Source organism: Rhizorhabdus argentea, from assembly GCF_037861105.1.
Classification (GTDB): domain Bacteria; phylum Pseudomonadota; class Alphaproteobacteria; order Sphingomonadales; family Sphingomonadaceae; genus Rhizorhabdus; species Rhizorhabdus argentea.
Window position 1 is genome coordinate 1 of the sequence record NZ_JBANFK010000008.1, and the last position, 109,060, is coordinate 109,060.

Below are 109,060 nucleotides of genomic sequence, written 5' to 3' on the forward strand. Positions count from 1 at the left end.
GCGACGTCAAGGGCCTCTACAAGAAAGCCCGCGCCGGCGAGCTCAAGAACTTCACCGGCATAGACTCGCCGTATGAAGCCCCCGAAAATCCCGAGATCCGCATCGACACTACCAGCCTGTCCGCTGAAGCCGCCGCCGATACCATCATCGCACGCCTGCTCGACGAGGCATGATGAACGACGTCGAACTGGCTATCCACATCGCCGATGCCGCCGGACGCCCCGCTCGACACCCGCCAGGCCGGACGGCTCGGGCAGCCGGAATGGCAGACCCGACATGACAGAACATAGTGTTTCGAACCCGGGCTTGTGGCGATTCCGGAGGCCGGCTGGGGCTTTAGCCGATCTCAACCCGTTTCGATAAAACCAAATCAGATGGTTAGCTTACCCTGTTCGATTCTCTTCACCGCGCCGAGATGGCTGGACCGAATCATCTCGCGGGATTAGGAAGCGCCTCCATGGTTCCGTAGCTCAGCCGGATAGAGCGCCACTTTCCTAAAGTGGGCGTCGGGGGTTCGAGTCCCTCCGGGACCACCACACCCTCTCACTCCTCCTTCGACCACTTCGCTTCCGACGGATGTCGACGCGCCTCGCTCAGTTCTTGGTCTCGGGCGGCACCACCGGCAGCAGCAGCGGCGCGACAGGTACGCCCTCCTCGATCAGCGCCTTGGCTTCCTCGATCGTGGTCTGGCCGTGGATCGGCCGCACATCCTGCTCGCCCAGGTGCATCGAGCGCGCCTGGTCGGCAAAGCTGGGGCCGACATAGTCGGAGCCTTCGAGCATCCTTGCCTGCACCTCGGCCAGCTTTTTCACCATCGCCTTGAAGTCGGTAGGCGAAGGCACATTGGCGGCGGCAGGCACGACGGCGGTCGCGGTCTCGCGGCGGCTATTGCCCTTGGCCCCTACATTAGGCGCCATCACCGCCTTGTCGATATCCGTCGATCCGCAATAGGGACAACTCACCAGCCCGCGAGCCTTTTGCCCCTCATAGTCGGCGGATGAACCGAACCAGATCTCAAAGACATGGCCGGCATTTTTGCAGCTGAGATCGAAGACGATCATGCGCTGACCTCGACCGGCGCGATGGCGCGGCGGTGCTGGAGAACGGGCACTCGCGCCCGTATATCGGCAAGACGGGCCATATCCAGCTCGGCGAAACCAACGCCCTCGCCCTCGCCCATGTCGAGCAGTATCTCGCCCCATGGGTCGACCACCAGCGAATGGCCATAGGTGGCGCGACCGTCCTCATGCTCGCCGGATTGCGCCGCGGCGATCACGAACGCCCCCGCCTCGATCGCGCGGGCGCGCAGCAGAACATGCCAATGCGCCCGACCGGTCGGCACGGTGAACGCGGCCGGCACCGACAATAGCTCGGCGCCCGCATTGCTCAGCGCGCGGTAAAGATCCGGGAAGCGCATGTCGTAGCAGATCGAGAGTCCGATCCTGGCCCAAGGCGTCACCGCCACCACGCACCGTTCACCCGGCGCATAGGCCGTGGACTCGCGCCAGCTCTCCCCGGTTGGCAGATCGACGTCGAACAAATGGATCTTGTCGTACCGCGCGCGGATCGCGCCCTTGTCGTCGATGATGAAGCCGCGATTGACTAGCCGGCCGTCGGATCCGCCGGTCAGTGCCAGCGAACCTAGGTCGACCCAAAGGCCTGCGTCGGCCGCGGCGGCACGAACCGCCGCCAGCACCGGATCGCTTGCCTCATCCTGCAGATGCGCGGCAGCCCGAGCGCGCTTCTGGTCGAGCAGACCGGACATTTCGGGAGTGAACAGCATGTCCGCCCCGCCCGCCCTCGCCTGCCCTATCGCGTCGACGAGCGAGCGGGCATTGGCGGCGGGATCGATCCCCGTCCGGCTCTGGTGGACCGCAACGCGCATCAGGCGGTCAGCAACGGATCGAGCTTTCCGGCGCCATCGAGCGCGAAGATATCGTCGCAGCCGCCAATATGGTTGCCGTCGATAAATATCTGCGGGACGGTATAGCCGCCGTTCGCGCGTTGCAGCATCTCGGCGCGCTTCGGCCCGCCCGAACTGATGTCATATTCGTCGAACGCGACGCCCTTCACCTCGAGCAGCGCCTTGGCGCGGGAGCAATAGGGGCAGAAAGCCTTTGTGTAGATTTCGACTTTGGGCATGCAGCGGGGTCCTTCTCACCGTCGAAATGTTGTCGGCCCGCCGGAAAGTCAATGCGCCACATCCTCGTCGCGCACCACGCGCGCCCAGCAGAGCACCTCCACCCGCGCCGCACCGGCGCGTTTGAGCGCCCTTGCGCAGGCATTGACGGTGGCGCCGGTGGTGTAGACGTCGTCCACCAGCAGCACCGGCCGGCCGGCGACCGCCGCCTTGTCGCGCACGGCGAACGCGCCGCGCACCGCCCGCGCGCGGCGATCCGGACCCAGCCCACGCAGCATCGGCGTCGCTCGGGTGCGGGTCAGCGCGTCGAGCAGAAGGAGATGGCCGGATTTCGGGATCAGCGCGCGGGCGATCAACGCCGACTGATTGTAGCCGCGGGACCATATCCGCCAGCGGTGAAGTGGTACCGGCACTATCAGCCACTCGCCCTCGCGCGCCATGTGCCGGCGCATCTGCGCCGCCATGGTGCGGGCGATACCCGGTCGTCGCCCATATTTGAGCTTGAGCGCGAGCGCACGCGCGATTGCGCCATAGGCAACGGCCGCCCGCATCGCATCGATCGGCGGCGGATCGGCATGGCAGGCGCCGCATAGAGCGCCCGCGCCGGGATCGATCTCGAATGGCGCACCGCATCGAGCGCATTGCGGATCGCCCAGGAAAGCGAGTGCCGACCAGCAGTCGATGCAGAAGACGTCGACATCAGGTGTAATCGCACCGCAGCCAGGACAGCGCGGCGGCAGCGCGAACGCCACCCCTGCCCCGATCACCGCTTTGACGCCACCGATCAGCCCCATGGAGCCTTGTCACGCAACCACCCCCGCGGCACAAGCGCGGCGATGGATCAGCCCGAGATTTTCGACCGGACCATACGACGACTGCGGCGGGACCGCGCCGTGCCGATGTTCTCGGATCAGGGCTTCCTGATCGAACATATGGCGGACGAACTCGTCCAACGGCTCTCGATAGTGACGCGCGCGTTCGGCAGAGTCCTGGTGCTTGGCAGCTATGACGGGCGGCTGGCCGGGCGTTTTGCCGCGCCCGGACGCCGGATCGTCAGCGCCGATGCAGGTTTCGCCTTCGCCCGTGCCTCACGCGGCGTTCAATGCGACGAAGACCGCCTGCCCTTTGCCGATGCGAGCTTCGACCTGGTGGTGTCCGCTGGCGTGCTCGACAGCGTCAACGACGTCCCCGGCGCGCTCGCGCTGATCCGGCGGGTGCTGCGGCCGGACGGCCTGTTCCTGGCAGCCTTTGCCGGTGCCGGCAGCCTGACCTGGCTGAAATCCGCTACCCTAGCGGCCGACAGCGCAACGACTGGTGGCGCGGTGCCGCGCATCCATCCCCAGATCGATGTCCGTTCGGCGGGCGACCTGCTGTCACGCGCTGGGTTCGCGCTGCCGGTTGCCGACGGCGAGCGGCTCGACATCGGTTATGGCGATCCCCTCCGGCTGATGCGCGATCTGCGCGGGATGGCCGCCACCAATGTGCTGATCCAGCGCGCGCGCAAGGGGCCGGGGCGTGCCTGGCTCGTCGAACTGTTCCGGCAATTCCAGGCTGCCAGCGGTCCCGACGGGCGGCTGCGCGAGAGCTTCGAACTCATCTACCTCACCGGGTGGGCGCCCTCTCCCGATCAGCCAAAGCCTGCCCGGCGGGGCAGTGCAACCGCCTCGCTGGCGGAGGCGCTCCGCCCGAAGGCCTGATTGCCAGCGCGCCAGGCAGCACATAGGTTTCCAGCCACGTCACGGAGAAATCATGTCGATAATCGAAAGCTTCCAGCTCGCCGTTCCACAGGCAGACCTCGACGATCTTCATCGCCGGCTGGATCATGCCCGTTGGCCGGAAAAGGAGCCCGTGGACGACTGGTCGCAGGGCGCACCGCTCGCCAAGCTCCGGGCACTCTGCGAATATTGGCGCAATGGCTATGACTGGCGGCGCTGCGAAGCCCGGCTCAACGCGCTTGGCCAGTTCCGCGCCGAGATCGATGGCCTTCAGATCCACTTCATGCATGTCCGTTCCCCGCACCCCGATGCGTTGCCGCTGATCCTGACCCATGGCTGGCCCGGCTCGATCATCGAATTCCTGAAGGTGGTCGGCCCGTTGTCGAACCCCACCGCGCATGGCGGCAAGGCCGAGGATGCGTTCCACCTGATCGTCCCCTCGCTGCCCGGCTATGGTTTTTCCGGCAAGCCGGCGGAAACCGGCTGGGGCGTGATGCGCATCGCCCAGGCGTGGGCGACCCTGATGGAACGGCTCGGCTACGACCGCTATGTCGCGCAGGGCGGCGACTGGGGCTCTACGGTGACGACAAAACTCGGCGCCCTCGCCCCGGCAGGCCTGGCGGCGATTCACCTCAACATGGTCGTCGCTTTCCCCGATCCGGCCGATCAGTCCGAATGGACGGAGGGGGAGAAGGCCTGTTGGGAGTCGTTCATCAACTTCAAGAAGCAGGAGACCGGCTATTCGTCGGAGCAGATGACCCGACCGCAGACGATCGGCTACAGCCTCGTCGATTCTCCGGTCGGCCAAGCCGCCTGGATATACGAGAAATTCCGCGCCTGGACCGACTGCGGCGGTGATCCTGAAAATGTGCTGAGCCCCGACGAAATGCTCGACAATATCAGCCTCTACTGGCTGACGGGCAGCGGCGCCTCCTCCGCACGGCTCTATTGGGAAAGCATGGCCGACGGTTTCGTCCCGACGCAGGTGCTGGTGCCCACCGGATGCAGCATCTTCCCCAAGGAAATGGCGCGCGCCAGCAGGCGCTGGGCGGAACGCAACTACCGGAACATCGTCCACTGGAACGAACTCGACCGGGGCGGCCATTTCGCGGCGTTTGAGCAGCCGGATCTCTTCACCAGCGAAGTCCGTGCCTGTTTTCGGCCATTCCAGCAGGCGCGATGAATAGCCTATGGACTTGCAGAGCCTGTTGGCTGTATCAGCGCGGGGCAATGACGCGGTACACCGCCCTCCTCCTGCTTCGACTTACGCGCCCTTAGGCGCGCGTTTTCGCTTGGGGTCGACAGGCCCGGCAAGCCACGGCGTCTAGGGGTCAATGTTTCAGCCCGATATGACCACCCTGCAGCAGGAGCAGGTTCCGTGACCAGAATAATCAAGATTTTCGATACGACCTTGCGCGATGGCGAGCAGTCTCCCGGCTGCTCGATGAATCTCGAGGAGAAGCTGCAGGTCGCCGCCCAGCTGGAGGCGATGGGCGTCGACATCATCGAGGCGGGTTTTGCCATCGCTTCGCCCGGCGACTTCGAGGCGGTCTCCGAAGTCGCGCGCCAGTGCAAGCGCGCTACGGTCGCGAGCCTGGCGCGCGCCGCCAATGCCGACATCGAGCGCGCGTGGGAAGCGGTCCAACATGCTGTCTCACCGCGGATCCATACCTTCATCGCCACGTCGCCGCTGCACATGCGGGTCAAGCTCAACAAGTCCCCCGACGAAGTGCTGGAGGCTATCGACCGCACCGTCCGGCTGGCGCGCAACCTGTGCCCCGATGTCGAATGGTCGGCCGAGGACGCGACGCGTTCCGAACCGGACTTCCTGGCGCGAGCCATCGAAATCGCAATCGCCGCCGGGGCGCGGACGATCAACCTGCCGGACACCGTGGGCTATGCGACGCCGGAAACTTATAGCGCGATGTTCCGCGACATGATCAATCGCGTGCCCAACGCCGATCTCGCGACCTTTTCGACCCATTGCCATAATGATCTGGGCCTCGCGGTTGCCAACACGTTGGCGGCGGTGATGGCCGGTGCGGGTCAGGTCGAATCGACCATCAACGGCATCGGCGAGCGCGCCGGCAACGCCGCGGTCGAGGAGATCGCCATGGCGCTGAAGGTCCGCCACGACGTGATACCGGTCGCCACCAGCATCGTCTCGACCGAGATCACCCGCGCTTCGCGGCTGATTTCGGGCATCACCGGCTTCCAGGTACAGCCTAACAAGGCGATCGTCGGCGCCAACGCCTTCGCGCATGAGAGCGGCATCCACCAGGACGGCATGATCAAGGACAGCTCGACCTACGAGATCATGACCCCGGAGAGCGTCGGCCTGACCCAGTCCAGCTTGGTGATGGGCAAGCATTCGGGACGCGCCGCATTCCGCCAGAAGCTCGAGGAACTGGGCTATACGCTCGGCGATAACGCCTTCCAGGACGCCTTCGGCCGGTTCAAGCAACTCGCCGACGCCAAGAAGGCCGTCTATGACGAGGATATCGTCGCGCTGGTCGATGACGAGGTGCTGCGCGGCCACGATGCCATCCAGGTCCGCGAAGTCGAGATCTATTGCGGATCGAATGGGCCGCAGCGCGCGATCCTGACGCTCGAGATCGATGGCGAGGAGAAAACCGTCACCTCGCGCGGCAATGGGCCGGTCGATGCGCTGTTCAATGCGATCCGCCTGATCGTCCCGCACGACAGCTCGGTGCTCGAACGCTACGAAGTCCATGCCGTCACCGGCGGCACCGACGCACAGGCTGAGGTCTCGGTGCTGCTTTCGGAGCAGGGCCGCACCACTCGCGGGCGCGGCGCGCATCAGGACACGATGGTCGCCTCGGCCAAAGCCTATGTGAACGCGCTCAACAAGATGCTTGTGAAGCGCGGCCGCGCTCCCGTGGACCAAGCGGCAGGCTGAATCTCATCCCCTCCCGCGCGGGAGGGGAAAGGAATATCGATGGCTATCCGATCTACGCCGGCACAAAGGTGGCGGCTGACTGGCTTCGCCCTGTCCGCTGCCGGTGCGATGCTGTTCGCCATTAAGGGCGTGCTCATCAAGCTCATCTATGTCTACCCGATCGACAGCACCGGCTTGCTCGCGGTGCGCATGATGCTGTCGCTGCCGGTCTTCGCGACGGTGGGGCTGATCGAATGGCGGCGGCGGCCGCTCGACAAACGGCCGGACATGCACAGCATCGGGCTCGCCGCTATGGTGGGCATAATCGGTTATCATGTTTCGTCTTGGCTCGACTTCGAAGGCCTGGAGACGCTGGAGGCGCAGACCGAACGGCTGATCCTGTTCACCTATCCCTTTCTGGTGCTGCTGTTCGGGCGGGTGCTGCTCAAGCATCCGCTGCGGCTGCATGCGCTCGCGGGAGCATCGCTGAGCTATGCCGGACTGATTGTGATGTTCGGCGCGGACCCGGCTCGCCTGACGCCGCCGATGCTGAGCGGCGCCGCGCTGGTGCTGATGGCGGCGGCGGCCTTTGCGCTATACCAGATTTTCGCACGCGAGATGATCCTGCGCTGCGGGCCCGCGCTGTTCTCCGCCATTGCCATGAGCGCGGCCGGCCTGACCTTGATCCTGCAATTCCTCGCCACCCGGAGCATCTCGGTCCTGGCGCTGCCGACTGACGCGTGGCTGCTGATTTCCGCCCTGGCGATCTTCTCGACGATCATACCGACCTTCATGATGTCTGCCGGCACGGCGCGGATCGGCGCGCAGGGAACTGCGATCATCTCAACCCTGAGCCCGCTGGTCACGATCGTCCTGGCGATCATGGTGCTGGGCGAGCCCTTCGGACTGCCGGAAGCGGCGGGGACGGTGCTGGTGATCGGAGGCGTCGGCCTGTTCAGCTGGATCGAGAGCCGTAGGCCTGCCGCGCTGGGGTGAGTCGCGGGTTCAGATCCCCGCATACCAGGCATAGTCGTGATAATCCTCCCAGTAACCGCCCTTGCCGAGGCCGCGGCTGGCCAGGCTGTCCACCGCCTCGATCCGCTGGACATATTTGGCGTGCTTATAGCCGAGCTGCCGCTCGACCCTAAGCCGCAACGGTGCGCCGTTGCCCACCGGCAGGAGTTGCCGGTTCAGTCCCCAGGCTAGGATGGTTTGCGGATGTAAAGCGTCGATCAGGTCGATGCTCTCGTAATAGTCGGCCTGCGCGTAGCGGTCCGCGCAGTGGAAGATCAGGTAGCGCGCGCTGGATCGCAGCCCGGCTTGATCGAGCAGCAGCTTGAGCGGCACTCCGGTCCACTGACCGATGGCGCTCCAGCCTTCGACACAGTCGTGGCGAGTGATCTGCGTGCGGCGTGGCATGCCGCGGATCTGCGCCATCGAAAAGCTCTGTGGGCGCGCCACCAACCCATCCACGCTCAGCCGCCAGTCGGCGAAGTTGGACAGCCGGTGCGACTCGTAATCGGCGCCCGCGGGTTGACGGGTGCCATTGGACCGGAACACCGGCGACAGATCGGCGGCGCCGAATTCGCGCGCCAGCATCGTGCGGTCGCCTATGATCCGCTGCGCGCGCATCGTCAGCCCCTCCGCGCTTTGCAGCAGCGACCGCACGCCCGGATCGGCGTTGATCTTGTTGCAGCCCGACAGCAGCACGCCGCCAGCACCCGCGGCGAGCGAGCCGATCAATCCGCGCCGAGTGATCATGACTGGCGCTCCCCAGGCAGGCGGAAGCGGCCGGTGATCATCGAGCGCACCTCGTTATAGGGACCGGCCAGGATCACCATCAATAAGTGGACAAGGATGAAGACAATGAATCCAAGGGCGCACAGGAAGTGGATCGACCGCGCCGACTGCCGCCCGCCGAACAGATCGAGCAGCCAGGGCCAGGTAGCATCGACCGCCGGTGACATGGTCAGTCCGGTCAACACGATCAGCGGAAACAAGACAAATAACACAGAGAGATAGGCAAGCTTCTGAAGAATATTATAACGAAGCGCGGCCACGCCCGTCGGAAAGCGCAGCCGCGCATGGTCGCGGATATCATGCCAGATGTGCCGCGGGTGAAGTTCGTCTCGGCGCGGCAGCAGGTCGCGCTGCAGATGCCGGTTTATCAGGCTGACGAGCCAATATCCCAGCCCGGCAATCACCAGCACCCAGGCGAAGAAAAAATGCCACAGCCGAGCATCGGCCAGACTATAGCTGGAAGGGATCGTCGCCCACCACGGAAAGGCGCGGCGCTGCATTGCCCCCTGCGGATCCTTCCACAGGCCAAGCACACCGGTCGTCTCGATCTTCTTGCTGCCAAGCACGAAAATCCCACGATCGGCGGATGCTCCGATCTGCAGCCAAGCCTTGTCGGCATTGGCTCCGTATTGCCCCCAATATAGCCGTGGATGCGCGTTGAAGATCATCAGTCCGCTCATCAGCATGACGAAGATCGTGAACGCATTCACCCAGTGCCAAAGCCGCGTCGACAGCCGATGACGCACCACGACCTCGCCCGGCTTCGGTACCACGTCCGAAGCTGCAGGCGGGTTGGTGACCGTTACGGGAGCGATCGGCGGCTCGTTCATCGCGCGGTTCTACCACAGTGGCGGACATCAGGGGAAAAATGTCGTCAACTGCTCACATTAGCCATTCATTAGCGATAATTCCGATAGAAGCAGGATCGCAACGGAATCGATTCTGGGATCAGGGACCCCATGGCCTACGCCAGTGAACAAGTGGAAGCGAACGAGCGACGCCATGGCCGCTTTCGCATCATGCTCGCGGCAACCTTCTATTCGGTGCATGGCGAATCCAGCGGGGTGCTGCTCGACGTGTCGCAAGGCGGCGCGATGCTGAGCGCTTCGCCGCCCCCACCGGTGGGCTGCAGGCTGCTGCTTGAAAGGCAAAGCCTGGAGGTCCCTGGCATCGTCCGCTGGGTCGAAGGTAACCGATTCGGCGTCCAGTTCGAGGAGGCACTCAGCGAACCGGTGGTCATGGCGTTGGTGTCCAAGGGTGGGCAGCACAACAGCAACTGAGCTCTGCGCGGCGATAGTTGTTCAGGCCATCATCCGGGTCAGCGCCTGCGCGGTGAAATCGACCATCGGCACGATGCGGGCATAATTGAGCCGGGTCGGCCCTATAACGCCCACCACGCCCACGACACGGCCATCGGCACCGCGATAGGGGGCCGCGATGACCGAGGAGCCCGATAGCGAGAATAGCTTGTTCTCCGAACCGATAAAGATCTTCATCCCCTGCCCCGCACGGGCGCCTTCGAGCAGCCGAGCGATCTCCTCCTTGCTCTCTATCTCATCGAGCAGCTGGCGAACGCGCTCGAGATCGGCGGCCGCGGTGGGGTCGATCAGATTGGCCTGGCCGCGCACGATCAGCACTGGCCGGGCACTGCCGTCCTGAGACCAGACCGCAAGTCCCTGCGTCACCAGCGCCGCCGCCGCCTGGTCCAGCGCGACGCGTTCCCGGCCGATCTCCGCCTCCATCCGCGCGCGCGCCTCGCTGAGCGTCAGTCCCGCGAGCCGCTCGCTGATGAAATTGCCGGCCTCGACCAGCACCGAAGGCGGCAGGTCTGATGGAAGATCGACCACGCGATTTTCAACGCTGCCATCCTCGCCCACCAACACTGCGACCGCCTGCTGGCGCGACAGCGGTACGAAGCTGAACTGGCGCAGCACCGGCTCATAGCGGGGCACCAGCACGATCCCCGCACAAGCCGACAGGCCGGACAGCACCGCGCTTGTCTGCGCCAACGCCTCCTCGACGGGACTGCCGCGCGAAGCGCGCGCTTCGATCGCGGCGCGCTCCTCGGCCGAAGGCTCGGCCGTCTGCATCATGCCGTCGACGAACAGCCGCAGCCCGTTCTGGGTCGGCATCCGGCCAGCCGACGTGTGCGGCGCCTCGAGCAGTCCCAACTCTTCCAGGTCCTGCATCACGTTGCGGATCGACGCTGGGGAAAGGTTAAGCCCGGCAAGCTTTGATATCGTGCGCGATCCCACCGGGGTGCCCGACCCCAGATAGCTCTCGACCACGACGCGAAACACTTCGCGCGTGCGAGTCGACATTTCGGACATCGGCTGACTGTTCACGCGGCACAGATAGGGAAGCTGCGCGCGCTGCTCAACAGGCTTCCAACTTTCGTCGTCGGCTCCTAAGAGACCCGGCTCTTAACAATGAAGGAATCTCCATGCGCCCATCCGGCCGCACCCCCGATCAGATGCGCCCGATCAGCATCGAAACCGGCTTCACCGTCCACGCCGAAGGATCGGTCCTGATCGGCTTCGGCGGCACCAAGGTGCTCGTGACTGCATCGATCGATGAAAAGGTGCCGCCCTTCCTGCGCGGCAAGGGCCAGGGCTGGGTCACCGCCGAATATGGCATGCTGCCCCGCGCCACCCACACCCGCGGCAGCCGCGAGGCGGCGAAGGGCAAGCAGTCGGGCCGCACCCAGGAGATTCAGAGGCTGATCGGCCGCTCGCTACGCGCCGTGGTCGACATGACCAAGCTCGGCGAGCGGCAGATCGTGATCGACTGCGACGTGATCCAGGCAGATGGTGGAACCCGCACCGCCTCTATCTCTGGCGGATGGGTCGCGCTCAGGCTGGCCGTCGACAAGCTGATGGCGGCTGGGCAACTGACCGAGGATCCGATCATTGCCCAGGTCGCGGCGGTGTCTTGCGGCATCTATGAGGGTACTCCGGTGCTCGACCTCGATTATATCGAGGACTCGAACGCGCACGCCGACGCCAATTTCGTGTTGCTCGACGACGGCAATATCGCCGAGGCACAGGCGACCGCTGAGGGAGCCACCTATGATGAGGAGGCGCTGTTGAGACTGCTCCGGCTGGCACGCATCGGCTGCGGCGAGATCTTCGCCGCGCAGCGCAAGGCTGTCGGACGGTGAGCAACGTCGCCGAGATCCCGCATCGCAAGCTCGCCCCCGGCAAACTGGTGATCGCCAGCCATAACAAGGGCAAGCTGAGGGAAATCGGCGAACTGCTCGCACCCTTCGGAATCGAGACGGTCTCGGCGGGCGCGCTGGGCGTGCCCGAGCCGGAGGAAACCGGGGTCAGCTTCGTCGCCAATGCGGAACTCAAGGCGCGCTTCTCGGCGGACCTGACCGGCCTTCCTGCGCTCGCCGACGACAGCGGCCTGTGCGTCGAAGCGCTCGGCGGGGAACCGGGAATCTTTTCGGCGCGGTGGGCCGAGCTGGCGAATGGTCGGCGCGACTTCGACGAGGGCATGCGCCGCGTCCACGCCCGCCTGGTCGAACAGGGCGATGATGTGGGGCGCGATGCCCATTTCGTCTGCGCGCTGTCGATCGCCTGGCCAGATGGACATGTCGAAACCTTCGAAGGCCGTGTCGATGGCGTGCTGATCTGGCCGCCGCGTGGCGAAAACGGCTTCGGCTATGACGCGATGTTCCAGCCGCTCGGCCATGACGTCAGTTTCGGCGAGATGGATCCCGCTGCGAAACATGCGATCAGCCACCGCGCCGACGCGTTCGCCAAGCTGGTTGCGGCGGTTTTCTGACATTGGCCGCTTCCCTCGAAAGGGAGAGGGAAGCGGCGCTCGCCCTCTATGTTCATTGGCCGTTCTGCGTCTCCAAATGTCCCTATTGCGACTTCAACAGCCATGTCCGCGAAAGCGTCGACCAGGCGGCCTGGCGCGCGGCGCTGCTCAAGGACCTCGCGCATGAGGCGGCGGAGCTGCCTGGCCGCAGGCTGACGTCCATCTTCTTCGGCGGCGGAACCCCGTCGCTGATGCCGCCCGAGACGGTCGCCGCGCTGATCGATGCCGCCGCTGGCCTTTGGAGCGTCGCCGACGATATCGAGATCACGCTGGAAGCGAACCCGTCGTCGGTGGAAGCCGCGCGTTTCCATGATCTCGCACGGGCTGGCGTCAATCGCGTATCGCTGGGCCTCCAGGCGCTTGACGACGAGGCATTACACTATCTCGGCCGGGCTCATGACGTAGCGGAGGGGCTATCTGCGCTCGACACCGCGCAGCGCGCGTTCCGCCGCGTGAGCTTCGACCTGATCTACGCGCGGCCGGGGCAGACGCCGGACGCCTGGGACAGCGAGCTCGCCCGCGCCATAAGCTTCGGCACGGAGCACCTCTCGCTCTACCAGCTCACCATCGAACCGGGCACGCAGTTCGCGGCGCGTCTTGCCAAAGGCGAACTGGCGACACTCGACAGCGACCATGCGGCCGACCTGTTCGAACAGACCCGGGCGCGTACCGCCGCCGCGGGCCTGCCCGCCTATGAGATTTCGAACCACGCTCGCCCCGGGGCCGAGAGCCGCCACAATCTGACCTACTGGCGCTATGGCAGCTATGCCGGCATCGGGCCTGGAGCCCACGGCCGCCGCAACGGCATGGCCACCGTCAGGCGAAAGAAGCCGGAGAACTGGCTCAACCGCGTCGACGCGAACGGCCATGGCATCGAGCAGGAGGATAAGCTCAGTCCCGAAGCCCGCGCGCAGGAAGCGCTGCTGATGGGACTGCGGCTCGGCGAGGGTGTCGATCTGGCAAGGATTGCCGACGCCACCGGATTATCCGTGGAGCGCCTCGTGAAGGACGCCGCCGTGCAGCGGCTGACAAGGCAAGACCTACTGATATGTGAGAGTGACCTTCTTCAAGTTACCGAGGCCGGTATGCTGCTCCTCGATGCCATCCTCGCGGAGATTGTAGCGGTTTAGACACGTCCAGCCCTCCTCGTCATTCCGGCGGAGGCGGGAATCTCATGAGGATGAGGCGCGCCCTTGTCTCCTGAGATCCCGGCCTCCGCGGGGATGACGGAACAGGTTCTGATGCGATCGCCCTAATCCTTAAAATTCGCGGGCGCAGGCGACACCGTCTTCACCCCCGCGGGGCTCGCCTCGTCCACCTCCAGCGCGCGCTGCGCGACGCCGCTGAGGCCGAAGCGGAACGCGCCGTCGACGCCGACGAATCCGTCCTCGTCGCGCAGCCGGTCGGCGGGGAACCGCTCGGTCATCGGCCAGTCGCGAGCGATCTTAACGACCAGCAGCATCGAATCATAACCGAGGCTCGCAAGCCGGAATGGCGCCTTGCCGAACTGTCGGCGATAAGCTGCGGCCAGCTGACGATAGCGTGCGTCGGAAACGCTGGCGAACCACGCGCCGCCCAGCGCGGCGCTAGCGAGCGCGCCCGGCTCGGCCGCCCATAGCTCGGTGCCGAGGATGCGAGCCTGCGGGCTCGAGCTCTTGCGGATCAGCGGCGCCGCGCCGATCGCGAGCCGAGCATTATCGGCAATCAGCACGCCGTCATAGGCTTGGTTGCGGCCCAGCTCCGCAACGGCGCGTTCGAGCGCCTTGGCGTTGCGGGTATAGTTCTTCATCGCCACCAGATTGCCGCCGGCATTTTCGACCGAGCGGATCATCGCGGTCGATGCGTTACGGCCATAGACGCCGGTGGGCACCAGCGCTGCGAAACGGTGTACACCCCTGCCCTTGGCGTAGCGGACCACGCGATCGATCGATTGGGCCGGCGAAAAGCCCATCACGAATATGCCGTTGCCCGCGACCGAGGCGTCGTTGGAATAGGAGATCACCGGCACGCCGGCACTGCGCGCGGCGGGCGCCACCGCGGCCGCATCTTCGGACAGCAGCGGGCCGAGGAACAGCCTATTGCCGTCGGCGAGCGCGCGCTGCGCGGCACCCGCAGCGCCGGTCGCGGTGTCGTAGGTCGTCATCCGTACCGATTTGGTGCCGGTGTCGATCAGCGCCATCGTCGCGGCATTGGCGATGGACTGGCCCACCGCCGCGTTCGCGCCGGTCAGCGGTACCAGCAGAGCCACCCGATGGCGCAGCTGGTCCTGTGGTAATCCGCCTTGGTTCTGCGCTTCGGCCGGCCGCTCCGGTGCGACCGGACCCGGCCGGCCTTTGGGAATCATGCCGGTGCAGCTTGCCAGGAAAATCGACAGCCCGAGCGCCGCCTTTTTCAGAAATGCATATCGCGGTTGCCTGTAAGCGGGGGCGTCTGCCATCTACTCTGCCTTATGAACGCTATTGTCGACCAGGGTGCAGCCGACGCGCAAGCGTCCGAAGCACCCCTGCCCCCGGGCCTGTATATCGTGGCCACGCCAATCGGCAACTTGGGCGATCTTTCGCCGCGCGCCGCGTCGGTGCTCGCGCGCGCCGAGACGATCGCGGTCGAGGACAGCCGCGTCACCGCCAAGCTGCTCCACCGCATCGGCGCCAAGCGGCCGATGACGCCCTATCACGATCATAACGCCGACAAGGTGCGGCCCGGCCTGATCACGAGGATGGCGACGCAGGCGGTGGCGCTCGTCTCCGACGCAGGAACGCCGCTGATCTCCGATCCCGGCTACAAACTGGTGCGCGACGCGCGCGCGGCCGGGATCGCCGTAACCACCATCCCGGGCCCCTGCGCGGCGGTCGCGGCGCTGACGCTCGCCGGCCTGCCGACCGACCGCTTCTTCTTCCTCGGCTTCCTGCCCGCCAAGGAGAAGGCGCGCGAAGATGCAATCACAGAGGTTGCAGCGGTCCGCGCCACGCTGATCCTCTACGAATCCGGGCCACGCCTCGGCGCCACGCTGAAGGCGCTGGCGCAGGGGCTGGGCGAGCGCGACGCCGCGGTCGTGCGGGAGATCAGCAAGACCTTCGAGGAAGCCGTGACGGCGCCGCTGGCCGATCTGGCGGTGCGCTATGCCGATGTCGCGCCGAAGGGGGAGATCGTGGTGATCGTCGGGCCGCCCGGCCCCAGGCCCGCCGCAACCGCCGACGATGCCGACGTCCTGCTCCGAGCGGCGCTCGAGCATCTGCCGGTTGCCCGGGCCGCGGGCGAAGTCGCCAAGGCGACGGGCATCAACCGCCGCGAGCTCTACGCACGGGCGATGGCGATCAAGGACGGCGATTGAACCGCCGCGCCGCGGAGCAACAGGGCCGCTCCGGCGAGCGCATGGCAGCATGGTGGCTGCGGCTGCAGGGATGGCGTATCGTCGGCGAGCGGGTCCGCACGCACCGCGGCGAAGTCGACCTGATCGCCCGCCGCGGCCGAACCCTCGCCTTCATCGAGGTGAAGACCCGCGGCGATGCGGCCGCGCTCGCTCTGGCGATCGACGAATATCGACTGCGCCGCGTCATCGATGCGGCGCATGCGCTGGTCGCGCGCTATGGCGCAGGCGCGGAAAATATCCGGATCGATGTGATGCTGGTGCGGCCATGGCGGGTGCCGGTGCATCTCAAGAATGTGTGGCATGGCTGACCGCTTCCGCCGGCTTTCAGGAGGGGTAGTAAGTCGACGCCTCACCCCCTAGTTACACCTCCGAACCTTCCGGAGCCTGCTTATGCCGCTGAATGTCGCCGTCCAGATGGACCCCCTGGAGACGATCAACATCGCGGGCGATTCGACCTTCGCGATCATGCTCAGCGCGCTCCAGCGCGGACACAGGCTGTGGCACTACCAGGCAGGCGATATCTGCTACCGCGATGGCCGCGTCTCGGCGCCGGCCCGGCCGATCCTGCGGCTGCAACGCATGAAGGGCGATCATTTCGAGGTCGGCGAGCCGGTCCTGCTCGATCTCATCGATGACGTGGACGTGGTGCTGATGCGGCAGGACCCGCCGTTCGACCTCGCTTATATCACCGCCACGCACCTGCTCGAACGGATTCAGCCGCACACGTTGGTCGTCAACGATCCCGCCTCGGTGCGCAATGCGCCCGAGAAGCTGTTCGTGCTGGACTATGCGCAGTTCATGCCGCCGACGATGATCACCCGGCGGCTCGAAGATGCCCGCGCTTTCCACGAACTGCACGGCGAGGTGGTCGTCAAGCCGCTCTACGGCAATGCCGGCTCTGCGGTATTCCATGTCGGGCGCAACGACGCCAACCTCGCCGCGCTGACCGAGCTGTTCGGCCAGGTGTGGCGCGAACCGTTCATGGTGCAGGCCTTCCTGCCGGACGTATCCAAGGGCGACAAGCGGATCGTCCTGATCGACGGTAAGGTCGCCGGCGCGATCAACCGGCTGCCCAAGGCCGGCGAGATCCGCTCGAACCTCGCGGCCGGCGGCCGCGCCGATGCGACCCAGCTGTCGGCGCGTGAGATCGAGATATGCGATGCGCTCGGCCCCGATCTAGCGGCGCGGGGGCTGCTGTTCGTCGGCATCGACGTCATCGCCGGGCATCTGACCGAAATTAACGTCACCTCGCCGACCGGGATCGTCGCGATCGACACTTTCAACGGAAGCGACACACCGGCGCTGATATGGGACGCGATCGAGTCGAAGGTAGCGTAGCGAGGCGCAGGCATGACCGACTGGGTACAGGAGATGATTGCGCAGAGCGGTTATCTCGGCGTTTTCCTGCTGATGCTGGGCGAAACGATATTCCCGCCGATCCCCTCCGAAGTGATCATGTCGATGGCCGGATTGCAGGCCGCCAAGGGTAATATGTCGCTCGCCTGGGCGATCCTGGCGGGCACCGCGGGTGCGATGGTCGGCAACATCGTCTGGTACCTGGCCGCGCGCGCACTTGGGCTCGATCGCTTCAAGCCGTTGATCGACCGCCATGGCCGCTGGCTGGCCATGGACTGGGCCGAAGTCGATCGCGGCGAGCGCTGGTTCTCTCGCTATGGCTATCTCTTCACGTGCATCGGGCGGATGATGCCGACGATCCGCTCGCTGGTCTCGGTACCGGCCGGGCTGATGCGGATGCGCTTCCTGCCCTTCGCGATCTGGTCCTCGGTGGGCACGCTGGGCTGGTCGGCAATGCTCGCGACCGGCGGCTGGATTCTCGGCACCCGCTTCGCCGAGATGGAGGCATGGCTTGGGCTTGCCTCGACACTGCTGCTGATCGCGCTCGGCGCCTGGTACCTTTGGCGCGTGCTGACCTGGCGCCGGTCGCGCTGATCCGGATCGGTTCAGCCGCTTAGAAAGCGCGTTGCAGCCGGTCGAGCAGGCTACGCGCCGGGCTGTTGCCAGAGATCGATTCACGCGGCTCGGCTTCGAGACGACGGACGCGGGCGTAGAGATCCTGGCTGGCGTCGATCAGCACGATCGCGGCGGCCGGCAAGCCTTCAGCGGACGCTGCGTCGGTCGCCGTGGCATCGCCCAGCCGCCGTGCGGACGCGGCGGCCTCTTCGTCGTCCATCTGGCCGAGTTCGATCGCACGTTCGGTGAGCAGCCAGGCGAGCACATGCATCAGCCGGGTGGTGATTTTGAGCGATTCGCAGCTCAGCGTAACTCGCGTCAGCGGATCGAGCGCTTCCCGGTCGGCGCGGCCCTGATGATCGAAATAGGCACGAGCTTCGTCCGCGAGGACCATCGCTTCGGTGTAAAGGCCGTTGACGAGACGCCCGCGCAGCCGAATCTCTTTGGGGCCTGTATTCATGGGCGATGCATGACACAGACCCGCAAGGCGCGGAATGCGAAAAGTAGGTTAAGACGGCCAGCCTGTGCCGAAACGGGTCGGCCGCCGCGGAGCCTATCCCGTCGATCCTAACTCTGCTTTTTCAGGCTGGCTGCGAATTCCGTCAGCTGGGCGATAGTCGCCTGCAGTTCTTCCAGTTGCCGGCGCAGCATCGTGGCGCGGGCGAGACAACGCTCGACGGTGGCGGCACGTTGCGTCGCCCGATCGTCGCCGAGATCGTAAAGATCGATCAACTCGCGGATATCATCGAGGCTGAAGCCGACGCTCTTGCCGCGCATGATCCAAGCCAGCCTGGCACGATCACGACGCGAATAGATGCGGACAGGCCCCTCCCGCCGTGGCGTGAGGAGCCCCTCCTCCTCATAGAAGCGCAAGGCACGGGCGCTGACGCCGAACTCCTCGGCGAGTTCCCCGATTGCAAAGGTCTCAGCCTCGGTAGGCTTAAGAGGATACGCTACAAGACAATTACTTACACTCACAAAAGCCCCCGGGCTGACGAGCGATCATAGATCGGCGGCCGCAGCAGGACCAATGGGCAAGTGGCTATCGTAGTTGCTACTTTAGTCTAGCATAGTGTTTCATTCCGGGGCAATCGGCAGCCGGACGAGCCCTTCTCCGTCCATGTCGAGCCGTCGGTAGAAGCAGCTCGCCTCCCCGGTATGGCACGCAGGACCGGCCGGCAGGCAGCGCAGCCATATCGCATCCTGATCGCAATCGATCCGCGCTTCGACGACGCGCATGACATGCCCGCTGGTCTCGCCCTTCTTCCACAATCGGCCGCGCGACCGCGAAAAGAAGGTCGCTTCGCCGCTGGCGATCGTCACCGCCAGCGCCTCGGCATTCATATGCGCGACCATCAGCACATCGCCAGAGTCATGGTCAGTCACCACCGCCGTGATCAGCCCGGCGGCATCGTAGCGCGGATCGAGCGCGCTGCCTTGTTCGCGATCCTGTTCCATGCAACGGCGATGCGCGAAACCGCCGCCAGGAGCAAGCTCCGGTTCGCCCCGACAAGGCGAACATGGCGCGTTGCAGAAATGTTGCGAGGGTGGGGCGACAAACGCAGGTTAGCTAACTATATGCGGCGCATCAGCCACCGCGAAGGGATTCGCGATGCTCACCACGCATCCATTTGATGACGACAAGCTGCGCGAAGAGTGCGGCATTTTTGGGATTTGGGGCGCCGAGACCGCCGCTGCGATGGTAGCGCTCGGTCTCCACGCGCTCCAGCACCGCGGACAGGAAGCCGCTGGCATTACCAGCTGGGACGGTCACGCCTTCCACACCCATCGCGCAATGGGCCATGTCGCCGGCAATTTCGACAAGGACGAGGTGATCCGCGGACTGCCCGGCCGCGCCGCCTGCGGCCATGTCCGCTATTCTACCACTGGCGAGACGGCGCTGCGCAACGTCCAGCCACTGTTCGCGGAATTGTCTTCCGGCGGCTTCGCAATCGCCCATAACGGCAACATCTCCAACGCGATGAAGCTCAAGCGCGACCTGGTCCGGTCGGGCTCCATCTTCCAGTCGACCAGCGACACCGAGACGATCATCCATCTCGTGGCGATGTCGAAGTACCGCACACTGCTGGATCGATTCATCGACGCGCTCAAGCAGGTCGAGGGCGCCTATTCGCTGATCTGCATGACACCGGAGGGCATGATCGCCTGCCGTGATCCGCTGGGGATCAGGCCGCTGGTGCTCGGCCGAATCGGCGAATCCTATATCTTTGCCTCGGAGACGGTCGCGCTGGACGTCGTTGGCGCCACCTTCATCCGGCAGGTCGATCCGGGCGAGATTGTGATCGTATCGGACAACGGGCTTCGCTCGATCCGGCCGTTCGCCGATGTCCGACCCCGGCCGTGCATCTTCGAGCACGTCTACTTCTCGCGTCCGGATTCGATCGTCGACGGCTCGTCCGTCTACACGGTCCGCAAGCAGATCGGCGTTCAGCTTGCGATCGAGAGCGGCGTGGACGCGGACCTCGTGATCCCGGTTCCCGATTCGGGTACGCCTGCCGCCATCGGCTATGCGCAGGAGTCCGGCATCCCGTTCGAACTCGGTATCATCCGGTCGCATTATGTCGGCCGCACCTTCATTCAGCCAGGCGATCAGGTTCGCCACCTTGGCGTGAAGCTCAAGCACAATGCCAATCGCGCGCTGATCGACGGCAAGCGCGTCGTGCTGATCGACGACTCGATCGTCCGCGGCACCACCAGCGTCAAGATCCTGCAGATGCTGCGGGATGCCGGCGCTCGCGAGGTTCACCTTCGGATCGCAAGCCCGCCGACCCGGCACAGCTGCTTCTACGGCGTCGACACGCCAGAGCGCGCCAAGCTGCTCGCCGCCCAGATGAACGTTGCCGAGATGGCAACCTATATCGGCGCGGACAGCCTCGCGTTCGTGTCGATCAACGGTCTTTACAAGGCATTGGGCGAGGCGGATCGCGTGGATCGCCAGCCCAGCTATTGCGACGCCTGCTTCACCGGGGACTATCCGACCCACCTGACCGACCAGGAGGAACTGACTCCGACCGATCAGCTGGCGCTGCACGGCGAGCGCGTGGTCGCCTGACCTTCCGAAAGACTATCGACATGGCAACTCCCCTTTCAGGCAAGCTGGCGCTCGTCACCGGTGCATCGCGCGGTATCGGCGCGGCGACCGCGGAAGCGCTCGGCAAGGCGGGTGCGCATGTCATCCTGACGGCTCGCACGGCGGGCGGGCTGGAGGAGGTCGAGGACCGGATCCACGCCGCAGGCGGCACCGCCACGATCGCCCCGATGGACCTTGCCGAGAATGACAGCATCGCCCGGCTGGCGGAGGCCATCGCCGGTCGATGGAGCGCGCTCGACATCCTCGTGCTCAATGCGGCGATGCTGGGCACCCTTGCGCCCGTCCCCGCTATCGATGCGAAGGAGTTCGCCCGGCTGCTGACGCTGAATGTGATGGCGCAGCAGCAGCTTATCGCCGCCTTCGACCCGCTGCTGCGGGCGTCCACGGATGGCGCTGTGATCGGCGTGACGAGTTCGGTAGGCGCGCGTGCCCGGCCCTATTGGGGGGCCTATGGGGCTTCCAAGGCGGCGCTCGACACGATGCTGCTGGCCTATGGGCAGGAAATGGCGAACATCAGCAAGATCAAGGTCGCGATCGTCGATCCGGCTGCGACCGCGACCAAGATGCGTGAGAGTGCGTTTCCGGGCGAAGATCAGTCGACGCTGAAGAGCCCGGCCGTCGTCGGCGATGCTATCGTGCGGCTGGTGGCCGAGGGGTTCGACAACGGGCATCGGATTCGCGTCGAGCGCTGACGCTCGCGGCCTTCCAGAGTCAGTCTCAAGTAGAACGCGGGGGCGACCGTAAGTAGGATGCCTGATCGATACTCCGCCTAAGCCTTCACCAGCGTGACCTGCGCGACATCGATGCCGCCGCCGGCGAAGCCGCCCTCGCAATACATGAGGTAGAAGCGCCACAGCTTCCCGAACGCCTCATCGAAGCCCTTCGGCAGCCGGCCCTCTTCGACCGCCTGATCGAAGGTTTTGCGCCAGCGCTTCAGCGTCTCGGCGTAATGCAACCCGAAGCGCTCGACATTGTCCCAGCGCAGCCCCGCCTTCTCCGCCGCCGCACGGAAGCGACTCTCCGAGATCAGCATGCCGCCGGGAAAGATGTAGGTCTGGATGAAATCGGCGTCGGTGCGATAGCTTTCGAAGATCGCGTCATCGATCTCGATATACTGGATGGCGGCACGCCCGCCGGGTTTGAGCGCGCGCGCGATCGCCTCCATATAGGCTGGCCAATATTTCTCGCCGACGGCCTCGACCATCTCGACGCTGGCGACGGCGTCGTAACGGCCCGGCACGTCGCGATAGTCGCAGATCTCGAAGCGGGCCTTGTCGGCGAGACCAGCCTTGGCGATCCGCTCGTCGGCCCACGCCTTCTGCTCGATCGATAGGGTGATACCGGTGACATCGGCGCCATATTCCGCCGACGCGACTTCGGCCAGACCGCCCCAGCCACAGCCAATCTCCAGCAAGGTCGAACCCGGCTTGAGATCCAGTCGATCCAGCAGTGCGGTGATCTTGCGATGTTGAGCAATCTCCAGCGGTTCGGTGGCACTAATCGGCTCGGCGAACAGCGCCGAGGAATAGCTCATGGTCCGATCCAGCCATAGTTCGTAGAAATCATTGCCGAGATCGTAATGGAAGGCGATGTTGCGCCGGGCATTGGCGCGGCTGTTGCGGCGGAAGGCGTGCCAGATCAGGTTGAAGAGGCGCAACGGCCCCTGGGCGCGGCCAAGCTCCCCCAGCGGATGCCGGTTACGCATGAAAAGATCGAAGATCGGGATGGGATCGGGGCTGGACCACTCGCCCTCGGCCCAGCTGCGATACCAGCCCACCGAGCCGGTGGTGACCAGCCTGACCAGCGGGCGCCAGTTCTTCAACTCGACGATCGCGACCGGCCCCGGCCTGCGGCCGCCCAGCACCCGGAAGGTGCCGTCGGGCAGGGTCGCCTCGATTGCGCCTTCTTCGAGGCCGCGGTCGATCGTGTCGAGCAGACGCTGGAATCCCGGAGAGAGCAGCCGCGCGATCCAGTTCGATCCCGTGGCAAATCGACGATCGGCTAGAAGAAGGTGCTGTCCGCGCACCGGAGGCTGGGCATTCATCTGGTCTTGTCCGTCCCCGTTACCGCTCAGCGCGACTCCAGCCGCATATATCGAGCGTTACGGCGGAAAAAGAAGCTTCGTTGCATCAATCGGCAAGTTTTTTTCTAAGCGGCGCGGAGGTCGCGAGCGCTTTTGCCCGCGCTTCTCCGTGGCCGACGATCAGCCGCGGACAGTCGGCGGCCGTCTGGTCGCCAATCCGCAGATCCTGACGAAACCAGACGATCGACGCGGCGGTCAACGCCCCGCTTCGGCCGGCCTCGAACTCTGCGCGCGGGCGGGACTGGCAAGATTCTGCAGCAGCGCCACGCGATCGGGATCGGACAATGCCCTCAGCAGTTCGAGCAGGCGATCGTTCTGCTTGGCGCGGAGTTCGGTTTGCAGGCCTTCCTCCCGACGCATCAGCGGCTCGAGCTTGTCGACATCGACGGTGGAGCCGCTTAGAAACTGCGCCTTCTCCTGCCGGATCGCCGCGAGGTCCATCTGGATCTGCGCCACGCGCGGGTCTTTCTCGCCCATGATGCGGGCGGCGATGGCATTCCCGTCCGGCGACAGCGGGACGCGCCGCACGCCCGGGGATAGCGCCATCGGCGAGCCTGCGTTTCCGGCAGGCCTCGCGGCCGGCTTGGGCGGCGCGGCAATGGCCGCACTGGACAGCGCCACCGCCACCATTCCTAGCTTCATGCATCGCATCATGGCCAATTTCTCCATCGCTCAGCCGAGCCCCATCAAAGACAGCACTTCCTTGCGGCTCCGCTCATCTTCACGAAATACACCCATCATGCGGCTCGTGGTCATGCCCACGCCCGGGGTCCGAACGCCGCGCGCCGTCATGCAGCTATGGCTGGCATGGATCACCACCGCGACACCGGCCGGCTCGAGATTCGTCCAGATGCAGTCCGCGACCTCGGCGGTCAGCCGCTCCTGGATCTGAAGCCGGCGGGCAAAGCCCTGGAGTACACGGGCCAGCTTCGAAATGCCGACGACGCGGTTGCGAGGCAGATAAGCGATATGCGCGTGACCGATGATCGGCGCCATATGATGCTCGCAGTGCGACTGGAACGGAATGTCCTTCAGCAGAACGATCTCGTCATAGCCACCGACCTCCTCGAAAGTCCGGCTCAGGTGCAAGGACGGATCCTCTAGATATCCGAGGCAATATTCCTTCCAGGCACGCCCCACTCGCGCCGGAGTGTCGCGCAGTCCCTCGCGGTCGGGATCGTCGCCTGACCAGCGGATCAGCGTACGGATCGCGTCCTGCACATCCTGCGGTACAGACAGTTTCACGGTGGCCGCGCCATTCGGCGCTCCGCCTTCTTCGGTACCCAGTATCGACATCCTTCGGGCCTTATCCTGTTCTTTTGGCGATCGCCTAACGCATGGCCCGGCGCAATGTAAGCATCAGCGCGGCCATATTCGCCGGAATTCGGGCTCGCTATCGATGAACTGGTGCTTGAGCGCTCCCGCGAGGTGAAGGATCACAAGCGCGATCAGCATATAGCCGCCCAGTTCGTGCATCGTTCCCAGCACATCGTGCAGATATTCCTTCTGCTCCGCCGGCAGCGCCAGGATGAAGCCGATCCGCGGCCATTCGAACGCTCCGAACAGCTTCATCGGGATTTCCGGCGCAGCCTTCCAGGCGCTGTCATGGGCCCATCCGGTGAGCGGCATCCATAACATCAAAAGATAAAGGCCGAGATGCGTCGCATGTGCCAGGCCTTGCTCCCACCGCGCCATACCTTGGGAAAATAGTGGAGGCCTATGGCTCAACCGCCACAGGATGCGCATCAAGACCAAGCCAAGGACAGTGATCCCGATCGATTTGTGGGTGTCGATCGCCAAGCGGATCCGATCGTCGGGCAGCTTCTCCGCGATAAGCCCCAGAATGAGGTTGCCGATCATCAGCAGTGCGACCAGCCAATGTGCGATGATAGCAGGCCCGGTATAGCGCGGCGTCAGCAAAGGTTCATCGATCAAGACTAGGCTCTCCGGAGGCTGGTCGTTGCGGTGCGTCAACTTTGCGATCATAGAGCGCGTGGCCGGTCTTTCCAGCCGGTTATCCAGTGAAACGCCCTTTTGGATCCGTCGATCGCATGAGCCCGACATTCTCGCTCGAAGCGCGCTTCAATGCGATATCGCCACGGTTGAACCGGCCGCCGCTGACGCCGGCCACGATAGCGCTCCATGGTGGCGCGCTGCTGATGCTGGCGGTCCTGACGGCCCAGGCATGGGAGCAGACCGGCATCCTGGCCTGGTCGGTCGGACTGGCTTATCTCGTTTATGATACTGTGCTGCTGATTTTCGTCGGCGCCAAGTCTCTGCCCCTCCGTCATTTCGTCGCGCCCGAGCCCGCCCGCGGCGATCCGCCCACGCTTGCGGTGCTGGTGGCGGCGCATAATGAGGCCGCGGTCCTGAAGGCGACCGTCGAGGCGTTGCTCGCCCAGAAGGACTCGCCCGACATCATCCTGATCGCGGATGACGGCTCTACCGACGACACTCCGCTGACGATGAGCGACGCCTTCGGCATGGAGATGCCGCCGCTCGGCGCCATGACGGCCTCACCGGTCGTGGCATCGCTACGCTGGCTCCGCCTGCCCCATGGCGGCAAGGCGCGGGCGCTGAACGCTGCGCTCGAGTGCACCGATTGCGACGTGGTGCTGACCGTCGATGCCGATACATTACTGGCTGAGGACGCGATTGCGTCTATGCGCAGCGCCTTCCACCGTGAGCCGGCGCTGGTTGCCGCCACCGGCCTGCTCCGGCCGATCTGCGACCGCACAGTCGCGGGGCGATTGTTCCAATGGTTCCAGACTTATGAATATGTCCGCAACTTCATCTCGCGCTTCGCCTGGATGCGGGTGGACGGGCTGCTTCTGATTTCGGGCGCCTTCGCGGGGTTCCGGCGGGAGGGCGTGATCGCGGTCGGCGGGTTCGATCCCGAATGTCTGGTCGAGGACTACGAACTGATCCATCGGCTCCACCGCTGGTCGGTCGACCATGATCTGGACTGGAAAGTCCGCGTGCTCGGCGAGGCACGCGCCTATACCGATGCGCCCGGCCACCTTGTCCCGTTCCTGCGCCAGCGCCGACGCTGGTTCGGCGGCTTCCTGCAGACCCAATATTGGAACCGCGATATGGTCGGCAACCCCCGCTTCGGGCGGCTCGGCACCATCATGCTGCCGGTCAAGGCGTTCGACACGGTGCAGCCGATCTTCGGCCTGGTGGCCTTTGCGCTGCTCGCTGGCTTCGCCATGAGCGGCCGCATGCTCATCGTAGGCCCGATCCTGCTGGCGATGCTCGCCAAGGCGGCGATCGACTTCGCCTTTCACTGCTGGTCGATCATCCTCTACCGCCGCTGGTCGGGCGGGATGCTTCCTGAGGGTTGGGGCCGGGTACTCGCGACATCGCTCGCCGAACCCTTCAGTTTCCAGCTGCTGCGCCATCTTGGCGCCGCCTGGGGCTGGATAGCGTTCCTGACGGGACGCTCGACCTGGGCCAGGGCGCGGCGCGGCGGAATCCTGGCGCGGCAGGGCTGAACCGGAAGGATATATGCGATGAGCGACGACGACTATGTCTATGACGAGGCGACAGGAGAGTGGGTCAGCGCGGGCGATGTGGCTGCTCCAGCGGCAGGCGGCGTCGAGGTGCGCGATTCGGTCGGCAACCTGCTGGCGGATGGCGATGCCGTGACGCTGATCAAGGATCTGAAGGTCAAGGGCGCCAACCAGACCCTGAAGCGCGGAACGCTGATCAAGTCGATCCGGCTGACCGGCGACGATCAGGAGATCGACTGCCGCTATGAAGGGATCAAGGGACTGGTGCTGCGCGCGGAGTTCGTCAGGAAGCGCTGAGATCTGGATCGAAGGCCCTGCTTCTGCCCTCGTAGCACATGCTCAGGCGGCCGCGGCGCCCGGCTCCACGGCTTCATGCTCTTCCGCCAGCGCCTGGACGAGCGGCTGGAGATTGCGATCATAGCGCGCCAGCACGTCCGGCGCGCCGACTTGGGCATGATGGGTGACAAAGGATTCGCCGGTCCAGAGATGGAGGGCGACGCCCGGCGCTTCGGCAACGATCATCGGCCGCTGGTCGGGCATTTCCGGATCGAGCGGCGCCATTTCGAGCGCAACCTGCGGCGCGGTGGAGGGCGCCACCGCGAGCATGCGGCCGCGCCACTGCGTCGTAATCGAGCGATGGATATGGCCGGCGATCATCAGGATATTCGGCCGGTCGCCGATCGCCTTGTCCAGCGTTACGACCCATGGCTCGGTAGGGTGCGCCGTCATCCAGGGGATTCCGGTCTCGATAGGCGGGTGGTGCAGGACGATCAACACCGGCTTGCCGGGCGCTTCGGACAGTCGCGCCCGCAACCAACCGGCGCGGCGGCGGCAAAAGGCGCCGCCATGATGGCCCGGATCAAGGGTATCGAGCACGATGATCCGTACTTCGGGCTCATCGATCACATATTGAACGAAGCCGTCCTCTACCGGCAGATCGGGGAAGACCTGCTTCAGCAGCGCGCGGTCGTCATGATTGCCCACGCACAGGTGAACCGGGAAATCGCATGCGTCGATCAGGCCCTTGAGACGCCGATAGCTGGCGAGATCGCCATGATCAGTGAGGTCGCCGGTGAGGAACATGCGATCCGGTGGAACCGCCAGCCCCTTCACATAATCTATGGCCGAGGCGACGCGACGGAAGTTGAGCTCGTCGGCGTTTTCGAGATCGAAGCCGATATGCAGGTCGGTCAATTGCGCGATCAGCATGGCGAGGTTCCCATTACACCGCCGGTTTCGACGCCCGGCTCAACTCCAACGCCCAACATCTGATCATGGCCCCTGCACTATCGCTGTGATCTTCTCCACAGTGGGCGAGAAATTACGGTAATCAAAGATCAAATTCCGCCACCGGCGTTCTTCAGCGCCTTTTCATCGACATACTCGACCGCCTTGCCACGCGCCCGACTGTTGCGAACCATGAGTGGCGCGAAGCCGCTGCGGTGATAGTCATGACACATCGCGCAGGATGACGGCACTGCCTTGTGCGCATCCTGGCCACCATGACATTCCTGGCACTTGGCGATTTTCGGAAGGTTCACGTCGGCAGAGGTGCGAGACGTCTTCACGGCATGGCAGCTGGTGCAATTCTCGGTGTCATGCGCCGCGTGGTCGAACCAGCCCTTGGTCATGTAGCGGCGGGTCAGCGACACTGGCGTTACCGCGAACGGCGTGGTCGGATTGCCGGTCGCGCGCACCGTGTGACAGTCGAAGCAAGCGCCACCCTTCGAGAAGACCGCGCGAATCGCCTGATCGGCATTGCCGATGTGCATCGCACTGGTCTGCGCGAAAGCGGTTCGTTGTCCGGAGGAGGCGAAGTCGCCCGGCCGCCGTCGCTCCATGCCCTGGAAGGCGCCGTTGCGCGGTGCTCCGGCGCGATAGAAAGCTCGGATGTCGGCGATCACCTGGGCAGGTTCGCCGTGCCGCAGGGTGCGGATCGTGCCGCCGACCTGGTCGAAGGCAAGCGAGTGGCAGGCGCCGCACGAGTTTTCCATCTTCACTGCGGCGAAGGTGGTGCCGGTGGCATCGCGGGTGTGGCAGTTCGCACATTCGAGCGGCGCGCCATAGCCTTCGCCCTTGCCGAGCGTCTTCGCCATCTGGGCGACGCCGTTGGTCGTCGACAGGTGCAGATCGTGCGGGAATTTGAGGCCGCTGTCTTCCTTGGGATTCGCATCGAGCGAGACTCGGCGGGACATCGGCACGCCGCCTGCGCCGGCAAAGCGGATCGTCGGTTCGAACTGCGGGTGATTGTCGCCGAAGTCGGCGGCGTTCTTGAGCGGCGTCTCGATCCGCTTGCTCATGTCGCCATGGCAATTGGTGCAGAAACGCTCGTCGGTCACCGGCATCGCGGTCGTGCCCTGATGCTCGGTGTGGCATTCGACGCAGCGACCCGGCTGGATGCCAAACACTCCGCCGACCACCTGCTTGGTGGTACCGACTATGCCGAGCGAACCTCGGGCATCGGCCAGCTTCTTCGGATCGGCGTGATCATGGACCTTGGTGTGGCAGGCGGCGCAGGCGGTGTCGCGCACGGCTTCGCCAGCCTTCACATGGCAGGCCTGGCAATTATTCTCGAGGGTCTTGTGGACCTGCGACAGCTTGCCCGATGTCCAGAGCTCGTCGGCATGGAAAGCAATCTTGCGGGTCTGGTCGACCGGCTGGGTATGGATCGACACCAGCGGCCAGATCAGGAAAATGCCGAGCACCAGGATCGCCAGCGCCCAGGCGAGCGGACGCTTGCCCGGAAGCACAGTCGCGAGCGAGAAGACATGCGCCTCCTCCTTGTCCTCGGACGCGTTCGAGATCGCACCGACGCGCGAAACGGTGACGACGACCGACCCTTTTTCCTCGCCCTCGCCCGGTTCGATCTCGAGCGAATGGCTGCCGATGCGGATATCGGCGCCCTGCGCCGCGGAAAAGCGCTGGTGCTCGGTCGACTTGCCGTCGACCACCAAGGGCAGCCCGGCCGTGGCGACGACCTCGACATAACCACCGGCAACGATACGGATTGCCGCGTGGTTGAGCGTCACCGCCAGGTCCGGCAGGTGGATATCGCTCGAAGGGCTGCGACCAACGCTTAGCTCGGCCTTGTCGAAGCTCTTGGGGCGAACGATGTCCCGCCCATCGGCGGTGCGCGCTACCGTGCGAACAATGAAGCTCATCTGCGCGTTCTCACCAGTAATAGAAGACGGCGACGATGTGCACGAACAGTGCGGCTATCAGCGCGAAAGTCAGCGGTACGTGGATGTAGAGCCAGACCTCGAGCAGCGCCTTCAGCCGCAAATGCTTGCGGATGCGCGACAGCGACGATCGCCTGCGTTCGAGCAGCACCTCGGCATGATCGAGCGGATCGACCTCGGCCTCGCCGCGCGAGGGATGCGCGCGAACCGCCGCCAATGCTGCGCGGGTGCCGCACTTGCTATAGCGGCCGGTCAGCCGTGCCACGAGGCCGCCGCCGAACGGATCGTCGGCCAGCGCCATCTGGACGATCGCAGCACCGTCGGCATCGAGCGGCTGCGCCGCCTCGTTGAGCTGGCGGTCCAGCGTTCGCAGGTTGTCGAGCATCTGGATCTGGGTCGTCTCGCCACGATTGGCGGATAGCGCCTGCGGCAGCGATGCGTAGGCCGCGATGCCGAACACACCGGAGGCGATCACCAGCATCATAAGGACATAGGCCAGAGTGTGGATATTCCATCCGAAGTCGAACCCGGTGTGCAACGTGGCAACCACGATCAGCGACAGGCCGAGATAGACATGGGCGGAGGTCCAGCTTTTCAGCGACCAGCGCCCCGGCGTTATCGCCCGCTTGCGGACGCCGAGCATGGTCAACCACAGGATCAGCAAGACACCTATGGTGCCGGTGGTATAGCCGTAGATCGTGCCGCCATTGGGCTTCGGCTGGACATCGTTGAAGGCGTAGATCAGCACCGCAACCCCGCAGAGGATCAGCGCGATCTTGAGCCATTTATACCCCTGGTAGCGCAGGAATCCCTCATGCTCGGAGGCGCGCTCGCGACCGGTGGTCGCCCGTCGAAGCGATTTGCTGGTCATCAGGCGTCGTCCCGCTGCAGCCGGGCGACCGTCAGAAATTCTTCGGGAGCAACGCGGATTGCGGCCCCGGTCGGACAGGCGCGGACGCAGCTCGGACCGCCCTCGATACCCGAGCACATGTCGCACTTGACCGCGCGCTTGGCCTTTTCGACGCCCGGCTCGGCATTGGCATAGGCCCAGTCATGACTGGGTTCGCCCGGCCCCGGCCCCTGTCCGAACAGAAACCACTTCCAGAGGCTCGGCTTCTTCGGCGGCTCCTTCTCCATGCGGATCACGCCATAGGGGCAGTTGCGCTGGCAATTGCCGCAGCCGATGCAGGTGTTGTCAATATACACTTCGCCATCCTGGCCGCGGTGGATCGCGGTCGGCGGGCAATCGGCCATGCAATGCGGATGCTCGCAATGGCGGCAGCTGGTCGGCACGTGGAGGTTGGCGAAGGTACGCCCCGCCTCGCGGTCGAGCCGCGATATGCCGTCATGACTGTCGGCGCAGGCCTTCTCGCAATTATCGCAGCCGACACAGAGATTCTCGTCGATCAGCAGCACGTCGGTGGCTTCGCCCACGCCATTGTCGACCAGGAAGTTGGCGACCGACGAATACATGTCGACGACGGTCGCGAAGCTGTCTTTCTTGGCCTCGATGAACGAAGCGAGATCCTCCCGCTCGCCAATCGCTACCTTGGCCTTGGCGAAGAATTGCGGCTTGGCCTCGAGCAGGCGGCGGAAAGCCGCGCCATCGAGCTTGATCACCTCGGACTTGACCGCCGCGCGCACTGTCTGCTTACGGACGCCGTTGTCGAACAGTTCGAGCTCGCCGACATAATTGCCGGCGGGAATATAAGAGAGGAACACCGGCTTGCCGCCGATCGCCTTCTCGACGACGACCGAGCCCGAGCGGATCACGAAGACGTCATTGCCTTCCTCACCCTCGCGGAAGATGATCTCGCCGGCGCGTGCGCCCTTGATCTCCGCGGTTTCCAGTACTTCTGCCAGGTCGGCCGACTGAAGACCGGACTGCCACATCTGAAGCAACTGGCGCTCGGTGGAGATGCGGGTCACGGCGCGCTTCACGCCAGGCACCGATGCCATCAGCTTGAGAATCGCGTTGCGCGGAATCTCGACCACGATGGTGTCTGCGATCGAGCGGATCGTAGAACCGCGGCGACGTCCCGACACGAGGCCGACTTCGCCGAAGATCGATCCTTCGGGAATGACGATACCGGTCGAGCGGCCGTCCGGCAGCGGGATATCGACCGAGCCTTCGACGATGCAGAACAGCGACGATCCCGGTGCGTTCTTCTCGAAGATGACCTGGTTCTTGCCATAGGCGCGCACGTCGGAATCGAGCATGAACTCGCGCATCTGCAGTGGCGAAAGATCGTTGAGGATCGTCACGTTGGTGCGGATCAGTTCGAGCCACTCGTCGACCGACTTCCTCTTCGGCAGGTTGACGAACTTGCCCTCGAGGATAGGCTCGTCGGCCGGCTTCAGATCGACATTGCCGTTGATGAACTCGACGATGTCGTAGCCCTGGTTCATGCAATGCTTGATCAGCGGATAGCCGGCCAGCGCACCGATCACGAAGATACCGGGGTTCGTCGTCTCGAACTGTGGCGACAGCTTCGGGAATGCCTCGCGGTCGGCGCTGGTGAACTCTATCCCGCACTCCTCGATGAACTTGCGCGGCGCCGCCGAACCCATGCGGGCAATGATCCGGTCGCAGCGGATGCGCGCCTCGCCGTCGCGGGTATCGAGGATGATATGGCCCGGCTCGATCCGATTGGGCGACGTATCGGTGACGATGTTCATCCGGCCTTCGTCACGCGCCTGCATCAGCAGCTTGACGTTGGCGCTCTTGGCCCGGCTGAAATCCGCGGTGCGGTTGATGATCGTAACGATATTGCCCTGCGCGACATCCTGCGCCAGGCCGAGCGCATTTTCGATGCCGGCGTCGCCGGCGCCGACCACCATGATATGCTCGTCGACATATTCCCCGGGATCGTCGAGCTGGTACTGAAGCTGGAGATGGCCCTGATCCGCGCCGGGAACGCGCAGCAGGTTCGGATTGCCCTGCGTGCCGATCGCCAGGATGATGTTTTCGGCCTTGATCTCGGTCTTGTCGGTCAGGGTGATGGTGAAGTCGCCCTTGGCGCCCGCGACCGTCTTGACCTCGCTCTTGAGGCGGACATTCACCTTGGCGGCGGCGATCTGTTCATCCCACAGACCGAGAATCTTCTCGCGCTTGCCGGCGTCGAAATCCACATCCGAGCGCAGCACGAGCTGACTCGGCGTCGCCATGACATGCTTGCCCTTCTGGTACTTGTAGATCGTATCCGAAAGGTGGTCGGTCTTTTCGAGAAGGATGTGCGGGATGCCGAGCTGCGCGGCATGGGCTGCCGCGCTAAGCCCCGCCGGCCCCGAGCCAACGATGGCAATCCGGTAGGTGTCCGCCACTGGTTCCCCCTGCCCCGTCATCGCCGCCACGCCCGCAGCTTGTTTCTGACGGCGAAACGTCTCGCCGGTCCTTAAGACCGAGGAGATTTCGCCGTCTACCCCGATGCCACTCTACCAGCTTCGGCGCGTTCCGCTAGACTTTCGTTACATTTGGAGATCAAAGCCTATTACGCTCAATTCCGGAGAGAAATGTGACGAAGGACGGTGCCGTAAACAAGGGGTTCTCACTGCCATTTGCGCGCATCGCGCTCGTGCTGGCGGCGCTGATCGCCATCGCCGCCATAGCGATCACGGCCCTCCGCTCGCGCGGCGGCACCGGCGAATCCGCCCCCCCCGCGGCGACGCAGCCGGTCGGCGACATCGCCTCGATGATCGGCGGACTCGAGAAGAAGCTGCGTGACAATCCCGACGATCCCAAGGGTTGGAACCTGCTCGGCCTCGCTTATTACAATGTCGGCCGCTACGCCGACAGCGTGAAGGCCTATGTGGAAGCCGCGGCGCGCGATCCAAACAATGCCCAGACCTGGTCGGCGCTCGGCGAGGTCCAGCTGCTCTCCGGGCCGGGCGGCGTCACGCCCGAAGCCGAAGCGTCATTCCACAAGGCGCTCGCGATCGATCCGACGGATTTCCGCGCCCGCTATTTTATCGCGGTGAAGAAGGACGCGAGCGGCGATCACAAAGGCGCGCTAGACGACCTGATCGGCGTCTTGCGCGACAGCCCGCCCGACGCGCCATGGGCGCCGCCGGTCCGCGAGCTGATCTCGCGCATATCCACCGAGCACAAGATCGACGTCTCCGGCCGCCTTCCGTCACCCACCGCGCGCCCTGCCCCTGCTGACGATAGCGCCCTGACCGGCGGCATTCCCGGCCCGACCGCCACCGACCTGAAGGCGGCGACCGCGATGACGCCGTCGCAACAGGACGAGATGGCCCGCGGCATGGTCGCGCGGCTCGCCGCCCGACTGGAAGCCAACCCGCGCGACGCCGAGCGCTGGATCATGCTGATACGATCGCGGATGCAGTTGAAGGATCCGGCCGGAGCACAATCGGCGCTGGCCGGAGCGAAGGCGGCCTTCAAGGATGATGCCGCACAGCGCGCGCGCTTCGACGCGGCAGCGCAGCTGCTGGGCGTGCCGGGGCGGTAAGCCGCCCCGCGGCTATTCCTTCTTCATCCGGCTGAGGCCCGCATCCCGACGGGCACCCCGGAAGTGCTTTCGAGCACCTCCTCTGCCGCACATTCACCGGCGCGTCGTCCGAACACCACGGCATTGGCGATGCTGACCCCGCCCGCCGAGTAGCGCGTGCCGATTACGCAGCCGAGGATTTCCCCGCCGGCATAGAGGCCCGGAATCGCGCGACCATGCGCGTCCAGCACGCGCGCGCGATCATCGATGTCGAGTCCTGCGGCAGTGAGCCCGATCATCGACGCGCGCACTTCTACCGCGTAGAAGGGCGGGACGCTGATCGCATGGTGCCCGCTATTCTTGTTGAACTGCATGTCACGGCCGAGGACGTGATCGGCGTTGTAGCGTCGCACCTGTTCGACCAGCGCAACCGGGTTGATCCCCGCTGCTTCCCCAAGCGCCTCTATGCTCATGGCCTGCTTGACGACACCTCTGGCGACTTCCTCACGGATCGATTCCTGGTGCCAACTGGGCACGCTCATGCGCTGCTTGAGCGGATCGAGATAGTCGAGATCATCGCTCACCTCCCTGAGGGTCTTCTCGTCGAAGATCGCGAAGCTCTTGGAGCCGGTCTGCGCATTTATCAGGTAGCCCGAGGCACTAAAGGGTGAGGTTTCCGCCATGAAGCGGCGGCCCTCGACGTTTACCAGCATGATCCAGGGGGGCAGCACCCCTTCCACATTGTGCTTGAAGCCGGCGGTGGGCAGCGGCAGCCCCGTGTCATGCCCGGTGATGCCCGCGCCGATCTGCTCGGCCATCGCGATGCCGTCGCCAAGGATGTAGGGCGCGGGCTCATGCACCGCCCAGGTCTTGTCGCCATGCTGGGCGACGCTCGGGTACAGCCTCGCGAGCATGTCCTTGTTGTTGCCGAAGCCGCCAGTCGTCATCACCACCGCGCCGCCGCGATACTCCTCGCCGCCCGCGCGTACGCCCACGACGCGGCCATGCTCGACGATCAGCCCGTCGACGCGCGTTCCGAGCCGCAATACGACATTGGTCTCACGAACGCGATCCGCCAGCACCGTGGCGATGCTGCCGCCTTCGCCGCTACAGCTATGGCCGCGGGCGACCCGGTTGCGGCCTCCGCCCACCAGATGGTCGTTGGGAAAGGACACGCCCTGCTCGATCAGGAAGTCCAGCCCCTCGGCCGCGCGTTCGCATAGCAGACGGATGATTTCGGGTCGAAGCGCCCACTGGTTGAGCGTCATGACGTAATCGTACATCGCGTCGGGCGTGTCGGTGGTGATGCCGTTTGCCCGCTGGATCGACGTTCCGGCGGCGTAATAGACTCCCGAAGAAAGCGCCGTCGAGCCGCCGAGCTTTATGTCAGCCTCCAGAAGCACGCAGGTGAGCCCCCGCGCATCTGCTTCCAGGGCCGCACACATGCCGGCGCCGCCGCCGCCGACAATGATGATATCCGTTTTCATGACGGGACTCCGGAAAGCGCCGCAAGGAACGGCGGCATATGGTCAAAATAGGCAGGTGCGGGAGTCAATCGGCCAGTACTTCCGAGACATGTCCCAGCGCCTCGCTCGCCAGCTTGGTATCGCCATAGACGGGGCTGAGCATGACCACGCGCCCGTTCCGGAGCTTCCAGACCTCGGCGAGCCGAAAAGATACCTTCCTTCCGGTTTTCAACCCCGTCGCTGCGAATGTTCCATAGCCGATGACATAGTCGCCCTCGGCTGCGATCACATCGAGATCGAGCGTCATCTTGTCCCAGTAGGACATGACCGAAAGAATCGCCTCGCGAACCGTCTCCTTGCCCCGATAGACGCCGCCATATGGAAGGCCCTCCGCCTCGATCAGCTCGACATCGTCGTCGAAGATCTCAAAGAAGCGGTCGATCTCTCCGTCAAAAAACAGCTTGTAGGCTTTCTTGATCGCAGCGAGGTTGTCGTCAGAAACCGACATGATCTTTCTCCCAACCGCCGCTGCGGAGCCGCCCGGCCATGGCGACCGAGTTGGCCTCGGTCGCTTTGAAGTCAGTCAACATATCGCAAGCCTTGCCTGCCACAATGACTGAATATCTGAAACCATAAGTCAGTTTTTGCAGCATGTGATATGAACTGTGGCATGGATCTCTACCGCTCTATCGCCACCTTCCTGGAAGTCGTTGAAACCAACAGTTTTTCGGTAGCCGCGCGCAAATTAGGACTCTCCCGATCTGCGGTCACTGCGCATGTCGCAAGCCTTGAGGCGGAGCTTGGCTGCCAACTCCTGAAGCGCAGCGGCCGCTCCATGCTCCCGACCGATGAGGGGCAGCGGCTACTCGACGAGGCGACGCCGTTGCTCCGACAGCTCGAGGGGGTCGTCCACGACGTCAGGCGGGCGACCGGAACCATATCCGGATCGATCCGGATCGGCGTGCCGCCGGTCTATGCGGCCGATGTGCTAACGCCGGCCGTCATTGCCTTCCTCGATCGCCATCCCGGGGTGAGGATTACTCTTATCCACGACGATGGCTTGAGCAATTTGACTGCCGATGGCCTGGATCTATCCATTCGGATTTCTCAGACTCTGGAAAGCACGAGCGAGTTCAGGATATTGGTCGATCGCGTCCCGCAGCGGATCGTCGCATCGCCCGATTACCTCGCAGCGCACGGATTTCCGGAAAATCCGCTTGATTTGAAATCACATAATTGCCTGACACCTCCGACGAGCGGAAGCAGTTATACCTGGTTTTTTGAGGGGAAGGACGGCGGCTGCGCCGTGGATGTCAGGGGCACGATGAGAGCGAATATGGCTGAATCGGTTCGGTCTGCAGCGTTGCTGGGTCACGGAATCATCGTTCAGCCCGCATATCTCCTGGATGCCCCGATCGAGAAGGGTCAGTTCGTCAGGCTGCTGCCAGATCACAACCCTGTGCCGCTGAGCGTCCATGCGGTTTTCAACGCAGCTCCACGCCTCCTCCCAGCGCGCGTCAGGGCATTTCTCACCTTCATAAAACGCCGGCCTCTCTCCCATCCGCCGAAATGGAAGTGACTTCGGGATTGCCGCCAAGGGGTCCAATTCAATCCATTGCGTCGAAACTGCCAAGGGCCGCCCGGATGCCCGGACGGCCCTTCAGCTTAGTTAGCGCACCGGATCAGGCGGCGTCGCCGCCAGCCTTTTCCTTGCTCTTCTTCGCGAACACGCGAACCGGGTCCTTGCGGCCTTCGACCACGTCCTTGTCGACGATGATCTCATCCACACCGTCCATCGACGGCAGATCGAACATCGTGTCGAGCAGCAACCCCTCGAGGATCGAACGCAGGCCGCGCGCACCTGTTTTACGGGTGATCGCCTTGCGGGCGACCGCAACCAGCGCGTCGTCAGTGAAGCCGAGCTTGACGCCCTCCATCTCGAACAGCTTCTGATATTGTTTGACCAGAGCGTTCTTCGGCGTCGAGAGGATCTCGACCAGGGCGGGCTCGTCGAGGTCCATCAGGGTCGCGATCACCGGCAGACGGCCGACGAATTCGGGGATCAGGCCGAACTTCAACAGATCCTCGGGCTCGCACTGCTGGAGCGTTTCGCCGGTGCGGCGCTCGTCGGGTGCCGCGACATAGGCGCCGAAGCCGATCGACTTGCCCTGGAGTCGATCACCGATGATCTTCTCGAGCCCGGCGAACGCGCCGCCGCAGATGAACAGGATGTTGGTCGTATCGACCTGCAGGAACTCCTGCTGCGGATGCTTGCGTCCGCCCTGTGGCGGTACCGACGCGGTGGTGCCCTCCATCAGCTTGAGCAGCGCCTGCTGGACGCCCTCGCCCGACACGTCGCGGGTGATCGAGGGGTTGTCGGCCTTGCGGCTGATCTTGTCGATCTCGTCGATATACACGATGCCGCGCTGCGCCCGCTCGACGTTATAGTCCGAGGCCTGAAGCAACTTGAGGATGATGTTCTCGACATCCTCGCCGACATAACCAGCTTCGGTGAGCGTCGTTGCGTCGGCCATCGTGAAGGGCACGTCGAGCAGCCGCGCCATCGTCTGGGCCAGCAGCGTCTTGCCCGAGCCGGTCGGCCCGACCAGCAGGATGTTCGACTTCGCCAACTCGACATCGGCACCCTTGGCGCCATGGTTGAGCCGCTTGTAATGGTTGTGGACCGCCACCGAGAGCACGCGCTTGGCCTTGGACTGGCCGATCACATATTGGTCGAGATGCTCGCAGATCTCATGCGGCGTCGGAACGCCGCCGTCCTTCTTGCTGACGAGCGCGCCCTTGGTTTCTTCGCGGATGATGTCGTTGCAAAGCTCGACGCACTCGTCGCAGATGAACACGGTCGGGCCGGCGATCAGCTTGCGGACCTCGTGCTGCGACTTGCCGCAAAACGAGCAGTATAGGGTGCTCTTCGAGTCGCCGCCGGTCAACTTGGTCATAAACTAGATCCTGACTCCACTGGGGATCGCCCATATCCTAAACATGTCCCCCCCGATCCCACAACCTTCTTAAGAAGCCATGAGCGATATCGGGGTCCCCTGGGATATGGGGCGGGCTTTGCGGCGAACAAGCCGCCCGCGAGCGCACCGGGCGGCTGCTTGATCAGGCTGCCATCGCCTCGTCTGCGGGGCTGGGGCGCTTGTCGAACACTTCGTCGATCAGTCCGAACGCCTTCGCTTCATCGGCTTCGAGGAACTTGTCGCGATCCATGGCATGCTCGATCGCCTCGATCGGCTGCTTGGTATATTTCGCGTAGAGCGAGTTGAGCCGGTGCCGCATCCGCAGGATCTCGCGCGCCTGGATCTCGATGTCGGCGGCCATGCCCTGGGCGCCGCCTGACGGCTGGTGGATCATGATCCGGCTGTTGGTCAGCGCCACGCGCATCCCGGGTTCGCCGGCCGCAAGCAGGAAGCTGCCCATCGACGCCGCCTGGCCGATACACACGGTGCCGACCCGCGGGCGAATATATTGCATCGTATCGTGGATCGCGAGACCCGCCGTCACGACGCCGCCCGGCGAATTGATGTACATGAACACGTCCTTCTTCGGGTTTTCCGACTCGAGGAACAGCAGCTGGGCGGTGATCAGCGAGGCCATATGGTCCTCGACCTGGCCAGTCACGAAGATGATTCGCTCGCGCAGCAGGCGCGAATAAATGTCGAAGCTACGCTCGCCGCGGTTCGACTGCTCGATCACCATCGGCACGAGAGCGCCCGTTTCCGGATTGAGGAATTGGCCGGTTTCAAACGGATTATGCATGGGAGGTCTCGGTCCTTCGTGCTTTGCCTTGAGGTGACAACATCGGCCTTTGCCGCGGGGGTTTCAAGGGCCGATCGCGCGCATCGGAATCAGGCCGTGCAGCTTCGAAATTGTCTGGCGCGCGCTCCCGCGATCGGCAACATGGCCGGTTGGGGATCCATCCATGCTCAAGACGGCCGACATACGCTCGCTAGCCTGCCACAGCGGGCTCGGCGCGATCGTCGCGCTACCCATTGCGGCGCTTCTCTTCGCGATCTTCTGCCACGCCAACCTTGGTGGGCTCGGCCGCGACCTTCCCTCGGCCGCCAAAGTCCCTGGCCGAGGGCCTCGACTCGCTTGCGGCGGGCATGCATTTGATGGCCGGCGCGATCCTGCTGATCGCCGCGGTGATCGGTGCTGGCGCGCGCGAGCGTTGCTGCCGATGACGCGTAAGGGAGCAGGCTGGCGAAGAAAACAAAAGGGCCAGGCATTGCCGCCCGGCCCTCTGTGTCCCGATGGAAATCGACGATTACTCGGCGGCAGCGGCCTTCTTCTTCGCAGGCGCCTTCTTGGCGGGCGCCGGAGCAGCCTCACCCTCAGCAGCTGCGGCAGCCGCCTTCTTCGCTGGAGCCTTCTTCGGCGCCGGAGCCTCGACCGCCTCGGCGGCTACAGCTTCCTCGGCCGCAGGCTTGGCAGCCTTCTTGGCTGCCGGCTTCTTGGCGGGCTTGGCCGGCGCATGATCATGACCATGATCGTGATCGTGGTGATCATGTCCACAGTCAGGACCATGGACATGGCCCTTGCCGATCGTGTCATCATCGGCCTCGATCGCGGCTTCCAGTTCCTCGCGCGTCACTTCGCGATCGCTGATCTCAGCCTTTCCGAACAGGAAGTCGACGACCTTGTCCTCGTACAGCGGGGCGCGCAGCTGGGCGGCAGCCATCGGGTCCTGCTGGACATATTGGATGAACCGGTCGCGGTCCTTGGGCCCGTATTGCTGCGCAGCCTGCATGATCAGCCGCTGCATTTCCTGCTGGCTGACCTCGACGCCGTTCTGCTGTCCGATCTCGGAGAGCAGCAGGCCCAGGCGCACGCGGCGCTCCGCGATGGCCTGATAATCGGCGCGGTCATTCTCCATCTCGGCGCGGGCGGCCTCGGGATCCTCCTCATGGCCAGCTTCATGCTCGAGCTGCGCCCAGATCTGCTGGAACTCGGCCTCCACCATCGACGGCGGTACCGGGAAGTCGTGGCTGGCGGCGAGCTGGTCGAGCAGCTTGCGCTTCATATGCGTGCGGGTAAGACCGTTAAGTTCCTGCTCGACCTGTCCCTTGAGCAGCTCGCGCAGCTGGTCCAGGCCCTGCAGGCCCAGCGACTTGGCGAACTCGTCGTCGACGGTCGCTTCGCGCGGAATGCGGACGTCAGTGACGGTGACCTCGAACACGGCCTCCTTGCCCGCCAGCGACTTCTCACCATAATCCTTGGGGAAGGTGACGTTGAGGCTGCGCGCCTCGCCCTTCTTGACGCCTTCGAGCTGCTCTTCGAAACCCGGGATCAGACGTCCCGAGCCGAGCTCGACCGACATGCCCTCGCCGGTGCCGCCCTCGAACGGAACGCCATCGACCGATCCGGCGAAGTCCATGACAACCAGGTCGCCTTCGACCGCCGGATGACCTTCCATGGCGTCGTCATACTGCTTCTGCTGGCCTGCGATGCGCTGCAGCTGCTCGTCGATGACCTCGGCCGCCGCGGGGACGGTGAGCCGCTCGAGCTTCAGGCCTTCGATCGACGGTGCCGGAACGTCGGGCAGCACTTCGAGTTCAACCTTGAGCGCGACGTCCTTGCCCGGCTCATAGCCTTCGTCGAGTTCGACCGAGGGCTGCATCGCGGGACGGAGCTTCTGCTCGGCGAGCAGCTGCTGGATACCGTCCTGCACCGTCTTGTTCAGCACGTCCTGCTCGATCGCCGGGCCGTGCATCTTCTTGACCAGATTGGTCGGCACCTTGCCGGGGCGGAAGCCGGGCATCTTGATCTGCGGCGCGATCGACTTGATCTCCGCCTCGACTCGCTTGGCGACGTCGTTCGCCGGAATCGTCACGGAATAGGCGCGCTTCAGGCCCTCATTGAGCGTTTCGACAGTCTGCATGGGTCGTCACAACCTCTATCTCGAGAAATTTCTTCGGGCCCCCGCTTCGCGCAATGGAAGCGAAGCTGGTGCGGGCGAAGGGACTCGAACCCCCACATCTTGCGATACCAGAACCTAAATCTGGCGCGTCTACCAGTTCCGCCACGCCCGCAAATCAGGACCGCCGGTCGGCGGGCTCTATAACAGCATCGGGACCGAGTACAACCCGCCGGATTGGCACGTCCGCCTTTGGGGAATGCCGAAGCGGCGTATCTCAGCCTTGACCGGCTTTGGCGGGTTTGTTGGTCGCCTAAAGATAGACCAACCGCCCGGATCCGGCCGCCTCGTCCCTTACTCTTTGGGCTGAGTTCAGCCCAGTGCCTTCTTCAGCAGATCGTTGACCACGCCCGGATTGGCCTTGCCCGCCATCGCCTTCATCGTCTGGCCGACGAAAAAGCCGAACAGCTTGTCCTTGCCGCCGCGATAGTCGGCGACCTTGTCGGCGTTGGCAGCCATTACCTCGGCGATCACCGCCTCGATCGCGCCGGTGTCGCTGGTCTGCTTGAGCCCGCGTTCCTCAACGATCCTGCCTGGATCCTCGCCGGTTTCGAGCATGATCTCGAACACCTGCTTGGCCAGCGTGCCCGACAGCGTGCCGTCAGCCACGAGGCCGAGCAACTCGGCCCCCTGCTTCGCGCTCACCGGGCTTTCCTCGATCGACTTGCCCAACCGGTTGAGCGCGCCGAACAGATCCGAAATCAGCCAGTTGGAAGCCGCGCGGCCGACGTCGCCCGCCGGCTTTCCGGTCGCCTCGACCAGCGCCTCGAACCAGCGTGCCGTCTCGACATCGGCGGTGATCACCGCCGCATTATAGGTCGGCAGGCCCAGCACGCTCTCGTAGCGCGCGCGCTTCGCATCGGGCAGCTCGGGCAATTCGGCCGCGCAGGCCGCAACATAATCCTCGGTCAGCTCGATCGGCAGCAGGTCCGGATCGGGGAAATAGCGATAGTCGTGCGCGTCCTCCTTGGAGCGCATCGACCGCGTCTCGTTGCGGTCGGGATCGTAGAGCCGCGTTTCCTGGACGATCCGGCCGCCGGCTTCTAGCACGTCGACCTGGCGATTGGCCTCGCCCTCGATCGCCGCCATGACGAAGCGGATCGAGTTGACGTTCTTGGTCTCGGTGCGCGTGCCAAGCTCGTCGCCGACCTTCCGCACCGACACGTTGACGTCGGCGCGCATCGACCCTTCTTCCATATTGCCGTCGCAGCTGCCGACATAACGCAGGATCGATCTGAGCTTACGGAGATAAGCACCTGCTTCTGCAGGAGAACGCATGTCCGGCTTCGACACGATTTCCATCAGCGCGACGCCCGAGCGGTTGAGATCGACATAGGAGCGGGTCGGATGCTGGTCGTGCATCAGCTTGCCGGCATCCTGCTCGACATGGAGCCGTTCGATCCCGATCCGCTTGGGTTCGGCGATGCCCGACTTCTCATCGGCATCGATCGTGATCGCACCCTCGCCGACGATCGGATGGTAGAGCTGGGAGATCTGATAGCCCTGCGGCAGATCGGCATAGAAGTAATTCTTGCGATCGAAGCGCGACCAGCGGTTAATCTCAGCGCCGAGTGCCATGCCGGTCTTGACCGCCTGGCGGATGCATTCCTCGTTCGGTACCGGCAGCATGCCCGGCATCGCCGCGTCGATCAGCGAGACGTTTGCATTGGGCTCGGCTCCGAAAGTCGCCGAGGCGCCCGAGAAAAGCTTGGCCTTGGAAACGATCTGCGCATGGACTTCGAGGCCGATCACGACCTCCCATTCGCCGGTGGCGCCCTGGATACGGTAACTGCTCATTTTGCCCACCAGTTCTGCGGCTTGGCGGTGAAGCCCGCGCGCTCCTCGATCGCGAGACCCGCGTTGAGAACACCCTGCTCGTCGAGCGGGCGGCCGATGATCTGCAGGCCCAGCGGCAGACCCTTGGAGTCGAGACCGGCCGGCACCGACATGGCGGGCAGACCGGCGAGGCTCGCGGGCACGGTGAAGACGTCGTTGAGGTACATTTCAAGCGGATCGGCGCTTTTCTCGCCCAGCGCGAACGCGGCCGACGGCGCGGTCGGGGTCAGCAGCACATCGACTTTCTCGAAGGCCTGCTCGAAGTCGCGGGCGATCAGCGCTCGGACCTTCTGCGCCTTGGTGTAATAGGCGTCGTAGAAACCTGCCGACAGGACATAGGTGCCGATCAGGATGCGGCGCTTGACCTCGGGGCCGAAGCCTTTCGAGCGGGTCGCAGCATACATGTCCTGGAGGTTGGCACCCTCCGGCAGGTCGCGCAGGCCATAGCGGACACCGTCATAGCGGGCGAGGTTCGATGAAGCCTCGGCCGGCGCGATGATGTAATAGGTCGGCAAGGCGTGGCGGGTGTGCGGAAGCGACACCTCGACGATCTCGGCACCGGCATCGCGAAGCCACTCGATGCCCTTCTGCCAGAGCGCATCGACCTCCGCAGGCATGTTATCGACCCGATATTCCCTGGGAATACCGACCTTCTTGCCTTTGAGATTGCTTGTTAAAGCCTCTTCCCACCTGGGAACCGCGACATCGAGCGATGTCGAATCCTTCGAATCGAAACCCGACATAGCCTCGAGGAGGATCGCGCTGTCGCGAACGTCCTGCGCCATCGCACCAGCCTGATCGAGGGAGGACGCGAAAGCCACGATCCCGAAGCGCGAGCAGCGGCCATAGGTCGGCTTGATGCCGGTGATGCCGGTGAACGCCGCCGGCTGGCGGATCGAGCCGCCGGTATCGGTGCCGGTCGCGGCGGGCACGAGCCGCGCCGCGATGGCCGACGACGAACCGCCCGACGAGCCGCCCGGCGCGAGCGCGGCGTTGCCGCCGTCGTTGCGCCGCCAGGGCGAGATGACGTTCCCGAACGCGCTGGTCTCGTTGGACGAGCCCATCGCGAACTGGTCCATGTTGAGCTTGCCGAGCATGCCCGCTCCGGCCGCGAACAGCTTGGTGGTGACCGTCGACTCATAGGTCGGCGTGAAGCCCCCGAGGATGTTGCTCGCCGCCGTGGTCTGGTAACCGGCCGTGCAGAACAGGTCCTTGATGCCGAGCGGCACGCCGGACAGCGGCAGCAATTCGCCCGTCGCACGCGCTCTGTCGGCCGCCTCGGCCGCGGCGATCGCATGATCGGGCGTTTCGATGATGAAGGCGTTAAGCGCCTTGCCGCTCGCGACCGCACCATTGAAGGCGTCGGCCACTTCGCGCGCCGAGAAGTCGCCGGCACGAAAGCCGTCGCGCAGGCCCTTGATGCCGAGATCGGTGATCGCGCCCATTATTCTATCACCTTGGGCACGGCGAAGAACCCGTGCTCGGCCTGCGGTGCATTCGCCAGCACCTTGTCGCGGATATTACCGTCAGTGACGACATCGCCGCGCAGACGCTGATGGTTGGGGATCACGGCGGCCAGCGGTTCGACACCATCAGTATCGACCTCGCCAAGCTGTTCGATCCAGCCAAGGATATTGTTGAGCTCGGGCACCATCGCATCGACATCGCCATCGCTAACGGCAATTCGGGCGAGGCTCGCGATCTTGCGGACGGTAGCGGCATCGACTGACATGGCGGCGCGGCTAGCATCCGACGCTGTTCGCTTCAAGGTCGACGTCATCCTGCCCCGGTTATTGGACGCAACGCCGATTGCCCGCTACGCACTTGCTGTGCGCAAGTTTATGCTGCACTGCACAATCGGAGTTCGTCGTGCTGGCTCGCCGTTTCCTATACGTGATCGCGGGGTTGATTGTGCTTACCTTGGCCGCCGGAATCGGCTGGAACCTGTTCCAGGACCAACTCATGCGCCTCGCCTTCGTGCCCGGCGGCAGGTTCGATGCTGCAGCGGCAGGGCCCGCGCCGCATTATGGCCGTGCATCGTCCTGGCTTTCTCGGCCCGACCTTCCCGACGATCCGGCCCGCTGGCGGCCAGCCGGAGAGGCCACCGGCGGCCCGACCGACGTTGCCATATTCTACGTTCCTCCGACGACCTATTTCAGCAAGGCCAGCTGGAACGCGCCGCTCGACAATGCGGACTCGCGCAAATGGCTGCGCGTCTTCGGATCGAGCGAGGCGAGCGCCTTCAACCGGATCGGGGCGATCTGGGCACCGCGCTATCGCTCGGCCACCCTCGGCGCCTTCCTGACCGACACGCCCGAGAGCAAGAAGGCGCTCGAGCTGGCCTATGGCGACGTGCTGAGCGCTTTCGACGCCTTCGCGGCGCAACTGCCGCCCGCACGGCCGATCATCTTGGCCGGGCACAGCCAAGGCACCCTCCACCTCATGCGGCTGATGCAGGAAAGAGTCGCGGGTAGGCCGATCGCACGCCGGATCGTCGCCGCCTATCTGATCGGCTGGCCGATCTCCGTCGAAGCCGATATCCCGGCGCTTGGACTGTCCGCCTGCGAGGGGCCGCGCCAGACCGGCTGCGTCCTGTCGTGGCAGAGCTTCGCCGAACCCGCCGATCCGCGGCTGATCCACGAGATTTTCAACGGGTCCACCGGTCTGACGGGCAGGCCGCGGCGCGGCACGCATATGCTATGCGTCAACCCGCTCAGCGGTGCGCCGGCGACGGCCGCCCTGCCCTCGGCCAATCTCGGATCGCTCGTACCGCGGGCCGACTTCCAGGGTGCCGACATGCGCGCGGGCGCCGTCCCCGCGCGTTGCGATCCGTCAGGGCTGCTGCTGATCGGCGGGCCTCCCAAGGATTTCGACCGCTATGTCATGCCCGGCAATAACTATCATGTCTTCGACTATGCCCTGTTCTGGGGCAATATCCGCGCCGATGCGGAAGCGCGCACAAAGGCCTGGCTGAACCGATGATCTTCACGTCATCGCTCGATTTTCGGGCGGCCCTACCCGGTCGGGGCCGGCTGGCCGGGCTCGATGTCGGCACCAAGACTATCGGCGTGGCGATATGCGACGCCGGATGGACGATCGCCAGCCCGGCGGAAACCATCGCCCGCACCAAGTTCAGTGTGGACGCCGCCAAGCTGCGCGCGCTGCTGGCCGCGCAGTCGATCAGGGGCATGGTGGTAGGCCTGCCGCTCAATCTCGACGGCAGCGATTCGCCGCGCACCCAGTCGGTGCGCGCCTTTGCCCGCAATATAGAGGGCATCGGGTTGCCAATCCTGCTGTGGGATGAACGCTGGTCGACTCAGGCGGTGACGCGCACCCTGATCGACGCCGATGCAAGCCGGGCGCGCCGCGCCGAGCTCGTCGACAAGCTCGCCGCCGCCTATATCCTGCAAGGCGCGATCGACGGGATGATCTGAGGCGCTTGAGCTTCTTTGCGCACCCGTCTATGGCGCGGCTTTAATGCCTTTGCCTTTTCCGCATCGCCACTTGACCGGCATCTATGGGCTTCAGCCGCACGAGATCATGTTCCTGCTCGACGAAGCCGAGCAGTGGATCACGCTCAATCGCGCGACGACCAAGCATGATGACCGGCTTTCGGGCCTGACCCTGATCAACGCCTTCTTCGAAAACTCGACGCGCACGCTGTTGTCGTTCGAGATCGCCGGCAAGCGGCTGGGCGCCGACGTCGTCAACATGAACGCATCGCAATCGAGCGTGAAGAAGGGCGAGACGCTGATCGACACGGCGGTGACGCTCAACGCGATGCGCGCCGACATGATCGTGATCCGCCACCAGTCGTCAGGCGCGGTACAGCTGATCGCGGACAAGGTCGATTGTCCGGTGCTCAACGCCGGCGACGGCCGCCATGAGCACCCGACCCAGGCGCTGCTCGACGCGCTGACCATTCGCCGCCGCAAGGGCCGCATAGCCGGGCTGTGCGTGGCGATCTGCGGCGATGTCCTGCATAGCCGCGTGGCCCGCTCCAATATCCTGGCGCTGACCGCCCTGGGAGCGGAGGTGCGTGTCATCGCGCCGCCTACCCTGATGCCAGCGGCGATCGAACGGCTCGGCGCGATCCCGTTCACGGACTTCGATGCCGGACTGGAAGACGCCGACGTGGTGATGATGCTGCGCCTCCAGAACGAGCGGATGGACGGCGCCTATCTCCCCTCGCCGCGTGAATATCATGCGCTCTACGGCCTCACCCCAAGCCGCCTTGAGCGCGCAGCTCCCGATGCGCTGGTGATGCATCCAGGGCCGATGAACCGCGGCGTCGAGATCGCCAGCAGCGTTGCGGATCATCCGACCCGCTCGGCGATCACCGAACAGGTCGAGATGGGCGTTGCGGTGCGGATGGCCTGCCTGGACGTGCTGACGCGCGGCCGGCGCGGCATCGAGGGCTGGGCGTGACCGCGCCGCTTGCCATCGTCAACGCCAGGCTGGTCGATCCAGGCGCGGGAACGGTCGCCCCGGGCGGGTTGCTGATCCGCGACCGCCATATTGCGGCGGTCGGCAGCTTCGATATCCCCGCCGATGTCGAAACGATCGATGCCCGCGGAGCGCATGTCGCCCCCGGCTTGATCGACGTCGGAACCTTCGCGATCGACATGCCGGCCTTCACCGCCGGCGGGATCACCCGGGCGGTGCTGATGCCCGATCAATCGCCGTCGCTCGACCATGAGGCGCTGGTCCAGCGCGCCGCCGCCTCGGGCAAGCCCGATGTGTGGATCCATCCGCTCGCCGCCGCGACGAAGGGCCTCCGTGGCGAAGAACTCGCCGAGATTGGACTGATGAAGGCTGGCGGCGCGTGCGCCGTCGCCACCGGCCGCAGCTGGATTCGCGATTCGGGCGTGATGCTCCGGCTGCTGTCTTATGCGCGGGCACTCGACCTGCTGGTGATCAGCCATGCCGAGGATGGCGGGCTGACGGCCGGCGCCGTCGCGACCGAGGGTGAATATGCCACGCGGATGGGTCTTCCCGCCGCACCGGCCGCCGCCGAGGCTATGGCGGTCGCGCGCGACATCATGCTTGTCGAACAGACGGGGGCGCGGCTCCATTTCCGTCAGCTGTCCACGGCCCGCGCGTTCAATCTGGTGCGCGCCGCCAAACAGCGCGGACTGCCGGTCAGCTGCGGCATCAGCCCCGCGCATCTTCTCCTGTCGGATATCGCCATCGGCGGCTTTCGCACCTTTGCCCGCCTGTCGCCTCCGCTGCGGAGCGAGGATGACCGCCGCGCCGCGCTGACGGCGATCGCCGATGGCACGATCGACCTGATCTGCTCGAGCCATGACCCGCAGGGACCGGAAGCCAAACGGTTGCCGTTCGCGGATGCCGAGGCCGGCATGTCGGGCGCGGAGATGCTGCTGACCCTCTCGTTGACGCTGGTTCGCGATGGTGTGGTCGATCTGCCGCGGCTGATCACGCTGCTGTCGATGGCTCCTGCCCGGCTGCTCGGCCTTCCGGGCGGTACGCTCGCGATCGGCGGCGAGGCAGACCTTGTGCTGTTCGACCCCGATCGGCCCTGGCGCATCGATTCGGATCGGATGGCTTCGCGTGCGGGAAACACGCCATTCGATGGACTGCCGGTTCAGGGCAAGGTGTTGCAGACGATCAAGGGCGGCGTGGCGCTAGGCTAGGCTGGCAGCGTCAGGCACGACCGCTAGTGCCATTGCGCTGCGCCCATTGCATGGGTCGTTCGCCGGCCGATGACCGCACGAAACATGCTCCACCGACGGCCTTGATGCTGAGGCAGAGCCGGGTCGCGTCGCCGCGCCGGGCAAAGCCGCTGACCGAGAGGCGGTATAGCATCGCCCTGCCCCGGCGGAAGCCGGAGCCGGTCGGCACATGTGCCTTGAGGAACTGCGCACGCCGGCCCAGGCCGGTCCAGGCGGCTTCGATCCTGCTCGCCGAAGTGAATGCCCCAAGTTGCACCGCCCAGCTTTTCAGAGGTGGCTTTCGCGGCACGGAGCGCACCGGCCGCGCCACCGACGTGGCGAGCTTCGACTGAACAGGCCGAGGCGCGACAGAGCGCGCGACCGGCCGCATGGACGCTGCCTGGGCCACCGCCGGCGACAGCGGCGATGGAGTCGATCCGGCCGTGCCAGCGGGCCCGGCCTGTGTCGTCGGGATGATGCTAACCGTTTCGGCCACCGCCGTCGCCGGGACGTCCGAAGCGTCCGGTAGCGTCGAGAGCGCCAAAGCGAGCGGCTGTCCGCTATCCTCGGCCGGCATAACGCCAAGCAGAGCGCCCACCTGCAGAGCGGGGTCGGCCTTCATCTGTGTCACCATGGCCCAGCGACGCAGGCGTTCCGCCAGCCTGTCGGCAGGCACATCCTGTGCGGCGATGGTCGCCGCGTCGTTCCAGCGGCCCTCCATCGCGCAGGCGAAGGCGAGGTTCTGGCGGGTGCGGGCATCCGCGCCCGGCATCCGCGCCGCAGCCAGGAGCCGCTCGCGGGCTTCGTCGGCATGGCCGAGCAGCGCCAGCGCAAGACCGATTTCCGCTTCCGGAGCCAGGCCGTTCGCCATTTCCAGCGATGCGAGCGCTGCGGCATTCTGGCCCAGCGCGATCTGCGCAAGAGCCCGGTTGACGGCGATGCGACCGAGCGACGGATCGAGCGTCAATGCATCGCGAAGTGCGGTTTCGGCGGAAGCGAAACGGCCAGCGCTGAGATAGGCGCGGCCCAGGAAAGCCCGCGTCGCGGCGTCGCGCGGCAGGATCGACGCCGCCGCCTCGGCGTCGCGCACTGCCATCGCGGCATTGCCCTGGGCCAGCGCATCGCGGGCCGACGCTGCGAGCAAGGCAGCGCGCTGATCTCCGGATGCGGCGCTCGGCCGGGCCGCTGCGGCCGGGGCCGCGCCACCGACGATTCCCGCCAGGCCCAGCCAGACAATTCCCGTGGCCGCAAATCCTGCCCAACTCTGTCGCACAGCAACGTCCCCATGTCGCGCGGATCCCGCGCTATCCTGCCCTGCTTGCCATGGCGCCCGCTAAGCTTTGGTTAACGACACCCGTTAACCACCGCGGGGGATTCGCTATCGCCGGATGCCAGCGAACGCGCTATCAACCGGCAAAATCATGCCGATGTGTCGGGGGCGGTAGAGTATGAGAAGCTTGTTCGTTGGTTGCGCCATGATCGGTGCCGTCATCGCCCTGCCGGTTGCAGCGGAGACCAAGGCCGGCGTCGATGCCTGGCTGGCTGGCGACTATCCCAAGGCGGTTGCCGAATGGCGCGGGCCGGCCGCGGCCGGCGAACCCGATGCGCAGTTCAACCTCGGTCAGGCTTACAAGCTCGGGCGCGGCGTGCCGGCGGATGCTGCTGCGGCGCTCGGCTGGTATCGCAAGGCCGCTGCAGCAGGGCATGTGCAAGCCCAAGCGACGCTCGGCCTCCAGCTGTTCCAGAGCGGCCAGCGCGAGGAAGCCATGATCTGGCTCAAGAAGGCCGCCGACCAGGGCGAAGCGCGGGCGCAATATGTCGTCGGCACCGCTTATTTCAACGGGGATTCGCTACCGAGGGACTGGGCGCGCGCTTATGCCCTGATGACCCGTGCCAAGGCGTCCGGCATCGGCGCGGCCACGACGAGCCTGGCCCAGATGGAACAGCTCATACCGGAACAGCAGCGTCTCGCCGGGCTCGCCCTGGCCCGCGAAATGGAGAGGACCGCCGCCTTGCGCGCAAGCGATGCCCCGGGACCGGGTGCGCCGCTGACGTTGCGGACCGAGCGTACCCCGCAGCCGGTTGGCCAGACCAGCATACCGGCTTCGACGCCGCCGGCTCCAGCCAGCCCAACGCCGACGGCTGCCGCGCAATCGTCGAGCCCGCCCGGAAAGGCGCCCGTGGCTGCGCCGCCTGCGAAGGCAGCGGCGGTGACGGCCAAGCCTCCAGCCCGGCCGGCCGCGCCGATCGTCGCGGCAGCGGGCGGCGGATGGAAGGTCCAGCTCGGCGCCTTCTCGAGCCCCGATGGCGCCAAAGGCGCCTGGTCGACTCTGTCGGGCAAGACTCCGGCAATCAGGGCGCTCAGCCCAAGTTACGTCGCGGCTGGGAGTTTCACGCGGCTGCAGGCGGGGCCGCTCGGTTCGCGCCCGGCCGCCGACCAGGCTTGCGCCGCGATCAAGGCCGCAGGTTCGGCCTGTTTCCCAGTGGCGCCCTGATCGGCGTTCGGTTCGGCTTTAACGCTATCTTCGTGTTTTCTGGCGATAAACCTCGCCTGAACAGTTGCGGATGGCTTGGATGACGGTGTGGCGGCGTATAGATCGGCCCGAGGCTATGGCGAGCCGGTGGCGGCGCAGGCAGGTCTGTGAGTTGCTGGCCGAAGGACTAGCCCAGTCGGTCGCCCTGCGGGACATATGCGGCACCGGTGCGACACTCGATACAAGCCTTCCGCCAGCGCTCGGCTCCAGGGTCGAACTTCGCCATCCCCATGCAGGATCGATTTTCGCGCGGGTGAGCGAGATCGGCGAAAGCGGGATCAGGGTCAGCTTCGACGGCAGGGAAGCGGCCGTGGCGTTTGCCCTCGGCGCGATCGCGGCGGATATGACGCGCGAATGAGCGGCCGCTTCAGCTCCAATATTACTACGATCTAACAGATTTTATCGACAAGCATCAGTTTACCCAGTCTTTTTTTGCATAACCCTGAGCGTAAAGCAGTGCGGTCAGATCGCAATGATCGATCCGCGCCGCAGCCGCAGCCGCCGTCTTCGGCTTGGCGTGGTAGGCGACCCCCAGCCCGGCCGCTTCGATCATCGGGATGTCGTTGGCTCCATCTCCAACGGCGAGGCACTGCTCCGGCGCAATGCCATGCGCCTCGGCTTCGGCGAGCAACGTCTCGCGCTTGGCCGCTGCCCCGACGATCGGCCGGGCTACCGTTCCCGTCAGCTTGCCGTCGCTGAACTCGAGAATGTTGGACAGGGCGCGGGTAAAGCCGATATCCGCGGCGACCCGATCGGCGAACAGGGTAAAGCCGCCCGAAACCAGATAGCAATCGGCACCGTTCGCCCGCATCGTCCGCACCAATTCGCGTGCGCCGCCCATGATGACGACACGTTCGGCATGGCACCGGTCTATCATCGATGCATCGAGCCCCTTCAGCAGGCCGACGCGCGCATCGAGCGCACCCTCGAAATCCAGTTCGCCGCGCATCGCCCGCTCCGTGATCTCCGCGATCTGCGGCTTGATCCCGGCATAATCGGCGAGTTCGTCGATGCATTCGATCGTGATCATCGTCGAATCCATATCTGCTACCAGCATCCTTCGGCGCCGGTCCGCGGCACGCTGGACGATCACATCGACGCCAGCAAACTCGCCCTCGAGCGCTGCACGCGCCGCCGCCGCGTCACCTTCGAAGCTCAAATCGCAGGCGACATCCTTCTCTATCCACTTATATTCAATCGATTTTGCTCCTGCGTCGGCAAGACGGCCGAGACCGGCGGAAATATCCGCCGCTTGCAGGCGCTCCGATGCTATCAGCGTCGCGATGAACAAGACCGTCTCCCCGTCGAAAAAACCGATCGCGCTTATTGCGGGGCCAACCGCCAGCGGCAAGTCCGCATTGGCGGTGCGGCTCGCCGAGATCGCCGGCGGCGTCGTAATCAACGCCGACTCCAGCCAGGTCTATGCCGATCTGCGCATCCTTTCGGCTCGCCCCGACGATGCTGAACTCGCGCGCGCGCCGCACCGGCTGTACGGCTATCGAGACGCCGCTTTTGCATGTTCCGCCGCAGAGTGGGCGGAGGACGCGCGGCGCGAAATCGCCTCGGCGCACGCGGCCGGCCGGCTGCCGATCGTGGTCGGCGGTACCGGGCTCTATCTGCGGACCCTGCTCTATGGCATCGCCCCCATCCCCGAGATCGACCCCGCGATTCGCGCTGAGGTGCGCGCGATGTCCGTCGGACGAGCCGCGGTGATGCTGCGGCGTGAAGATCCTGCAACGGCGGCCCGGCTGAAGCCGCAGGACATCACCCGGATCAGCCGCGCGCTTGAAGTCATCCGCTCGACAGGACAATCGTTATCGGTTTGGCAACAACAGCTTGAGGGTGGAATATCAGATCAAGTCTCGGTGGCATCGGCTATCCTCCTGCCGCCGCGCGCCTGGCTCTACGAACGCTGCAACGCCCGCTTTGCGGCCATGCTCGAACAGGGGGCGGTCGAGGAGGTCCAGGCTCTTCGCGCGCGCCGGCTCGATCCCAGCCTGCCCGCCATGCGTGCGATCGGCGTTCGCGACATCATCGACTGGTGTGAAGGGCGCACCGATCATGATATGATGATCGAGCGCGCGCAGGCCGCGACCCGCCAATATGCGAAACGGCAATATACCTGGTTCCGCCACCAACTTCCCGAAGCATGGGAACGATATGATGCGCAACTCGATGCCAATAATGCGGAGGATATCGCAATAAAATTACGTTCTCTGGCGTTGACAGAGTAGTTTGTTACAGATAGGGCACGCCGCTTCATGAAGGGCAGATCGCCCGCAACAAGGACAAGATCATGACTGCCGAAATGACGGGAGCCGACATATTGATGCAGGCGCTGAGCGATCTCGGCGTCGAGGTCATCTTCGGCTATCCGGGTGGCGCGGTCCTCCCGATCTACGACGCGCTGTTCAAGCAGAAGCGGATTCGCCACATCCTCGTGCGGCACGAGGCCGGCGCGGTTCACGCCGCGGAGGGCTATGCGCGCTCGACGGGCAAACCGGGCGTCGTTCTGGTGACGTCGGGCCCGGGCGCCACCAACGCCGTGACCGGGATCGCCGACGCGCTGATGGATTCGATTCCGCTCGTGGTCATTACCGGCCAGGTGGGCACGCCGCTGATCGGCACCGACGCATTTCAGGAGTGCGACACAGTCGGCATCACCCGCCACTGCACCAAGCATAATTATCTGGTGAAGGATCCGGCGAAGCTCGGCGACGTCATCCATGAGGCCTTCCATATCGCGACCTCCGGCCGGCCCGGCCCAGTCGTGATCGATCTGCCGAAGGACGTGCAGGTCGCGACGGCGGCCTATCGCAAGCCGACGATCAAGGCGCTGCCACACAAAGGCTATCGGCCGCAGGTAAAGGCCGACACTGCCCTCATCGAAGCGGCGGTGGAGATGATCGCCGCTGCCGAGCGGCCGATCCTCTACACCGGCGGGGGGATCATCAACGCGGGTCCGATCGCAAGCCAGTTGCTGCGCGATCTGGCGCGGATCACCGGCGCGCCGGTGACGTCGACGCTGATGGGCCTGGGGTCCTTCCCCGCGTCCAGCCCGCAATGGCTCGGCATGCTCGGCATGCACGGCACCTATGAAGCCAATATGGCGATGAATCGGGCCGACCTGATCGTCTGCCTCGGCGCGCGGTTCGATGATCGGGTGACGGGCAGGCTCGACGCCTTCTCGCCGCATTCGAAGAAGATCCACGTCGATATCGATCGGTCGTCGATCAACAAGACGGTGCGGGTCGATCTCGGCATCGTCGGCGATGTCGGCCGCGCGATGGAAGACATGATCAAGCTGTGGAAGGCGCGCCAGCACCAGCCTCAGGACCTGGCGCCATGGCACAGCCAGATTGGCGAGTGGCGCGCGCGCAACTGCCTTAAATTCCCGGCGTCGGCCAAGGAGATCATGCCGCAGCACGCCATCCGGCGGCTGTGGGAAGCCACGCATGCCAAGAAGCCGATCATCACCACGGAGGTCGGCCAGCATCAGATGTGGGCGGCCCAGCATTTCGACTTCGAGGCGCCCAATAAATGGCTGACCTCGGGCGGGTTGGGGACGATGGGCTACGGCCTGCCCGCGGCGATCGGGGCGCAACTCGGCAATCCCAATGCGCTTGTCATCGATATCGCGGGCGAAGCGTCGATCCAGATGAACATCCAGGAGCTCGGCACCGCCACCCAATATCGCCTGCCGGTCAAGGTCTTCATCCTCAACAACGAATATATGGGGATGGTTCGCCAATGGCAGGACCTGACCTATGCCGGCCGCTATTCGGAGTCCTATAGCGATGCGCTGCCCGATTTCGTGAAGCTGGCGGAGGCCTATGGCTGGAAGGGCGTGCGGATCGAGAACCCCGCCGACCTCGATGAAGGGATTGCGGCGATGATCGCGCATGACGGGCCAGTGATGGTCGACTGCCGCGTGGCGAAGCTCGCCAACTGCTTCCCGATGATCCCCAGCGGCGCGGCGCATACCGACATGATCCTCGAACCCGACGAAGTGATCGGTGAAATGGACGATGAGGCCAAGGCGCTCGTCTGATCCGGGGCGCTGCGCCTTCACCGTCCTTCGACCAGAGAAAAGAAACATGCATATCAAGCAGGAAGCCACCGATCGGCACACGCTGTCCGTGACCGTCGACAACGAGTCCGGGATCCTGGCCAGGATCGCCGGCCTGTTCTCGTCGCGCGGCTATAATATCGACAGCCTGACGGTGGCCGACGTCACCGAGGACGAGAAGATCAGCCGGATCACGATCGTCACCACCGGCACGCCACAGGTGATCGACCAGGTCGTGGCCCAGCTCGACCGCATGGTTCCGGTGCACAAGGTCACCGACCTCACAGTAATGGGGCCGCATGTCGAGCGCGAGCTGGCGCTGGTGAAGGTGGTCGGTACCGGCGATCATCGGATCGAGGCGCTTCGCCTGGCCGAAGTGTACCGCGCCCGCGTGGTGGACTCGACCATCTCGAGCTTCATCTTCGAGGTGACCGGCGGCACGGACAAGATCGACAAGTTCCTCGAGCTGATGCGCGAGGTCGGCTTGGTCGAAGTCGCCCGCACCGGGGTGGCCGCGATCGTCCGCGGCAAAGAGGCGCTTTAGAGCCTTGCCATAACGCAGGGGGTCGACGGACGGGCGCTCGCCCGTTACGGGGCCCCGACGAATTTCAACCACACGGCCTTCATCGCAACCGAATGTCCGGCCGCGCCACAGGGAAGCAAGCTATGCGCGTCTATTATGATCGTGATGCCGACATCGGCCTCATCAAGACCAAGAAGGTCGCCATTGTCGGCTATGGCAGCCAGGGCCACGCCCATGCCCAGAACCTCCGCGATTCCGGCGTTGCCGATGTCGCGATCGCGCTGCGTCCCGGCTCCGCCACCGCCCAGAAGGCCGAAGGCGCCGGGTTCAAGGTTCTGTCGAACGCCGAAGCGGCAAAGTGGGCCGACATCATCATGGTGCTGGCGCCCGACGAGCATCAGGCCGGCATCTATGCCGACGATCTGCGGGACAACCTAAAGCCCGGTGCGGCGCTCGCCTTTGCGCACGGCCTCAACGTTCATTTCGGGCTGATCGAGCCGCGTGCCGACATCGACGTGTTCATGATCGCGCCGAAGGGCCCCGGCCACACGGTTCGCTCGGAATATCAGCGCGGCGGCGGCGTCCCCTGCCTAATCGCCATCGCCCAGGACGCCAGCGGCAACGCGCATGACGTCGCCCTGTCCTATGCGTCGGCGATCGGCGGCGGCCGCTCGGGCGTGATCGAGACGACCTTCAAGGAAGAATGCGAGACCGACCTGTTCGGCGAGCAGGCGGTGCTGTGCGGTGGCCTCAGCCACCTCATCATGGCAGGCTTCGAGACGCTGACCGAGGCCGGCTATGCGCCCGAGATGGCCTATTTCGAGTGCCTGCACGAGGTGAAGCTGATCGTCGACCTGATGTATGAAGGCGGCATCGCCAACATGCGCTACTCGATCTCGAACACTGCCGAATATGGCGACATCCACACCGGCCCGCGCGTGATCACCGCCGAGACCAAGGCCGAAATGAAGCGCGTCCTGCACGACATCCAGACCGGCAAGTTCGTCAAGCGCTTCGTGCTCGACAACCGCGCCGGCCAGCCCGAGCTCAAGGCCAGCCGCAAGCTGGCCGCCGAGCATCCAATCGAGAAGGTCGGCGCCGAACTGCGCGCGATGATGCCCTGGATCGGCAAGAACCAGCTGGTCGATAAGTCCAAGAACTAAGCGCCGGAAACGATCGGCGACACCCGAAACGGTGCGTTTCGCTATTGTGGCTTGTCGGGGGAGCGGTGCACTTTAGTGTGCCGCTCCAGTCGCATTAGGAGAATGTCGCATGAAACGCATCGCCGTCCTGCTGACAGGCCTGTCCATCGGCACTGCCCAGCCCTTGTTCGCCCAGATACCTACCACGCCCCCCGGCGCTCCCGATGCGTCGCGCGTCGCCGCAGGCAACTACACGGTGGATCCGGCGCACAGCCAGGTCGCCTTCACCGTCAATCATCTCGGCTTCAGCATGTACCGTGGGCTGTTCGGCGACGTGACGGGCGCGATGACTCTCGATCCCAAGGCGCCGGCTGCGGCGAAAGTATCGATCGACATCCCGATAAGCGGCATCACCACGACGTCGGCCCAGCTCAACGAGCATCTCCAGGGCGCCGACTTTTTCGATGCGGCGAAATACCCGAAGGCGCACTTCGAATCGACGAAGATCGAAGCTTCGGGCAACAAGGCGAAGATCATCGGCAACCTGACGATCAAGGGCGTCACCAAGCCGGTGGTTCTCGACGCTCATTTTATCGGGGCGGGCACGATGATGGGCAAGCAGACCATCGGGTTTGAGGCGAAGACCACGGTGAAGCGCAGCGATTTCGGCGTGAGCTACGGCATTCCGCTCGTGCCCGATGAAGTGCCGCTCGACATCAGCGTAGCCTTCGAGCGCCCCGCCGCCGCCAAATAGCACCGCGGTTCAGGCAGCGCGGCGCTCCAAGCGCGCGAAGCTGCGGAACAGTTCACGCGTATTCGCGTCGGATATGCCCGCGGTGAGCATGTCGACCGCCTCGACCATCGATGCCTTATCGCCGGCTGCAGCGCCGATGTGGTAGGCCATGGCCCAATCGCCAAACGCGCGGGCCCTCACCTCGCGCTGCGAGAGGCGTACCACCGCGCGGTGGCGATCATCCTGGCTGATCCGCGCGAAACAGCGTTCGACGAGTTCGGCATCGCCCTCGAGTGCCTGCAGGAAGCGCCGGCCATCGTGCACAAGCAGGCCAGTGATCCGGTCGCGCGCGTTGTTTCGCCGCGACGCGGAGAGGATTTTCTCGACATCGTCCTTGCCGACATCGCGGCGCGCCGAGCTGATATAAGTGAGCTGAAGCATCGCATACCTTCCTTCTCTGCGCCGCGTGTAGAACCGGATTCTCTAAACATTCCTCAATGTTCCGGATGCGGCGTGACTCGCGTCTATGGACAGCCGCGGGATCGGTGATCCATCATCGGACGATGAGCCAGCCAGAACCAGTTTCCGAAACCGGCCGTATCGAGGCGTTCTCGGACGGCGTCATCGCGATCATCATCACGATCATGGTACTCGAGCTGCGTCCGCCGGAGCATCCGACGCTGGAAGGCTTGGTGCGGCTCTGGCCCGTCCTGCTCGCCTATGCGCTCAGCTTCGTCCAGGTCGGCGTCTACTGGGTCAACCATCATCAGCTGCTCGACCGCGCCGAGGTGTCGAGCAATGCGCTGCGCTGGGCCAACCTGCTGTGGCTGTTCTGCCTGTCGCTGATCCCGTTCGGTACCGCGTGGTGGGGCGAACATCCGCATGAACCGATACCGACGGCGATCTATCTGGTGACGCTACTGCTGCCGGCGCTGGTCTATCCCTGGCTCGAGGCTGAAGCGCTCTGTAATGCCGCCGATTCCGATACGACCGCACAGCATGGTATCCAGCAGCGCAAGGCCATCGTGTCGCTGTGCATCTACGCCGCCGGCATCGCCCTCGCCTTCGTCAACAGCGCGTTGAGCATCGCCTGCACCTTCCTGGTATCGATCTTGTGGATATTGCCAGGCAGCCGCATCGACCGGCTGTTCGAAAGGCAGATCTAGACCAGCGCGTCCAGCAGCCCGATCAGCGGGCGATCGGCCGGCGGCATGTCGAGACCGTGCAGTTCGACGGGGCGCACCCACTGTATCGCCGGCGCCTCCAGCGCGCGCGCGATTCCGTGCCACTTCCGGCAGATGTAGAGCAGCAGGATCATGTGCCGATCTCCGAGCGCCTCGCTGGCGAAACAGGCCGGCGCGAGGCACGCCTGCTGGACATCGATACCCAATTCCTCGTGCAACTCCCTGATCAGCGCGGCTTCGGGAAGCTCGCCGGCTTCGACCTTGCCCCCGGGGAACTCCCACAGCCCTGCCATCGCCTTGCCCTGGGGCCGCTGCTGGACCAGAATTCGCCCGTCGGGATCGATCAACGCGGCTGCAACGACGATCAGGAGCTGGGGCGTTTGCATGGTCGTCGAACTCTTCAGAGATTTTTAATCCGGCACGCCTACGGAATAATCCGCTTCAGATCAAAGCGATTGGGACCGCCCTTTCGTTCGAGGAAGGACACATGAGGGGCGCTAATGACGGATCAGGACTGCTCCGGCTGTGCCGCGACCAGAGCGGCGCCAGCGCCGTCGAATATGGACTGATCCTGTCGTTGGTCTTCCTCGCGCTCATGGGCGCGGTCGCGACACTGGGCGATTCGGTCAGGGGGCGCTGGGACGATGTCGCCAGTCGGGTTGCAGCCACTTGAGAAATCGCGGCGCGTTAACCTTTCGGCAGGGACTTGCCCGCTAAGGATGTGATTGTTGGCCCAACGCGAGCGAGGTCAGCCGGGCCGAAAATCCCCGTGGTCGGGTTGTAGGAGTTAGAGTTATGAAGTTCGTTGCCAAGCTGCTCAAGAACAACAAGGGTGCAACCGCGATCGAATATGGTCTGATCGCCGCCCTTATCGCCGTTGCCGCGATCACCGCGATGACAAGCCTGGGCAATCAGCTCCAGAAGACGTTTACGAACGTTTCGAACAACATGAAGGCGAGCTGAGCCTAGCCTTTAATACGGCTAAAGGCTGGCTTCCAAGGGTGGCGGACGAAAGTTCGCCGCCCTTTTTGGCGCCTACTGCCGCACGATCACCTTTACCCTGTCGCCTACCCGCAGCTTCGCTCCCGGAGCCAGGTCGTTGAGCACCAGGAAGCGGTCCATCGGACTGTCCGAAAACGCCATCTGCCGGGCGAAGCTGTCTACGGTATCGCCGGGCTTCACCCTCAGCACGCGTACCCGCAGCGGCTTCGCGCCGGCGGCTTCGTTCGGCGCCATGCGACGCATGCTTTCGACCAGCGGCTGGAACGGCCCGATCCCCTGTCCGGCGCGAGCCAGGGTAACGAAGCTGAAGGCCTTGGAGTCACCGTCCGGGCGGTATGCGAACACACCGACGTCCAGTTGGCCGGCATTGCTGCTTGCCTCACCGAAGGCATAGCGGAAGTCCACGCCGTTGGCGCGTCCGCTCTGGATCTGGCCGTAGCGGATATTGGCACTCAGCTTCGAGAAGACCTGCCCGACATAATCGTCCAGTCCGCCGAGTCCTGTCCGGCCGCCGGTGAAGCTCGCCTGCCCGCCCGATCCACTGATGGTCACGGCGTCGTCGCTATTGACCAGGCTGTATCCGCTGGGAACCGTGAAGGCGAGCCGCTCCGTTGGAAGCTTGAACTCCCGGCCCTCGACGAATCCCTTGGACGGGTCCTCGCCATAAGGAAGGCCGTCGATGGCATCGAGCAGCGCATCGCGATTGCGCGAACCGCGGCCGGCGGCGCCGGTCTGCGCGGCCTTGTCGCGGGCGCGCTTGACCCGATCGGCCGAATTGGGATGGGTGCTCGCCCAGGTCGGCAACGAACTCTGCTGACCGCTGACCCGCGCTTCCAGCGCGCTCTGCGCCCCGAGAATCCCCAGCATGTCCGACGAGGCCAGCGGATCATAACCCGCGGAGGCGAGATAGCGCACGCCCAGATCGTCGGCCTGATATTCCTGAGTGCGCGAGAATCCCTTGGTAATGAGGTCCGCGCCGACGCCGGCGCCCTGCCCCACCAGATTACCGACCCCCGAATTGCCTGCCACGGCGCCCACTATCCCGGCCAAGACCTGGGTGATCGTCGCGGTGCGCTGTCGTTTGGCGGCATGGCGGGCCGCTACATGGCCGACCTCGTGTCCGAGCACCGACGCGAGTTCGGCCTCGTCGTTCATCGACGCGAGCAGCCCGCGAGTCACATAGACATAGCCGCCGGCTATCGCGAAGGCGTTGTTTATCGGCGAATCCAGGAGCGTGACGGTAAAGTCCCGCTCGGAATTGGACAGGCCCGACTGCACCGAGATCTTGCGACCGACGCGCGCGACATAATCGGCTGCCGGCCCTTTCATCGCGCCGCCGAACTGTTGGAGCAACTGAGGATGTGCCTCTGCCCCCGCACGCCGGTCGCTGGCGGAGATCGCCTGTGCCTGTGCCAGAACTGGCGCGGATGGCAGCGCCAGCATGAGGCCGGCGCAAATTATGATCTTATTCATGCGAATCCTCTCGACGAAACGCATAAAGCAGCAGCCACCTGAACAGTTCCGTTACGGGTCCGCTACTATCCGATCGCCAGGAACTTATCGCGGCGCGCTGCGCGGATCGACGCAGGCTTCTTGCCGGCGAGCTTGTCGAGTTCCTCGCCGATCGCCGCGCCCAGCGACGTTACCGCCGCTGCCGGATCACGGTGCGCACCACCCATCGGTTCGGGCACTACCCGGTCCACGACACCCAGGCGCTGGAGATCCGCGGCGGTCACCTTCATCGCCTCGGCTGCCTCGGCGGCCTTGTCGCCGGTGCGCCACAGGATCGAGGCGCAGCCCTCGGGCGAGATCACCGAGTAGACGGCGTGTTCGAACATCAGCACCTTGTTGGCGGCCGCGACGGCGATCGCGCCGCCCGAGCCGCCTTCGCCGACAATCGCCGCTACCATGGGAACGCCCAGCGCCAGGCATTGCTCGGTCGAGCGGGCGATCGCCTCGGCCTGGCCGCGCTCCTCGGCCTGCACGCCCGGAAAGGCGCCCGATGTATCGACGAGGCTGACCACCGGCAGGCCGAACCGATCGGCGAGCTGCATCAGCCGGATCGCCTTGCGATAGCCCTCGGGCTTGGCCATGCCGAAATTGTGGCGCAACCGGGAAGCGGTGTCGTCGCCCTTCTCATGGCCGATCACCACCACCTTGCGATCGCCGAGCCGGCCCAGGCCGCCGATGATCGCCTGGTCGTCGGCAAAAGCGCGATCGCCGGCGAGCGGCATGAAATCGGTGATGAAACCGGCCACATAGTCCTTGAAGTGCGGCCGGTCCGGATGACGCGCGACCTGCGTCTTCTGCCAGGGGCTCAGCCTCGCATAGATGTCGCGCAGCAGCTTTTCGGACTTCGCCTCGAGTTTCGAGACTTCGCTGCCGATGTCGAGCGACCCCGCATGGGCGGTCGAACGGAGTTCGGCGATGCGCGCTTCGAGCTCCGCGATCGGCTTTTCGAATTCGAGATAGGCAACCATCGGCCCCGGTTAGGCGGGCGGACCGCGCCAGTCAACGAACCGCTGCGACGACCTCTTGAAGGCAGCTCGGTCCTTACTATCTCGATCGCGTCCGCCGTTGCCAGATGGGGCGGCGGACAAGGCCCGGCGGCAGCCCCGCGGGTCATCATGGTCAACATCGCTTGTATGAGGAAACAGACCCATGCGTAATCTCGACTTTGCTCCGCTTCTCCGGTCCTCGATCGGTTTCGAGAATCTCAACCGCCTCGTTGATTTCACCCGCGGCGAAAGCGACAGCTACCCGCCCTATAACATCGAGAAGACCGGTGACGGCGCCTATCGCATCCAGATGGCGCTGGCCGGCTTCACCCGCGAAGAAATCGACGTCACCGTGCAGGACAATATGCTGATCATCATCGGCCGCGCAGGTGAGACCGAAGGCGAGCAGCGCGAATATCTGCACCGCGGCATCGCCAAGCGCGCGTTCGAGCGCCGCTTTCAACTCGCCGACACCATCAAGGTGACGAGTGCAGGATTTGAGAACGGTCTGCTCAACGTCGAACTGGTGCGCGAGATCCCCGAGCATAAGAAGCCGCGCCGCATCGCCATCGACGGTGTCGAACCGCAGCAGGTGATCGACGCGGAGCCGGCGAAGGCTGCGTAACCGCACAATCGGAGCGATCCCGAAGATCGCAGAGGAAAGCCGGGCCGCGAGGTCCGGCTTTCTGATTCCAGGTGCGTTCCGATCGATCCGGACGATCCTAGCTGTGTTTTATTGCAACACGGTATCTTTTAGCCCCTCCGCCTTGCATCCTCGGGACACCCCTGCTAACCGGCCCGCGACCGATGCAGGGACGCCTTACAGCGCCCCCTTTTTCGCATGGGACGACATCCATTTGGGGGACGAGACGCGCGTGGAGAATTCCGGCGGTATTCAGGCTAGCCTCAGCGGACGTTATGCGACCGCACTGTTCGGGCTCGCCCGTGACGAAAAGGCGATCGACGCGGTTTCGGCCAGCCTTGCGAGGCTCAAGGCTACCCTCGCCGAGTCGGAGGATCTGCGCCAGCTGACGACCAGCCCGGTGGTTTCGCGCACCCAGGCGGCGCAGGCGATCGCCGCCGCGGCGGCGGCGATGGGGCTCGATTCGCTGACCACGAAGTTCCTCGGCGTACTCGCCCAGAACCGCCGGCTCGGGCAGCTGGGCGCGGTGATCCGGGCCTATGGCCAGCTTGCCGCCGCGCATCGCGGCGAGACGACCGCCGAAGTCACCTCGGCCCACCCGCTGTCGGACGATCAGGTCGCGGCGCTGAAGGCCAAGCTCAAGACCCAGCTCGCCCGCGATGTCGCGGTCGACCTCACCGTGGATCCCTCGATCCTCGGCGGACTGATCGTAAAGGTCGGCTCGCGCCAGATCGACGGCTCCATCCGCTCCAAACTGAACACCCTCGCGATTGCGATGAAAGGCTGAACATGGACATCCGCGCCGCTGAAATCTCCAAGGTCATCCGCGACCAGATCGCCAGCTTCGGCTCCGAAGCGCAGGTCACCGAGGTCGGCCAGGTGCTGTCCGTCGGCGACGGCATCGCCCGCATCCACGGGCTGGACAACGTCCAGGCCGGCGAGATGATCGAGTTCTCCAACGGCATCAAGGGCATGGCCCTCAACCTGGAAGCCGATAATGTCGGCGCCGTGATCTTCGGCTCGGATGCCCAGATCAAGGAAGGCGATGTCGTCAAGCGGACCGGCACGATCGTCGACGTCCCCGTCGGCAAGGGACTGCTCGGACGCGTGGTGGACGGCCTCGGCAATCCGATCGATGGCAAGGGCCCGATCGTCAGCGACCAGCGCAGCCGCGTCGAAGTCAAGGCGCCGGGCATCATCCCCAGGAAGTCGGTCCATGAGCCGGTGCAGACCGGCCTCAAGGCGCTCGACGCGCTCGTCCCGGTCGGCCGCGGCCAGCGCGAGCTGATCATCGGCGATCGCCAGACCGGCAAGTCGGCGGTCGCCATCGACACCTTCATCAACCAGAAGACCGCCAACGCCGGCACCGACGAGAGCAAGAAGCTCTACTGCGTCTATGTCGCGATCGGCCAGAAGCGCTCCACCGTCGCGCAGCTCGTCAAGACGCTCGAAGAGAATGGCGCGATGGAATATTCGATCGTGGTCGCCGCGACCGCGTCGGATCCCGCCCCGCTCCAGTATCTCGCGCCCTACACCGGTGTGGCGATGGGCGAGTATTTCCGTGACAACGGCATGCACGCACTGATCGTCTATGACGATCTGTCGAAGCAGGCGGTTGCCTATCGCCAGATGTCGCTGCTGCTGCGCCGCCCGCCGGGCCGCGAAGCCTATCCCGGCGACGTGTTCTATCTCCACAGCCGCCTGCTCGAGCGCGCAGCAAAGCTGAACGACGCGAACGGCAACGGCTCGCTGACCGCACTGCCGATCATTGAGACCCAGGCGGGCGACGTCTCCGCCTATATCCCGACCAACGTGATCTCGATCACCGACGGCCAAATCTTCCTCGAGACCGACCTGTTCTACCAGGGCGTTCGCCCGGCCATCAACGTCGGTCTCTCGGTCAGCCGCGTCGGCTCCGCCGCGCAGACCAAGGCGATGAAGAAGGTCGCCGGCTCGATCAAGCTCGAGCTCGCCCAGTATCGCGAAATGGCTGCCTTCGCGCAGTTCGGCTCGGATCTTGACGCCTCGACCCAGCGCCTGCTCAACCGCGGCGCCCGCCTGACCGAGCTGCTCAAGCAGCCGCAGTTCCAGCCGCTGCCGTTCGAAGAGCAGGTCGCGTCGATCTTCGCGGGCGTGAACGGCTATCTCGACACTGTCCCGACCCGTGACGTGACGCGCTTCGAAGCCGCCTTCCTGTCGGAAATGCGCTCCAAGCATGCCGACCTGCTGGCCTCGATCCGCGACACCAAGGATCTGTCGGCGGACACGACGGCGGCGCTCAAGTCGACGCTCGAAGCCTTTGTGAAGACCTTCGCGTAACATACTGATCCTTCGCCCGGCTTGACGGCCGGGCGAACTAGGACGGAAGAGACAAGACTAGATGGCAAGTCTCAAGGCCCTCAAGGTTCGCATCACCTCGGTGAAGTCGACCCAGAAGATTACCAAGGCGATGAAGATGGTCGCCGCGGCCAAGCTGCGCCGTGCGCAGATGGCGGCAGAAGCCGGCCGCCCCTATGCCGAGCGGCTCGATGCCGTGATGGCGAGCCTCGCGTCCAAGGTGACGGTCGGGCCGCAGAGCCCGAAGCTGCTCGCCGGCACCGGCAACGATCAGTGCCACCTGCTCGTGGTGGCGACGTCGGAACGCGGCCTCGCCGGCGCGTTCAACACCAACATCGTCCGCGCCGCCCGCAAGACGGCCGACAGCCTGATCGCGCAGGGCAAGACGGTGAAGTTCTACCTGATCGGCAAGAAGGGCCGCGCGGTCATCTCGCGGCTGTTCCCAGGCAAAATCGTCCACCAGGTCGACCAGACCCACATCAAGAACGTGGCCTTCTCCGACGCACATATCGTGTCCGAGGACCTGATCCACCGCTATGCGGCGGGCGAGTTCGACGTGGCGCACCTGTTCTTCGCCAAGTTCCAGTCGGCACTGGTCCAGGAGCCGACCGAGATCCAGATCATCCCGGTTCCGCTCACGCCGCCCAACGGCGTCGAGGCGGCGGGTGCCTCGGCGGCGGTCGAATATGAGCCCGACGAGGAGGAAATCCTTGCCGAGCTGCTGCCGCGCAACGTCGCGATCCAGCTGTTCCGCGCGATGCTGGAAAATGCCGCGTCCGAGCAGGGCAGCCGCATGACCGCGATGGACAATGCGACCCGGAACGCGGGCGAGATGATCAACAAGCTGACAATCCAGTATAACCGGACCCGTCAGGCCGCGATCACCACCGAACTTATCGAAATCATCGCTGGCGCCGAAGCGCTCTAAGTAGACACAGGCAGGAAACAGACCATGGCTACCACCACCAACAATGTCGGCCGCATCTCGCAGGTCATCGGCGCCGTCGTCGATGTCGCCTTCGACGGTGAGCTGCCCGCGATCCTCAATGCGCTCGAGACGCAGAACAACGGCAACCGCCTCGTCCTCGAAGTCGCCCAGCATCTCGGCGAAGGCACCGTCCGCACGATCGCTATGGATGCAACCGAAGGCCTGACCCGCGGCCAGGAAGTCACCGACACCGGCTCGCAGATCCGCGTTCCCGTCGGCCCGATGACGCTCGGCCGCATCCTCAACGTGATCGGCGAACCGATCGACGAGCGCGGCCCCGTCAACGCGACCCAGACCGCACCGATCCATGCCGATGCCCCGCTGTTCGTCGACCAGTCGACCGACGCAAGCATCCTCGTCACCGGCATCAAGGTGATCGACCTGCTCGCGCCTTATGCCAAGGGCGGCAAGATCGGCCTGTTCGGCGGCGCCGGCGTCGGCAAGACCGTGCTGATCCAGGAGCTGATCAACAACATCGCCAAGGGCCATGGCGGTACCTCGGTGTTCGCCGGCGTCGGCGAGCGTACCCGCGAGGGCAACGATCTTTATCACGAGTTCCTCGATGCGGGCGTCATCGCCAAGGATGCCGACGGCAACCCGACCCCCGAGGGTTCGAAGGTGGCGCTGGTGTTCGGCCAGATGAACGAGCCGCCCGGCGCCCGCGCACGCGTCGCACTGTCGGGCCTGACGATCGCCGAATATTTCCGCGACGTCGAAGGCCAGGACGTGCTGTTCTTCGTCGACAACATCTTCCGATTCACCCAGGCGGGCTCGGAAGTGTCGGCGCTGCTCGGCCGTATTCCTTCGGCGGTGGGCTATCAGCCGACCCTGTCGACCGACATGGGCGCGCTGCAGGAGCGCATCACCTCGACCAACAAGGGCTCGATCACCTCGGTGCAGGCGATCTACGTGCCCGCCGACGATCTTACCGATCCGGCGCCGGCCACGTCCTTCGCCCACCTCGACGCGACCACCAACCTCAACCGCGCCATCTCGGAGCTGGGCATCTACCCGGCGGTCGACCCGCTCGACTCGACCTCGCGCATGCTCGAGCCGCGCATCGTCGGCCAGGAGCATTACGAGACCGCCCGCGCCGTCCAGGAGACGCTGCAGAAGTACAAGTCGCTGCAGGATATCATCGCGATCCTCGGCATGGACGAGCTTTCCGAAGAGGATAAGCTCACCGTCCAGCGCGCCCGCAAGATCCAGCGCTTCCTGTCGCAGCCGTTCCACGTCGCCGAGGTCTTCACCGGCATCTCCGGCAAGTTCGTCGCGATCGAAGACACCGTGAAGTCGTTCAAGGCCGTGGTCGAAGGCGAGTATGACCATCTGCCGGAAGCTGCCTTCTACATGGTCGGCGGCATCGATGAGGTCGTCGAGAAGGCCAAGAAGCTGGCTGCCGAAGCGGCCTGATGAACAATGGGCTGCGCCTTGAGGACGCGGTCAACGAAAGCTGCCCCTGGTCGGGTGATCCGATCGCGGCAGACTCGCTGACCCTCTACAAGGGCGCAGTCGTCGGCTTCTACAACAGCGGCTGCCGGGACAAGTTCGAAAAAGCCACAAGGGCTTTCGACCTTTCCCTGGCAGCGAAACAGGATTGATCATGGCAGACCTGCACTTCGAACTCGTCACCCCCGAAAAGCTGCTCCGTTCGGAGGAAGTCTATATGGTGGTAGTGCCCGGCACCGAAGGCGACTTCGGCGTGCTGGCGGGCCATGCCCCCTTTATGTCGGTGGTACGTTCGGGCGAACTGGCGATCTACTCGGGGCCCAACACGGTGACGGCGCGGATCCATGTCGAAGGCGGTTTCGCCGAGGTCAATGAAAAGGGACTGACGGTGCTGGCGGAGCAGGCTAGCGAAGCCTGACTCCTGCCCTCGGCTGACGAAGTCCAAGGCTCGGACCGCCCAGCGGCCGGGCCTTTTCTTTTGTCGGTTGCGATCCGCCGCGGCGACGATCACCGTCACTCTTCCACGAAGGCCTTCAGTCTTCCCAGCGCGTCGTCCCACTGCGCCGCCACCCGGTTGAGATAAGCACGTGCAGCTTCCAGCGGTTCGGGACGACAGGTAAAGCAGCTTTCACGGCCATCGCGTACGCTTTCCACAAGCCCGACCTGCTCCAGCACTCGTAGGTGCTTCGTCACGGCCTGGCGGGTCAGCCGACTGTCGGCGGAGAGCGCGGTGATTGAGCGCCTGCGCCCGTCGCTGAGCGTCATCAGCAGCGACAGTCGCGTCCGGTCGCCCAAGGCCGCGAAAAGCGGGGCCGGATCCCCGGACAGCCGCGGCTCAGCCCTCGACATGTGTGCGGATATTTTCGACCTGGACCGTCCAGCCATTGCCGTTCATCCGCAAGGCCTCGTCACGACGTTCCACCGGTATCTTGTCGAAGCCCGACTCGGTGATGGTCAGGTGAGTGCCGGTATCGTTCGGCTCAAGCCGGAATTCGACTAACGTCGGCTGTTCGTTCGAATAATCGATGTTGGGATCGATCGCATATGGATGCCAGCTAAACGCAAAGCGACGCTGTGGTTCGATTGCCACAGTTCGCACCGTCCAGCGGACATGCTCATATCCGGGATGTGTGATGGTGCCGCAGCTAAGCTCGCCGGGAGTGAAGGGTCCTTCCAGCTTTACCCGAAACCATCGGCCAAACTCCTCATGATCCGTCAGCGCCCGCCAAACCCTTTCGACCGGAGCGGCGATGTCGATCGTCCTGACGATGCTATCCATAAGGCAACCTCCTCAATTGCATACACTCTAAGGGGAGTCAGATACGCAACCATTAAGTTGCATGACTTCGCCCCCGTCAAGCCTGTAGACAGCGAAGCACATCTAAACCGGATCAAAATGATGTTGAGTCACTGACCATATCTGGCCCTTATAGACCCTCGCGGGGAAGATCATGACGTCCATTACCACGGTTCAAAGCCTGGAAGCTGCCTATATCAGCGGAGTCGCCGCCAACGGCATTGCTGCGGACATCAGCTACTGGACGTGGAATCTGGATTCGCCGCCCAGCTATGATTCCAGCGCGGGCTATAATTACAGCGCCAAATTCGGAAGCCCCACCACCGGCACGGGAGCAACGATCAGCTATCGGTTCGATCCGGCATCCTCATGGACCGCGGCCGAGCGCGGCGCTTTTTCCGCCACCGCCAAGCTGTGGTCGTCGGTAGCGAATGTCACCTTCGTCGATATGGGCGCGGGTGCCGCACAGGTAACGCTAGTTCGCGGGAGCGACGGCAGCGCGAGTGGAGGCAACAATGCCACAGCCGCGAATACCGGCACGTCCCAACTCGGCGTTTCGAGCTCCGGTCGGATCGAGATCGACACCTCCGTGCCCGCTTTCGGTCCACTCGGCACGTCACTGAGCAACTATGGCGGATATCCCTATACGACGCTGATCCACGAGTGGGGCCATGTACTCGGGCTTGGCCATGGCGGGCCCTATGATGAGAGCCTCGATATCGCGGCGTCGCCCTACACGTCCTTCGATACGCGCGCATGGTCGCTAATGTCCTATAACAGCGAGACATTGTCGGGGCCGCAATATCGATGGGGCGCCCAGGCCGGGGATAATGGCCTGTTCTATGGGACGTCGCCGACCACGCCGATGCCGCTCGATATCATCGCCATCCAGCGCATTTATGGCGTGGCGGTGGTCACCCCGCTGTCCGGCGGACAGACGTTCGGTTTCCACAGCAATATCGCTGGGGAGATCGCCAAGTTCTTCGATTTCAACCAGAACGCCAATCCGGTTGTCACGTTGTGGGACAAGGGCCTGAACAACACGCTCGACCTGTCCGGTTTCACCGCCGCGTCTGATGTCGACCTTAATGACGGCGCGTTCAGCAGCGCGGCCACTATGCGCAACAATATCGCCATCGCCTATGGCACCCGCATCGATACCGCCATCACAGGGCCGGGCAACGACAGCATCACCGCAAATGATAATAGCGACTTCGCGATGGGTGGGGCCGGCGCCGACTCGATCAATGGCGGCAGCGGCAACGATCATCTCTATGGAGCGGCCGCCGTGGCGGTGAGCGGCGACGGCGCGGATTCGATCAATGGCGGCAGTGGCGGCGATTACCTGCAGGGCAATGCCGGAGACGACATGCTCGACGGCGGCGCGGGATCGGACCGGATCCAGGGTGGCCAGGGCAATGACAGGATATTCGGCGCAACCGAGAATGACAGCGTCAACGGCAATCTCGGCAACGACACGATCGACGGCGGTGAAGGTAACGACTCGCTGCGGGGTGGCCAGGGCGCGGATAGCATCACGGGTGGGACCGGCAACGACCAGCTCCTGGGCGATCTCGGCACGGATAGTCTGGACGGCGGCACAGGCATCGATATCCTGACCGGCGGCGGCGATGGCGACGTCTTCAGCTTCGCAGTCGGCGAGGCAGTGTTCGCCTTGGGCGGACCGACCGACGTCATCACCGACTTTACCGACGGTGTCGATCACATCCACATGAGCTTCGGCACACCGGCACAGGTACTGCACAGCATCGCCTATGCCAGCCTCGCAGAAGCGGCAAACACAGCGCAGTTTCTGCTCGGCGCGCAGGGCGGGAGCAGCAAGGTGGCGGCGCTGCAGGTCGGCGGCGACAGCTATATCTTCTACGATGCCGGGCCCTCGGACCCGCTCGAGACCTTCAAGCTACTGGGCTTCGCCAACGCGGCGGCGATCACATCAGCGGATTTCGTCGCCACAGCCTGAGAGCGATCGCACGCCGCCATCGCCCGTCATTCAGGCTACGGCGAGCTGGGCCTCGGGTTGCGCACCGCTCGCGCCCTGCGGCCCCAGCGCATCGATGAAGGCGTGGACCTTGTTGGCGTTGAAGATCGCGAAGTAGAGCAGGATGCAGGTCAGCGAATAGGTTTCCAGCGGCAGCAGCACATAGAAGGCGATGTGCAGGCCGATTCCGGGGATCACCAGCCACTTCTGCAAGCGCTCGACGAGCAATAGCGGCAGCAGCAATTCTACGATCGCGACGGTGATCGCCATCGCGGAGCCGATCGCGGTCATCCACGGCGCGATGTGGAAACCAGAGCCCCAATAATGGGTCATGAAGATCTGCTCGAGGCGGCTGCCGTTGAGGAAGTTGTAGAAAATGGCATTCTTGCCCGCGACAAACATCTTGTCCCAGAAGGCGAAGAAATAAAGGAGCACCATCTGGAGCGCGATCAGCCGCAGCGCGAACAGATTGCCCTCCTCCGCCGGCGGTGGCCTCCCGGCCTTGGCGGCCCTGCGGACCGCCAGCCAACGGTCGACCGAATAGGATTTCCCGCAGGGCGCAAACGCCAGCAGCCAAGTCGCCAGTGCGAGCAGGTAGGTATGATGGTGCGCCCATTCGCCATGATGGTGGAGAACGTTGAGATAATAATATGCGGCCAGCGTCACCGTGCCCGCCACGAAAGTGGACAGCTGCGAGAAGATGCCGAAAAACATGCCGAACAGAGATAGATAGAACAGGATCGCCCAACCGACACCGTAGGACGGCAGGCCATGCACCGGACCATGGCCAAAGCGGTACCAGATGAGAATGGGAAGGCCGATCCGGATGATCGTGGACGAGCGGCTGGACCCCTCATAGCGAAAGCACCAATCGTAGAGCAATTGGGCCTGCTTCATGACGTCTTCTCCGAGACATGGGTCAGGCAGACGGGTTCGCTACCCTTGTAGAGTTCCCTCCAGCCGTCTTTCATGGAGGCGATCCGCGCTTCGACCCGGAGCGAAGAAGGCGTTCTGGAGGAGGCGCAAACCCGCGCGATGAGCGACTCCAGATCGTGCGCGCCAACCAGGTTGAGATCGCGCCGATAGGGCTTGTTCTCGTCGCGGTTGGTGCCGGACACGAGCCCCTTGTGCCCCAGTTCTTCCATATAGTCGGTGTCTCTTCGGCGCCCTGCTTCGGCGTAGAAGAAATGGACGTTGACGATTTGCGCGCCGATCCGGTGGAACATGTCCCACGACCGGAACATCTTGTTCTGATGGTGGAAGATCTGATTGTAGGTGGGGCCGCCAATCATGAAGGCGGCAAGGAGCGCAAAGAGCAGCATCACCGGCGGCGACAGTCGTGGCGCCGACGTCGGGGTTACCGGATCATAAAAACCCGGCGGCGTCTGGAGCTTGAGATAGCGGTCGAGCGAATAATATTCGCCCAGCGGCAGGAGCGCGCTGAGCGCCGCTACCACGCCGCACAGGATTGAGCCGGTACCGCCGTGGATATATCCATGGACCATCAATATAGCGCCAAGCGCCGCCATGCTGAGCCGCGTCATCCATCCGAGCACCACCAGTGCGCAGGTCGCGAAGAACAGCATCGACAGCACGAAGCCGCCGGGTGAGAGGTTCATGAAGACCTTGTAGACGAAGCCCACCGATCCCCAGATGAAAAACAGGATCGGAAAGCGCAGAAGCGAGGATATGACGCCGACCTCCGGCTCATATCGCTTCAGATATGCTGGCGCCCCCATTTGCCGACAACCCCCCGTTCGTACAGCATCACGCTGGTTTCGATCGCGCCGGAGACGTTGCCCCCCGGCTCCGCCCGTCGATCCAGTTCCGTTTATACAAACAGAAATGTTGGCGAACAGTATATAGCGGCCTGCTCACTGACAAGCGACGCACTGCGGCAGAAATATGCGGCGGCATTCCGCACCATATTGGACCAAATGGAAGCAGACATCCTTCTCGCCCAGGGCGATCCGACCTTGGAAGATCGACCGCGAGCCCTGCCCCCGGATTGCCAAAGGCCGGTTAACCGTTTTTGAGGGCTTTGGAGTTACTGGATCATCGTTGGGCCGGAGTTTGGCCGGCGGGGATGAGTTCGCGATGAGTGCATTCGGCAAGCGTGGAGCGATGACGCATGGTGCGAAGCCCGCCTTCGGCGTGGCGCGGCCAATGCAGGGCGATGCGCCCGGCCCCTTGACCGGCGGCCTTCAATTCCCGCCGATCGAACTTTCGCCGCTGTCCGGCGGTGCGGACCCGTTCGCGGGCATGCCCAGCTTCGACGACCCGATCCCGGTCGACGAGGATCAGATCGAGTTGCCCAAGCATGCAGACGCGATGGCGCGTCTGGCGATCCGCGAAGCCGCGTCCGGCGATGCGGGCAATTCTCGGGTCGAAGGCTTCGAAGCCTCAATCCACAAGATCAAGGAACAGGTGCTGCCGCGCCTGCTCGAACGGGTCGATCCCGAAGCGGCCGCCTCGTTGAGCAAGGACGAACTGGCCGAGGAATTCCGCCCGATCATCGGCGAAGTGCTGGCCGAACTGCGCATCACCCTCAACCGGCGCGAACAGTTCGCGCTGGAAAAGGTGTTGGTCGACGAACTGCTCGGGCTCGGGCCACTCGAGGAACTACTCGGCGATCCGCTGATCACCGATATCATGGTCAACGGACCCAACCAGACCTATGTCGAGCGCAAGGGCAAGCTCGAGCTCGCCAAGATCAATTTTCGCGACGAGGAGCATCTGTTCCAGATCGCCCAGCGCATCGTGTCGAAGGTGGGCCGGCGCGTCGACCAGACGACGCCGCTTGCCGACGCCCGCCTGCTGGACGGGAGCCGCGTCAACGTAATCGTGCCGCCACTGTCGCTGCGCGGTACGGCGATCTCGATCCGCAAATTTTCGTCCAAGCCGATCACCCTCGACATCATGGCGCGCGGCGGGTCGATGAGCGAGAAGATGGCGACCCTGCTCAAGATCGCTGGCGCGAGCCGGTTCAATGTCGTTATCTCGGGCGGCACCGGCTCGGGCAAGACGACAATGCTCAATGCGCTGTCGAAGATGATCGACCCCGGCGAGCGCGTGATCACGATCGAGGACGCCGCCGAATTACGGTTGCAGCAGCCGCATTGGCTGCCGCTCGAGACCCGTCCCGCCAATCTCGAGGGACAGGGCCAAATCTCGATCCGCGACCTCGTCGTCAACGCGCTTCGCATGCGCCCGGACCGCATCATCCTGGGCGAAATCCGCGGATCGGAATGTTTCGACATGCTGGCGGCGATGAACACCGGCCATGACGGATCCATGTGCACACTGCACTCCAACAGCCCCCGCGAAGCGCTGGCGCGTATGGAGAACATGGTGATGATGTCGGACATCAAGGTGCCCAAGGAAGCGATTTCGAAGCAGATCGCCGACTCGGTGGACATGATCGTGCAGGTCAAGCGCCTGCGGGACGGCTCGCGCCGCGTCACCAGCATTACCGAAGTGCTCGGCATGGAAGGCCCCGTGATCATCACGCAGGAGCTCTTCAAATTCGAATATCATGCCGAGGACACCGACGGGAAAATCATCGGCGAATATGTCTCCTCGGGCCTGCGTCCCTATTCGATCGAGAAAGCGCGCCAGTTCGGCTTCGACCAACCTCTGCTGGAGGCCTGCCTGTAATCCCTGCCGATCTTGGTCCTCACCTCGGGCAAGGCGCGGTGGGCAACCCGATCAGCCTCCCCGCAGCCACATCGCCGCGCATATAGCGGCTCCGATCAGCGCAAGCACCGCGATCAGCGGCCAAGGAATCCAACCCATGCGCGCCACGGCGCGATGCGCCTCACGGCGATGGTGCCGCCACCAGTCCGCCGCCAGCGAGAGAGTTGCCAACAGGACGAGAAACATCGTCGGCCAGACGTATTCCGGTTGCACCTTTCCTCCACTCCGTCATCATGCGGGCAGCTCAATATCGGGAGATGCGCGTTGCGCCACCTGCTTATCGCCGCCGCCATCGCCATGATAGCGCCCGCCGCTGGCAGCCACGCAGCCAAGGCCGATCCGACCATCGCCACGGCAATTGCGGATAGCCGCCGGGCCGAAGCGCAGCGGGCGCGCGATGCCTATCGCCACCCGTCCGAGACGCTCGCCTTTTTCGACGTCCACAGCGGCCAGACGGTGGTGGAATTCTACCCCGGCGGCGGATGGTACACCCAGATCCTCGCCCCGGCGCTCAATAGAAAAGGCCGCTACATCGCGATGCCCCCCGCCTCGGAAAAGGACCTTGCCGCGTGCAGGGCCATGCTCGAGCAGAATAAGGATTGGTTCGGCACCGTCGAGGTCGCGCCGTTCAGCCCGACTGAGCCGTCAACAATTCCGCCCGGCACGGTGGATCGCGTGCTGACCTTCCGCAACGTCCATAACCTGATCATGGCCGGCGACACTGTCGCCGCGAAGGCGTTCGGCGACTTCTATGCGGCGCTGAAGCCCGGCGGCATATTAGGCGTGGTCGACCACCGGCTTCCCGAGGAGATGGACAGCAGCCGGGAAAGATCGAGCGGCTACCTGAAACGGTCGACGATTGTCCGCCTGGCGACCGCCGCCGGCTTCAGGCTTGCCGGTGAATCCCCGATCAACGCCAATCCAAAGGATACACATGACTGGCCGGACGGCGTGTGGACGCTGCCCCCCAACTATCGGCTCGGGGACACAAACAGGGCAACTTACGAAGCGATCGGCGAAAGCGACCGGATGACCCTGAAATTCGTGAAGCCCTAAATCGGGGCGATGGCTTGGGCCTTCCCTTGAGCGCCTTTCGACGCTGCGCCGCCAGGTTGGCGCTGGCATTAAGCGGCGGGCGGAACATCAGGCAGATCGGCGACCGACGAGATCCGCATCGATCGCCGCCGGCTGCAAGAAAGCGTGCGCTGCGGGGGTGACGAACCTGTGGAGAGGCGGCATGGTCCGGCCATAAACCAGATCCGGATATTCTCCCCGATGCGTTCGCACCACCTGCTCTTCCTTGCAGCGTTTGCGCTTGCCGCATCCTTTCCGGCCGCAGCCATGGATTTCAGTCGCCCGCAGCCACTGGCGATCGAACGGCAGGTGCCGGTCGCACAAGACATCCCCTACCCCGGCACGATTGCCTTGACCGTCGATGCGACCGACGTCGCACGCGGCATTTTTCGCGTCAGGGAGGATATCCCCGTCGTCGCGCGGGGCAGCATGACTCTGCTCTACCCGCAATGGCTGCCCGGAAACCACGCCCCGCGCGGGCCGATCGACGATGTCGCCGACCTCACCATCTCCGCTGACGGCAAGCAACTCGCCTGGAAGCGCGACCCGGTCGATGTCTATGCCATCCGGGTCGAGGTTCCGGACGGTGCGCGCGCGATCGACATAAGCTTCGATTATGTTTCCCCGGTCACTCCGGCGCAGGGACGAATCGTCATGACGCGAGAGATGCTGAGTCTGCAGTGGAACCTGACGGCTTTCTATCCGGCCGGCTACTTCACCCGCCGAATCATGGTTTCGCCCAAAGCGGTCCTGCCGAACGGGTGGGGCTATGGCACAGCGCTGGAGCCGCTCGCCCCCCAAGCAGCCGGCGCAATTGCCTTCCGCCCGGTCGACTTCGAGACGCTGGTGGACAGCCCGATGCTCGCGGGCCGCTATTTCCGGCAGATTCAGCTCAGCCCGAAGGTCCGGCTCAACATCGCCGCCGACCGCCCGGAAGAACTTGCCGCAAACGACGCACAGATCGAAGTACACCGCCGTCTCGTCGAGCAGGCGGTCAGGCTGTTCGGGGCCGAACATTACGATCATTACGACTTCCTGTTCTCGATCAGCGATCGGCTCGGCGGGATAGGCCTCGAGCATCAAAGGTCGAGCGAAAACGGGGTCACTGCCGGCTATTTCACCCATTGGGACGAGCAGACCGCGCGCCGCAATCTCCTGCCGCACGAATATACCCATAGCTGGAACGGCAAATATCGGCGCGGCGCCGATCTCTACACGCCCGACTACAGCGTACCGATGCGCAACTCGCTGCTATGGGTGTACGAGGGACAGACCCAGTTTTGGGGCTATGTGCTGCAGGCGCGGTCGGGATTGGTTTCCACCGAGGACACGCTGTCAGGGATCGCGATGATCGCCGCAGCGCTCGACACCCGGCCCGGGCGGCGATGGCGGCCGCTGATCGATACCACCAACGATCCGATCATTGCCGCTCGCCGGCCCCAGCCCTGGACCAGCCTCCAGCGATCGGAAGACTATTACAACGAAGGGCTGCTGGTCTGGCTGGACACCGACATGCAGCTGCGCGAACTGACCCGGGGCAAGCGCTCGCTCGACGATTTCGCACGAGCTTTCTTCGGCGTGCGAGATGGCGATTGGGGGGCGCTCACCTATACATTCGAGGATGTCGTGCGCACCTTGGACAGCATCGCTCCCCACGACTGGGCGAGCTTCCTGCGCAGCCGGGTCGAGCAGCCGCAGCCGCACGCGCCGCTCGGCTGGCTCACGAAGAGTGGCTATCGGCTTGCCTATACCAGCAAGCCGACCAGCTATTGGAAAATCGAGGAGCGCAGGCGCAAAGTCGCGGATTTCAGCTATTCGCTCGGGTTGGTGATCGACGCCGCGGACCACAGTGTCGACCAGGTGATATGGGACAGCCCCGCATTCGAGGCCGGCCTCACCAATGGCGACATCCTCGTCGCGCTGGATGGCGAGAATTTCGACAATAGCCGGCTCGGCGAACGGCTCGACAGCGCGCCGACGACGCGCACGCCGATCGAGCTCCTCGTGCGCCGTGGAGAGCAGTTTCGAACGGTGACGATCCCCTATTTTGGCGGAAACCGCTATCCGCGCTTGGAGCGGACGAACAGCGGCCCGAATTGGCTCGACCAGCTGCTGCAGCCGAGAAAATAGCAGGCGGGCCAGGGCAATCCGGCGTCACCGGTCGCCAAGCGACCGTCCGCCGTCGGAACTGCCCGTCGCCTGCCCGGCGCCGGCCGGCCCGGACGTCCCTGCGCCGGGCGCCGAAGCCCCGACCGACTGCGGGTCGACAGCCGTCGCACCGGAACCTGGGTCGGCCACGGTACCGTTGCCGGCGGAGGCCGAATCGGCGAGGCGATCACTCGGTATGACGCTGCTTGGGTTCTCCTCGATGCTTGCCGGGTTGCTGCCTGCTCGATTGCACGCAGCGGCCAGGCAAAACACCGACAGCAATGCGATCTTCCGGTATGTCATGAGCCGCCGGACGACTTGCCGCCGCCGCTCTTGCTGCCGCCAGAACGACCGCCGCCGCCCTTGCCGCCGGTGGCCTTGCTCTTGGCTCCGGAGCCCGCGTCACCGCCCTTGCCGGCGATTGCTCCAGGGTTACCGCCTGCGCCTTTCTGAGCCATCTCTCGATCTCCTGATCCTCAGGCTCAGCCAACGTCACCGCCGCTCCGCAGTTCCAAAGGGTGATCCATGTAAGCCCTTAAGAATCGTCTCTTTTTGAACATCGCCGCCATGCTGCCGACCATTGCTGCCTGCATGCGATGCACGGCGGTAGGCTTCTCGGCATCATAGGTTTCAACTATACTGCAGGCCGTTCATCTCCGGCGAGGCCATAGGCATGCTTTGGCGTAGCGGCAGCGAATAATCCGCGAGCAGCGCGAGCTTGTCGACATCGCGCACACGAACCACACCCGATTGCATCTCGATCAGGGCAGCGCGCTTCAACTGCGACAGCACCCTGTTCACATGAACGAGGCTCAGCCCGAGCAGATCTCCCAATACTTCCTGCGTCAGTGGCATGGGGAAGCAGCCGCTTTGCACGAATCCTATCGCCTGTGACCTGTGGTAGAGTTCGAGCAGGCAATGGCCGACCCGCTGAACCGCGGTCTGGCGACCGAGACGGACGACATGATCGATCAGCCGCGCTTCTTCCATGCGGCTAAGCTGCCCGACTGCGTCGGCAAGTGCGCCATACTGCACCGGATCGCGCGCGATCGCCGCGAAGATCGGCCGCGCGCTGATCGTTCGGACACTGGTAAGCGCTACGACCGGCGACATCTCGAGAGGCCGGCGGTTGCCGCCGTCGCCGACGATGTCGCCCGGCAGCTGAATCGACAGCATCTGACATCGGCCATCCGGCAGTATCCGCGGCCTGCAAGCCCACCCCGCCACAAGGATGCGCGGAAAGGCGGCACCTTCGACATTCGGCGTGACATGCGAGCCCGGGCTGTGGTCCTTGGATTTCTGCAAGGACAAGACCAGGTCAGCTTCTACGGAGCTCAACGGAGCAACCTTCTGAAGCCTTCTCAGCAGCAGTTCGCCACTGAAGCTGCCGTTCAAACCATGCCTACTCATATGAGTGCCTGGTTCGCCGAAGTGCGGAAGACGCCGTGGAAACCGGACACGTGGATCACCGGCGACCGCCAGCGCGAGGAGATCCCCGCGCAAGCTATCATGATCCGCAGCAAGAAGCTGTGTCGCATGCCAACCTCCCCGAGACCAGATGCGATCAGCCACTCGAGGGCATCCACCAGCACCCGGCGACCATATCGCAAATGATCAACAGCTCATATCTCGTCAATAACGAACCACAATATGCCGACGTTACCAAAAACTCTATACAACATTTGTTATGGTTATCTGGATTTTACAATTAAATCATGTCTAATGAAGGAAAAAATAGAATCATACTTAATGAGTATTATAATATAGATCATAGCATCCAAAAACAAATCCGACCGGCCCCATAGGGATTTGTCGTTGTTGCGGCTGTAGAACAACATGGATATTGTCCATCCAGGCCGGCAGCCCGGCAGAAGCCAGGCATATCGAAGAAGTAGCTTGGAAGCCGTCCCTTTTCTCCGGCTGGCCAAGCCCGGCTCCGGCGGAATGATTGCTGTCCGAAGCGGAGCAGCCCCGCAGCGGATTAGCAACCTTCTGGCGAGGTGACGATCGGGGGAGGTGACCGGGAGCCATCATCGTCGCGTCCGCACTTCCACTGCGGGAGGCTGCCAGCCGTCGATAGATTTCGCGATCATGCCGAACTTTTGCATTTGTTGAATCACAACGGCTTCGGCCATGCTCTTGAGTGGGTTATGGCTGTGTGCGAACGTGGGACCTGAACATGCTTTGGGGGAGGCGGGATGACTGAAGCACATTGCAGCGCGATCTCCGGCTATCGTCTACTCCTGGTCGAAGACGATTATTTCATCGCCTCCGATGTCGCTCTGTGGCTCGAAAGCAACGGAGCAAGCGTGCTCGGCCCGGTGGGTTCCGTCGGGGAGGCGCTGGACGCTCTTGCCGAGAACCCAGCAGGTGTCGACGTTGCGGTGCTCGACATCAATCTCGGCAAAGAGCGGGTCTTTCCCGTCGCGGACGCCCTCGCCACGGCAGATCTCCCGTTTTTGTTCCTCACAGGGTATGATAAAGAAGCGATTCCCGAAGGCTATCGCCATGTTCCCCGCTGCCCCAAGCCGCTCGACCGGGACCTATTGATCCGAATGATCGCCGCCGCCTTGAAGGGGTGATCTACGGCAGGGCAATCACGTCGCGACTGCCGGCAGATCAAGGGAATAAAACCCGTCGATGAAACAATTGGCACGGCAGCCCTTTCCCGGCGTTGTCCTGTTCTGGTTGGTTGCCTGGAAGAACACATGTATGAGCGCCCAAAGATAGTAGCCGTGGGTCTCCTGACGCAGAGGGATTTGAACATTCTTGGCAGCGGGTTTCGGAATGCCTTTCCTATCGTCGAGGGGTCTGACTTCGACGATCTGCTTCGCTCGATCGATGAGGCCGTCCGCCTCAGCGCTGCGCGGGAGAATGAACAGCCAAACTGCGACCGACGCGATCACTGAACTTCGGCACGGTCGTTCCGGCAATCAACCGAACAGCGTGTCGAGAAACATCATCGCGCCCAGCCCAGCCATCAAGCCCGATCCCAGCCGACCGCCCCCGGCGATACGCGCATGGGCGTCGGGTATGATGTCGGCGGCCACGACGTAGATCATGGCGCCTGCAGCGAGCCCGAGGCCCCAGGGCAGGAAAGCGTGTGCGGCGGTGACGATGCTGACGCCTATCAAGCCTGCGACAGGCTCGACGAGGCCTGACGCCAGCGCCGCCAGCACGGCTTTGGCGCGGCTATGCCCGATCGCCATCAAGGCCACGCCGACGGCAAGACCCTCTGGGATATTCTGCAGTCCGATGCCGAGCGCCGTCATCCTGCCTCGATCGAAATCACCGCCGCCGAAGCTGACGCCGACCGCCATGCCTTCCGGGAAATTATGGAAAGTAATCGCCGCGACCAGCAGCCAGATCCGGCGCGCCGAGGCGCTGGCAGCGATCCCCGGCGGCCCAATCCCCAGTTGATCGAGCGGCGGCACACGGCGGTTGAGTTCAGCTATCGCCAACGCGCCCAGCAAAACCGCGGCGGTGAGCTGGCCCGACGCTGCGAGACGTCCGCTGCCATGATCGCGCGCCGCGTCGATCGCCGGGATGATCAGCGAGAAGAAGGATGCTGCCAGCATCACGCCAGCGGCAAAACCGAGGAGCAGGTTCTGCTGCTCCTCGGAGGGCGGTCGCAGTCCCAGGAGCGGCAAGGCTCCGACCACCGTCGCCACGCCGGCGATCAAACTGGCGGCGGCGCCCGCCAGGATGATCGAACCGGCACTCACAGGAGTGACCTGCTGTTGGGCCGATCGCTCACCGCAGTTCGGGCGCGACGGCTTTGGTCTTGCCGGCGCCGGGCCCCGCGCCGAGATCGGCCCCTGTGGTCGGATCGAGCGAAGGATCGGACATACCTCTTGCCGCGAGTTGCTGAAGCGCCGCAGCATCGTCGTTGCTGAGCTTCACCGAGGCGCTGCCGTCTCCGCCGTCGATCGGCATGGTTTTCTCGAGATCGTCGATCCGCTCCCATTGCTCTCCCGAGTTCCACGGCCCGGTGGTATCGCCAAGGCCCTGGGAGGCGTTTACATAGACATCGGCATATTCGGGCATTCCCGGCAGCTTGCCGGGTGGGAAATTGCCCTCGATCGAATAAAGCGCCTTCTCGAACGACTTCTGATGCGCCACCTCGCGCGTCATCAGGAAACCAAGGGCCTCTTTGATCCCTGGATCGTCGGTGATGTTGATGAGCCGCTCGTAGACGATCTTGGCGCGCGATTCGGCAGCTATGTTCGACCGCAGATCGACCGTCGGCTCAGCGCGAGAATCGACATAGGCCGCGGTCCAGGGAACGCCGGCGGAATCGATCAGCGATGGTCCGCCCCCAAACAGCACCGATTCCTTCGTGCTCACGCCGCTCGAGCCGATCACGCGGAACAGCTCCGCTTCCTCCATAGCGGCTTCCGATAGCTGGGCGCGAACGCCCTTGTTCAGCATGGCAACGATTGAACCGATCACTTCCAGGTGGCTAAGTTCCTCGGTCGCGATGTCGAGCAGCATATCCTTACGGCCCGGGTCTTCTTCGCCAAGGCCCTGTGTGAAATACCGCATGGCGGCGGCCAGTTCGCCATCCGCGCCGCCGAATTGTTCGAGCAGGCAGACTGCCAGCTTCGGATTGGGCTCGGCCACCCTTACCGTATATTGCAACCGCTTATTGTGCATGAACATGCGCTGTCTCCGCGAGGTGAAGTGAGCCTGGGAGAACCCCTCACGCGAAGTGCGGTTGCGTGACTTCCTATGTAACATAATAATTTGAATATTATTTTAGGTTATGGACCCCTCTATTTTCGACGTTATCTAGTCCATTCTCGTCATCATCTTCCAAGATGAAGATACTGTCTAATCGGCTTAATCGATTACTGTTATAATCTAATTCCCGATTTCATCGGGAAAGCTCCACAAGATAGTCAATCGGCGGTGACGCGCTCCGCCAACAGGAACGCGTCGGCGGTCAGGCGCAACGGCTCGACGTCGACATGGCTTTCGCGTGCGCGCACCAGTTGCTCGAAACGCGCGTAGAGCGCCGGATATTCGCGGCCCGTGCCGCGGCGCGGATCGCCATCACCGATGCGAAGCACCGCGCCTCCTTCCGAAAGCATCAACCGCGTGCCCGTCAGCGTGGTGGCTTCGATGGTCCAGCGTTCTTCGCCCTTGTGCCGCCAGTCCAGCAACGCTTCGATCGGCCCGGCCACGCCAGGGCTTTCCATCGTCAGCATCGCTGCAATCGGCTGTTGGCCGTCGGAGTGCAGATCCATCCGCGCCTTGCGCAGCAAGAGCACCGACGGGCTGAGCAGTGTAGCGATCGACAGCGCGTTGATGCCGGCGTCGAACACGCCGAAGCCGCCAGGCTGCCAGATCCACTGCTGTCCGGGATGCCACTTCTCGACATCCTCGAGCCAGTCGATGCGCAGCGAGCGGAGACCCTGTTCGGCGATGAGCCGCGCCGCTTCCCTCACGCCATCGTTGTATTGGGCGTGCCAGGTGGTGAAGAGGCTCCTGCGCCGCTGCTCACACAGCCGTGCGAGGTCGTTCACCTCGCCCAGCGTCACGCCGGGCGGTTTTTCGAGCAGGACATGGGCGCCGGCATCGAGACAATCGCGTGCAATTGCGTGGCGTGGCGCGGGCGGCGTGCAGATCGCCACTGCATCGGGGCGCACCTGGCGCAGCATCTCGCCATGATCCTTGAAGATCGGGGCGTCGACGCTCGGGGTCCCGCGCGGCGCGACTGCCGCGACCAGCTTGAAGGCGGGGTTCGCCGCGATAGCCGGAACATGCTGGTCGAGAGCGATCTTGCCGAAGCCGATGATTGCGATCCGTATCTCAGCCATGCGCCGACCCCAGCCCGGCGACAAAGGCGCGGGCTCGCGCGGCGACCTCGTCGACCGTGCTGCCCGGCTTGTACAGGCCGGAACCAAGCCCGAACCCCGAAGCGCCGGCGGCGATGTAGTCCGCCATGGAGTCCGGCACGACGCCTCCCACGACGACCAGCGGCACGGTCGGTGGCAATATGGCGCGCTGGGCTTTCACTACCCGGGGTGGGGCAGCCTCGGCCGGAAACAACTTCAGCATGTGCGCGCCAGCCTTGAGCGCCACGAAGGCCTCGCTCGGGGTGAAATAACCGGGCGAGGAAATGAGGCCGGCTTCGACTGTCGCTGCTATCACCTCGGCGTCGGTCGAAGGCGACACGATGATCCGTCCACCGGCCTCCCTAACGCTTGTGACCTGCCGAGACTCCAGCACCGTGCCTGCTCCGATCAGGACATGTTCGCCGAACCGGGCGGCGAGCAGCTCGATGCTGCGCAGCGGATCGGGCGAATTCAACGGCACCTCGACGATCCGGATACCGGCTTCAATCAGCGCGGCCACAATCGCCTCTGCCTCTGCAGGGGTGATGCCGCGGAGGATTGCGACAAGTGGACATTGCGCAAGATGTTGCTTGAGAATTTGCTCCGCTATCATCTTATGACCTCCACTAATGCCTTGATTCCGGCGAGGAAAGCGGCCTCTCCATCAACTTCGAAGGAGGCCCGGCCGGTTTCGCGCAGGGCCGCGGCATATAGCGCCGTCAGCACTGGATCGCCGATCAGCGCGACCGCGCCGCCCTTGCCCACGAAGGACAGGCCCGCCCTTATGTCCGCTCCGATCAACAGGCCGCTCGCATAAGCGCTGGCCTCTTCGTTGGAGAGCCCGCCTATCAGACCTCTGGCGCGGATCTGGAACAGGTCGGCGGTAAGCTCGCAGCGCTCCAGTGATCGGCGGACGCCCGCGGTGAAGGATGGGCCCGGAGCGCTCGCCGCCTGAAGCTGGCCCCCAATTATGCTGTGCTTCTTCAACAGCGCGAACATCTCTCCGGTCATTACCGTCCGGAACGCAGCGATTCTACCGGACTCCAGCTTCACCCATTTGGCATGGGTGCCGGGGTGGCAGGCCGAAGCGTCCGGCGACACCAGCCCGGCAGCCACCGCGCCGAGCAGTTGGATCTCCTCGCCGCGCATTATATCGACGCTGCTTTCGTCGGCGAAGCTGAGACCGGGAACAATGGCCGCGTCGACGTGGGGAATCCGCTTCAAGCCCTCCGCCAGCTCGTCGAGCCCGGCGGGACATGATCGGTAAGGCGCCTCTACCCAGCCGCGATTCGAACCGATCATTCCCGCCAACAGCATCGGTGCACTGCCGAGCCGGGCACGCAGATCGGCGATGGCCGCGGAAAATCCGCCAGGCTCGACAGCGAGGATTCCCAGCCCATCGCTGACATCATCGATGACCGTGCCATCGCCCGCGACGGCATAGGCCCGCCGGTTCGTCGTCCCCCAGTCCACGGCTATAATTTCCGCTCCGCTCGGCATTTATCCTCCATCCCAACGGCGCGATAACGCGCAAGACGCGCGAATGTCGCGACAGACAGGGCAACTTTGCGCATCAGCCGGCGTTGGCCTTCCGTCATGGGATCGAGCTACGATATTTCCGCGCCAGAAGTTGTCGTGCGCTCCGGCGCATTACTGGGTGAGGGCCCAGTATGGGTGGGGCGCGAGCAGGCGCTATATTGGGTGGACATCAAGGCTCCGTCGATCTGGCGCCTGGACTGGGAAAAGCGCACCACGCGCAGCTGGACGCCGCCATGGCGAGTAGGTGCAATCGCGCCGCGCGTGGAAGGCGGGTTCATCGCCGCGACCGAGGCGGGATTTGCGCTCGCCGACTTCGAGGAAAATATATTCGAACTGATCGGCAATCCCGAGCAGGACATCCCCGGCAACCGCTTCAATGACGGCAAAGTCGATCCTGCCGGCTGCTTTTGGGCCGGCACGATGGATGACGCCGAACAGGCGACCACCGGCTCGCTTTACCGCCTCGATGCGATGCTCGAATGGCAGTGCGTGGATCGTGGCTATCATGTCACCAACGGTCCGGCCTTCAGCCCCGATGGCAGGATCCTCTACCACAGCGATTCCGCGATACGGACGGTCTACCGTTTTCCGATCGCCGCGGACGGATCAATCGGCGCCCGCGAGACATTCCTGCGCTTCGGCCAGGACGACGGCCATCCGGACGGTATGACCATCGACATCGAGGGATGCCTGTGGATCGCCTTTTGGGATGGCGGCTGCGTGCGGCGCTTCTCGCCGGAGGGCGTGCTGCTCGACCAGATCGACGTGCCGACCCAGCGCCCGACCAGTTGCGCCTTTGGCGGCCCCGATCTCGACCGATTGTTCATTACCTCGGCACGTATCGGCCTCGACGATGTCCTCGCAGATCAGCCGCTGGCGGGATCGCTGTTCATGACGCGGCCCGGCGTTCGCGGTGTCGAGCAACCGTCCTTCGCCGGTTGAAAGGGGAGCAGGCGATGGCAAATTTCATGTTCTGCACTGGGATCGAAAACAGCATCCCGACAATCGACAATGGCCGCACTCGCATCGACGAAATGGAGCTGTGCGGTCATTATCAGCGGTGGCGCGAGGATTTCGAACTCGTCGAGGAACTCGGCACCCGCTACCTGCGCTTCGGGCCGCCGCTGCATCGGACATGGTTGGGCCCCAGCCATTACGACTGGACGTTCGCCGACCAGGCCCTGTCCGATCTGCGCCGGCGGGACCTCACCCCCATCGTCGATCTCTGCCATTTCGGCGTACCGGACTGGATCGGCAATTTTCAGAACCCGGACTTTCCGCATCTTTTTGCCGGCTATGCTGCGGCTTTCGCAGAGCGTTATCATTGGGTGCAGCTCTACACGCCGGTCAACGAGATGTTCATCTGCGCGGTCTTCTCGGCCAAATATGGTTGGTGGAACGAGCAGTTGAGCAGCGATACCGCGTTCGTCACCGCGCTCAAGCATATCGTCAAGGCCAATGTCCTTGCGATGCAGGAGATATTGAAGCTCCGCCCTGACGCGATCTTCATCCAGAGCGAGTCCTCTGAATATTTCCACGCCGACAGCCCCGGGGCCATCGGCCCCGCGGAGATAATGAACTCCAAGCGTTTCCTGAGCCTCGACCTGAACTATGGGCGCCGGGTGAACAGCGAGATGTACGAGTTCCTCATGGACTGCGGCATGACTCGCGACGAATATCACTTCTTTCTCGGGAACCGCCTCAAGCAGCACTGTATTCTCGGCAACGACTATTATTGCACCAACGAGCATCGCGTGCACCAGGACGGCCGGACCTGGGCGGCGGGCGAGGTGTTCGGCTATAGCGAGATCACTCGCCAATATTATGGCCGCTACGGCCTCCCGGTGATGCACACCGAAACCAATCTCTCCGAGGGACCCAATGGCGACGAAGCGGTCAACTGGCTGTGGAAGGAATGGGCCAATGTCTTGCGGCTGCGCAACATCGGCATCCCGACGGTCGGGTTTACCTGGTATTCGCTGACCGACCAGGTCGACTGGGACAGTGCGCTGCGGGAACGCAACGGCCATGTGAACCCGCTGGGCCTCTACGATCTCGATCGCAACATCCGCGCCGTCGGCAAGGCCTATAAACAGCTCATCGCGGATTGGCGCGATGTGCTGCCCGCGCAGAGCGTCTGCCTGGTGGTGCCGGTCGTGCCCCCTTCCCACTCTGGCCGTGTCGACGCCGTCGAACAGGAGGATCGCGCCGGAAGCATGCTGCACCGCCCTGACGCACAGCCGTTGACCAGCGAGGAGATGACCCGGTGAACATCGAGCGGATCGAAACCTTCTATGTGCCGCCGCGCTGGCTGTTCGTGCGGATCGAAGCGCAGGGCGGCCTGGTCGGCTGGGGCGAAGCCAGCCTCGAAGGCCATGCCGAGGCCGTCGACGGAGCCATGGAAGCGCTGCGGGATCGTTTTCTCGGCCATGACGCGCGGCGGATCGAGGATATATGGCAGATAGCCTATCGCGGCGGCTTCTACCGAGGGGGGCCGGTGATGATGAGTGCGCTGTCCGGGCTGAACCAGGCGCTTTGGGACATCAACGGCAAGGCTGCGAACCTGCCCGCCTGGCAGTTGCTGGGCGGCCGGGTGCGGGACAAGGTGCGTGCCTATGCCTGGATCGGCGGGGATCGGCCGCATGAAGCTGCGGAGGCCGCCGCCGCGCGGCGGGAGCAGGGTTTTTCCGCAGTGAAGATGAACGCCACCGCAGAGCTTGATTTCCTCGGTACGCCGAAGTTGCTGGACGAGGTGGTTGAGCGGGTCCGCGCGGTCCAGGCCGAAGGGCTCGATGTGGGGCTCGACTTCCACGGGCGCGTCCATAAGCCGATGGCGAAGCAGTTGGCGAAGCTGCTCGAACCGCTGGGACTGCTGTTCATCGAGGAACCGCTGCTCTCCGAGAACCACGAGGGCATCGCCCAGATCAGCCAGTTGGTCAGCACCCCGATCGCGCTGGGCGAACGCCTCTACTCGCGCTGGGATTTCAAGCCGTTCCTCGCATCCGGCGCGGTGGACATCATCCAGCCGGATCTGAGCCATGCGGGCGGATTGAGCGAGTGCCGCCGCATTGCCGCCATGGCCGAGGCGTTTGACGTGGCCGTAGCCCCGCACTGCCCGCTCGGCCCCCTGGCGCTGGCGTCCTGTCTGCAGCTGGCGGGCTGCACGCCCAACGTCGTTTTGCAGGAGATGTCGCTCGGCATCCATTATAACGTCGGACATGACCTGCTGAGCTTTGTCGCCAATCCCGATGTGCTCAAGCCGATCGACGGTTTCCTGCCAATCCCCACCGGCCCGGGGCTTGGCGTGGAGATTGACGAAGAAGGTGTACGGCGGGCGCATGAGCAGCGTCACCGCTGGCGCAACCCGATCTGGCGCTACGCCGACGGCAGCTTCGCCGAGTGGTAGGATGAGCGAGGTACAGCTCTCGGCCGGGCCGCTACGGCTCGCCCTGCTTCCCTCGCTCGGCGGCAGCATGGGCCGATTCGATTGGGTCGACGGCTTCCAGGTCTTCCCGATCCTGCGCAGCGAGGCGGCCCCTGCCTCGCCGCTGCAGGCCGGGTGCTTCCCGCTCGTCCCATATTGCAACCGTATTCGCGGCGGCACTTTCCAGTTCCGCGGCCGCGATATCGTGCTCGCTCCGAACATGGCCGGAGATCCGAGCCCGCTTCACGGCCAGGCCTGGCTCGGCGAGTGGCGAGTGGAGGAACAGGGCCCCACCAGCGCGCAGCTTCTGTTCGAACATGGTGGCGGCGAGTGGCCATGGCCCTACGCCGCACGGCAGCGGCTGGGCCTCGATCCGGGCGGCCTCACGGTCGACTTGGGCTGCACCAACACCGGAGACGCCGTCATGCCCTGCGGCTTGGGGCTTCACCCCTATTTTCCCTGCGATGCCCGGACCCGCCTTGCGACCCGGGTCGAGCATGTCTGGACGGTGGACGAGCAGGTTCTGCCGGTCGAACGGATTCCTGCGCACGGGCGCTACGACCTCACCGACGGGCCGATATGCGGCCGCGAGCTGGATAACGGCTATGATGGCTGGAGCGGAGCGGCTGCCATCGCGACGGCGGGCACACCGTTCCGCATCACTCTGTCCTCCCCGGGCACTCGCTTCTTCCAGCTCTACTCGCCACGGCAGGGCGGTCTTTTCGTTGCCGAACCGGTCACACACGCAAACGCGGCGCTGAACGCGCCGGAGCACGAGTGGGAAGCGCTGGGGCTGAAAGTGCTGGAACCGGGCGAAACCATGACGCTGCGGATAAGGCTGGACATCGACCCTGCCTGAATGCCGGTCAGGCCGCGACTCGACGATCCAATACCCCCCGGAGGCGCAGCTCGTGCGCGAAGCGATCCATTGCGCTCGATAGCGACGGCAGCAGCGCTCCCTTCGTGCTGCCGAGTGGCGCCGCACCGGGCCGGGCTGCACGCCAGCCAAGCCGTTCGCCTGGTACCGGCCCGATCAAGGCCGCATCGAGGCCGCACCGCTCGGCGAGTTCGCGGCCGAAATCCGCCCAGGATAGTGCCCCGCCATTGGTGAGATGCCAAATGCCATCGACACCATCGATCATCAGGTCGAGCACCGCGTTGCAAAGATCGGGGACATAGCTCGGTGTGATTACCTGATCATCAGCGGCGCGAAACGGCCGCCCCTGGCTCAGCGCATCCACCATGTGCATCGCGAAATTGTAGGTATCGAACGGCGAGAAGAAGGCTGCGGTGCGGATGATCAGGTGACTCCCCGGCAGCGCTCGTATGGAATGTTCTGCAAGAGCCTTGCTCCAGCCATAGACGTTTAGCGGCGCAGGATCGTCATCTTCCCAATACGTCCGGCCGATCCCACCATCGAAGACGAGGTCGCTCGAAAAGCTCGCTGTCGGGATGTTTCGCTCGGCGCAGGCCGCGGCAAGCCGCTCCGCCCCTTCGGCATTCGCGGCGATGCAGGCCGCAGCTTCGGCTTCGGCATCGTCGACCCTCACCCAACCGGCGGCATTGATCACCGCCCACGGCTTGTGCGCATCCAGCGCCGCGGCGATGCTCCGCTCGTCCGACAGATCGAGCTGACGTCGGCTTGTCGCGACATGGGCGATGTCGCGATGCCGGCAGGCGCTCGCAAGCGCCGCTCCCAATGTTCCGTTCGCTCCGGTGATGAGTAGCGGCGGCGCGGTCTCGCCCACCAGCCGGCGCCAGCAGCGCGCATGTTCGGGTAGCGGAGCGGGGCGCGGAACTGCGGGGTGATGAACGCGGATGTCGCGCCTCCACCAGCCCGATCCGGCGAGCACCGGGTGCGAAGGCTCCTCGCCGCGGCTGAGGGATTTCAGCAATGGCACGACCGCCGTCGGCCGCGGCGCGCCTCCTCGCACATCGAACGCACCGGCCTCATAGTGACCGGTGTCGGTGAGCAGGGTGTTCCAACCGCAACCGCCTAGCAACGCCCAACTGGTGACCGCGCGTACATCTAACCCTTCGCCGCGGAGTGCGAGCGCCGTCCGCCAAGCGTCATAGGTCCACCGCATCTGTTCCTCGCGGGTACAGCCGTTGTGGACCTCCGTGATTGCGAGTGGGATATGATAGCGGTTCCAGGCCTCGCGCATCGAGCCGGCCAGTCCCAGCGGCGGCGGCTGCAAGACGCGGACCGCCTCGACGTCAACGAACGAGCGCTGGCTGTTTCCGCCCCGCAAACGTGCTGGATAACGCTGCACCCGATGGTCGAGAAAACGGTCGCTGGTAAGATAATGGTTGATGCCGACGATGTCGGGCGGACAAGGATTGTCGGCGATGCGGCGGAGCCGATCCTCGAACCCGTAGCGCACAAGGCGCTTCCACAGGTCGTGCCCAGGCACCACTTTGCCGCAAAGCAGATCCCAGCCCATCCAGCGGCGCACATTGTCGAATGCAGCTTGTTCACGTACCGAAACCGTGGCGTAGGTACGCCCCAAGTCGTCCGTTTGGATGAGCCTGGCTTCGGGCTGCACGCGCCGCACTTCGCGCATGGCGAGCCGCGTAGCATCGGTCTGGTTCAGCAGCGCGAGCCAGAAGCTCGGCTCGTCGCGCAGATGAGGATACCAATGTCCATAGAGCGCGGCGAATCGCGCGGTCGTCAACGGCTCGTTCACCGGCGTCCAGTCAGTAATCCATGGATAACGTTCCACGACGACGCGGGCATGGCTTGCCAGGCCGGCGGCGAAATCATCCGCGAGGAGGTTGGTAGAAGGCGGTCCGCTGCCATGGTGGACCAGCCCGGCAATTGGGCGAATCCGGTGAGAGCGCAGTTTCGCCAGTCCTGTATCGGACCAGCTCCAGTCGTCGTTCGCGCTCGCCCCCGGAATCATTCGTTCCCAAAGGATCGGATAGCGCAACGCGCGAAGCCCAAGTTCGGCGAACAGATCAAGATCCGAGACGCGATCATGATGTCCCGTCTCCCTAAGCTGATCCCGAAAACGGTCGCCAACGCGGTTGACCGTGCACTCCGCACCGCCCCAAAGTTCTAGCATATCCACCCGCTACTCCCTGGCTTCGCTACACAAAGATCAATCGGGAGAAACGAAGACGATCTATGCTTGTTGCATGATGAAGATAATAACTCATCCGAAATAACATATATTAAACAACCACTTGCTGGCATTTGGATGGAACTGCGGAGCCGGTTGCGCCGTTCTTCATGCACATTCGTCAGTAAGGTCCCGTCATGCAGCACCTCCTTTCCCTTTCCAGCACCGCCTCTTCCGTGAAGGGGGAAAGCCATATCGAGCGGCTGCTTATGTGCTTCAGTCATCTTAGGTGGGACTTCGTATTCCAGCGACCGCAACATCTGATGAGCCGCTTCGCAACTGAATATGACGTGGTGTTCTGGGAGGAGCCGCTGACCTCCGATAGGGCGCGGTCACCGCATCTGCAGGTCCGCACCTGTGAAAAAACCGGCGTGGTTGTCGCCACTCCGATTCTACCCGTCGATTTTGACCGCAGTGACGAACGCGTCACGCTCAAGACCCTGCTCGACCAGTTTCTCGACGATCAACCGCAGCCCGCCCTTCGATGGTATTACACGCCGATGATGCTGCCATTTTCGGAACATGTCGCTGCGGATTGCATCGTCTATGACTGCATGGACGAACTCGCGAATTTCAAGGATGCACCGCCCGAACTGGTGCCGCTCGAGATGCGGCTGATGGAGCAGGCCGATCTGGTTTTCACCGGCGGGCACAGTCTGTTCGAGGCGAAACGCGACCGCCATCCCCATATCCATCCCTTTCCGTCCAGCGTCGACCTGAACCATTTCAAGGCTGCCCGCGCACCCGGCGGCGATCCCGCGGACCAGGCGGCGATCCCGGGCCCTAGGCTCGGCTTCTACGGCGTCGTCGACGAGCGGATGGACTTGGAGTTGCTGGCACGGCTTGCCCAAGCCCGCCCCCAGTGGTCGATCGTGGTGGTCGGCCCGGTGGTCAAGATCAGCGAGGATGATCTGCCCCGAGCGTCAAACCTTCATTATCTCGGCGGGAAATCCTATGCCGAGTTGCCCGATTATCTGCGCGGCTGGGATGTCGCGCTGATGCCCTTCGCCATTAATGAGGCAACGCGTTTCATCAGCCCGACCAAAACACCCGAATATCTGGCCGCCGGCTGTCCCGTAGTCTCGACGCCGATCTGCGACGTGGTGCGCCATTACGGGCAGATCGAAGCGGTGAAGATTGCCGACACGCCGGAAAGCTTCGTGCTCGCCTGCGACGAAGCACTCGCTTTGGCCAATACGCCGGGTTCCTGGGAGGACGAAGTCGACGCGACATTGTCTTGCCTTTCATGGGATCGCACGTTCCGGCAAATGCTGGGTCTGATCGACGATGCGGCCGCGCGCGCTGAACATGTGCAGCCGATCGTCTCGCCGACGGCCTGGCCCGCAGAGCGCCCGCAACATTATGACGTCCTGGTCGTCGGCGCAGGTTTTGCCGGGGCGGTGATGGCGGAGCGGCTTGCCGCCGGCTCGAACAAGAAGGTTCTGGTCGTAGACCGGCGCCCCCATATCGCGGGCAATGCTTTCGATCATCTCGACGAGGCAGGCGTGCTGATCCATCAATATGGTCCGCACATCTTCCATACCAACAGCCAGGAGATCGTCGACTATCTGTCCCGGTTCACTGAATGGCGGCCTTATGAGCACCGGGTGTTGGCCGAAGTGAATGGCCAGCGGGTGCCGATGCCGATCAACCGTACCACGCTCAACCTGCTCTACGGCCTGGATCTGCAGACCGAGGAGGAGGCTGCCGCTTTTCTGGCATCGCGTGCCGAACCGGTCGAGACGATCAAGACTTCGGCCGATGTCGTTATCTCCGCCATCGGCCGCGATCTCTACGAGACGTTCTTCCAGGGGTACACCCGCAAGCAATGGGGAATGGATCCGTCGGAACTCGACAAGTCGGTGACTGCCCGGGTTCCAACGCGGACCAACGTCGATGATCGCTATTTTACCGACAGCTTCCAAGCGATGCCGGCGGACGGGTTCACCGCCATGTTCGAACGCATGCTCGATCATCCGAACATCGATCTGCTGCTAGGCGTCGATTATGCAGAAGTGCGCGACGCCTACCCCCACAAGCATCTCGTATTCACAGGCCCGATCGACGAGTATTTCGGCTATCGGTTCGGCAAGCTACCCTACAGGTCGCTGCGGTTCGTTCATGAGACGGTCGACCAGGAATGGCATCAGCCTGTCGCCGTCGTGAACTACCCTTCGGAGGCGGTACCCTATACGCGCGTGACCGAATATAAGCATCTCACCGGCCAGCAGGCCGAGCGCACCAGCATCACCTACGAATATCCGAGCGCCGAAGGCGATCCCTATTATCCGATCCCGCGTGAAGAGAATCAGGCGCTGTTCAAACGCTATGAGGCGCTTGCGATCGCACAGCCGGACGTCACTTTCGTCGGCCGCCTCGCAACCTATCGCTACTACAATATGGATCAGGTGGTCGGTCAGGCACTCGCGACTTACCGCAAGAGCTTCGCCAAAGCTGATGCGAAAATCGACAGCAAGAATAGCAAGGCAACGGAGCCGGGCAGCGGCACCAAATTGAAGGCTGCCGCCGCCTGAAACCCTCCCCCGAAGATCGCTAAGCCTCCGTAATGATTATATATTATTTCACTAACATCGATTAATTCATCTTGTCTCAATCTGCCGGCCGCTATACCAGATCGCGCGGGGCCGGAGCTCCGTTCACATGGGTTAGTGTTTGGAGTGGGGACATGAGTGAGCAGTGGACGCCGGAGGCGGCGCGCGAATGGTTCGCTGCGCTGCCGTGGCTGGTAGGGTGTAACTTCACGCCCTCCAATGCAATCAATCAGCTCGAGATGTGGCAGGCCGATTCGTTCGACCTCGCGACCATGGACCGCGAACTTGGCCTTGCCGCCTCGGTCGGCATGAATGCGATTCGCGTATATCTGCACGATCTGCTGTGGGTGGAGGATGCAGATGGCTTTCTCGGCCGGATCGATGCCTTCCTCAACCTGGCCGAGCGTCATGGCATCCGTGTGATGCTGGTGCTGTTCGACTCCTGCTGGCATCCGGAGCCCGAACTTGGGCCCCAGCCGCAGCCTCGCGAAGGCGTCCACAATTCCGGCTGGGTTCAGTCCCCCGGCGTCCCGGCGCTGAGCAATGCCGATGAGCATACGCGACTCGAATCTTATGTGAAGGGCGTGGTCGCGCGCTTCGCGGATGACCAGCGGGTTCTCGCCTGGGACATCTGGAACGAGCCGGACAACGGCCCCGAAGTCGCGCTGTGCGATCCCGCCGCGCTGAAGGCCAAGGCCGATCTGGTGGTCCCGTTGCTGGTGGAAGCGTTCGGCTGGGCTCGCGCGATGAACCCCGTCCAGCCGCTGACCAGCGGCATCTGGCTGGGCGACTGGTCGGCGCCAGATCTGCTCAGCCCCATCCAGCGCGCGCAGACCGGCAACTCCGATGTGATCTCCTTCCACAATTACGGCGTGGCGGAAGACTTCATCCAGCGCGTGAAGTGGCTCAAAACCATGGGCAGGCCGCTGATGTGCACCGAGTTCATGGCCCGTCCGGCGGGAAGCACCTTCCAGGCCATTCTGCCCGCTGCCAAGGAACTCGAGGTCGGCGCCTTCTGCTGGGGCCTCGTCCGCGGCAAGACGCAGACCCATCTGCCTTGGGAGAGTTGGGAAAATCCGAACATCGAAGGTTTGAAGGACGCCTGGTTCCACGACATCTTCGACGAGAGCGGCGAACCACACGACCCGAGCGAGGTGGAGTTCCTGCGGTTACTGAACCGGCTCGACCAAGTCGCGGCCTGAGGCCGCCACTTCAGCCGAACTTGTCCGCCAGCTTGATCGCCCGGCTTACGTCAAGCGCGCCGCGGCCGCTGGATGCCAGCGGCCGATCCCCGCCGTCGGCTCCGGAAAGCAGCAACGAAGCCGCCTCGCTGCCGCTGAGTTCCGGATGGCGGCCAATCAGCAGGGCCGCAGCACCGGCCACATAGCTCACCGAAAAAGACGTGCCGGATACGGCGCGGCAGGTCCGGCGGTCGCAATCGACGAACAGGTTCTCGCCCGGGGCTATGAGATAGCGATGCGCGGTGCTGCCGGCTTTGTTCGACCAAGGCGCTAGCCGGCGACGCGGCGTGCTCGCGCCGGCCACCAGGATCGATCCTTCGAAGCGCGGGTCGGCGGCATAGCGGGCGGGCCAGGTCGGTTCGTCCCTGCCCTCATTGCCGGCTGCTGCAACGATGAGCACGCCCGCACGGACGGCGCGTTGGAGCGCCGGCTCAATAGAGGGGAGCGGCGTGTTCGACGACAGCGGCAAGCCGATCACCCGCGCGCCCTGCGCCACGGCATAGTCGATGCCGCGCGCGACATCGGTGCCAGTCATCGCGCACATAGTTTGGCACGAGCCGTCGATGTCAGCGCGAATGGCGAGGAGGGTCGCTTCATAGGCGACACCCATCGTGGCGGCCCCATCTCGCGCCGCAGCGAGTATCGAGGCGGTCTGCCGGCCATGGCTGGCGCCGAGATCGCCCAAGCTGCGGTTGCGGACCAGATCCAGCGACGCCGGTGAAAGCTGCGCGAACATACCGCGCGAGGCTCCCTCCAGCCCCGTATCGATCATCGCCACGGTGACGCCGCGGCCCGCATCGCCCTTCCGATACGCTCGATCCACGTCGATTTGGCTGAGTCCCCAGCTCAGCAGATACTCCTGGCTGCGTCGATCCGGGCGGCTATGCGAGCTGGAAATGCCGAAGGCGAACGATGGCGCCGCCGCCAGCGCGGCGGCGGCAAGACCGAGCAGCAGCCGGCCAGCATTAATGTTCATCATGTCTCCGTCGAAGGCGACCATGGCGGATCGCCTCATTCGTCAGCCTCGGTGCGTTACCCTGGTGTAGGGGATGAACTTGCGAAGTGACACCGTCCCACGCGTGAAACGAGTGCTGCTGTCGAGCAGCCGAACCAGATCGAGATTGCACATATGCGAACCCCAGGGCTTGCTGACCAGGATATCGTCACGGTCGAGACCGCGGGGATCGTCGGTCTGGTTCACATAGATCGTATCGCCGAGGCCACGGTAAACGATGGCGGTCCCGTCGACGATCTCCGTCGACTTGATCGAACGCAGACCGATGCAGTCCACGGGCTTTCCGGCGACTCGGCCTTCGAGCAGCTTGGCCATCCGGGCATCGGCGCGCTGCTGGATCGTCGAAGTTGCGGCCGAAGCACCCGATGCGAGTGCCACCGCCGCGATGAGCGATGTGATGAGGCGCATTGTCAATATTCCGAAGAGAGGAAGTTGCCTCTCTTAACATGCTCTGCATGAACGCGCGATTAGCATCGGGCCGAACGATCGGGCCCTGCGCGCCGGAAAATAAAACCCCGGCCCTCAGGCCGGGGTGAGAGGATAGTACAAGGCTTCAGTAGCTGCCTTGGCCTTGCAGACTATGCTTGAGCTGGCTCGCGCGATCATGACCACGCCGAACCGACTCATAGGCCTGTTCTATTACCTGGCGAACTTGCGGCGACACGTCGGTGTCCCGCAGTGCGGCCTGGTATTTCTCCTTGATATAGTCCTCGCCGCGTTCCACCTCGTTAACGACCGCCTTGTCGTCGCGACCGGTCACCGCGTCCTTGAGGTTCATGAACGTACGGTGTGCGGCCGCGAGAAAACTGCTGTCGTCCTCGGGATTCCCGCCAAGCCGGCGTACTTCGGCCTGGAGGCTGGTAACGACCTGGCGGCGTTCCTGGGCGAACTCGCGGAACTGAGAGGAGAAGCGGGTTGCATCGACGTTTTCCGCCGCTTCCTCGAAGCCCTTGACGCTGTCGAGGGTCGTCTTGATCAGGCTGTTCAACGTCGAGACATCAGTATCGGTGCTCATGGGGTGGCCTCCTTCGAGTGTTACGGATCAACGAGTTAGGCGGGTTTTGGCTGCGAGGCCCGCGGTCTCGAAGACCACCTCCCGCTCGTTTTCGGCTTAACCGAGCCTGCGTCGAGACGGGCCGAGCGATCAGAGTGGATAGCCGGCCACGCACTGCTCGAACTCGACGCGATCATGTGCGCAGATCACACTCAACTCGGATTGCCGCTCGATCGAGAGGCGTCGTACCCGCTCCTGATTTCCCAGCCGCGCCCTGCGATCCACTTCCATCATTCGCTGGTAACCGCGCAGCCCCAGCGTGCACCGCCGCTGCGCGGCGCGCATCTCACCCCGATAGAAATAAGCGTCGCCGGCGTGGAGCAGCCAGCGGTTCTTTAAGCGGACGGCAATGCCGGCATGGCCCCATGTGTGTCCCGGCAATGGCACCATCAATATCTCAGGTGGTAGCCCCTCCAGATCGCGCACCGCCGCGAAGCCGAACCATTGTTCGCCCTGCGCGCCGTAACGGCGCCAGCCTCGCACCTCGTTCCATTGGGCCGGTCGGTAGCGGTTTCGCGACACGAAGCCACGGCGCGGCCCGGTGGCGGCCGAAAATTCGGCGTCCATCAGATGGATGGTGGCCTGCGGAAAATCCTCCAACCCTCCGGCATGATCGAAGTCGAGATGGGTGAGGAGAATATGGCGCACGTCTCGCGGATCGAAGCCCAAGGCCTGGATCTGCCGGATCGCAGTCTCGTGCTCGTGGAGTTGAATGTTGAGCATGGTTCGCATGGTTCGGGTGATGCGCGGCTGCGGCCCGGCATGCGGGTGATGCACGTCGCGCAGACCATAGCCCGTGTCGACCAGCACGAGGCCATGGGCGTCTGTCTCGATCAGGAGGCAGTGACAGACCAGTCGGCCGGTCATCCCCTTGCTCCTGCCATCGAACAGCGCGCCGCCTAGCGGGCAATCGGTACCGCAGTTGAGATGGTGGATATGCATGACCGCCCGCTCCTCGCCGGAAGGCAGACCCGATGCCGCCACGGCGTGAACTACTGGCAGCCGGTGTCGTTTCATTATTCCGTATTTTCAACACCTTGGATGACATAAGTTAGATGCGAGCCATCGAAGGAGCGCGGCAGGCGAGCGGGCGGGTCTTACGGCGTGACGATTTTTGCCGGCATGGTGCGGCAGACAGGGAGCCGAACCACTATTTAGGCAGTTGGTCTCGGTGAGATGGCACGGTATATCGCTGTGTCAACAGCAGGGAGGGCAGATATGCCGGTATCCGAAGGCAATGCGTTGGAGCGGGTTGCGCGCGTGCTGTGCGGTCAGCGCCTGAGCGCCAATGCCAATGGCACATATCCATCAGCGGGCGACGCGGTCGATGCAGCGTGGCGCGACTATATCGACGATGCGATCGCCGTGCTCAAGACACTGCGCGAGCCCGACTCAGCCATGGCCGCAGTTGGCGATGCTTCGGTTTGGGAAGCGATGGTGCACGCCGCGCTGGGCGACGAGCCATTCAAAAAGCCCGCGCCCAATGCCCCGCCTGCGCCAGGCACCGGTACCCTGCACCACGCCCCTTGATGTCCTCGGCATTTCGGTGCCAATTCGACAGCTTCATTCGCGCTGGTAGGATATCCAGCGCAACAGCATGCCGACCACCGATGCCAGCATGCCTGCGATCAGGCACGCGGACATCAGCGGTTCTTTCGATGCCGTTTTCCATGAAACCAGACCGAGAAGAGCGACGCTCACGGAGGAAACGACGTAACCGAGGGTCTTGATGGCGGATGGGCTGAGCGCCCCTTCCGCCCGAGTTTTGGAATGATCGCCGCTAGGCAAGCTTGAAACCCTCCTTGTTGGCCTGAGTGGTCAAGGCAGCATTCTCCTCATCGTTTAATGCGGAGCGGAGCGCCGGGAAAATCCGGCTTTCCTCCAGCCGGATATGCTCCTCGAGGTCACCGCGAAAAGCCGCGACCTTGCTGAGGAACTCAGGTGCCACCTTCGGCATCCTCCCCAGATCGTAGAGATATTGCTTCACATAGCCATGATCGTGGTTGAGCTTGTCGGCATCCGCCTTCTTCGTGCGATCTCGTATCGCCGGATAAATCACATTTTCCTCGGTGAAGGCATGCTTGCTCAGCGCACGCTTGAGCTGCGCCAGAAGCGTGCTGCGCTTGCTCGACTGGGTGTCCTTCGTCGCCTGGAGCCTGTCGAGGATGCCGAGCGCGAGCGCGTGCTCGGCCTTCAAGGCTTCCAGCCAATCACCGGCGAGAAGGCTCGGCGCCTGCACCACCGCCTTGCGGCTCAGGGTGATGGCAATGCCGGCGGCGAGACCCGCTGCCGCTGCTCCGACGACCGCCGCAGTCCGGGGCTTGACCGCCCCCTTGGCGCGCCGCGCGGCGGTGGCAACCGTGTTCCGAGCTGCCCTCGGCGCCGCGGCAACCTTGCGACCAGCGGATGCGGCGCTGCGCTTCACTGCCCTGTTGGCCTTTTCCGCCACGTCACCGAGCTGCTCCTGCGCGGAGGTGGCGGCTTCGGCTAGCTGCTCCGGCAGCTTACCCATACGCGTTGCGAGCGCGGGCGCTTGTGCCGGGACTGCGCGCTTACTCCGCCCCGCGTCCGCCCTGGGCCGCCTGTCCCCGCTTGCGGGTTTGCGGGGGGCGGCCCTGCGTGCCTCGGGTGCACCGCGCGAAGCCGATGCACCGTTCCCTCCGCTACCGTCCCGGGCAGCGACGGCGGCGTCCAGCTTCTCCCGATCATTGCCGACCTCATCGACCAGTGCGCGAGCATCAGAGCGGCTGAGCCCATATTTCTGCACCAGATAATCCAACTCATAGTCCTCGCCCTCTGCGACCCGCGAGCGGTCGCCCTCGCCCTGCTTGTTCTTGTCATCCGCCATGTCGATTGCTCCTGCCTCTGGGCATGTGGTCCCGTAACGCCAGGCGCCGCGACGGGTTGCGAGCGGCAAGTGATTATATCCAAAGACCAATGATCCAGATTAGCGTGTTCACACGACGCGCTCGATCAAGCCGAGGGCTTCAGCCTCCTTGGCTTCTATGTACCAATTGGACGGCGCCTTCTCGAGCACCTGCTCCATGGCGACCCGCGAACCCCTGATGACATTCTCGAAGCCTTCATTCTGGATCGCGATCGAGCTCTCCACTTCGTGCAAGGCGGCCTTGATCGTGGCGAGGCTGGTCGTCAGGGGACCGTTGATCGAGATCTGCTTGTCGATCTGGCGCTCATGGATCATCAGCCGCGTACCGCGTGTCAGATAGCGGTTCTCGCGTACGAAGAAGCCCATGAAGGTCGTGCCTGCCGAGTAGATCGCCGCCTTCCCCAGAAACACGAACCGTCGCCCGGGTGACAGATCGCTGTGGAAACGGACATCCTCTCCCATCATCCGCGCGACCTCCGGATCGCCACCCAGCGTGGAGAGTTCCACCACGACCAGACCCTCGGCCGGCGCTTGCTTGAGCTGGTCCCGAAAGCTCTTGTACATCGCATAGTCGACGGTGCCGGACAGCAATATCGCCGGCGAATGAAAATCAGCCTGGTCCAGGGTCGTGCTCATGCCCGCCGCGCCAGCGGCATGGTGAGGCAGTGGACTCCACCACCGCATTGGGTGAACTGATCGATGTGCAGCGCCTCGACGGTGAAGCCACGATCGCGCAGCTCCGTATTGATCCGAGCGTTGGCGGCTGACGAAATGACGACATCGTTGCCCAGCGCGAGAACGTTGCAGCCGAGCTGCCGCGCCTCCTTATACTTCACCGGGATCAGTTCGATGCCATAGACACCGAGCTGGTGGACGAAGCGATCGTCGAGAACATCGGTGCAGGCTAGCGCCAGGTTGCGCCCCACCATGCTGAACTGCGTGTCGAGATGAAGAAAGTGAGGATCGAACGGGTAGATCAGCACATCCCAGCGCTGTGCCCGGAAGATTTCAGCCACGGCTTCCGCGCCATCCTCGTCGGTGCGATCGCCCGAGCAGCCGACGATCACCAGCCCCGGACGAACCACGGCGATGTCGCCGCCCTCTACCGTCCCTCGCCGGACCTTCGCGGCGAGCGGCGCACCCAGGCTGCGCGCGAAGCGCAGCGCGTGGTCCGCTTCCCCCTGCCGGTGCCCGGCTGCCGGGCGAAGCGTCATCAGCCCCCAAGGCGTGGTGACGACCGCGTCGCGGGTGAAGCACATGTCGGGAAGCTGCTCCTCCGGCGGCAGCAGATGGCAACGCACGCCATGACGCTCCAGCGCCGCCTGCAACGCCGCATGCTGGGCGAGCGCTTCGTCGACGGAAACCCTGAAACCATTGCGGAGGCTTTCCTGGGTGACCGAACAGCATGGGATGGGCGCGAGATGAGAAGGTCTGCAAAGAAGAACGTCGGTCAACCGATGAACTTCGCTCTCGACGCGACACTTAGAAAGAGCCGGGCGCCACCAACCACCGAGACTATTTGGAATTTCGAGCTTCATTAGCAACTCCATGCGAGCTGCAAAAATCATCCCGGCGGGTCAGTTGTTCCCTCTAACATGGATCATCAAGCCACTGATAAGAAACCACTTCCCTGGCACCGCGTTGTTTCTGCATGGCCACATCAATCCAAACGGGCACCGCGACTTCTCCCAGCCAGGATCCAGATGGCGCGCTCCTTGCCTTGCTTCGGCTGCTTGGCAAACGAGGGTATCGCTTCGTAACGCCCACGCCGGCTACGCATGCGCGGGTGGTGGCGCGCCCGGATCGACAGGAGGCGCGCAACCTCGCCGATGTGCTGGGCTGGAGTCTCCCGTTCGAGCCCGCTCTGCTGGATACGGAGCTGTCCGATATGCTGGTCGCCGCCGACGCCCTGCAGCCATGGTCCAACGGGCGGCTGAAGAGCCGCTATCGCGTGTCGTCGCTGGGCGGCGCGCTCTTCCTCCATTCCGCCTATCCCACCGATGCGGACGATGCTGTCTTCTTCGGCCCGGACAGCTATCGCTTTGCCGACCTCATCACGACTGAGCTCGCCGACTGTCCATATCCGGCAGGGACGAATCTGGTGGACATGGGCGCCGGCGCCGGCGTCGGCGCGATCACAGCCGCCCGCCTCTGCCTGGACCTCGGGGTGACGATGACCGACATTAATCCCGATGCGTTGCGACTGGCGCGGATCAACGCGCGCGCCGCGGGCGTGCAGGCCCGCACCGTCACCACCACCGATCTCGGCGGCGTGTCGGGCTTTCTGGATATAGCGCTCGCCAACCCGCCCTACATCATCGATTCCGCAGGCCGCGATTATCGCGACGGCGGCGGTATGCACGGTGCCAAAGTGGCACTCGAGATGGCAGCGGCTGCGCTTGGCCGGCTTTCGCCGGGCGGCCGCCTCATCCTCTATACCGGAAGCGCGATCGTCAACGGCGGCGATCTCTTGCAAACCGCCCTTAGCGAAATAGCCGCAGACCACGGCTGCTCGATGCGGTATCGGGAGATCGACCCGGATGTGTTCGGCGAGGAATTGGAGAACCCGCCCTATCGCGACGTGGATCGGATAGCTGTCGTCGCGGCGATCCTGACCAGAGGCAGATGACGGCAATGTCCGTTGCTGGTGAGAAGAGCTCTACCGCACCCCAGCGCGACAGCGAGCGTGGCAGGGTTGGCCTGCTAATCGTCGACATGATCACGACATTCGATTTTCAGGAGGGCGATGCGCTCCGACCAAAGGCTCATGACGCTGCCAAAGCCATCGTCGACCTGAAGCAGGAGGTCGAATCGCTGGGCTATCCTTCGATCTACGTGAACGATAATTTCGGCGAGTGGCACTCGGAGCGCTCGAAGCTGATCGAACGCGCGCTCGAACATAGCAATCCGGTCTCGGAGCTAATCAAGCCCGACGAGCAGGACTATTTCATAATCAAGCCGCAATTCTCGGGATTCTATGCCACCAATCTGCAGGTCCTGTTGCCGAAGCTGGGGGTGAGCCGGCTGATCCTGAGCGGAATCGCCACCGACATCTGCATCCTCTTCACTGCGGCCGATGCCCATATGCGCGATTACTCGATCTGGGTGCCCGAAAACGCTGTCGCGGCGGTCTCGGACGACCGTCACCGATGGGCCCTCGAAATCATGCGCCAGAGCATGGGCGCAGAGACGGCCCCGACAAGCGCGCTCCAGGTGCAGGACTGGGCTCGCCGGCTCGATCGATCAAATCGGCGATAAACCATGTAACTAACTGCAACCTATGGAATTTATCTCCTGTATGCCCATATCGGGGCTATCAAGGAGATCACATGCTTACTCTCACCGCGGAGGCGGCCGCATGAGCGCCCCCGTCATCCTGGCACTCGGCGACAGCCTGACCGCAGGCTATGGCCTCGCCACCTTCCAGAGCTTCGCGGCGCAATTGGAAACCGCGCTTCAGCCCACACATCGCGGGGCCAGGGTGACCAACGCCGGGGTATCGGGCGACACGACGACGGCGGCGCTGAAGCGGCTGCCGCGCGAACTGGGCCGGCTCAAAGCCAAGCCCGACCTCGCTATCGTCCAACTCGGCGCAAACGACCTCATTCGCGGGATTCCTTTGACCGTCACCCGCGTCAATCTCGACACTATCATCGCCGAGCTGATCCGCATCGATATCCCGGTGTTGCTCGCGACAATGGAGGCGCCGGCCATCCTGGGAGCGTTTGGCCGAGCGTACGCGACGATGTACGCCGATCTCGCAGCAAAACACCGCATTCCCGCGACGCCGTTTTTCCCGAGCGGGGTGCTGGCCAACCCGTCGCTCTGCCTTCGCGACGGCATTCACCCCAATGCGCTCGGCATTGCGGCCGTCACGAGGGCGTTCCTGCCTGTTGTGATCGCTGCCCTTGAGAGTGGCGGCGCCGCCGGCCGAGCAAGCGCACCGGATCGGCGTTCGGCATCGCGATAGTCTGCGCAGTGTTGGCGGCGCCCGCCGCCTAGAGCGCTCCGCGCGCCTTCATCACCGTCGCGAGATCGTCTATCGCCGGCGCATCGAGATAAGTCCGCGCTCTTTCCCAATGTTCAAGCCGGATCGGCGCCGAAACGTTGAGCGAGCAGCGTCGGCGATACTGGGCTTCCAGCGACAGGAAACGCTGGACCTGGGTCGCCAGCGGACCAACCGTCATCGTCGGCATGACGAACGGAGAAGTCAGTGTGGCCGATTTATCCATCGAAATGCTTTCCACGGGCTCTTCCTCCATCGACATGATCTGACGAATGAAGATTTTACCGCCACTTTTCCGAAGGATACTGACGTGAATTAGCGGTGGCCGCTATTTCATCGCTGACGATGAAGAAGCTATCGCAGGGGAACGCTGTAGAGGATGGCGGCTCCTCAGACCAGCGAGGCGACGACCTTGAAGATGCCGGCCCACAGCAATAGCGGAGCCACCACGTAGAGGGATATCCGCGTTGCCGAAAGCCTGACGTCATAGCCGGGCACCAGCACGACATGCCTTTCGACACGCTGCTGGAGAGCGTGGACGGGCGAAGCGATCGGACCATCGCCATCCTGTGTCGGACGCGGCCCTGCACGAAGTGCCGCCTCGATCATATCGGTCGTCTTGAACTTCGGAAGGGCCATGTCTCACCTCTGACAATGGCCTACGGTCCAACCCGTAAACAAAAGATTAACATTCTGCGGCCAAAAGCGCGCAATGTTCGGCAGGCTGCGCCCTCGGGTCGAATATGCTGCTTTGCGGCAAAAGTGGGATCGGATATGATCGCCATCGAGTGAGCGCTGGATTTCAGGCGGGCATCAAATGTCAGACCTAATGTTTATGAACCACATTTCGACGGTTATTCCTGCAGTGAAAAGGGACAGGATTCTGCGAGCTTTGCCCAGGCCACGACTTCATCAGGCGCAAGGCTGTTGAAGGTGTCGAGGCCCAAGGCCCGGCGGTGGTGCAGGCTAGGTTATCACCGCCGTACTGCAGTCAACTGGCACCAGGATCGTGCCTTCTCCGAATGCGGCTATTGCGGCCATGACCTCGTGCGCTCGCGACGCGGCTGGCGCGGAGCGCGTCAGGACGAACTTCCGGAAGAGTGGCGGACCCATCGGGATGTGGCGGAGCCTTCAGGTGGAGGGCGGCTGCGCTGGATGCCGATCATGGCCGCCAGCATGCTCGTCGTGGTCGGTCTGGCGCTGATTGCAACGCTGCAATTCGCCTGATCTCATCCGATAAGATGCCGAACATCGATGGGCGGATGCGCGCCACCATAGCTGCTCGCTGCATACCGAATGTCGTCGAGTGGAACTTTCATCGCTCTGACGCGGTTTTGTAACGACCCGGAAATGGCCGCAGTGTGCCGTCGGGCGTGAGGATGTCATGGGACTGGATCGATCTGCCATACGGCCGAGGGCCGACAAGGCGCTGGCTGGCTTGATGGCCGGGTTGCCGCTCAGCCTGCTCCTGTGGGTGGGCATCGCCACGATTGCCGTCAAAGTGACGTAACCGGCCGCTGGAACGCACGAAGAACGGGGCGGGCATGCCGGCCTCGTTCCTGTGGCATCGAGCATTTTCCGCCGCCGCTGCGCCTACCGATGCTTCAGGACCGGATGGATACCCAGGTCGGGCCCCGCGACGCTTGGCGGATGTGGAAGCGATAGCCGATCTGCTCCAGGCGCTGCCAAGACATCACGGTCGGGAAACGGCTGTCGAGCACGAGCGTGGTCTGTGCGCCGTCGCGGGCGACATCGATCGTGAGCACTGTGTGATAGGCGCGCTGCTCGGTCCACGCGGTCGCCAGGCGAACCGCCGAGGCCGGCCAGCCCATTGCCATCAGCTTTTCACGGGCGGCGAGAGCTATATCCTCGCAATCGCCCGCCTTCGAGGCAACCTGCCAATATTCGGCGCGACCGAACTCTTTGCGATCGTCCACCGCGTGGATCTGGCGCACGGCCGACTGGACCGCCCGGAGCTGCTTCAAACGGGTTTCGTCGAGCTGGACCACCTTGCAGGAGGGATCATCGGCATTGCGTCCGCAGAAGTCCATCCATCCCGCCGGCGGCATGACGAGGCCACCGTCGCGCATCGCGGAGGCGCCCTGCGTCGTGGTGGTGCAGGCCGAAAGGGTGAGTGCGGCGCCGAGCGCCAGCGCGACGTTGCGAATTGCCTTGCCGATCGCGCGCCGGGCCCTGTCGTCGATTTTCACTGCCATGATCCTGATCCGCCTGTTGGGTGTGCGGATCCTGATTTACCGATGACGGGTCAAAGCATGGCTACCAGGGCTGGTTATCGGCGCGTTAGTTACAATATACTTGCCGCAGTGGATCATCCGGTCACTCAGCGGGCGTCGCAGCCCTGTCGGCGCGCGACACCGGCCGATGAGAGCCTGCATCCTGTTGAAAGGAAGGCGAGCTGAGCGCCTGCCGCGTCCCGCGCCGTGATCGGCGGCGCACAACACTTGATTACAGCCGCCCTGCCGCGCGAAAGTCCGGGCAGGCGGGCGGTGATCAAGGAGAGTGAAGCGTGGCCGACACCACCATTCTGGCGATAGACCAGGGCACGACATCGACGCGCAGCATGACCTTTGGCACCGACGCCATGCCCCGGCGAACGGCGCGTCGCGAACTCGATCAACACTATCCCCAATCGGGTTGGGTCGAGCATGATGCCGAGCACATCTGGCGCGACACCGTCGATACCCTCAAGAAAGCGGCGGCCTCGGACGGCGGCAAGGTCGCTGCTATCGGCATCACCAACCAGCGTGAAACGGTAGTGGTGTGGGATCGCAGGACCGGCAATCCGGTTCACAATGCGATCGTCTGGCAGGATCGCCGCACCGCCAAATTGTGCGCACAGCTGAAGGCGGATGGCAACGAGCCCCTGGTCCGCGAGCGCACCGGGCTTATCCTCGACCCCTATTTCTCGGGCACCAAGCTCAAGTGGCTGCTCGACGAAATCGAAGGCCTCCGCGCCCGCGCCAAGCGCGGCGAGCTTGCCTTCGGCACGATCGACAGCTTCCTGCTGTGGCGGCTGACCGGCGGAAAGATCCACGCGACCGACGCGAGCAACGCGGCGCGTACGTTGCTGTTCGACATTCACAAGGGCGCCTGGGATGCGGACATGCTCAAGATGCTCGACATCCCCGAAGGTCTGCTGCCTGAGGTCAAGGACAACAGCACCATCTTCGGCGAGACCACGTCCGACCTACTCGGCAAGGCCATCCCGATCGGCGGCATGGCGGGCGACCAACAGGCCGCGGCCATCGGCCAGGCCTGTTTCCAGCGCGGCGATGCCAAATCGACCTATGGTACCGGCTGCTTCGTCCTGCTCAACACCGGCAAGGACGCGATCACCAGCAAGAACGGCATGCTGACCACGATCGCCTACCAGCTCAGCGGCGAAATCACCTATGCCCTCGAGGGCTCGATCTTTGTTGCAGGGGCGGCCGTGAAATGGCTGCGTGACGGTCTTGGCCTGATCAACCGCGCCAGCGATACCGACGACATGGCGACCAAGCTCGATGGCAATGCCGGCGTCTACATGGTGCCCGCATTCGTCGGCCTCGGCGCGCCGCACTGGGATCCCGATGCGCGCGCGTCTATCACTGGCCTGACGTTCGCCGCCACAGGGTCGCACATCGCCCGCGCCGCACTCGAATCAGTCGCCTATCAGACTGCCGACCTGATGGACGCCATGGTCGCCGACGGTACGCGGCACACACGGCAGATTCGCGTCGACGGCGGGATGGCAGCGAACGACTGGTTCTGCCAATTTCTGGCCGACATGCTCGACACCGAAGTCGCGCGTCCCGCGAATATCGAGACCACCGCGGCGGGCGCTGCATTTCTTGCGGGCATGGCGATAGGCATCTGGAATGGTCCCGAGGATGTTGCCGCGGCGTGGAAGGAGGATCGGACATTCAAGCCAATGATGAAAGGCGATCAGCGCACGATGTTGAAGAAGGGCTGGCAGGAGGCGCTCGACCGAACCCGCTCGACGCCGAACGCATGAACGACGAAACGCGCATGGCAGGGATCGACATCGATCTGCTCATCATCGGTGGCGGGGTAAATGGTGCAGGCATCGCGCGCGAT

At 64.0% G+C, this 109,060-nt stretch carries 121 protein-coding genes and 2 tRNA genes (1 of these 123 cut by a window edge); 61 read left to right on the forward strand and 62 right to left on the reverse strand.

Annotation, left to right across the window (positions count from 1 at the left end; genetic code table 11):
- Positions 1 to 173 (forward strand): adenylyl-sulfate kinase (locus AAC645_RS09305; RefSeq protein WP_340315764.1); only part of this gene is annotated, 173 nt, incomplete at its 5' end.
- A 286-nt stretch (positions 174 to 459) separates the two neighbouring features.
- Positions 460 to 536 (forward strand) — tRNA-Arg (locus tag AAC645_RS09310).
- A gap of 57 nt (positions 537 to 593) precedes the next feature.
- On the opposite strand, the gene AAC645_RS09315 is transcribed toward AAC645_RS09310, so the two are convergent.
- Genes AAC645_RS09315 through AAC645_RS09330 form a run of 4 tightly spaced genes read right to left on the reverse strand, consistent with a single transcriptional unit; the run spans position 594 to position 2,934 of the window.
- Positions 594 to 1,061: a DUF1178 family protein gene (locus AAC645_RS09315; RefSeq protein WP_340315487.1), complete on the reverse strand. Its 468-nt coding sequence runs from the start codon at positions 1,059 to 1,061 to the stop codon at positions 594 to 596.
- Positions 1,058 to 1,885, reverse strand: a complete 828-nt coding sequence (locus AAC645_RS09320) for a carbon-nitrogen hydrolase family protein (RefSeq protein WP_340315488.1) — start codon at positions 1,883 to 1,885, stop codon at positions 1,058 to 1,060. Before AAC645_RS09320 ends, AAC645_RS09315 begins: the two co-directional genes overlap by 4 nt.
- Complete coding sequence (gene grxC, locus AAC645_RS09325; RefSeq protein WP_340315490.1) at positions 1,885 to 2,142, reverse strand: glutaredoxin 3; 258 nt, start codon at positions 2,140 to 2,142, stop codon at positions 1,885 to 1,887. The genes AAC645_RS09320 and grxC overlap by 1 nt, the downstream gene beginning before the upstream one ends.
- 48 nt (positions 2,143 to 2,190) lie before the next feature.
- Positions 2,191 to 2,934 (reverse strand): ComF family protein, encoded by a 744-nt coding sequence (locus tag AAC645_RS09330; protein WP_340315492.1) that lies wholly within the window; start codon positions 2,932 to 2,934, stop codon positions 2,191 to 2,193.
- 42 nt (positions 2,935 to 2,976) lie between these two features.
- Here AAC645_RS09330 and AAC645_RS09335 point away from each other — a divergent pair, with 42 nt between their 5' ends.
- The 4 genes from AAC645_RS09335 (at position 2,977) to AAC645_RS09350 (ending at position 7,750) form a co-directional block, all read left to right on the forward strand.
- A complete protein-coding gene (locus tag AAC645_RS09335; protein WP_340315493.1) occupies positions 2,977 to 3,837 on the forward strand; it encodes a methyltransferase domain-containing protein in 861 nt (286 codons plus the stop codon).
- A 52-nt stretch (positions 3,838 to 3,889) separates the two neighbouring features.
- Complete coding sequence (locus tag AAC645_RS09340) at positions 3,890 to 5,038, forward strand: epoxide hydrolase family protein (protein WP_340315494.1); 1,149 nt, start codon at positions 3,890 to 3,892, stop codon at positions 5,036 to 5,038.
- A gap of 195 nt (positions 5,039 to 5,233) precedes the next feature.
- The gene (locus AAC645_RS09345) at positions 5,234 to 6,775 is read left to right on the forward strand and encodes a 2-isopropylmalate synthase (RefSeq protein WP_340315496.1); all 1,542 of its coding nucleotides are present in this window, start codon (positions 5,234 to 5,236) and stop codon (positions 6,773 to 6,775) included.
- A 39-nt stretch (positions 6,776 to 6,814) separates the two neighbouring features.
- Complete coding sequence (locus tag AAC645_RS09350; RefSeq protein WP_340315497.1) at positions 6,815 to 7,750, forward strand: DMT family transporter; 936 nt, start codon at positions 6,815 to 6,817, stop codon at positions 7,748 to 7,750.
- Positions 7,751 to 7,759: 9 nt separating this feature from the next.
- Here the strand turns inward: AAC645_RS09350 and AAC645_RS09355 are convergent, their stop codons facing one another.
- Both AAC645_RS09355 and AAC645_RS09360 read right to left on the reverse strand, forming a co-directional pair.
- Entirely contained in the window at positions 7,760 to 8,515 is a 756-nt protein-coding gene (locus AAC645_RS09355) for a molybdopterin-binding protein (RefSeq protein ID WP_340315498.1), read from the reverse strand.
- Positions 8,512 to 9,384, reverse strand: a complete 873-nt coding sequence (locus tag AAC645_RS09360) for a cytochrome b/b6 domain-containing protein (protein WP_340315499.1) — start codon at positions 9,382 to 9,384, stop codon at positions 8,512 to 8,514. Before AAC645_RS09360 ends, AAC645_RS09355 begins: the two co-directional genes overlap by 4 nt.
- A gap of 129 nt (positions 9,385 to 9,513) precedes the next feature.
- On the opposite strand from AAC645_RS09360, the gene AAC645_RS09365 reads away from it, so the two are divergent.
- A complete protein-coding gene (locus AAC645_RS09365) occupies positions 9,514 to 9,834 on the forward strand; it encodes a PilZ domain-containing protein (protein WP_340315501.1) in 321 nt (106 codons plus the stop codon).
- A gap of 21 nt (positions 9,835 to 9,855) precedes the next feature.
- On the opposite strand, the gene hrcA is transcribed toward AAC645_RS09365, so the two are convergent.
- Positions 9,856 to 10,884, reverse strand: coding sequence for a heat-inducible transcriptional repressor HrcA (gene hrcA / locus AAC645_RS09370; protein ID WP_422785816.1), 1,029 nt, complete (start codon positions 10,882 to 10,884; stop codon positions 9,856 to 9,858).
- 113 nt (positions 10,885 to 10,997) lie between these two features.
- On the opposite strand from hrcA, the gene rph reads away from it, so the two are divergent.
- The 3 genes from rph to hemW are packed head-to-tail and all read left to right on the forward strand — an operon-like array spanning position 10,998 to position 13,512.
- Positions 10,998 to 11,714, forward strand: a complete 717-nt coding sequence (gene rph / locus AAC645_RS09375) for a ribonuclease PH (RefSeq protein WP_340315505.1) — start codon at positions 10,998 to 11,000, stop codon at positions 11,712 to 11,714.
- A complete protein-coding gene (rdgB, locus tag AAC645_RS09380; RefSeq protein ID WP_340315507.1) occupies positions 11,711 to 12,343 on the forward strand; it encodes an RdgB/HAM1 family non-canonical purine NTP pyrophosphatase in 633 nt (210 codons plus the stop codon). Before rph ends, rdgB begins: the two co-directional genes overlap by 4 nt.
- A 2-nt stretch (positions 12,344 to 12,345) precedes the next feature.
- Complete coding sequence (hemW, locus tag AAC645_RS09385; RefSeq protein WP_340315509.1) at positions 12,346 to 13,512, forward strand: radical SAM family heme chaperone HemW; 1,167 nt, start codon at positions 12,346 to 12,348, stop codon at positions 13,510 to 13,512.
- 122 nt (positions 13,513 to 13,634) lie between these two features.
- Here the strand turns inward: hemW and AAC645_RS09390 are convergent, their stop codons facing one another.
- The gene (locus AAC645_RS09390; protein ID WP_340315511.1) at positions 13,635 to 14,819 is read right to left on the reverse strand and encodes a penicillin-binding protein activator; all 1,185 of its coding nucleotides are present in this window, start codon (positions 14,817 to 14,819) and stop codon (positions 13,635 to 13,637) included.
- Between the two features lie 12 nt (positions 14,820 to 14,831).
- Between AAC645_RS09390 and rsmI the strand changes: the two genes are divergently transcribed.
- The 4 genes from rsmI (at position 14,832) to AAC645_RS09410 (ending at position 17,702) form a co-directional block, all read left to right on the forward strand.
- Positions 14,832 to 15,713 (forward strand): 16S rRNA (cytidine(1402)-2'-O)-methyltransferase, encoded by an 882-nt coding sequence (gene rsmI, locus AAC645_RS09395; protein ID WP_340315513.1) that lies wholly within the window; start codon positions 14,832 to 14,834, stop codon positions 15,711 to 15,713.
- Positions 15,710 to 16,060 carry a YraN family protein gene (locus AAC645_RS09400; protein ID WP_340315514.1) on the forward strand — a complete coding sequence of 117 codons (351 nt, stop codon included), beginning with the start codon at positions 15,710 to 15,712 and terminating at the stop codon, positions 16,058 to 16,060. Before rsmI ends, AAC645_RS09400 begins: the two co-directional genes overlap by 4 nt.
- Positions 16,061 to 16,142: 82 nt before the next feature.
- Complete coding sequence (gshB, locus tag AAC645_RS09405; protein WP_340315516.1) at positions 16,143 to 17,090, forward strand: glutathione synthase; 948 nt, start codon at positions 16,143 to 16,145, stop codon at positions 17,088 to 17,090.
- Positions 17,091 to 17,102: 12 nt separating this feature from the next.
- Positions 17,103 to 17,702 carry a DedA family protein gene (locus tag AAC645_RS09410; protein ID WP_340315517.1) on the forward strand — a complete coding sequence of 200 codons (600 nt, stop codon included), beginning with the start codon at positions 17,103 to 17,105 and terminating at the stop codon, positions 17,700 to 17,702.
- Positions 17,703 to 17,721: 19 nt separating this feature from the next.
- Here AAC645_RS09410 and AAC645_RS09415 read toward each other — a convergent pair whose 3' ends face one another.
- The 3 genes from AAC645_RS09415 to hisI all read right to left on the reverse strand — a co-directional run bounded on the left by AAC645_RS09415 (position 17,722) and on the right by hisI (position 19,181).
- The gene (locus AAC645_RS09415) at positions 17,722 to 18,183 is read right to left on the reverse strand and encodes a DUF1465 family protein (RefSeq protein ID WP_340315518.1); all 462 of its coding nucleotides are present in this window, start codon (positions 18,181 to 18,183) and stop codon (positions 17,722 to 17,724) included.
- A gap of 107 nt (positions 18,184 to 18,290) precedes the next feature.
- Positions 18,291 to 18,701, reverse strand: a complete 411-nt coding sequence (locus tag AAC645_RS09420) for a MerR family transcriptional regulator (protein ID WP_340315519.1) — start codon at positions 18,699 to 18,701, stop codon at positions 18,291 to 18,293.
- 99 nt (positions 18,702 to 18,800) lie between these two features.
- Positions 18,801 to 19,181 (reverse strand): phosphoribosyl-AMP cyclohydrolase, encoded by a 381-nt coding sequence (gene hisI, locus AAC645_RS09425; protein ID WP_340315520.1) that lies wholly within the window; start codon positions 19,179 to 19,181, stop codon positions 18,801 to 18,803.
- Positions 19,182 to 19,335: 154 nt separating this feature from the next.
- Between hisI and purF the strand changes: the two genes are divergently transcribed.
- Positions 19,336 to 20,796, forward strand: a complete 1,461-nt coding sequence (purF, locus tag AAC645_RS09430) for an amidophosphoribosyltransferase (protein WP_340315521.1) — start codon at positions 19,336 to 19,338, stop codon at positions 20,794 to 20,796.
- Positions 20,797 to 20,816: 20 nt separating this feature from the next.
- On the forward strand, positions 20,817 to 21,527 hold the full coding sequence (locus AAC645_RS09435; protein WP_340315522.1) for an SDR family NAD(P)-dependent oxidoreductase: 711 nt from the start codon (positions 20,817 to 20,819) through the stop codon (positions 21,525 to 21,527).
- A 77-nt stretch (positions 21,528 to 21,604) separates the two neighbouring features.
- Here the strand turns inward: AAC645_RS09435 and AAC645_RS09440 are convergent, their stop codons facing one another.
- From AAC645_RS09440 to AAC645_RS09460, 5 genes are all read right to left on the reverse strand, one after another.
- Positions 21,605 to 22,879, reverse strand: a complete 1,275-nt coding sequence (locus tag AAC645_RS09440; RefSeq protein WP_340315523.1) for a cyclopropane-fatty-acyl-phospholipid synthase family protein — start codon at positions 22,877 to 22,879, stop codon at positions 21,605 to 21,607.
- 85 nt (positions 22,880 to 22,964) lie between these two features.
- Positions 22,965 to 23,117, reverse strand: a complete 153-nt coding sequence (locus tag AAC645_RS09445; protein ID WP_340315524.1) for a hypothetical protein — start codon at positions 23,115 to 23,117, stop codon at positions 22,965 to 22,967.
- On the reverse strand, positions 23,114 to 23,560 hold the full coding sequence (locus tag AAC645_RS09450) for a hypothetical protein (RefSeq protein ID WP_340315525.1): 447 nt from the start codon (positions 23,558 to 23,560) through the stop codon (positions 23,114 to 23,116). The genes AAC645_RS09445 and AAC645_RS09450 overlap by 4 nt, the downstream gene beginning before the upstream one ends.
- 30 nt (positions 23,561 to 23,590) lie before the next feature.
- Positions 23,591 to 24,214 (reverse strand): GTP cyclohydrolase I FolE, encoded by a 624-nt coding sequence (gene folE, locus AAC645_RS09455; protein ID WP_340315526.1) that lies wholly within the window; start codon positions 24,212 to 24,214, stop codon positions 23,591 to 23,593.
- Positions 24,215 to 24,277: 63 nt separating this feature from the next.
- Positions 24,278 to 24,853, reverse strand: coding sequence for a cytochrome b (locus tag AAC645_RS09460; RefSeq protein ID WP_340315527.1), 576 nt, complete (start codon positions 24,851 to 24,853; stop codon positions 24,278 to 24,280).
- A 116-nt stretch (positions 24,854 to 24,969) separates the two neighbouring features.
- Here AAC645_RS09460 and AAC645_RS09465 point away from each other — a divergent pair, with 116 nt between their 5' ends.
- Positions 24,970 to 26,412, forward strand: a complete 1,443-nt coding sequence (locus tag AAC645_RS09465; protein WP_340315529.1) for a glycosyltransferase family 2 protein — start codon at positions 24,970 to 24,972, stop codon at positions 26,410 to 26,412.
- A gap of 18 nt (positions 26,413 to 26,430) precedes the next feature.
- The gene (locus AAC645_RS09470) at positions 26,431 to 26,727 is read left to right on the forward strand and encodes an alkylphosphonate utilization protein (RefSeq protein ID WP_340315530.1); all 297 of its coding nucleotides are present in this window, start codon (positions 26,431 to 26,433) and stop codon (positions 26,725 to 26,727) included.
- Between the two features lie 42 nt (positions 26,728 to 26,769).
- On the opposite strand, the gene AAC645_RS09475 is transcribed toward AAC645_RS09470, so the two are convergent.
- The 4 genes from AAC645_RS09475 to AAC645_RS09490 form a co-directional block, all read right to left on the reverse strand.
- Positions 26,770 to 27,639 carry a phosphodiesterase gene (locus AAC645_RS09475; RefSeq protein WP_340315532.1) on the reverse strand — a complete coding sequence of 290 codons (870 nt, stop codon included), beginning with the start codon at positions 27,637 to 27,639 and terminating at the stop codon, positions 26,770 to 26,772.
- Positions 27,640 to 27,767: 128 nt separating this feature from the next.
- Positions 27,768 to 29,591: a cytochrome c3 family protein gene (locus tag AAC645_RS09480; protein WP_340315533.1), complete on the reverse strand. Its 1,824-nt coding sequence runs from the start codon at positions 29,589 to 29,591 to the stop codon at positions 27,768 to 27,770.
- Between the two features lie 10 nt (positions 29,592 to 29,601).
- Positions 29,602 to 30,480, reverse strand: a complete 879-nt coding sequence (locus AAC645_RS09485) for a hypothetical protein (protein WP_340315534.1) — start codon at positions 30,478 to 30,480, stop codon at positions 29,602 to 29,604.
- Positions 30,480 to 32,954 (reverse strand): cyclic nucleotide-binding domain-containing protein, encoded by a 2,475-nt coding sequence (locus AAC645_RS09490; protein WP_422785817.1) that lies wholly within the window; start codon positions 32,952 to 32,954, stop codon positions 30,480 to 30,482. Before AAC645_RS09490 ends, AAC645_RS09485 begins: the two co-directional genes overlap by 1 nt.
- Before the next feature lie 170 nt (positions 32,955 to 33,124).
- Here AAC645_RS09490 and AAC645_RS09495 point away from each other — a divergent pair, with 170 nt between their 5' ends.
- Complete coding sequence (locus tag AAC645_RS09495) at positions 33,125 to 34,078, forward strand: tetratricopeptide repeat protein (RefSeq protein WP_340315537.1); 954 nt, start codon at positions 33,125 to 33,127, stop codon at positions 34,076 to 34,078.
- Between the two features lie 23 nt (positions 34,079 to 34,101).
- On the opposite strand, the gene AAC645_RS09500 is transcribed toward AAC645_RS09495, so the two are convergent.
- From AAC645_RS09500 to AAC645_RS09510, 3 genes are all read right to left on the reverse strand, one after another.
- A complete protein-coding gene (locus AAC645_RS09500; RefSeq protein ID WP_340315538.1) occupies positions 34,102 to 35,544 on the reverse strand; it encodes an FAD-dependent oxidoreductase in 1,443 nt (480 codons plus the stop codon).
- Between the two features lie 64 nt (positions 35,545 to 35,608).
- Positions 35,609 to 36,031 carry a nuclear transport factor 2 family protein gene (locus AAC645_RS09505; protein WP_340315540.1) on the reverse strand — a complete coding sequence of 141 codons (423 nt, stop codon included), beginning with the start codon at positions 36,029 to 36,031 and terminating at the stop codon, positions 35,609 to 35,611.
- Positions 36,018 to 36,176 carry a hypothetical protein gene (locus tag AAC645_RS09510; RefSeq protein WP_340315541.1) on the reverse strand — a complete coding sequence of 53 codons (159 nt, stop codon included), beginning with the start codon at positions 36,174 to 36,176 and terminating at the stop codon, positions 36,018 to 36,020. The genes AAC645_RS09505 and AAC645_RS09510 overlap by 14 nt, the downstream gene beginning before the upstream one ends.
- A 17-nt stretch (positions 36,177 to 36,193) precedes the next feature.
- Between AAC645_RS09510 and AAC645_RS09515 the strand changes: the two genes are divergently transcribed.
- Positions 36,194 to 37,102: a LysR family transcriptional regulator gene (locus AAC645_RS09515; protein WP_340315542.1), complete on the forward strand. Its 909-nt coding sequence runs from the start codon at positions 36,194 to 36,196 to the stop codon at positions 37,100 to 37,102.
- A gap of 103 nt (positions 37,103 to 37,205) precedes the next feature.
- Here AAC645_RS09515 and clpX read toward each other — a convergent pair whose 3' ends face one another.
- The 7 genes from clpX to gatC form a co-directional block, all read right to left on the reverse strand.
- Positions 37,206 to 38,480 (reverse strand): ATP-dependent Clp protease ATP-binding subunit ClpX, encoded by a 1,275-nt coding sequence (clpX, locus tag AAC645_RS09520; protein WP_340315543.1) that lies wholly within the window; start codon positions 38,478 to 38,480, stop codon positions 37,206 to 37,208.
- A 163-nt stretch (positions 38,481 to 38,643) separates the two neighbouring features.
- Positions 38,644 to 39,300 carry an ATP-dependent Clp protease proteolytic subunit gene (locus AAC645_RS09525; RefSeq protein WP_340315544.1) on the reverse strand — a complete coding sequence of 219 codons (657 nt, stop codon included), beginning with the start codon at positions 39,298 to 39,300 and terminating at the stop codon, positions 38,644 to 38,646.
- A gap of 508 nt (positions 39,301 to 39,808) precedes the next feature.
- Positions 39,809 to 41,422 (reverse strand): trigger factor, encoded by a 1,614-nt coding sequence (gene tig, locus AAC645_RS09530; RefSeq protein WP_340315546.1) that lies wholly within the window; start codon positions 41,420 to 41,422, stop codon positions 39,809 to 39,811.
- A 66-nt stretch (positions 41,423 to 41,488) separates the two neighbouring features.
- A tRNA-Leu gene (locus AAC645_RS09535) sits at positions 41,489 to 41,573 on the reverse strand.
- A 197-nt stretch (positions 41,574 to 41,770) separates the two neighbouring features.
- Positions 41,771 to 43,255 (reverse strand): Asp-tRNA(Asn)/Glu-tRNA(Gln) amidotransferase subunit GatB, encoded by a 1,485-nt coding sequence (gatB, locus tag AAC645_RS09540; RefSeq protein WP_340315547.1) that lies wholly within the window; start codon positions 43,253 to 43,255, stop codon positions 41,771 to 41,773.
- Positions 43,252 to 44,739 (reverse strand): Asp-tRNA(Asn)/Glu-tRNA(Gln) amidotransferase subunit GatA, encoded by a 1,488-nt coding sequence (gene gatA, locus AAC645_RS09545; protein WP_340315548.1) that lies wholly within the window; start codon positions 44,737 to 44,739, stop codon positions 43,252 to 43,254. The genes gatB and gatA overlap by 4 nt, the downstream gene beginning before the upstream one ends.
- Positions 44,739 to 45,026 (reverse strand): Asp-tRNA(Asn)/Glu-tRNA(Gln) amidotransferase subunit GatC, encoded by a 288-nt coding sequence (gene gatC, locus AAC645_RS09550; protein ID WP_340315549.1) that lies wholly within the window; start codon positions 45,024 to 45,026, stop codon positions 44,739 to 44,741. The genes gatA and gatC overlap by 1 nt, the downstream gene beginning before the upstream one ends.
- A 137-nt stretch (positions 45,027 to 45,163) precedes the next feature.
- Here gatC and AAC645_RS09555 point away from each other — a divergent pair, with 137 nt between their 5' ends.
- From AAC645_RS09555 to AAC645_RS09570, 4 genes are read left to right on the forward strand one after another with little or no spacing between them, the layout of a single operon-like run.
- A complete protein-coding gene (locus AAC645_RS09555; RefSeq protein ID WP_340315551.1) occupies positions 45,164 to 46,276 on the forward strand; it encodes a DUF3089 domain-containing protein in 1,113 nt (370 codons plus the stop codon).
- Entirely contained in the window at positions 46,273 to 46,728 is a 456-nt protein-coding gene (ruvX, locus tag AAC645_RS09560) for a Holliday junction resolvase RuvX (RefSeq protein WP_340315552.1), read from the forward strand. Before AAC645_RS09555 ends, ruvX begins: the two co-directional genes overlap by 4 nt.
- A gap of 43 nt (positions 46,729 to 46,771) precedes the next feature.
- Positions 46,772 to 47,722 carry an aspartate carbamoyltransferase catalytic subunit gene (locus AAC645_RS09565; protein ID WP_340315553.1) on the forward strand — a complete coding sequence of 317 codons (951 nt, stop codon included), beginning with the start codon at positions 46,772 to 46,774 and terminating at the stop codon, positions 47,720 to 47,722.
- Positions 47,719 to 48,948 (forward strand): dihydroorotase, encoded by a 1,230-nt coding sequence (locus AAC645_RS09570; RefSeq protein WP_340315556.1) that lies wholly within the window; start codon positions 47,719 to 47,721, stop codon positions 48,946 to 48,948. Before AAC645_RS09565 ends, AAC645_RS09570 begins: the two co-directional genes overlap by 4 nt.
- 10 nt (positions 48,949 to 48,958) lie before the next feature.
- On the opposite strand, the gene AAC645_RS09575 is transcribed toward AAC645_RS09570, so the two are convergent.
- Positions 48,959 to 50,239 (reverse strand): SPOR domain-containing protein, encoded by a 1,281-nt coding sequence (locus tag AAC645_RS09575; RefSeq protein WP_340315558.1) that lies wholly within the window; start codon positions 50,237 to 50,239, stop codon positions 48,959 to 48,961.
- Between the two features lie 202 nt (positions 50,240 to 50,441).
- On the opposite strand from AAC645_RS09575, the gene AAC645_RS09580 reads away from it, so the two are divergent.
- Both AAC645_RS09580 and AAC645_RS09585 read left to right on the forward strand, forming a co-directional pair.
- On the forward strand, positions 50,442 to 51,461 hold the full coding sequence (locus AAC645_RS09580) for an SPOR domain-containing protein (protein ID WP_340315560.1): 1,020 nt from the start codon (positions 50,442 to 50,444) through the stop codon (positions 51,459 to 51,461).
- 79 nt (positions 51,462 to 51,540) lie between these two features.
- A complete protein-coding gene (locus tag AAC645_RS09585) occupies positions 51,541 to 51,858 on the forward strand; it encodes a hypothetical protein (protein ID WP_340315562.1) in 318 nt (105 codons plus the stop codon).
- A gap of 54 nt (positions 51,859 to 51,912) precedes the next feature.
- Here AAC645_RS09585 and serB read toward each other — a convergent pair whose 3' ends face one another.
- Positions 51,913 to 52,791, reverse strand: a complete 879-nt coding sequence (gene serB, locus AAC645_RS09590) for a phosphoserine phosphatase SerB (protein ID WP_340315563.1) — start codon at positions 52,789 to 52,791, stop codon at positions 51,913 to 51,915.
- Between serB and miaA the strand changes: the two genes are divergently transcribed.
- The 5 genes from miaA (at position 52,784) to AAC645_RS09615 (ending at position 57,988) form a co-directional block, all read left to right on the forward strand.
- On the forward strand, positions 52,784 to 53,734 hold the full coding sequence (gene miaA / locus AAC645_RS09595) for a tRNA (adenosine(37)-N6)-dimethylallyltransferase MiaA (protein WP_340315564.1): 951 nt from the start codon (positions 52,784 to 52,786) through the stop codon (positions 53,732 to 53,734). The two genes, serB and miaA, sit on opposite strands and share 8 nt — an antisense overlap.
- A gap of 62 nt (positions 53,735 to 53,796) precedes the next feature.
- Positions 53,797 to 55,551 carry an acetolactate synthase 3 large subunit gene (locus AAC645_RS09600; protein ID WP_340315565.1) on the forward strand — a complete coding sequence of 585 codons (1,755 nt, stop codon included), beginning with the start codon at positions 53,797 to 53,799 and terminating at the stop codon, positions 55,549 to 55,551.
- 46 nt (positions 55,552 to 55,597) lie between these two features.
- Entirely contained in the window at positions 55,598 to 56,113 is a 516-nt protein-coding gene (gene ilvN, locus AAC645_RS09605; protein ID WP_340315566.1) for an acetolactate synthase small subunit, read from the forward strand.
- A gap of 122 nt (positions 56,114 to 56,235) precedes the next feature.
- Complete coding sequence (gene ilvC, locus AAC645_RS09610; protein WP_340315568.1) at positions 56,236 to 57,255, forward strand: ketol-acid reductoisomerase; 1,020 nt, start codon at positions 56,236 to 56,238, stop codon at positions 57,253 to 57,255.
- A gap of 109 nt (positions 57,256 to 57,364) precedes the next feature.
- Positions 57,365 to 57,988, forward strand: coding sequence for a YceI family protein (locus AAC645_RS09615; RefSeq protein ID WP_340315570.1), 624 nt, complete (start codon positions 57,365 to 57,367; stop codon positions 57,986 to 57,988).
- Between the two features lie 9 nt (positions 57,989 to 57,997).
- Here AAC645_RS09615 and AAC645_RS09620 read toward each other — a convergent pair whose 3' ends face one another.
- Positions 57,998 to 58,408, reverse strand: a complete 411-nt coding sequence (locus AAC645_RS09620; RefSeq protein ID WP_340315572.1) for a BLUF domain-containing protein — start codon at positions 58,406 to 58,408, stop codon at positions 57,998 to 58,000.
- A gap of 122 nt (positions 58,409 to 58,530) precedes the next feature.
- On the opposite strand from AAC645_RS09620, the gene AAC645_RS09625 reads away from it, so the two are divergent.
- The gene (locus AAC645_RS09625; protein ID WP_340315574.1) at positions 58,531 to 59,133 is read left to right on the forward strand and encodes a TMEM175 family protein; all 603 of its coding nucleotides are present in this window, start codon (positions 58,531 to 58,533) and stop codon (positions 59,131 to 59,133) included.
- Here the strand turns inward: AAC645_RS09625 and AAC645_RS09630 are convergent.
- Positions 59,130 to 59,537 carry a (deoxy)nucleoside triphosphate pyrophosphohydrolase gene (locus AAC645_RS09630; RefSeq protein WP_340315576.1) on the reverse strand — a complete coding sequence of 136 codons (408 nt, stop codon included), beginning with the start codon at positions 59,535 to 59,537 and terminating at the stop codon, positions 59,130 to 59,132. The genes AAC645_RS09625 and AAC645_RS09630 overlap by 4 nt on opposite strands.
- Positions 59,538 to 59,638: 101 nt before the next feature.
- Here AAC645_RS09630 and AAC645_RS09635 point away from each other — a divergent pair, with 101 nt between their 5' ends.
- Positions 59,639 to 59,824: a Flp family type IVb pilin gene (locus AAC645_RS09635; protein ID WP_340315578.1), complete on the forward strand. Its 186-nt coding sequence runs from the start codon at positions 59,639 to 59,641 to the stop codon at positions 59,822 to 59,824.
- A 122-nt stretch (positions 59,825 to 59,946) separates the two neighbouring features.
- A complete protein-coding gene (locus AAC645_RS09640; RefSeq protein WP_340315579.1) occupies positions 59,947 to 60,114 on the forward strand; it encodes a Flp family type IVb pilin in 168 nt (55 codons plus the stop codon).
- Positions 60,115 to 60,186: 72 nt separating this feature from the next.
- Here AAC645_RS09640 and AAC645_RS09645 read toward each other — a convergent pair whose 3' ends face one another.
- Positions 60,187 to 61,626 carry a M48 family metalloprotease gene (locus AAC645_RS09645; protein WP_340315580.1) on the reverse strand — a complete coding sequence of 480 codons (1,440 nt, stop codon included), beginning with the start codon at positions 61,624 to 61,626 and terminating at the stop codon, positions 60,187 to 60,189.
- 65 nt (positions 61,627 to 61,691) lie between these two features.
- Entirely contained in the window at positions 61,692 to 62,633 is a 942-nt protein-coding gene (locus AAC645_RS09650) for an acetyl-CoA carboxylase carboxyltransferase subunit alpha (RefSeq protein WP_340315582.1), read from the reverse strand.
- 181 nt (positions 62,634 to 62,814) lie between these two features.
- Between AAC645_RS09650 and AAC645_RS09655 the strand changes: the two genes are divergently transcribed.
- The 7 genes from AAC645_RS09655 to AAC645_RS09685 all read left to right on the forward strand — a co-directional run bounded on the left by AAC645_RS09655 (position 62,815) and on the right by AAC645_RS09685 (position 68,486).
- A complete protein-coding gene (locus tag AAC645_RS09655; RefSeq protein WP_340315584.1) occupies positions 62,815 to 63,276 on the forward strand; it encodes an Hsp20 family protein in 462 nt (153 codons plus the stop codon).
- Positions 63,277 to 63,526: 250 nt separating this feature from the next.
- On the forward strand, positions 63,527 to 64,081 hold the full coding sequence (locus AAC645_RS09660) for a F0F1 ATP synthase subunit delta (RefSeq protein ID WP_340315586.1): 555 nt from the start codon (positions 63,527 to 63,529) through the stop codon (positions 64,079 to 64,081).
- Between the two features lie 2 nt (positions 64,082 to 64,083).
- Positions 64,084 to 65,613: a F0F1 ATP synthase subunit alpha gene (atpA, locus tag AAC645_RS09665; protein WP_340315587.1), complete on the forward strand. Its 1,530-nt coding sequence runs from the start codon at positions 64,084 to 64,086 to the stop codon at positions 65,611 to 65,613.
- Between the two features lie 61 nt (positions 65,614 to 65,674).
- Positions 65,675 to 66,559 (forward strand): F0F1 ATP synthase subunit gamma, encoded by an 885-nt coding sequence (locus AAC645_RS09670; protein ID WP_340315589.1) that lies wholly within the window; start codon positions 65,675 to 65,677, stop codon positions 66,557 to 66,559.
- Positions 66,560 to 66,583: 24 nt separating this feature from the next.
- Entirely contained in the window at positions 66,584 to 68,032 is a 1,449-nt protein-coding gene (atpD, locus tag AAC645_RS09675) for a F0F1 ATP synthase subunit beta (RefSeq protein WP_340315591.1), read from the forward strand.
- The gene (locus AAC645_RS09680) at positions 68,032 to 68,220 is read left to right on the forward strand and encodes a glutathione S-transferase (RefSeq protein ID WP_340315592.1); all 189 of its coding nucleotides are present in this window, start codon (positions 68,032 to 68,034) and stop codon (positions 68,218 to 68,220) included. The genes atpD and AAC645_RS09680 overlap by 1 nt, the downstream gene beginning before the upstream one ends.
- A 2-nt stretch (positions 68,221 to 68,222) precedes the next feature.
- Positions 68,223 to 68,486 carry an ATP synthase F1 subunit epsilon gene (locus AAC645_RS09685; RefSeq protein ID WP_340315593.1) on the forward strand — a complete coding sequence of 88 codons (264 nt, stop codon included), beginning with the start codon at positions 68,223 to 68,225 and terminating at the stop codon, positions 68,484 to 68,486.
- Between the two features lie 95 nt (positions 68,487 to 68,581).
- Here the strand turns inward: AAC645_RS09685 and AAC645_RS09690 are convergent, their stop codons facing one another.
- Together AAC645_RS09690 and AAC645_RS09695 are read right to left on the reverse strand one after the other, a co-directional pair.
- Positions 68,582 to 68,917 (reverse strand): ArsR/SmtB family transcription factor, encoded by a 336-nt coding sequence (locus AAC645_RS09690; protein WP_340315594.1) that lies wholly within the window; start codon positions 68,915 to 68,917, stop codon positions 68,582 to 68,584.
- Complete coding sequence (locus AAC645_RS09695) at positions 68,904 to 69,347, reverse strand: SRPBCC family protein (RefSeq protein WP_340315595.1); 444 nt, start codon at positions 69,345 to 69,347, stop codon at positions 68,904 to 68,906. Before AAC645_RS09695 ends, AAC645_RS09690 begins: the two co-directional genes overlap by 14 nt.
- 172 nt (positions 69,348 to 69,519) lie before the next feature.
- Here AAC645_RS09695 and AAC645_RS09700 point away from each other — a divergent pair, with 172 nt between their 5' ends.
- On the forward strand, positions 69,520 to 71,346 hold the full coding sequence (locus tag AAC645_RS09700) for a M10 family metallopeptidase C-terminal domain-containing protein (RefSeq protein WP_340315596.1): 1,827 nt from the start codon (positions 69,520 to 69,522) through the stop codon (positions 71,344 to 71,346).
- A 30-nt stretch (positions 71,347 to 71,376) separates the two neighbouring features.
- On the opposite strand, the gene AAC645_RS09705 is transcribed toward AAC645_RS09700, so the two are convergent.
- Positions 71,377 to 72,261 carry a hypothetical protein gene (locus AAC645_RS09705; protein ID WP_340315597.1) on the reverse strand — a complete coding sequence of 295 codons (885 nt, stop codon included), beginning with the start codon at positions 72,259 to 72,261 and terminating at the stop codon, positions 71,377 to 71,379.
- Complete coding sequence (locus AAC645_RS09710; protein ID WP_340315598.1) at positions 72,258 to 73,103, reverse strand: hypothetical protein; 846 nt, start codon at positions 73,101 to 73,103, stop codon at positions 72,258 to 72,260. Before AAC645_RS09710 ends, AAC645_RS09705 begins: the two co-directional genes overlap by 4 nt.
- A gap of 358 nt (positions 73,104 to 73,461) precedes the next feature.
- Between AAC645_RS09710 and AAC645_RS09715 the strand changes: the two genes are divergently transcribed.
- Positions 73,462 to 75,021, forward strand: a complete 1,560-nt coding sequence (locus AAC645_RS09715; protein WP_340315600.1) for a CpaF family protein — start codon at positions 73,462 to 73,464, stop codon at positions 75,019 to 75,021.
- Positions 75,022 to 75,072: 51 nt separating this feature from the next.
- On the opposite strand, the gene AAC645_RS09720 is transcribed toward AAC645_RS09715, so the two are convergent.
- Entirely contained in the window at positions 75,073 to 75,273 is a 201-nt protein-coding gene (locus AAC645_RS09720) for a hypothetical protein (protein WP_340315602.1), read from the reverse strand.
- 84 nt (positions 75,274 to 75,357) lie between these two features.
- Here AAC645_RS09720 and AAC645_RS09725 point away from each other — a divergent pair, with 84 nt between their 5' ends.
- Positions 75,358 to 76,116 carry a class I SAM-dependent methyltransferase gene (locus AAC645_RS09725; RefSeq protein WP_422785818.1) on the forward strand — a complete coding sequence of 253 codons (759 nt, stop codon included), beginning with the start codon at positions 75,358 to 75,360 and terminating at the stop codon, positions 76,114 to 76,116.
- A gap of 219 nt (positions 76,117 to 76,335) precedes the next feature.
- Positions 76,336 to 78,264, forward strand: coding sequence for a M61 family metallopeptidase (locus AAC645_RS09730; RefSeq protein WP_340315605.1), 1,929 nt, complete (start codon positions 76,336 to 76,338; stop codon positions 78,262 to 78,264).
- Between the two features lie 24 nt (positions 78,265 to 78,288).
- On the opposite strand, the gene AAC645_RS09735 is transcribed toward AAC645_RS09730, so the two are convergent.
- The 3 genes from AAC645_RS09735 to AAC645_RS09745 form a co-directional block, all read right to left on the reverse strand.
- Positions 78,289 to 78,585, reverse strand: a complete 297-nt coding sequence (locus AAC645_RS09735) for a hypothetical protein (protein WP_340315606.1) — start codon at positions 78,583 to 78,585, stop codon at positions 78,289 to 78,291.
- The gene (locus AAC645_RS09740) at positions 78,582 to 78,740 is read right to left on the reverse strand and encodes a hypothetical protein (RefSeq protein WP_340315608.1); all 159 of its coding nucleotides are present in this window, start codon (positions 78,738 to 78,740) and stop codon (positions 78,582 to 78,584) included. Before AAC645_RS09740 ends, AAC645_RS09735 begins: the two co-directional genes overlap by 4 nt.
- A 172-nt stretch (positions 78,741 to 78,912) precedes the next feature.
- On the reverse strand, positions 78,913 to 79,458 hold the full coding sequence (locus AAC645_RS09745; RefSeq protein ID WP_340315610.1) for a Crp/Fnr family transcriptional regulator: 546 nt from the start codon (positions 79,456 to 79,458) through the stop codon (positions 78,913 to 78,915).
- Positions 79,459 to 80,480: 1,022 nt separating this feature from the next.
- Here AAC645_RS09745 and AAC645_RS09750 point away from each other — a divergent pair.
- A complete protein-coding gene (locus tag AAC645_RS09750) occupies positions 80,481 to 80,864 on the forward strand; it encodes a response regulator (protein ID WP_340315611.1) in 384 nt (127 codons plus the stop codon).
- A gap of 15 nt (positions 80,865 to 80,879) precedes the next feature.
- Here the strand turns inward: AAC645_RS09750 and AAC645_RS09755 are convergent, their stop codons facing one another.
- From AAC645_RS09755 to AAC645_RS09780, 6 genes are all read right to left on the reverse strand, one after another.
- Complete coding sequence (locus AAC645_RS09755) at positions 80,880 to 81,188, reverse strand: hypothetical protein (protein ID WP_340315612.1); 309 nt, start codon at positions 81,186 to 81,188, stop codon at positions 80,880 to 80,882.
- 27 nt (positions 81,189 to 81,215) lie between these two features.
- Positions 81,216 to 82,007: a ZIP family metal transporter gene (locus tag AAC645_RS09760; RefSeq protein ID WP_340315613.1), complete on the reverse strand. Its 792-nt coding sequence runs from the start codon at positions 82,005 to 82,007 to the stop codon at positions 81,216 to 81,218.
- A gap of 28 nt (positions 82,008 to 82,035) precedes the next feature.
- Positions 82,036 to 82,944, reverse strand: a complete 909-nt coding sequence (locus tag AAC645_RS09765; RefSeq protein WP_340315614.1) for a manganese catalase family protein — start codon at positions 82,942 to 82,944, stop codon at positions 82,036 to 82,038.
- A gap of 239 nt (positions 82,945 to 83,183) precedes the next feature.
- Entirely contained in the window at positions 83,184 to 84,104 is a 921-nt protein-coding gene (locus AAC645_RS09770) for a Gfo/Idh/MocA family protein (RefSeq protein ID WP_340315615.1), read from the reverse strand.
- Complete coding sequence (locus AAC645_RS09775; RefSeq protein ID WP_340315617.1) at positions 84,097 to 84,735, reverse strand: 2-dehydro-3-deoxy-6-phosphogalactonate aldolase; 639 nt, start codon at positions 84,733 to 84,735, stop codon at positions 84,097 to 84,099. The genes AAC645_RS09770 and AAC645_RS09775 overlap by 8 nt, the downstream gene beginning before the upstream one ends.
- Positions 84,732 to 85,622 (reverse strand): 2-dehydro-3-deoxygalactonokinase, encoded by an 891-nt coding sequence (locus tag AAC645_RS09780; RefSeq protein ID WP_340315619.1) that lies wholly within the window; start codon positions 85,620 to 85,622, stop codon positions 84,732 to 84,734. Before AAC645_RS09780 ends, AAC645_RS09775 begins: the two co-directional genes overlap by 4 nt.
- Before the next feature lie 96 nt (positions 85,623 to 85,718).
- On the opposite strand from AAC645_RS09780, the gene AAC645_RS09785 reads away from it, so the two are divergent.
- From AAC645_RS09785 to AAC645_RS09800, 4 genes are read left to right on the forward strand one after another with little or no spacing between them, the layout of a single operon-like run.
- Positions 85,719 to 86,603, forward strand: a complete 885-nt coding sequence (locus tag AAC645_RS09785) for an SMP-30/gluconolactonase/LRE family protein (RefSeq protein ID WP_340315621.1) — start codon at positions 85,719 to 85,721, stop codon at positions 86,601 to 86,603.
- A 14-nt stretch (positions 86,604 to 86,617) separates the two neighbouring features.
- A complete protein-coding gene (locus tag AAC645_RS09790; protein WP_340315623.1) occupies positions 86,618 to 87,931 on the forward strand; it encodes a family 1 glycosylhydrolase in 1,314 nt (437 codons plus the stop codon).
- A complete protein-coding gene (gene dgoD / locus AAC645_RS09795; RefSeq protein ID WP_340315624.1) occupies positions 87,928 to 89,067 on the forward strand; it encodes a galactonate dehydratase in 1,140 nt (379 codons plus the stop codon). Before AAC645_RS09790 ends, dgoD begins: the two co-directional genes overlap by 4 nt.
- 1 nt (position 89,068) lies before the next feature.
- Positions 89,069 to 89,944 carry an aldose 1-epimerase gene (locus tag AAC645_RS09800; RefSeq protein WP_340315625.1) on the forward strand — a complete coding sequence of 292 codons (876 nt, stop codon included), beginning with the start codon at positions 89,069 to 89,071 and terminating at the stop codon, positions 89,942 to 89,944.
- Positions 89,945 to 89,951: 7 nt separating this feature from the next.
- On the opposite strand, the gene AAC645_RS09805 is transcribed toward AAC645_RS09800, so the two are convergent.
- The gene (locus AAC645_RS09805; protein ID WP_340315766.1) at positions 89,952 to 92,150 is read right to left on the reverse strand and encodes a family 1 glycosylhydrolase; all 2,199 of its coding nucleotides are present in this window, start codon (positions 92,148 to 92,150) and stop codon (positions 89,952 to 89,954) included.
- Between the two features lie 320 nt (positions 92,151 to 92,470).
- Here AAC645_RS09805 and glf point away from each other — a divergent pair, with 320 nt between their 5' ends.
- On the forward strand, positions 92,471 to 94,741 hold the full coding sequence (gene glf, locus AAC645_RS09810) for a UDP-galactopyranose mutase (protein WP_340315626.1): 2,271 nt from the start codon (positions 92,471 to 92,473) through the stop codon (positions 94,739 to 94,741).
- A 152-nt stretch (positions 94,742 to 94,893) separates the two neighbouring features.
- Positions 94,894 to 95,961 (forward strand): cellulase family glycosylhydrolase, encoded by a 1,068-nt coding sequence (locus AAC645_RS09815; protein WP_340315627.1) that lies wholly within the window; start codon positions 94,894 to 94,896, stop codon positions 95,959 to 95,961.
- Between the two features lie 10 nt (positions 95,962 to 95,971).
- Here the strand turns inward: AAC645_RS09815 and AAC645_RS09820 are convergent, their stop codons facing one another.
- The 4 genes from AAC645_RS09820 to AAC645_RS09835 form a co-directional block, all read right to left on the reverse strand.
- Entirely contained in the window at positions 95,972 to 97,000 is a 1,029-nt protein-coding gene (locus AAC645_RS09820; protein ID WP_340315628.1) for a S8 family peptidase, read from the reverse strand.
- An 18-nt stretch (positions 97,001 to 97,018) separates the two neighbouring features.
- On the reverse strand, positions 97,019 to 97,423 hold the full coding sequence (locus tag AAC645_RS09825) for a hypothetical protein (RefSeq protein ID WP_340315629.1): 405 nt from the start codon (positions 97,421 to 97,423) through the stop codon (positions 97,019 to 97,021).
- A gap of 145 nt (positions 97,424 to 97,568) precedes the next feature.
- The gene (locus tag AAC645_RS09830) at positions 97,569 to 98,030 is read right to left on the reverse strand and encodes a ferritin-like domain-containing protein (protein ID WP_340315630.1); all 462 of its coding nucleotides are present in this window, start codon (positions 98,028 to 98,030) and stop codon (positions 97,569 to 97,571) included.
- A 129-nt stretch (positions 98,031 to 98,159) separates the two neighbouring features.
- Entirely contained in the window at positions 98,160 to 99,086 is a 927-nt protein-coding gene (locus AAC645_RS09835) for an MBL fold metallo-hydrolase (RefSeq protein ID WP_340315631.1), read from the reverse strand.
- Between the two features lie 201 nt (positions 99,087 to 99,287).
- On the opposite strand from AAC645_RS09835, the gene AAC645_RS09840 reads away from it, so the two are divergent.
- Entirely contained in the window at positions 99,288 to 99,599 is a 312-nt protein-coding gene (locus AAC645_RS09840) for a hypothetical protein (protein ID WP_340315632.1), read from the forward strand.
- Between the two features lie 33 nt (positions 99,600 to 99,632).
- Here AAC645_RS09840 and AAC645_RS09845 read toward each other — a convergent pair whose 3' ends face one another.
- The 4 genes from AAC645_RS09845 to AAC645_RS09860 form a co-directional block, all read right to left on the reverse strand.
- Complete coding sequence (locus AAC645_RS09845) at positions 99,633 to 99,857, reverse strand: hypothetical protein (RefSeq protein ID WP_340315633.1); 225 nt, start codon at positions 99,855 to 99,857, stop codon at positions 99,633 to 99,635.
- Positions 99,850 to 100,917: a hemerythrin domain-containing protein gene (locus AAC645_RS09850; protein WP_340315634.1), complete on the reverse strand. Its 1,068-nt coding sequence runs from the start codon at positions 100,915 to 100,917 to the stop codon at positions 99,850 to 99,852. The genes AAC645_RS09845 and AAC645_RS09850 overlap by 8 nt, the downstream gene beginning before the upstream one ends.
- Before the next feature lie 108 nt (positions 100,918 to 101,025).
- Positions 101,026 to 101,592, reverse strand: a complete 567-nt coding sequence (locus AAC645_RS09855; RefSeq protein ID WP_340315636.1) for a peptidase S14 — start codon at positions 101,590 to 101,592, stop codon at positions 101,026 to 101,028.
- Positions 101,589 to 102,257, reverse strand: coding sequence for a dimethylarginine dimethylaminohydrolase family protein (locus AAC645_RS09860; RefSeq protein ID WP_340315638.1), 669 nt, complete (start codon positions 102,255 to 102,257; stop codon positions 101,589 to 101,591). Before AAC645_RS09860 ends, AAC645_RS09855 begins: the two co-directional genes overlap by 4 nt.
- On the opposite strand from AAC645_RS09860, the gene AAC645_RS09865 reads away from it, so the two are divergent.
- The 4 genes from AAC645_RS09865 to AAC645_RS09880 all read left to right on the forward strand — a co-directional run bounded on the left by AAC645_RS09865 (position 102,246) and on the right by AAC645_RS09880 (position 104,926).
- On the forward strand, positions 102,246 to 102,497 hold the full coding sequence (locus AAC645_RS09865; protein WP_340315640.1) for a hypothetical protein: 252 nt from the start codon (positions 102,246 to 102,248) through the stop codon (positions 102,495 to 102,497). The genes AAC645_RS09860 and AAC645_RS09865 overlap by 12 nt on opposite strands.
- 110 nt (positions 102,498 to 102,607) lie before the next feature.
- Entirely contained in the window at positions 102,608 to 103,585 is a 978-nt protein-coding gene (locus AAC645_RS09870) for a class I SAM-dependent methyltransferase (protein ID WP_340315641.1), read from the forward strand.
- A gap of 5 nt (positions 103,586 to 103,590) precedes the next feature.
- Complete coding sequence (locus AAC645_RS09875; RefSeq protein ID WP_340315642.1) at positions 103,591 to 104,214, forward strand: cysteine hydrolase family protein; 624 nt, start codon at positions 103,591 to 103,593, stop codon at positions 104,212 to 104,214.
- A gap of 100 nt (positions 104,215 to 104,314) precedes the next feature.
- Positions 104,315 to 104,926, forward strand: coding sequence for an arylesterase (locus tag AAC645_RS09880; RefSeq protein WP_340315644.1), 612 nt, complete (start codon positions 104,315 to 104,317; stop codon positions 104,924 to 104,926).
- 28 nt (positions 104,927 to 104,954) lie between these two features.
- Here AAC645_RS09880 and AAC645_RS09885 read toward each other — a convergent pair whose 3' ends face one another.
- Together AAC645_RS09885 and AAC645_RS09890 are read right to left on the reverse strand one after the other, a co-directional pair.
- Positions 104,955 to 105,188, reverse strand: a complete 234-nt coding sequence (locus AAC645_RS09885) for a hypothetical protein (RefSeq protein WP_340315646.1) — start codon at positions 105,186 to 105,188, stop codon at positions 104,955 to 104,957.
- A 164-nt stretch (positions 105,189 to 105,352) separates the two neighbouring features.
- Positions 105,353 to 105,601 (reverse strand): hypothetical protein, encoded by a 249-nt coding sequence (locus tag AAC645_RS09890; protein ID WP_340315647.1) that lies wholly within the window; start codon positions 105,599 to 105,601, stop codon positions 105,353 to 105,355.
- A 294-nt stretch (positions 105,602 to 105,895) separates the two neighbouring features.
- Between AAC645_RS09890 and AAC645_RS09895 the strand changes: the two genes are divergently transcribed.
- A complete protein-coding gene (locus AAC645_RS09895) occupies positions 105,896 to 106,189 on the forward strand; it encodes a hypothetical protein (protein ID WP_340315648.1) in 294 nt (97 codons plus the stop codon).
- Positions 106,190 to 106,346: 157 nt separating this feature from the next.
- The gene (locus tag AAC645_RS09900) at positions 106,347 to 106,472 is read left to right on the forward strand and encodes a hypothetical protein (protein WP_340315649.1); all 126 of its coding nucleotides are present in this window, start codon (positions 106,347 to 106,349) and stop codon (positions 106,470 to 106,472) included.
- A 94-nt stretch (positions 106,473 to 106,566) separates the two neighbouring features.
- Here the strand turns inward: AAC645_RS09900 and AAC645_RS09905 are convergent, their stop codons facing one another.
- Complete coding sequence (locus AAC645_RS09905) at positions 106,567 to 107,178, reverse strand: transglutaminase-like cysteine peptidase (RefSeq protein ID WP_340315650.1); 612 nt, start codon at positions 107,176 to 107,178, stop codon at positions 106,567 to 106,569.
- Positions 107,179 to 107,489: 311 nt separating this feature from the next.
- Between AAC645_RS09905 and glpK the strand changes: the two genes are divergently transcribed.
- The gene (glpK, locus tag AAC645_RS09910; RefSeq protein WP_340315652.1) at positions 107,490 to 108,977 is read left to right on the forward strand and encodes a glycerol kinase GlpK; all 1,488 of its coding nucleotides are present in this window, start codon (positions 107,490 to 107,492) and stop codon (positions 108,975 to 108,977) included.
- Positions 108,978 to 108,991: 14 nt separating this feature from the next.
- Positions 108,992 to 109,060 carry the beginning of a glycerol-3-phosphate dehydrogenase gene (gene glpD / locus AAC645_RS09915; protein WP_340315654.1) on the forward strand. The gene runs 1,413 nt beyond the window's last position, so the window shows 69 of its 1,482 coding nt (coding positions 1–69); the start codon lies at positions 108,992 to 108,994; its stop codon lies beyond the right edge, outside the window.

Bases quoted from the DNA above. Each gene is read 5' to 3' on its own strand.
- AAC645_RS09315 (WP_340315487.1), bottom strand. From the start codon at position 1,061: ATGATCGTCTTCGATCTCAGCTGCAAAAATGCCGGCCATGTCTTTGAG.
- AAC645_RS09320 (WP_340315488.1), bottom strand. From the start codon at position 1,885: ATGCGCGTTGCGGTCCACCAGAGCCGGACGGGGATCGATCCCGCCGCC.
- grxC (WP_340315490.1), bottom strand. From the start codon at position 2,142: ATGCCCAAAGTCGAAATCTACACAAAGGCTTTCTGCCCCTATTGCTCC.
- AAC645_RS09330 (WP_340315492.1), bottom strand. From the start codon at position 2,934: ATGGGGCTGATCGGTGGCGTCAAAGCGGTGATCGGGGCAGGGGTGGCG.
- AAC645_RS09335 (WP_340315493.1), top strand. From the start codon at position 2,977: ATGGATCAGCCCGAGATTTTCGACCGGACCATACGACGACTGCGGCGG.
- AAC645_RS09340 (WP_340315494.1), top strand. From the start codon at position 3,890: ATGTCGATAATCGAAAGCTTCCAGCTCGCCGTTCCACAGGCAGACCTC.
- AAC645_RS09350 (WP_340315497.1), top strand. From the start codon at position 6,815: ATGGCTATCCGATCTACGCCGGCACAAAGGTGGCGGCTGACTGGCTTC.
- AAC645_RS09355 (WP_340315498.1), bottom strand. From the start codon at position 8,515: ATGATCACTCGGCGCGGATTGATCGGCTCGCTCGCCGCGGGTGCTGGC.
- AAC645_RS09360 (WP_340315499.1), bottom strand. From the start codon at position 9,384: ATGAACGAGCCGCCGATCGCTCCCGTAACGGTCACCAACCCGCCTGCA.
- AAC645_RS09365 (WP_340315501.1), top strand. From the start codon at position 9,514: ATGGCCTACGCCAGTGAACAAGTGGAAGCGAACGAGCGACGCCATGGC.
- hrcA (WP_422785816.1), bottom strand. From the start codon at position 10,884: ATGTCCGAAATGTCGACTCGCACGCGCGAAGTGTTTCGCGTCGTGGTC.
- rph (WP_340315505.1), top strand. From the start codon at position 10,998: ATGCGCCCATCCGGCCGCACCCCCGATCAGATGCGCCCGATCAGCATC.
- AAC645_RS09390 (WP_340315511.1), bottom strand. From the start codon at position 14,819: ATGGCAGACGCCCCCGCTTACAGGCAACCGCGATATGCATTTCTGAAA.
- rsmI (WP_340315513.1), top strand. From the start codon at position 14,832: ATGAACGCTATTGTCGACCAGGGTGCAGCCGACGCGCAAGCGTCCGAA.
- gshB (WP_340315516.1), top strand. From the start codon at position 16,143: ATGCCGCTGAATGTCGCCGTCCAGATGGACCCCCTGGAGACGATCAAC.
- AAC645_RS09410 (WP_340315517.1), top strand. From the start codon at position 17,103: ATGACCGACTGGGTACAGGAGATGATTGCGCAGAGCGGTTATCTCGGC.
- AAC645_RS09415 (WP_340315518.1), bottom strand. From the start codon at position 18,183: ATGAATACAGGCCCCAAAGAGATTCGGCTGCGCGGGCGTCTCGTCAAC.
- hisI (WP_340315520.1), bottom strand. From the start codon at position 19,181: ATGGAACAGGATCGCGAACAAGGCAGCGCGCTCGATCCGCGCTACGAT.
- purF (WP_340315521.1), top strand. From the start codon at position 19,336: ATGCTCACCACGCATCCATTTGATGACGACAAGCTGCGCGAAGAGTGC.
- AAC645_RS09435 (WP_340315522.1), top strand. From the start codon at position 20,817: ATGGCAACTCCCCTTTCAGGCAAGCTGGCGCTCGTCACCGGTGCATCG.
- AAC645_RS09440 (WP_340315523.1), bottom strand. From the start codon at position 22,879: ATGAATGCCCAGCCTCCGGTGCGCGGACAGCACCTTCTTCTAGCCGAT.
- AAC645_RS09450 (WP_340315525.1), bottom strand. From the start codon at position 23,560: ATGAAGCTAGGAATGGTGGCGGTGGCGCTGTCCAGTGCGGCCATTGCC.
- folE (WP_340315526.1), bottom strand. From the start codon at position 24,214: ATGTCGATACTGGGTACCGAAGAAGGCGGAGCGCCGAATGGCGCGGCC.
- AAC645_RS09465 (WP_340315529.1), top strand. From the start codon at position 24,970: ATGAGCCCGACATTCTCGCTCGAAGCGCGCTTCAATGCGATATCGCCA.
- AAC645_RS09470 (WP_340315530.1), top strand. From the start codon at position 26,431: ATGAGCGACGACGACTATGTCTATGACGAGGCGACAGGAGAGTGGGTC.
- AAC645_RS09475 (WP_340315532.1), bottom strand. From the start codon at position 27,639: ATGCTGATCGCGCAATTGACCGACCTGCATATCGGCTTCGATCTCGAA.
- AAC645_RS09480 (WP_340315533.1), bottom strand. From the start codon at position 29,591: ATGAGCTTCATTGTTCGCACGGTAGCGCGCACCGCCGATGGGCGGGAC.
- AAC645_RS09485 (WP_340315534.1), bottom strand. From the start codon at position 30,480: ATGACCAGCAAATCGCTTCGACGGGCGACCACCGGTCGCGAGCGCGCC.
- AAC645_RS09490 (WP_422785817.1), bottom strand. From the start codon at position 32,954: ATGACGGGGCAGGGGGAACCAGTGGCGGACACCTACCGGATTGCCATC.
- AAC645_RS09500 (WP_340315538.1), bottom strand. From the start codon at position 35,544: ATGAAAACGGATATCATCATTGTCGGCGGCGGCGGCGCCGGCATGTGT.
- AAC645_RS09505 (WP_340315540.1), bottom strand. From the start codon at position 36,031: ATGTCGGTTTCTGACGACAACCTCGCTGCGATCAAGAAAGCCTACAAG.
- AAC645_RS09510 (WP_340315541.1), bottom strand. From the start codon at position 36,176: ATGCTGCAAAAACTGACTTATGGTTTCAGATATTCAGTCATTGTGGCA.
- AAC645_RS09515 (WP_340315542.1), top strand. From the start codon at position 36,194: ATGGATCTCTACCGCTCTATCGCCACCTTCCTGGAAGTCGTTGAAACC.
- clpX (WP_340315543.1), bottom strand. From the start codon at position 38,480: ATGACCAAGTTGACCGGCGGCGACTCGAAGAGCACCCTATACTGCTCG.
- AAC645_RS09525 (WP_340315544.1), bottom strand. From the start codon at position 39,300: ATGCATAATCCGTTTGAAACCGGCCAATTCCTCAATCCGGAAACGGGC.
- tig (WP_340315546.1), bottom strand. From the start codon at position 41,422: ATGCAGACTGTCGAAACGCTCAATGAGGGCCTGAAGCGCGCCTATTCC.
- gatB (WP_340315547.1), bottom strand. From the start codon at position 43,255: ATGAGCAGTTACCGTATCCAGGGCGCCACCGGCGAATGGGAGGTCGTG.
- gatA (WP_340315548.1), bottom strand. From the start codon at position 44,739: ATGGGCGCGATCACCGATCTCGGCATCAAGGGCCTGCGCGACGGCTTT.
- gatC (WP_340315549.1), bottom strand. From the start codon at position 45,026: ATGTCAGTCGATGCCGCTACCGTCCGCAAGATCGCGAGCCTCGCCCGA.
- ruvX (WP_340315552.1), top strand. From the start codon at position 46,273: ATGATCTTCACGTCATCGCTCGATTTTCGGGCGGCCCTACCCGGTCGG.
- AAC645_RS09565 (WP_340315553.1), top strand. From the start codon at position 46,772: ATGCCTTTGCCTTTTCCGCATCGCCACTTGACCGGCATCTATGGGCTT.
- AAC645_RS09580 (WP_340315560.1), top strand. From the start codon at position 50,442: ATGATCGGTGCCGTCATCGCCCTGCCGGTTGCAGCGGAGACCAAGGCC.
- AAC645_RS09585 (WP_340315562.1), top strand. From the start codon at position 51,541: ATGACGGTGTGGCGGCGTATAGATCGGCCCGAGGCTATGGCGAGCCGG.
- miaA (WP_340315564.1), top strand. From the start codon at position 52,784: ATGAACAAGACCGTCTCCCCGTCGAAAAAACCGATCGCGCTTATTGCG.
- AAC645_RS09600 (WP_340315565.1), top strand. From the start codon at position 53,797: ATGACTGCCGAAATGACGGGAGCCGACATATTGATGCAGGCGCTGAGC.
- ilvN (WP_340315566.1), top strand. From the start codon at position 55,598: ATGCATATCAAGCAGGAAGCCACCGATCGGCACACGCTGTCCGTGACC.
- ilvC (WP_340315568.1), top strand. From the start codon at position 56,236: ATGCGCGTCTATTATGATCGTGATGCCGACATCGGCCTCATCAAGACC.
- AAC645_RS09615 (WP_340315570.1), top strand. From the start codon at position 57,365: ATGAAACGCATCGCCGTCCTGCTGACAGGCCTGTCCATCGGCACTGCC.
- AAC645_RS09620 (WP_340315572.1), bottom strand. From the start codon at position 58,408: ATGCTTCAGCTCACTTATATCAGCTCGGCGCGCCGCGATGTCGGCAAG.
- AAC645_RS09625 (WP_340315574.1), top strand. From the start codon at position 58,531: ATGAGCCAGCCAGAACCAGTTTCCGAAACCGGCCGTATCGAGGCGTTC.
- AAC645_RS09630 (WP_340315576.1), bottom strand. From the start codon at position 59,537: ATGCAAACGCCCCAGCTCCTGATCGTCGTTGCAGCCGCGTTGATCGAT.
- AAC645_RS09635 (WP_340315578.1), top strand. From the start codon at position 59,639: ATGAGGGGCGCTAATGACGGATCAGGACTGCTCCGGCTGTGCCGCGAC.
- AAC645_RS09640 (WP_340315579.1), top strand. From the start codon at position 59,947: ATGAAGTTCGTTGCCAAGCTGCTCAAGAACAACAAGGGTGCAACCGCG.
- AAC645_RS09645 (WP_340315580.1), bottom strand. From the start codon at position 61,626: ATGAATAAGATCATAATTTGCGCCGGCCTCATGCTGGCGCTGCCATCC.
- AAC645_RS09650 (WP_340315582.1), bottom strand. From the start codon at position 62,633: ATGGTTGCCTATCTCGAATTCGAAAAGCCGATCGCGGAGCTCGAAGCG.
- AAC645_RS09655 (WP_340315584.1), top strand. From the start codon at position 62,815: ATGCGTAATCTCGACTTTGCTCCGCTTCTCCGGTCCTCGATCGGTTTC.
- atpA (WP_340315587.1), top strand. From the start codon at position 64,084: ATGGACATCCGCGCCGCTGAAATCTCCAAGGTCATCCGCGACCAGATC.
- AAC645_RS09670 (WP_340315589.1), top strand. From the start codon at position 65,675: ATGGCAAGTCTCAAGGCCCTCAAGGTTCGCATCACCTCGGTGAAGTCG.
- atpD (WP_340315591.1), top strand. From the start codon at position 66,584: ATGGCTACCACCACCAACAATGTCGGCCGCATCTCGCAGGTCATCGGC.
- AAC645_RS09680 (WP_340315592.1), top strand. From the start codon at position 68,032: ATGAACAATGGGCTGCGCCTTGAGGACGCGGTCAACGAAAGCTGCCCC.
- AAC645_RS09685 (WP_340315593.1), top strand. From the start codon at position 68,223: ATGGCAGACCTGCACTTCGAACTCGTCACCCCCGAAAAGCTGCTCCGT.
- AAC645_RS09690 (WP_340315594.1), bottom strand. From the start codon at position 68,917: ATGTCGAGGGCTGAGCCGCGGCTGTCCGGGGATCCGGCCCCGCTTTTC.
- AAC645_RS09695 (WP_340315595.1), bottom strand. From the start codon at position 69,347: ATGGATAGCATCGTCAGGACGATCGACATCGCCGCTCCGGTCGAAAGG.
- AAC645_RS09700 (WP_340315596.1), top strand. From the start codon at position 69,520: ATGACGTCCATTACCACGGTTCAAAGCCTGGAAGCTGCCTATATCAGC.
- AAC645_RS09705 (WP_340315597.1), bottom strand. From the start codon at position 72,261: ATGAAGCAGGCCCAATTGCTCTACGATTGGTGCTTTCGCTATGAGGGG.
- AAC645_RS09710 (WP_340315598.1), bottom strand. From the start codon at position 73,103: ATGGGGGCGCCAGCATATCTGAAGCGATATGAGCCGGAGGTCGGCGTC.
- AAC645_RS09715 (WP_340315600.1), top strand. From the start codon at position 73,462: ATGAGTGCATTCGGCAAGCGTGGAGCGATGACGCATGGTGCGAAGCCC.
- AAC645_RS09725 (WP_422785818.1), top strand. From the start codon at position 75,358: ATGATAGCGCCCGCCGCTGGCAGCCACGCAGCCAAGGCCGATCCGACC.
- AAC645_RS09730 (WP_340315605.1), top strand. From the start codon at position 76,336: ATGCGTTCGCACCACCTGCTCTTCCTTGCAGCGTTTGCGCTTGCCGCA.
- AAC645_RS09735 (WP_340315606.1), bottom strand. From the start codon at position 78,585: ATGACATACCGGAAGATCGCATTGCTGTCGGTGTTTTGCCTGGCCGCT.
- AAC645_RS09740 (WP_340315608.1), bottom strand. From the start codon at position 78,740: ATGGCTCAGAAAGGCGCAGGCGGTAACCCTGGAGCAATCGCCGGCAAG.
- AAC645_RS09745 (WP_340315610.1), bottom strand. From the start codon at position 79,458: ATGCTGTCGATTCAGCTGCCGGGCGACATCGTCGGCGACGGCGGCAAC.
- AAC645_RS09750 (WP_340315611.1), top strand. From the start codon at position 80,481: ATGACTGAAGCACATTGCAGCGCGATCTCCGGCTATCGTCTACTCCTG.
- AAC645_RS09765 (WP_340315614.1), bottom strand. From the start codon at position 82,944: ATGTTCATGCACAATAAGCGGTTGCAATATACGGTAAGGGTGGCCGAG.
- AAC645_RS09770 (WP_340315615.1), bottom strand. From the start codon at position 84,104: ATGGCTGAGATACGGATCGCAATCATCGGCTTCGGCAAGATCGCTCTC.
- AAC645_RS09775 (WP_340315617.1), bottom strand. From the start codon at position 84,735: ATGATAGCGGAGCAAATTCTCAAGCAACATCTTGCGCAATGTCCACTT.
- AAC645_RS09780 (WP_340315619.1), bottom strand. From the start codon at position 85,622: ATGCCGAGCGGAGCGGAAATTATAGCCGTGGACTGGGGGACGACGAAC.
- AAC645_RS09785 (WP_340315621.1), top strand. From the start codon at position 85,719: ATGGGATCGAGCTACGATATTTCCGCGCCAGAAGTTGTCGTGCGCTCC.
- AAC645_RS09790 (WP_340315623.1), top strand. From the start codon at position 86,618: ATGGCAAATTTCATGTTCTGCACTGGGATCGAAAACAGCATCCCGACA.
- AAC645_RS09800 (WP_340315625.1), top strand. From the start codon at position 89,069: ATGAGCGAGGTACAGCTCTCGGCCGGGCCGCTACGGCTCGCCCTGCTT.
- AAC645_RS09805 (WP_340315766.1), bottom strand. From the start codon at position 92,150: ATGCTAGAACTTTGGGGCGGTGCGGAGTGCACGGTCAACCGCGTTGGC.
- glf (WP_340315626.1), top strand. From the start codon at position 92,471: ATGAGCCGCTTCGCAACTGAATATGACGTGGTGTTCTGGGAGGAGCCG.
- AAC645_RS09815 (WP_340315627.1), top strand. From the start codon at position 94,894: ATGAGTGAGCAGTGGACGCCGGAGGCGGCGCGCGAATGGTTCGCTGCG.
- AAC645_RS09820 (WP_340315628.1), bottom strand. From the start codon at position 97,000: ATGGTCGCCTTCGACGGAGACATGATGAACATTAATGCTGGCCGGCTG.
- AAC645_RS09825 (WP_340315629.1), bottom strand. From the start codon at position 97,423: ATGCGCCTCATCACATCGCTCATCGCGGCGGTGGCACTCGCATCGGGT.
- AAC645_RS09830 (WP_340315630.1), bottom strand. From the start codon at position 98,030: ATGAGCACCGATACTGATGTCTCGACGTTGAACAGCCTGATCAAGACG.
- AAC645_RS09835 (WP_340315631.1), bottom strand. From the start codon at position 99,086: ATGAAACGACACCGGCTGCCAGTAGTTCACGCCGTGGCGGCATCGGGT.
- AAC645_RS09840 (WP_340315632.1), top strand. From the start codon at position 99,288: ATGCCGGTATCCGAAGGCAATGCGTTGGAGCGGGTTGCGCGCGTGCTG.
- AAC645_RS09850 (WP_340315634.1), bottom strand. From the start codon at position 100,917: ATGGCGGATGACAAGAACAAGCAGGGCGAGGGCGACCGCTCGCGGGTC.
- AAC645_RS09855 (WP_340315636.1), bottom strand. From the start codon at position 101,592: ATGAGCACGACCCTGGACCAGGCTGATTTTCATTCGCCGGCGATATTG.
- AAC645_RS09865 (WP_340315640.1), top strand. From the start codon at position 102,246: ATGGCAACGCACGCCATGACGCTCCAGCGCCGCCTGCAACGCCGCATG.
- AAC645_RS09870 (WP_340315641.1), top strand. From the start codon at position 102,608: ATGGCCACATCAATCCAAACGGGCACCGCGACTTCTCCCAGCCAGGAT.
- AAC645_RS09875 (WP_340315642.1), top strand. From the start codon at position 103,591: ATGTCCGTTGCTGGTGAGAAGAGCTCTACCGCACCCCAGCGCGACAGC.
- AAC645_RS09880 (WP_340315644.1), top strand. From the start codon at position 104,315: ATGAGCGCCCCCGTCATCCTGGCACTCGGCGACAGCCTGACCGCAGGC.
- AAC645_RS09885 (WP_340315646.1), bottom strand. From the start codon at position 105,188: ATGGATAAATCGGCCACACTGACTTCTCCGTTCGTCATGCCGACGATG.
- AAC645_RS09890 (WP_340315647.1), bottom strand. From the start codon at position 105,601: ATGGCCCTTCCGAAGTTCAAGACGACCGATATGATCGAGGCGGCACTT.
- AAC645_RS09900 (WP_340315649.1), top strand. From the start codon at position 106,347: ATGGGACTGGATCGATCTGCCATACGGCCGAGGGCCGACAAGGCGCTG.
- AAC645_RS09905 (WP_340315650.1), bottom strand. From the start codon at position 107,178: ATGGCAGTGAAAATCGACGACAGGGCCCGGCGCGCGATCGGCAAGGCA.